Source organism: Priestia aryabhattai B8W22 (assembly GCF_000956595.1).
GTDB lineage: Bacteria > Bacillota > Bacilli > Bacillales > Bacillaceae_H > Priestia > Priestia aryabhattai.
The window spans coordinates 1-88,965 of the sequence record NZ_JYOO01000023.1 but is presented as its reverse complement, the minus strand read 5'-3'; the positions used below and the strand labels follow the sequence as shown (position 1 = coordinate 88,965).

The window sequence follows — 88,965 nt, the reverse complement described above, 5'->3', positions numbered from 1 at the left end:
ACGTTTTTCTATTTTCGTTGGAACATTTTGTTCAATGATTGAACGCACTTTTGAATCTGTGCTTTTTGGCATAAAGATCGTGATTAGACCCTTATCGTTATGAGAGCGAATCAGCCTTCCAACTCCTTGCTTTAAGCGAAGAAGCATATACGGCATATCTGCATCCCAAAATGGATCGACTACTTGATTGCGCTTTGCTTCAAAGACCGGATCGTTTGGCGGATACGGCAGAGACCAAATGATTACATTAGATAGCGAAGGTCCAGGAATATCCAACCCTTCCCACAAATGAACAGCGCATAAAATCGTTTCTTCTTCCCTTTGGAACTGAGATACTAATTTACTGATCTCTTGATCACCTTCAAATAAAAATGTGTACTGATTTAACTCTTTGGAAACTTCTTTGAACATCTCTAGTTCTTCTTTGCTGTTAAACAATAAAAGTGCTCGTCCGTTCGTTTTTTCGAGCTGAGCAACAGCAAAGGCGAATTTTTCAGCAAACGCTTCTTCTTGATCATCCGAAACATTTTTTACCGCAATTTTCATTTGCTCATCATAATCAAATGGCGATTCAACGGAAAAAGAAAGCGGCTTTGCAATTCCTAAGCTATATGCTAAATAATCGAACGACTGGTTATCTGAAAGAGTGGCAGAAGTGAAAATATACGGTATTTTCTTCGCAAATACTCGTTCTTTTAAGACGTCTTTTACTGCTTGCGGCATAATAACCAACGTCAGCTGCCAGTTGTTTTCTTCCACCCAGTAGATGGCATTTTCGTTGTCCATAAATAAGCGCAGCGAATAATCAATTTGATCTAGGTACTCGTCTACAATTCGCAGCGTATATTCGTCTACTGTATAGGTCTCACTCTCAAACACAAGCTCGTTTCCGATATGCTCAAGCAGCGATAAAAGTTCTTTTCCTACACTTTGTAATCCGTTTGTACGGGCTACTTCTTTACGGCTAGAACCAATGATTTCCGTGCTTGCTTCACTTAAACGGTCAAAGAACATTGCATATACGTCGATTGCGTGCTCGATCTTCACAGCAAATTCTTCTCGCACGTCATTTTCTAATAGACGCGTTAATAAGTTCTCTAATGTATCTTCTTGAATGCGATATGTTAAAGCTTTTTGTGCAGCAAATTCCAGCAAATGACCTTCATCAAATACAACACAGCTGCTTTCAGGAAGAAGAGGAAGCTGTCCTTCACGCTTGCGGGCTTCATATGTCCAAATGTGCTCCATGTAAAAATCGTGAGAGCAAATAATTAAGTCATGTGCTTTTCTATAGTGCTCACGTGAGAGCGTTAAGCCACATCTATGACGCTGCTCACAGGAAGAGCAGTCTTGAAACGTATCCCAGTTAATTTGATTCCATTCCTCATCCGTTAAATGAGGATATTCTTTACGGTCTCCGTAGTGATAGAACGACTGCATACCGCTATGATCATGAACAAAATCAGGAAGCGTATCGTAAATTTCTTCAATGTTTTCATTATCTGTTCGTGCTGTCACAGCATCTAATTTCTTTAAACACAGATACTGATCTTGAGATTTTGCTAGGCGAACATCCATGTTAATATCTAAAATACCAGAGAGCTTGGCAATGTCTCCTTCGGCTTTTACTAACTGTTCAATTAATGTTTCATCCGCACAGGCAATAATAGCTGGCTTGCCAATATATCTCGCATAACAAATAGCGTACAGTAAATACACAATGGTTTTCCCTGTTCCTACACCTGCTTCTGCAAATATTACATTTTTTTCTTTAAAAGCTCGTTCGATTTGAAAAGCCATAAAAATTTGTTCATCCCGAAGTTCTAACCCTGCGTCCGGAAGATGATCATAAAAAACATCACCTATCCATTCATTTAATTTGTCAAAAAAGTTTTCATCCCGCTCAATTGTAAAAGGCAACCGCTCTCTCATCATCGATACTGACTCCTTTATTTATGTAAATATCTATCAATAAAAATTAGCTTCACTTCTTTTTATCTAGTAAATTTCTCATGTAAGCAAAACTTAATTATTGACTACTTTATCTAAAATGTCAATAAAAAGAGCTAAACATAAAAAAGGTTCTGCCTTTAAGGACAGAACCTTTTTATATAAAAGCTGGTGTATAGAACGCAAACGGAATAAGTGCTATTAAAAAATTAATTACAGCGGAATTTTGAGTCCGTGGACTGAGACAATAAAAAGGCCGCTTCATACTCGGCTTTTGCTTGTTCCAACTGAGTAAGCGTCTCTCCGCTAACTTCTATTCCCTGCTGCATTAAATGATAGCTGTTTTCCAACGCTTGACGAATCATAGTGAACTGCGTGTTTCTATCCATTTATAAACATCCTCTCTCTGTAGTGCTTACTATAAAAGTGAATACTATCATTCTATACACCAGCTGTTTATTTTATTCTCAAAACCAGCACCTCTGGCTTAATAAATGGATTCTTTCATTTAAGAAAATAATCGAACTTATTAAAATTTTTAAATTCTCACTTGACATATAGGAATAATATATTTTAAAATTACTTACAGATTCAATCACTCAAAACTACATACTACAGGCTTACCGGTCAACCGATAGCCTCTAATTGCCAGATACACGTACAATCCGTCTGTGCAATTAGAGGCTTTTCTTTTTTTAAAAGCCTGCTGAAAGGAGCAAAAATGGCAGAACTGCAGTTACAGCATGTGTATAAAAAATACGGAAAAGATAGTCTTGCAGTTGATAATTTCAATCTTCATATTCAAGACAAAGAATTTATTGTATTTGTAGGACCTTCAGGGTGCGGCAAATCCACTACCCTTCGAATGATCGCCGGCCTTGAATCGATAACAGAAGGAGAATTGCTTATTAATGGAGATCGTGCAAACGATTTACCTTCTAAGGACCGAGATATTGCAATGGTGTTTCAAAACTATGCACTTTACCCTCATTTAACGGTTTACGACAACATGGCATTTGGCTTGCAGCTCCGCAAATTCCCAAAACAAGAAATTGATGAGCGCGTTCGTGAAGCCGCTCGTATTTTGGACTTAGAACCCTATTTAAAACGCAAGCCAAAAGCATTATCAGGAGGTCAGCGTCAGCGGGTGGCTTTAGGAAGAGCCATTGTACGGAATGCTCAAATTTTTTTAATGGATGAGCCTTTATCTAATCTTGATGCAAAGCTTCGCGTACAAATGCGTGCTGAAATCAGTAAGCTTCATCAGAGGCTGCAGACAACCATTATTTATGTAACCCACGATCAAACAGAAGCCATGACGATGGCAAGCAGAATCGTAGTTATGAAAGACGGAAAAATTCAGCAAATAGGTTCACCTATGCAAGTATATAATGCTCCAGAGAATACGTTTGTAGCCAGTTTTATAGGCTCACCGGGAATGAACTTTTTCACTGGAAAAGTAGTGAACAGCAAACTGCACATCACTGGACATGAGTTTCAACTGACAGAAAATCAAATACATTCGTTACATAAAAAAGGCTACAATAATCAATTCATTACTGTAGGAATTCGACCCGAGCATATTACGCGCGCCTCTTCTGATGCTCCTCATATTTCATTATCGGTAGATGTGTCTGAATTATTAGGAGCAGAGTACATACTATACAGCAGTTTAGGAGACCAGCTCTTTGTGGCTAAAATCTCTGGGGATGAACATATTCAAGTTCATCAGCACTTTCCGTTTCATTTTCAAATGAATCATGCTCATTTCTTTGACCAAGCATCTACCCATCGTATCAAAATTGACCAATAACTATCTAAAAAGAATTCTATAAATGGGGGAACTAAAATGAAAAAATTATTAATTTTGTTAGCAATGCTCACCGTAATCATCGCGGGCTGCGGTAAAAACAGTTCAACAAGCGGCGACAGCAGCGATTCTTCTAAAAAAGTAACCATTAACTTTACGCATTGGCGAGGAGAAGATACGAAAGCCTTTGATTCTATCATTGAGCAATTTGAAAAGAAAAATCCAAATATTCATGTAGAGATGACCGTCTTTCCTTCTGATTCATATCAGTCACAAATTCAAGGATCTCTACTATCTGGAGAAGGTATCGATGTATTTGCTAGTTTTCCAGGAAGTCAATTTGAAACGATTCGCAAAGCAAATGGTTTTGCAAAGCTGGACGACCAAAACTTACTCAGCAAATTTGACGAAAAGCTAATCCAAGCGGGTAAAGCGGATCATACGCAATATGCTCTTCCTTATCAGCTAGTCTATAACATCCCTGTCTATAACAAGGGCATTTTTGAAAAACTAAATTTAGATGTTCCTAAAGACTGGAATAGCTTTTTAAAAACATCTGAAACATTAAAGAAAAATGGATACACGCCGATTTTATTTTCAGGAGACGTAAGTCCTTCTCAATTTATTAATCCAATGATTATGAATAACGAACCTACAAATAACGCCCTTCACGAAGTAGAAACGGGCAAACGCAAGCTAACTGATGAATGGTTTATAAAAACACTATCTCAAATTAAAGAATTAAATGACAAAGGTTACTTCCAAAAAGATGCTCTTGGTACGAAAAAAGAAAGTGCTGCAGCACTTTTTGCTCAGGAAAAAGGCGCAATGCTTGCTCAAGGTTCTTATATGATGGCTACAGTCAAACAGCAAAATCCAAAGATTGATCAAGGTTTGCTTGCACCGATTACAGTGGATGAAGATAAAGCAAAATACGAAGGTGTTCATACCACAACATTCTTATTAGGTGTTGCTGAAAAATCAAAACACAAAGAAGCTGCTAAGAAATTTTTAACTTTCCTTGCAGATCCAAAGATTTCTTCTGAGTATGCAAATGCTACTGGCCAGTTATTAACGGTCAAAGACGTGAAATATGATTCACCAGAACTCAAAGAAAGCGCAAAATGGAAAGACAGAAAAACGGTCTTCCAACCTCGATTTACCATTTTAAATGAGCGCGTATCAAAAGCTGTTGAAACATCTGTACAGGACGTACTATCCGGTATGTCAGCGAAAAAAGCTGCTGAAAAAGCACAAGGAGAGGTAGAACGTGTCGCTAAAAACTAATACGTCTATTCAAGAAGAAGAAAAGAGAACCCCTTCGTTCTCTTTTCCTCTCTTTTCATTTAAAAGTATCTCTAAAAGCCGACATCTATTGTTGTTTTTACTTCCCGGCTTTATCATATATACTGTTTTCTTTGCATTGCCAACGCTTTCTGCTTTATTTTTAAGCACAACCGATTGGAATGGATTATCTTTTCAGTTCTCATTTGTAGGGCTTCAAAACTTCAAAGAAATTTTAACAAACGATGCTATTTTTACACAGTCTCTTACAAACAACTTAAAGTTCACAATTGGCGTGCTGATCTTTCAAACGTTATTGAGCTTGGGATTTGCACTCTTACTTTATAAAAATTCTGCGTGGAATACATTTTATCGCTCACTCTTTTTTGTACCGACGATTATTTCGTCCGTGTCGATTGCCTTCACGTGGAACTTTATGTATGACCCCAACATCGGAGGAGTTAACCTATTTTTAAGTAAAATAGGCCTTGAGCATTGGACCCAGTCTTGGATTGGAAATGGACATATCGCAATTTACAGCTTGGCTTTTGTACAATTTTGGGCACATACTGGTCAAATGCTTATTATTTTTGTAGCTGGAATTCAAGCTATTCCCCTTGAGTTATATGAAGCTGCTAGTATTGATGGAGCAACACGATGGCAAAAATTCAAGCGCATTACGTGGCCTCTTTTAGCTCCAGCTACGACAATGGTGGTGGCTTATACGACCATACAAAGTTTTAAAGCATTTGATTTAATCATTGCAATGACAAATGGAGGTCCCTCCAACTCAACTGAAATTCTTTCGACACTTCTTTATCACGAAGCTTTTATTAATTTTCGTTTCGGCTATGCCTCGGCCATTTCCGTTGTATTTATGATTGTGATTGCTCTTTTAACGTTTCTTCAATTTCGCGCACTTCGCCTGACCAAAATGTAAAAGGAGATTCTTTTATGAAACAAAACCCATTCAGACACCTGATTTTAGGGATTTACGGTTTAATCATTCTGTTGCCCTTAAGCTTGGTTTTATTAACAACCTTTAAAACAACGCCTGAACTTTACAGCAACCCAATTGGATTACCAGCAGGCTGGAATATTGAAAATTACAAACAGCTGCTCGTCAATGAACCCATCTTTGGCTATATTAAAAACAGCGTGATTGTTACCGTCTTTAGCACGTTTTTTATTCTATGGTTTTCAAGCATGATTGCTTACGCTATTATTCAGCTACCTCAAAAGCTTGGATGGATTGTATACGGCTTTTTTGTTTGCGGAATGATTGTCCCTACTCAAGTCAATATGATTCCTGTCTTTTTGCTGATGAATAAGCTTGGACTGGTCAATACGCTAACAGGCGTCATTATTGTCTCCATAAGTTTTTTGCTTCCCATCGGTGTATTTATTATAACGGGGTTTATGAAAACTTTGCCCAAGGAACTATTCGAAGCTGCTCGCATGGACGGAGCGTCAGAGTGGAAAATATATTCAAAAATCGCTCTTCGACTCTCAATACCATCAATGGCTACAGTAGGGATTTTTTCGTTTGTAATTGTGTGGAATGATCTGTTGTTTCCTTTGTTATTATTAAAATCTAAAGAAGTAAAAACGCTGCCTATTGCACTATTGGACTTTCAAGGGGAATTTCTAACCAATTATCCTATGCTGTTTTCAGCAGTCGTTCTTTCTTCTATTCCATTATTGATTGCGTACGTGTTTTTGCAAAAGCATTTCATTTCAGGAATGACATCCGGGGCATTAAAATAGCAGGCAAAAAAAGCACGCTTCCCTGCCTGCTCCTTTATTCTATAGGTTTTTTTTCAAAGCACGCTGAGATTTTTGCTTCTCTACTACAAAATATTGGTAACCATACATTAAAACAGCTTTCAGCAGAAAGATACCTAGCAGATGGTGTTCTTTAAACATGCCCATCTTAAAAAGATTTGCCCGCCTCATAATTCGATGAAAAGGATAAACAAAAAATATATCTACGAGGGCATTTAATAGCATATATTTCCCAAAATGGCCATATGTGAACTTTTTAATCCATAAAGACCCTGCTAAAAATGGACCTAAAAGTAAAGCAGTTTCACCTGTTAGATATGGATGGGGAGGATGAGGGAATATCCACCACTTCTTTTTTTCAGCAATATAGCTTTCAACAGGAAATAAACATAGTAGATGATAAATAGCGCTTAATATGCTGTTGTCCTATAAAAGGGATGGTTAACCATGAAAGAAGCATCATCCTCCCAAAAACCCGTGCCGATCGATTTTTTCTCATTTCATCACCTCTTAGGTTTTAGTATGAAATTTTCCCTTCGTAAATATGTTAGAAATAAGCTTGTCATTTCTCATTTTAAGCCTGCTATTGAAAAGAAATGAATACATATATTACACTGCTACTCGCTCATACTATAAAAAACATAATGGGGTGAGTATATGCATGATTATTATGACGGACTATATAAATACCTGCTTAATGCTACATTTTGGTTTATTTTATTAATTGTCGTACTTGGTATAGGCTTGTTTGGAATGCTAGCTTATCGCGGTTTAAAAAAGAAATAACGTAAAGAAGCCAAGCGGTTTTTACACCGCTTGGCTTCTTTACGTTATTGATCGTTGCGTGGAGGACGAGGTCCCCAGTACTGGTAGTAGTCTGTTTTAATAAATCCGTTAAATAATTTGCGTTTTTTCGTTGCTTTTTTACCGTAGAACTGTTCAAACTGCTCATGAGATGTAAGCATATAAATAGACCACGTATCAAGCTTAGAAAACGCTTCGCCCATTTCAGCGTACATTTTTTCAACAGAAGGACGATCGCTTAAACGTTCGCCGTACGGAGGGTTACCAATAATGATTCCATATTCTTTCGGCGTCGTAAAATCGCGCACTTGCATTTGCTTAAATTGAATTAAATCTCCAAGTCCAGCTTCAAATGCATTTTGCTCCGCTACTTTTACCATACGATGGTCAATATCATGACCAGCAATATCCAGCACTTGGTCGTAGTTCGCTAAGTCTTCTGCTTCTTCGCGCGCTCTGTCCCAAATACTTGCTGACATCCATGGCCATTCTTCTGATAAGAAGTCACGGTTAAATCCTGGTGCAATATTTTGACCGATAAGCGCTGCTTCGATAGCAATTGTACCAGAACCGCAAAAAACATCTACAAACGGACGATTTGCATTCCACGGCGTTAGCATAATTAAAGCCGCTGCCAGCGTTTCTTTTAAAGGTGCTTCCCCTTGCCCGACGCGGTAACCGCGCTTATGAAGTCCTGCACCGCTGGCGTCAATTGTTAATGTAGCAACATCTTTTAATAGCGCTACTTCAATTTTAAACGTTGACCCCGTTTCTTCGAGCCAGCCTGTTGTTTTGTTATAATGTTTTTTCATGCTGTCAACAATTGCTTTTTTCACAATGCTTTGACAATCTGATACGCTGAACAATTTAGATTTAACTGATTTTCCCGATACAGGAAACTGTGCATCTACGGGCAAATAATCTCCCCAATTTAATGCTTTTGTTTGTTCAAAAAGCTCATCAAACGTACGAGCTTTGAACTGTCCGACCTGCACTTTAATTCGATCTGCTGTACGAAGCCATAAATTGCATCGAGCAATTGCAAGCTCGTCTCCTTCAAAGATAACCTTGCCATTATCTACTTCACATTCATATCCTAAAGCACGCACTTCTTTAGCGACTAGTGCTTCAATTCCCATTGCTGCTGTTGCAATAATTTTATATTTCGCCATTTTTCAACCTCATTTTGTTTCTAATTATCTACACTAAGTGTAAAAGTACCATATACATGCGCCGTAGTCAAAGCTTTCTCCGTCTTTTTATCAAAATGCAGAAACTGCTCGCTCTTCGTAGAGCCAGCAGTTTCTTTACCTATGTCTCATCTAAATTTGTTTTTAAAAGCTTTCCACTTCACAAATTGCGCAAACGGTTGCTCAACTTGTTTATGAAAGTAAGTATACACGTGTTTCATATGGGTGTAGCGTACATTGTTCAAGCGTTTCGTTTGTATCCAATGGATAATTATGAATCAACACTTCTCTATTTACAAATGAGCTCTCCAAAGGAAGCTCGAACGTTTGATTATTTGGTGACATATTACAAATAACAACAGCGGTTTTACCTTCTAATGTTCGCGTATACGCATAAATAGCGGAATCTTCTTCTGCCAATAGTTTATAAGTTCCATACACCAGCACATCATGCTGTTTTCTAATTTTAATGAGCTGTTTGTAAAAATTCAGTACCGAATTCTTATCATTTTTCTGCTCTTCTACGTTAATATCTACGTAATTTGGATTTACCTTCATCCAAGGGTTCCCCGTAGAAAATCCTGCATTTCTTTCTGTATTCCACTGCATTGGCGTTCTTGAATTATCGCGGCCTGTTTCCCAAATAACTTTCATAATCTCGTCATGTGAATCGCCTTTTTCACGCTGAATACGGTAGTAGTTAATCATGCCAACATCATCATAATCATCAATAGAATCAAACTTAACATTGGTCATTCCAAGTTCTTGTCCTTGATAAATAAACGGTGTTCCTTTCATTAAAAAGTATAGTGCAGCTAAGCACTTTGCACTTTCCACTCGGTAAGCTACGCTGCCGAATTTATTTACAGAACGAATTTGGTCATGATTTTCTAAATATAAAGCGTTCCAGCCCTTGATTTTTTCTAAACCATTTTGCCAATTAGTTAAAATTGTTTTTAACTCGATTAAATCAAGCGGTTTTTCTTCTCCTTTATCCCACAGCCCCATATGCTCGAACTGAAAAATCATATTGAAGTTTCCGCCATCTTCAGCTACCCACTCATCTGCGCTGTCCGATGTTACACCATTTGCCTCTCCAACTGTCATAATATCGTATTTGGCAAACGTATTTTCTTTTAGCTCTTTTAAATGTTCTTGAATTCCAGGCCGATTCATATGCCCTTCAAATGATGGCACATAATCTAGCTTTTCAGGGTTCGGCAGATCTGGGAAGCCGGCCACTTTCTTAATATGCGAAATAGCATCTACACGAAAGCCGTCAATTCCTTTATCTAACCACCAGTTAACCATTTCATAAAGCTCATGACGCACTTTTTCGTTTTCCCAGTTTAAATCGGGCTGTTTTTTAGAAAATACGTGCATGTAATATTCTTTTGTCTTTTCGTCGAACTCCCAAGCTGATCCGCTAAAAATAGATTCCCAGTTGTTCGGCTCTTTTCCATCTTTACCTTCGTGCCAGATATAATAATCACGATATGGATTCTCTTTAGAAGATCTAGATTCTAAAAACCAAGGGTGTTCATCTGAAGTATGATTAATAACTAAATCCATAATCAGCTTCATTCCGCGATGGTGAACTTCATCTAGCAGCTCATCAAAGTCTTCCATTGTTCCAAAATCTTTCATAATATCTTTATAATCACTGATATCGTAGCCATTATCGTCGTTAGGAGACTGATAAATCGGGCAAATCCAAATGACATCAATTCCAAGATCAGATAAATAGTCTAATTTTGAAATAACCCCTTGAATGTCACCAATTCCGTCCCCGTTTGAATCCATGAAGCTTCGCGGGTAGATTTGATACGCAACAGCTTCTTTCCACCATTTCTTTTCCATGTGCTCAACCCCTCAAAATAGTGCTTTTACGTAAGCGCTCGCCTTTACGCATATCGCTATTTTATAATGAATACATGCAAAAAAATAGGTTTTTCACAAAAAAAATCGTTATTCTCTTTTGAATAACGATTCTCACTGTGCTAATTTGTGTTTAAAGGCATAGATGACGGCTTGAGTCCGGTCCTGTACATCCAGCTTACTTAATAAATTGCTTACATGTGTTTTTACCGTCTTTAGTGCAATAAATAATTCGTCTGCAATCTCTTGATTTGTTTTGCCCTGTGTCATTAAAAGTAAAATTTCCATTTCACGAGCTGTCAGTTCTTCATGAGGTAAAGACGGCTTTCTCATTTTAGACATCATTTTACCGGTTACTTCGGGCTCTAATACAGATTCCCCCTCATATGTACGGCGAATAGCAGCTGCAATCTCTCCTGCTTTAGACGTTTTTAATAAGTAGCTTGTTGCCCCTGCCTCTAGAGCGGGATATACTTTTTCGTCATCTAGAAAGCTAGTGACAATAATTACTTTCGCTTCCGGCCACTGCTTAATAAGCTGTTTTGTTGCTTCAATCCCGTCCATTTCTTCCATGACTAAATCCATTAAAATAATATCCGGTCGCAGCTGAAGCCCTAATTCGACGGCCTGTTGGCCATTGGATGCCTCAGCTATCACATGAATGTCTGTTTGAGCCGACAAATACGCTCCTACGCCAATACGAACCATTTCATGATCATCTACTAACAGTACATTAATCATTTTGCTTCTCCTCTCTTTCTACTAACGGTACTTTTACTTCTAGCTTTGTACCTTTATCGGGCAAACTAATAATTTTTAATATGCCTCCAATTTCAACTGCGCGTTCATACATATTTTGCAGACCGTACGATCCGACTTTTTCCTTTTCTACATCAAACCCAACTCCGTTATCAACAATACGTAAAATAACGGAAAAGTCACGTTTAATCAGCAGCACATCTAAAGCTGTTGCATTTGCATGACGCAGTGTATTTGATACGGATTCTTGCAAAATTCTAAACAAGTGGTCTTCAATGCCTTTATCAAGTTCAAATCCTTCTATTTTCCAATTTAATTCAAGCGGTACTTTTTGAGCAAGCTCATTCATCAGTTCTTTCATTCCAGCCTGTAGCGATTTTCCTTTTAATGCTGCAGGACGAAGATGAAGAAGCAAAGCTCTCATTTCAAGCTGTGATTGATTAATCATTTTTTCAACCATCTTTAATTGCTTAGCTTCAGAATCTTGTAGCGTAAGGTTGGATTCCGTGATAGCAGACATAAGCATTGAAGCGGCAAATAGCTGCTGACTAACGGAGTCATGCAGTTCTCTAGCAAGCCGATTTCGTTCCTGAGAAACAATTTCTTGCACTTGCTTTTGCTGATTTTCCACTTTTTCCGTTGCCATCTTTTGAGATTTCTGTGCTTGAAGAATCATTTTATGATCTACTTTGTTTAAACGGCTTATAATCCGAGACGTTTCTTGAATAAGTGGTTCATTTGCCGACATATGCCGGTGGCCATTTTCTATTTCATATAATCGGTTTTCAACATATGTCCACTGCTGTCTCCACATAAACCCCATGATTCCTCCAATTACGCTTCCAATCGTAAGGCTTAAACTGAAGGAAAACAGCACAAAAGGCATGCCAAATACGCTTGTTTTCCATAAGTCGCTAAGTTGAAAAACAGGATATGCAAAAAACACGGTAAGGAGCACGGATACAAATACAAAAAAACTTAAGAAGATCCCCCATAATAACTGCCGTTGAAGAATACTCATATCCTTTGCACCTCTAAATCTCCAATCACAACAGTTGTAACAATCTTCACCCTATGAGCAGACTGATCAAATTCCTCTGTTTTGATAGACAAATTTTCGTTGAACGAAAAGCCGCGCTGATGGCCAAAAACCGTTATGTTTCCTGCTAGTTTAGAATGATTCACAGATACTTCCGTTTCGTAAGGAATGAGCACTTTAATATTTCCAAACACTTGACGAATAAAAATAACCGCATCGCCTTTTGGCAGAACGGTATTGCTTAAATCAACCACAATGTCCCCCCATACGCTTTGAATATTAATATCATCCCATTCGTATACGGAGTCTTCGGTTCTTTGACTACCAAGAAGTTTATTCGTCAAAACCGGCCGGACCTGTACCAAACTTTGGTTTGGCTGCTGTGTAAATTCGTCAGTTGGTCTAAATTCAACCGGATGCTTTCTTGATTGAATATATCTAAGTAAAAAATACAGGAAAAGAGCAATAACTAAAAACTTAAATGCAACCGTATTAAATATGTTCAACACAAGCCCAATAACGCCAATCCAAAATAAAATACGCCCTAGTTTTCTTCTCATTTTTTTTCGCCCAATATACATGAACGCACCGGCAATTAATATAGAAAAGATCAAGCCGCTGTGAAAAAACATAATTTCAATAAACAGGACAAATAAACTGCAAATAAAAATGAACATAAGAGACTCTGTTTTGTTTACGCTTTGCACAGCTCTCTCTCCTTTCTCTTCGTAGATGAAGCGTTCGTTCTTTGGATGCTGCAGATATCTATTCTCTCACCTTAAAAAGACGCAGAAACCTACGCCTTTTTTAGAATACCATGTTTTATGCAGAAACACTGATTTTTTACGATGATTTTACTCTTTTTTCTAATTCCGCGATTTTGCTGTCTACCGTTTGTCTATAGTAATTTGTATTAATTTGATTTTCAAGCTGATCAATATAAGTTTCCATCTCGTCAAACTGGCTGTAAGACGCATAAGACGCTTCCGTTTTCATTACTGAATTCATACGATGGTGCGCACGGGCAATATTTTCACGCCCCATGAGTTCCATACGGCGAATATGCATATCTTTTACCTTATGCTTCATTTCTTCATACTTTTGTTCAAGCTCTTCTAACTGCTTGGATGCATCTTCATAAGATGCTTTTACACGCTTTGCTCTCTCTTCGTAGTGAGCATGCTCTTTTAAAATAAATTCATGTAGTTCCGCTTCTTCAGCTGCTTGTGCCACTTGTACTTGCTCATGACGTTTTTTCATCATGTCGAGTGCCAGGTGATATTCACGATTAAACTGCTCTTTTAACGTGTGCTGTCGCTCAACGAGCTGCCTTACCTTTTCGGTTTCCTGCTCGCATTGACGCAAGTAGTGATTTAACGCAGCAATTGGATTTTTTTGTTCTTTGTGATCAAGTAATTGATGAAGGTCTGCAGAAATCGTTTCTTTCATTCGAGTAAATAAGTTTCTCATTTTGTTCATCTCCTTAGATAATAAAGTAAACTTTTATTATTTTTGATTTAAGTCAGCCCACTGACGTTCAAAATGCTTAAACGGATCTTCTTTTTCCGTTTTTATAGGACTGCTGCTGTTCCACTTTTTATATACAGTGTAAAGTACGACTGCTGCGATGATACCAGCAAGGGCCGGAAGGTTTGAAACAGTTGTTAAGAGTACGACGACACCAATAAACCCCCAGAGCCATTTTTTAAAGGGGGTCTCTGCTTTAACAAAACCTTTAAATGCTACGTACAAAATAACCAACCCAAGCGCAAGTCCTACCATGGGACCAGCATTTGCAAGAAGAACGATAGCAGCTACCGCTCCAATCAAAAACAAACCAACTTTTTTCATTTTGTTTCCTCCTTTCGCTTCTCTATATACTTAGTTTAAGGATGATAACGTTTTTTCAAAACGAGCTAGAGCTTTATTTCCTTCTAGGACCTGAGGCCGATAACACGCTCAGCCTGATTGTATAAAAAAGAGATTGAGACATAATAACTAAATGGATTTCATCTAAAGACCAACAAATGAGATAAATGAGCTAGTAGGGATTACTCGTTACATCGCTGCTGATTTCCGTGCAAGGCTTCGCTTTCCGCGGGCGGCCGCTGTGCCTCCTCGTCGCTACGCTCCTGCGGGGTCTCACCCATTCCGCTTTTCCCGCAGGAGTCTTCGCCTTGCCCTCCAATCAACTACTAGAAACAACGAAATAGATAAAACCTGCGTTCATCATGACAACAAAAAACCGAACTGTTAATCAATATTTTTGATCAACAGTCCGGTTGTTACTTCAACTCAAATACTTTTGTCTTAGCCTTTTTTTTGACATAAAAAAAGCTCTTCCATTACAGGAAGAGCTGGGTTGGATTAAAATATAGTGTATAACAACTAGTGTCGATTGCTTTTCAATAACGTTCTGTAAGCCATGTTTTGTACCATTGTACTGCAAGCGGCTAGCTACCTCGTACTCCGGTGGCAATTATCTATCTACAAAATGTAACCATTTTGTCCTTCCTTCCGTTCAGTTCCTTCCAGAAAGTTCCCCTACCATTATTTGGGTTTCTCGCTCGAGGGGTTTACCTCGTTCCACTCTTACCATTTCTGATAAGACTTCGTCACTGTGGCACTTTCAGAGTAGTCAAGCCATATCTTAAAAAGACTTAGGCTTTTTCCCCGCCGTTAGCTTTTAACAGCTACCCTAGCTTATGACTTCGCTAGGCACGAACACTACAGACATCGCAGTCTGTGCGAGCATGGACTTTCCTCTACATCCTCATATGTGATGCAGCAATTACCCGAACGTTATTGATAACGACTTTCCTTAGTATAATAAAAATAGGAGTTGAATGCAACTCCTATTTTTAGGTTATTCGTATAATTTACTTCCAAACACGTGTTTTTCTAAGTTCGACAAACGTTTTAAAATATCAAAGTTTGTCGTACCCGCTTGCTGCTGCTGTTGAGCCGGCGGCGGGGTAAACGAAGGTTGTTGCGGCTTTTTAGATAACTCTTCTACTTGCTTTTTTAAGCGTAAATTTTCAGTTTGTAATGCTTCAATTTCTTCATGAAATGCTTCATAATCTTTAATAACAGAATCTAGATACTTGTCTACTTCCTCTTGATTATAGCCTCTCATGCCTGTTTTAAATTCTTTTTCTAAAATTTCCTTGGCCGTTAAGCGAATTTTATCAGCTAACATCTCTATCACCTCGAATACGATAAACCTTATCTTTATTATAATTCATTTTTTCAAAAATAGCTTCAAATGTCAATTTATCTTTTAAAATGTTTCGTCAAGTGGCGTTAAAAAGACGAAAATTTTTCTTCATCCACGATATCTTGTAAGTCGTGAGACGTCACCATTATAATAGGGTATTCTTCTCGTTCAGCACGTTTTTTAGCCGTTTCTAACATATATTTAGGACTTCCTTCGTGCTCTTCGTCGTAAACTAAACAAATACCTTCACTTTTTTCTACTAAAAATTGATTTTTCAGCCGAAACTGTGCTGGACTTTCATATTTCTTTTTTGTGATGCTATCTACATAATCTGCTTGACTTAAGACAAATTCATACAATTCTTTATTGACGTCATTCCATTTTTCTTCCTGCTCCAAAAATGGTGTTAAAACAGCTAACTGAAGCTCGGGATAATCGAGCTGCAGATCAAATACCACTTCTGCTGCCCAAATTTCTACTCCTAGCTGGCCACTAATCAATACCCATTCTAATCCATCTTCTACTAATTCCTGTAATTTTTTATAGAGCGCTTTTTTTATGTATGTAATGCCTTGATGTTTTTCATTAAAAATTCCAAGTTCGAATGGCTTATAACCAGTAACCGTTAGCACCTTCATTATATAACTCCTTTGTAACAAAATAGAATAGGAACTGATGTAATCAGCTCCTATTAACGTACATTATCTAAAATACCCTGAATTAGGTCCTTGATGCGCGCCTTTTGTATGACAGCTTCCTTGGCCGCAACCTTTGTGTCCAGGATAACTAGCGCCTGCTACTTGACCTGGGTAGCCTCCTTGACCTGGAAAACCAGCTCCACCTACTTGACCTGGGTAGCCTCCTTGGCCTGGATAACTAGCACCTGCTACTTGACCTGGGTAACCTCCTTGACCTGGGTAACCAGCACCTGCTACTTGACCTGGGTAGCCTCCCATTTGACCTGGATAGCCTGCTCCCCCTACTTGAGTTGGATATTGTTGCGCACCGCCAAAAAACTGTTGATTTGAAGTTTCATTTACAACAGATTGTGTTTGCGGGAAGTAATGCACGTGCTTCACATTTGTATGATTCACCAATGTATTATGACTTGGATGAATGTGAGGTACAACTACCTCCTGAGAAGTAAACTGTGTGCAGCATTTTGTTGGATGCACAATTGGTGGCATACATTTTGTTGGTCTTGGATACATATCCTTTTTCCCCTTTCACTGTTTAGTTATTACACTATTACAATATGTGAAGGGCAGTGTACATGTACTAAGACAAACACCTATTTTTGGCCTACATAAAGGAGTTATACGAATTTTTCAAACTGCTTAAGACAATTACTGTTAAACAAATTAATGCGAAAAATGATACTAAAATCACATTTCTCATGAGGCCTCTCTCCATCTCACCAAAGTTCTGTTTTTAAGCTGTAAGAATCAGTCTTACATTGACTAATTTTATCAATGACTGAAAAATAGAACAATATAAAACATCCACAAAAATAAAAGAATAATAATTCTGAATATTTTAAAATAAATCAGCTGAAGTCTATCCTTTAGCTGATTTATTTTTTAGTCTAAGAAGTCTTTTTTCAAGCGCTTCCTTCGACGTTTTTTTAGTCATTTCTCTGAGTTGATTCCACTTCTCCCAGGCTAGCTCAGTATATAAAAGTGCTTGATGAACATCTTTGAGACGATGCTCATAAATTTTAGCTAGCTCAACCAGTGCTTCTATAGCGACGTCACTTTCACATGTTTGAACCAAGGGTTCAAACATGTCCACTGCCTCTTTCCAACTCTTTTCTTTTTTATAATGATAAGCCATAGCTAGCTGAGCTTTTTCATGCTCTTCTTTTTCTTTTTCCGCTACGCCCTGATAAAGAGAGAAAGCGTGCTTGTTCTCCCCTAACTGCTCATACCACCTTGCTACTTCATATGTTTCTTTTTCTGTAAACTCCTCACTAGTAAGGAGACGTTTTGATAAATGAATGTATAAGGTAATCAGTGATAAAATATCATGTTCATTATGTTTCATAATGTCGAATAAGCCTCTTGGATTTTTCGTTTCAATAAAATCAAAATAAATCATAGGAGCTAAAAACCCTGGAATATCATCAACTCGTTCAATTCCAAGTATTTCTTTTTCGACATTCGCAAGCTTAACCGAATTCATTTTGTGTTTCCACAGCCTTCTTGACGCATGCAATAAATCAAAGTGACCGAACTTAGGCAGCTTGGGCAAATGATCTCTCAATAGCGTATGGCGAGTCTTCACGTGAGGCCAATCGAAAGATTTCCCATTGTAAGTCACGAGAGTCGTGTAGTCTACTTCTTTTAAAAAACTTTCGTAAAATGCTACTTCTCCACTTGGCTCGGTTAATATATGCTGACGAAAAACGACGGAATCTTTTAGCACCCTTGCATATCCTAGCAAAAAGATAGTCGTTCCCGTACCTGTACTAAGCCCCGTCGTTTCCGTATCAAAGAAAAATAAATCTGAATATGTGTGGCCTTTTGATGAAAGCGGATGAGCAACTGTAGACCGATTCCATACTTCCACTACTTTTTTCAGCTCATTAAATTCATAATGTCCATGCTTGTAGTCGAGCGGGTAAACCACTTCTCTGATCATACAGTAGCTGTCTTCAGCAAAGTAAGGCACAGCATGATTTCCCTTCCATTCCTGCTCATAGGAAATAGACGCACTCTTATGTTGCTGCGGGTTACTTTCAACCGTCGTCTTTGCTTCTGTAACATGAAGATGCTTTTTCATACGATTTAATTTATTTTTAAAAGACACGAGTTCACCTACTTTGCAGTTGTTGTAGCAGTACGAGCGCATCGCTTTTTGCGTGTTCTCCCTGTGCTTCCATACCAATACAGGACGGACAGCCGCTTTCGCAAGAACAATTTACAATTAATTGATTGGTTTGACTTAGCACATCATTCATTTGTTCGTATACTTTATCGCTTAGGCCAATGCCTCCCGGGTATCGGTCATATAAGAAGATAGTGGGCTGTTCGTTGTGCACCGCTTTTATCTGAGGCACTACATGTAAATCAGAAGGATCGCACATCACCATAAGCGGTGCAATTGACTGAACGGCATTTGCCACGGAAATGAGCGCTTGTTCCAATCGTTCTTCAGATTCGTGAAACTGTTCTTTTTCAAAGCTTAGCCACACGGCATTGGTATGAAGTTCTTCTTCCGGAAGTGAAATGGGACCTGACCCTATGTTTTCATGCGTCTCAAACTTTATTTTTTTAAATATCGTCGCCATGGCGCTGACCATTACATCACCATAACTGATTGAATATGTCCCTTCCAATCGTTCTTTATCAGCTTCTAGAACCTTCAAGTTAACCGCCAAGTTAGCATCGGTAAAATAATCTACATCGACTTCACGAACATACGCTTTTTTCTCATCCCAGTCCAAGTATTCTACTTGATACTGAATGCCTTGATGCAAGTAAATCGCCTCATCATGAAGAAGCGTCATGGCACTAAAGCGATCCATTTCTCCAATTACTTTCACATTTGCAACGTCCGATTGATCAATGATGACAACATTTTCTTGGGATGCAGAGCGCAGACTGATATTATGAGCTGGGAACGAATCATTCATCCAGTACCATTTGTCTCCGCTAAAATGAATCACTCGCTCTTCTTGCAAAAACTCCAGCACGTCTTCAATTTCTACCCCATCAAATGTTTCTCCCTGCTTAAACGGCAACTCGTAGGACGCACATTTTAAATGATCGACTAAAATAACAAGATTATCAGGATTAATTCGAGCTGTTTCTGGATTTCTGCTAAAAAAGTAATCCGGATGCTGAATCATATACTGATCCAGCGGACTTGAACTTGCGACCATCACAATGACGGCTTCTCCGTGACGTCTTCCTGCTCGTCCTGCTTGCTGCCAAGCACTTGCAACCGTGCCTGGATAACCTGTCATCACACACACCTGCAGCTGCCCGATATCCACTCCTAGCTCTAAAGCGTTCGTACTGACTACTCCGTAAATACTTCCCTCTCGAAGTCCTCTTTCTATTTCGCGTCGCTGCTTTGGCAAATATCCTCCGCGGTACCCTTGAATAGACTTATTTTGAAGCTGGTTTTTTACGAGCTCCTGCAGATACGTTAAAATAATTTCCACTCGTACTCGGCTTCGTGCAAATACAATGGTTTGAATTTTATTTTTCAAAAACTCTCCTGCAATATTTCGCACTTCAAGCGTAGCACTTCTTCTAATGTTTAACGGTTTATTAACAATAGGCGGATTATAAAAAATAAAATGCTTGCGGCCGCTAGGCGCTCCGTTGTTATCTACTAACATAACATGAGCTCCCGTTAAATGTTCAGCGAGTTCTTTTGGGTTAGCGATGGTCGCTGATGTACAAATAAAGATAGGATTGCTTCCATAGTAGCGGCAAATTCGCTTTAACCGGCGTATAACGTTGGCTACGTGGCTTCCAAAAACACCCCGGTACGTATGAAGTTCATCAATCACAATGTACTTCAGGTTTTCAAACAGTGATACCCATTTCGTATGATGAGGTAAAATAGCTGAATGAAGCATATCTGGATTCGTAATAACAATATGACCTGCTTTTCTTACCTTTTGACGAATATTTGCCGGAGTATCTCCATCATACGTGTAGCTATTGATTGGTACTTCCATTTCTTCAATGATTTCATTTAATTCACTTTTTTGATCTTGGGCAAGCGCTTTTGTTGGAAACAAATAAAGAGCTCTAGCCTGATCATTCTCCATAATACTTTGGAGTACCGGCAAGTTGTAGCACAATGTTTTCCCCGATGCTGTCGGCGTCACGGCCACAACATTTTTCTTAGCTGTCGCCAAATCAAACGCTGTTTTTTGATGCGTATAAAGCGAACCAATTCCTCGTTTCTCAAGCGCTTCCCGCAGTTTCGTATGCAAAGAAGCTGGAAATGGCGCAGTTTTAGCTTCTTTCTCTTCGATTGTATGCCAATGAACAATATTCTCCTGATACGATGGATTCGTTTGCAAGATATCTATTACTTCTTGTAAGTTTTTTCGTATTCTCATTTTCATCACCTGCTTCTATTTTAACGAATGAACGTTCGATAGAAAACCATAAGTTTTTGTATGTTTTTGGTGGATTCGGACATGGTATTAATACAGTAAATTTTTCAAGGAGATGTTAAAAATGGGAAGCCCTTATCTTTGCCCCAGCTGCAAAACAAATCGAACGCGCTTTAATATCATTGAACAAAATGCAAAACCTGTAAAAATGGACCCAAGAAGCGGAGACGTCGTAGAAGAATACACGAACGATACGCTCGATGCCTTTCACGCTGCTTATAACGGACCCCAAAAACGCATTCAGTGCGGAGCTTGCGGATTAGTAGAAGATGAAACCATGTTTGTACGGCATGCTGAATCGAATAAACTTCAATAAAAAAGGTGGGGCCATTTGGCCTCACCTTTAATCATGTAAATCTTTATGCTTTTTCTTGATCAAAAAGCAGACATCCTCATCTAAAAAATTCATGTCTTTTCTTATACAAACATGCTAAAATACCTAAAAAAAGATATGGAGATGATGGTCATGTCATTTCTTCTTTCGCTTTTACCTTTCTCCTTTCTGAAGAAATGTCGTTTTCCTTCAGGAAGAGAAGTTAATGAAGATACAATGTTCGATAAAACGAATGTAGAGATGCTTCAACAGAGAGTCAAGCTAGTTTCACTTGCTCTTGTAGTTTCCTATCCTATTTATATTTATATAGGGTTTTTTTTACTTCAACATGCGGGGACATCTCAGTTTAGACATACACTAATTGGTATTCATTTCACTAGTTTTGCTCTCTCCTCTCTTTATTTATTTTTCTATTATGTTAGTAAAAGAAAAGAACGGTTTGCTAACTACTTAAGCACCATTGTATATGGCTATATATTTTATTACATATTTGCTGCAGCACTTTCTACTATTAACAGTCAGCTTTTCACAGGTCGTGTAGACGTCTATATGATGCTTTTGATTTCCACAGCTGTTTTATGTCCTATGAAATTAAAACATCTGTGCATTATTTTTATTCCTAACCATCTTTTTTTGCTATACGGCTTATCACGATATGTACCGGATTCTTTTTCTCTTATTTCAAAGCAGATCAATACAACGGCAGCAGTTGCTATCGCTTTACTTATTTCATATATTCTCTATACATACCGTCACAAAGAATATATGAATCATTTACAGCTAAAAGAAAGCGAACGTAATTTTTTTACGCTGTTCAAAATTAATCCCTATCCTTTGCTATTAACGAGGTTATCCGACCACAAAGTGCTGCTCATTAACAATAAAGCTATTCATTTTTACAATCTTGCTTCTCAAGATCTTGATCAAATAGACGGATTTATAATCTACCCTACCGATCAAGATAGAGAGGAGATTTTAAAACGTCTTCAACAAGAGAAATATGTAAAAAACTACATCCTAGAAGCACGTGAATATGGAGATTCTCAGTGGGTTATGATCAATTATGAATTACTAGAGTATCAAAGCGAAAGCTGCATACTCGCAGGTATTACTGATATAACCGATTTAAAAGCGGTTGAGCATGAATTGAGCTTGCACGCTTCAACTGATATGCTAACCGGAATTTTAAATCGAAGAAGCGGAATGGAAAAACTGCAGCTGGAACTGCTGAGAGCTAAAAGCAATGATATATCTTTTCTATTATGTTTTATCGATATTAATTCCTTAAAACTAGTAAATGATCAATACGGTCATAGAGAAGGCGACTGGTTTATTAAAACAATAGCAGCATCAATTAGTGGTTGTATTAGCAAGGATGATACGCTCTTTCGCTACGGAGGTGATGAGTTTTTATTAATTGCTCCTGAACAAACGGAAGAATATGTACACGAGCTGTGGCAAAATATTAATGAACAGCTAGAAGATAAAAAGAAAGAATTTAAGAAGCCATATACACTTTCTGCGAGTTACGGGTTTATTATATGTGCGCCTTCAGACGACACCAACCTAGATACATTAATTCAAAAAGCAGATGCTGCCATGTATAAGCAAAAACATACGCGCGTCTCTTCCACCTTTAAGTAAATCATCGAAGTCCTTGCGCCATCGCATCAAGTAGATTCGCTAAATAGAATGATCAAGTAAGAAATCCGTGCATGAATTACGCATGCACTTTCTTTCTTTGCAAAGAAAAACTATAATAGATGATGCAAGTATTTTACTGATATATGGAAAGGACGTACATATGTTTACAATTAAAGAATATACAGCTGAACAATTGCAGGATCCATTTGGTCTCCTTCTAGGTGAACGCTATGAATTTCATTTATACATTGAGGTAGAAGAAGAGGATGAATTATATACCGGCAGCGACCTAGCACTACGCGTAGTATATATTAAAGGCGAAGATAACACTTCTATTGCCCAAACTCATTTCTATGAAGTTTCAACAAATAAAGTATTAGACTTCGACCTTGAAGAAGAGGAAGAAGCAGCTGTCAAAGAGTTTTGCGGGAAGCATTTACCTTCAGAGGAAGGTACAGATCACGAGGCATAATTAAAAGAGGCTGGAACAAAAGTAGTTTAGTAAAAATCCGAACGATGAATTGAGATTCCTGATGGAGAATCCAACTCGTTCGGATTTTTTCGTGGTGATGGTGAACGTAGGTTTCATGTATGTACGTGCTTATAGCTGTTGATTTGAGGGATAGGCGAAGACTCTTGCGGGGAAAGCGGAACGCGCAGTCTTGCACGGAAATCAACAGCAGTGTAACAAGCAATTCATACTAGAGAATCAATTCCATTTGTTCTTTGTTCGTCTTTAGATGGGATTGATTTTGTTATGTCCCATCCTCATTTTTGATTTCGTTTTTCCATTAATTTTTTAACTACTTCTTTTGGCTCCCAGCATGTAAACTGATAAGAAGGACGGGTTTCATAGCCTAGTCTTTTGCATCGATACTTCATTCCCTTATCCAATCTAATGCTTTGAAAATGTTGACACGTGGCACAGCAATGAAATGAACTCATGGCTTCCCTTCTCCTCTACTTTAATCTATTTTCTTAATCATATAAATAAAACAAGTTTGCACAAAAAAAGCTGCCTATCGGCAGCTTTCATATGTAGCGTTGAATTATAATTTTATAACATTCTCCGCTTGAGGTCCACGTTGGCCTTCAACGATTTCAAATTCAACTTTTTGGCCTTCTTCTAATGTTTTGAAGCCTTCAGATTGAATAGCTGAAAAATGAACAAATACGTCATTTTCGCCTGGTACTTCGATAAAACCGAAGCCTTTTTCACTGTTAAACCATTTTACTGTACCTGTAGTAGCCATGTAAAAAAACCTCCAAAAAATGTAAAAATTTTAATATGTTACTCTATATTTACATTTATGCCGTAAATAAAAAATTCACATATTATAAAAGAGACCTACGCGAAGTAGATCTCCTTTATAACAAGTGAACTTTCACTAAATCTAATTCGAGTGTATGGTCAAACGTAGTATTCATTACATTTATTAAATTTGGTTGCGTTTACATTATACTATACCTATATGTAGAATGCAAATATTGGGCCATTCTTAGCATATGGCTCAGCCGTTTTGCAAGATATTGATCTTCCTTACGTCAACATGTTATCAATATGGGCGTCGATAATTTCTTTTCGTTTATTTTGCAGGGTCTCAAATAACAACTTAGCTTCTTCTGAAGTTAGTGCAAACGTTGTTGTTTCTTCATGGTTTTCTTCTTTTGTATGAAGCACAAATATGCTTTGTTGAACTCCACTCATACATATTCCTCCTTTTTTGATAGTATAGGCCTTTTTATATTTTTCATGTATGCTTCACACGTTTTTAACAAATTATAAGAAAGGTTAAAACTTATAAGGAGTGATACTATCATGAAGAAATCGTTTTTGTTTGTTGTAGGCTGCATGACGACTCTTTCTTTATTCGGCTGCAGCACAGCAGATCAAGGTAAAGATGGCGTCATTGATGATGATACAGTCCGCAACGTCACATATGAAAATGGAAACAATAAAACGAAAATGAATGACGTAAACGATACGCAAGATGTACAGCGTAACGAAAAAGAACAATATAACCAGTCGGGCGGAATGAGAGTAGCCGATGTGGCGGCTGATCGTATCGTAGCATTAAAAAACGTTAAAGATGCTAACGTAATCGTAACCGACCATACAGCTTACGTAGCAGCTGTATTAGACGATAACAAAGAAGGCAATCTCACAAAAGATATGGAGCATAAGATCGCACACGAAGTAAGAAAAGCTGACGGCAGTGTTCATCGAGTGTTTGTATCAACAAACCCCGACTTTGTAAACCGTATGAATGGATATGTAGACAAGCTTCAAACCGGCAAGCCTGTTTCTGGTCTGTTTGACGAGTTTTCGGAAGTTGTTCGCCGCGTGTTTCCAAATTCACGCTAATATACATGAATGTCAAAAGAGCATTTTATAAAATGCTCTTTTTATTTTACCTATTGCATAAAATATTGCATAAAAAATGCACTTATAAGTTTCTGAATATTTTTATTTTACTTTATTTTGAAAACGATTTCATTTCTATAATATAAAGGTTTAGGGGATTTTCGCCTCATGTATTTTACGGTTTTGTGGGTTGATAGTAAGGGGAAAGTTTGTTAGTTTTAGAAACCATAAGATGTTTGCATGGCGAGCAGTCCTCGTTTCATGCATAAAAAATGCATAAAGGGGAGATTTGGTGGATATTGGTGTTTATATTTCACTCGGCATTTACTTTGTAGGAATGCTTGGAATAGGATGGTATGCCTACACAAAAACAACTCAAGACGTATCGGGTTACATGCTAGGCGGACGCGGACTAGGTCCGGCCGTTACTGCGCTTTCAGCTGGCGCTTCAGATATGAGTGGATGGATGTTAATGGGGCTTCCAGGATCCATGTATGTGACAGGTCTTTCAAGTTTATGGCTTGCAGTAGGTTTATCTATTGGTGCTTATTTAAATTATTTAATCCTCGCTCCGCGTCTTCGCACTTATACGGAAGTAGCGAATGACTCCATTACAATTCCAGACTTTTTTGAAAATCGCTTTGGCGACCATGCCAAGATTCTTCGAACAGTATCAGCGATTGTTATCTTTATTTTCTTTACTCTTTATACTTCAGCTGGTATGGTATCAGGCGGACGATTGTTCGAATCGGCATTTGGTGTGAATTATCAAATTGGCTTATTTGTAACAGCATCTGTTGTTATTGCCTACACTCTTTTCGGTGGATTTTTAGCCGTTAGTTTAACAGATTTTGTTCAAGGTGTTATTATGTTTCTTGCCTTAGTTTTAGTACCTATTGTAGCTTTCACCAATGTTGGAGGCGTTAACACAACAATAGATATTGTACAGGACATTAATCCAGCATACCTTGACATTTTTAAAGGTACGACCGTTTTAGGTATTATATCTTTCTTAGCCTGGGGACTTGGCTATTTCGGACAGCCTCATATTATCGTTCGCTTTATGGCTATCTCTTCTGTTAAGGAGTTAAAACCCGCCCGCCGTATTGGAATGAGTTGGATGATTATTTCTATTATTGGTGCTATGCTGACAGGACTTGTTGGGATTGCATATGTAGAAAAAACAGGTATGAAATTAGCAGATCCTGAAACTATTTTTATTAAATTTGCGGATATACTCTTCAATCCGTTAATTACTGGATTTTTATATGCAGCTTTACTAGCGGCAATTATGAGTACCATTTCTTCTCAGCTGCTTGTAACGGCAAGCTCTGTTACAGAAGACTTTTATAAAACATTTTTCCGACGCAAGGCCTCTGACAAAGAGCTTGTGACGGTTGGAAGAGCTGCGGTTTTAGGTGTTGCAATTATAGGTATTTTGCTTTCTTTAAAACCTAGTGATACGATTTTAGGGCTGGTTGGATATGCTTGGGCTGGATTTGGTTCAGCTTTTGGTCCTGCTATTTTACTAAGTCTTTACTGGAAGCGTATGACTCGATGGGGAGCACTTGCAGGGATGATTGTAGGTGCTGCTACAGTATTAATTTGGGTAAATACTCCATTGAAGGATGCCCTTTATGAAATGATTCCTGGATTTTTCTTAAGCTTGCTGGCTGTTATTGTAGTAAGTATGTTAACAAAAAAGCCTTCAGAAGCTGTAGAAGATCAATTTAGAAACATGGAAAGCGTATTAGAACAGCATACAAAATAGTAAAAAAAGTACACAAGTTACGACTTGTGTACTTTTTGCTTTTAATGCAAGCCATACAGTCATATATATGTACTAAAGACGGATTAAGGAGGGTTTTTACATGCAACATTCTTATTTCCCTTATGAACCTACACAGCAACTGCGCGTAGATACACAAAATAGAGAAATTAAAGTAATTGGTGAAGGAAGTGCTTCAGCAGTTCCAAATGAAATTTCCCTGACGATTGGAACCCGGACGGAAAACCGAGACGTTCAAGAAGCCTTAAAAGAAAATTCAGCTGTTTCAAATACTTTGCTGCAAGAGATAAAAAAACTTGGAATCAATGACCAGCAAATTGAAACAGCTTCATTCACCATAAATCCTAAATATGATTACAGCGATGGAAAATCGACTCTTACAGGATACGAAGTACAGCATTTGTTTAGAGTAAGAGTACAGGATGTAAAACAAGCTGGCGATGTTTATAACGCTACGTTTTCAAGCGGAGCCAACGTAGCGCAAGATCTTCAATTTCACGTTACAAATGAAGATAAATATGAACAAGAAGCGATTAGTAAAGCTTTATTAAATGCTAAAGAAAAGGCCTTTACCATTGCCAACACGCTGCAGCTCCCTATTAACCAAATTCCTATTTTAATCGAAGAAGGACCCGTCTATCAGTCATCTGGCTCCTCGCCTAAGTTATTAGCAGCCTCTCCCCCTATTCAAGCTCAGTCCTTGACTGTATCTGCTTCTGTAAAAGTTACGTACACGTATTAATACTTATGGTAAACTATAGATTATTATAATGAAGAAACTAATCTAAAGGAGCTCTTTGCACAATGACTTCTGAACATTTACTAGCAGCTTATCAGACCCTATGGTTGAACCGTTCGTTCGCTTCTAAACAAGCCATGGCAAGTGAAGATCAGCTTCACGAAGCCATTCTGAAAGATTTAAAAGATGAAATGACTCATCCACGCGTTCGGCAAACACCGTATGTAAAATATCATCTTGGCATCAAAAGAATTCTAAACAGCAGTCTTTCCTCTGATGAAAAAGTTGCGCTTACGTCCCTATACACAGACCTTTTAGATAGCTGTATATAACAAGAAAAAGGACTTCCTTGATGGAAGTCCTTTTTTTATTTAATTAACGCTTTTTCTTCTAAGCTTTGAAAAACAGCGTTAAAGTCTTGCTTCAAATCCTCGAATTCCTCTAACCCTACTGATAGGCGAAGAAGTGAATCAGTAATTCCTTTTTCTTCACGTACTTCTTTTGGGATACTTGCATGAGACATTGTTGCAGGATGCGTTAGAATGGATTCAACTGCACCTAGACTAACGCCGATTGAAGCCAATTTGACTCCTTGCAAAATATGTCGTGCTACTTTTTCATCCTGTACTTGGAAAGAAATCATAGCTCCGTATCCATTTGCTTGTTCTGAAATGAGTTTGTGGTCTGGATGACTTTTTAAACCTGGGTAGTATACACGGCTCACTAGAGATTGTTCTTCAAGCCACTTTGCAAACTGCAGCGCTGTTTTTAACTGTTGATCTAAACGAACTTTTAATGTTTTAATGCCTCGAAGCAGTAAAAAACAATCCTGTGGTCCTAAGATAGCACCAAAAGCATTTTGTACAAACTTTACTTCTTCCGCTAGCTTTTCATCGCTTACCACAACTAGACCGCCAATGACGTCACTGTGACCGCTGATATATTTTGTAGCACTATGAATTACAATATTTACACCAAGGTCAATCGGCTGCTGTAGATAAGGCGTTAAAAACGTGTTATCCACAATTGTAAGGAGATTGCGCTCTTTCGCCAAACTTGCTACTGCTTTAATATCCGTTACCTGTAAAAATGGATTTGAAGGGCTTTCGATATAAATAGCCTTCGTATCTTTTGTGATAGCTTCTTCTACTTTTTCAACCTTCGTTGTATCAACAAAAGTTGTTTTGATACCAAACTTTGAAAATAATCGTGTTAATACACGATATGTCCCGCCGTACGTATCGTGTGAAACTAAAATTTCATCCCCTGATTCAAAAATAGATAACACCGATGAGATAGCAGCCATACCTGACGAAAAAGCAAAGCCAGCGTATCCATTTTCTAGCTGAGCAATGGTGTTTTCTAAAGCCTCACGAGTTGGATTTCCTGAACGAGAATAGTCATAGCGGCCGTTATTCGTCTCATCTTCTTGGTTAAATGTAGATACCTGATAAATAGGTACGTTAACTGCTCCAAAATGACCGTCAATTCCTGTATTTGCATGAATTAAGTTCGTACCAAATCTATGTTTATTATTGTTGGTATGCATCAAATGCCTCCTTCAAATCTTTAATTAAATCATCTGCGTGCTCAATTCCAACAGATAATCGCAGTAAACAGTTTGTTACTCCGACACGGTTTCGAATTTCCTCCGGAATGTCAGCGTGTGTTTGACGAGCTGGGAATGTCATTAAACTTTCCACGCCTCCTAAGCTTTCTGCAAATGTAATAACTTTGACATTTTCCAAAAGCGTGGACACGATGTCAGGGTGTGAGACAGCAAAAGAAATCATGCCTCCAAATCCAGTTGCTTGTTTCTTCATGATTTCATAGCCCGGATGTGTTTCAAGACCAGGGTAATACACTTTTTCCACGAGATCATGAGCAGTAAGCCACTTTGCAATTTTCAGTGCGTTTTCGTTATGCTTTTCCATACGAAGCGCTAGCGTTTTAACACCGCGCAATAACAGCCAGCTATCTTGTGGACCTAAGATTGCCCCAGCTGCATTTTGATAAAAACGAATTCTTTCTCCTAAGCTACTACATCGAGCGACTACAAGACCAGCAACTACATCATTATGACCTCCAATGTATTTGCTCGCACTATGTATCACGATATCTGCTCCAAGCTCTAAAGGCCGCTGATAGTAAGGGGACATGAATGTATTGTCAACGATCGTAAGCAAATCATGCTGTTTAGCTAACGCAATTGCTTCTGGCAAATCAGTTACGTGCATCATTGGATTTGTAGGTGTTTCAATAAATACAGCTTTCGTATTGGGACGAAGCGCATCTTTCACTTGCTCGAGATGGGCTGTGTTGACGTACGAAACAGTAATTCCTTGCTCTGAAAAGATTTCATTTAGTACTCGGTACGTTCCTCCGTATAAATCCTCTGATACAATTAAATGATCTCCGTTTTTAAATAGTGCTAAAACTGCCATTACACCCGCCATTCCTGAAGCGAATGCTACTCCTACTTCGCCTTTTTCTAAAGCAGCAATTGCTTCTTCCAATGCTGTACGAGTAGGATTTGCCGTACGTGCATAGTCAAATCCTGTACTTTGCCCTAAAGCAGGATGAGCAAATGTTGATGCTTGGTAAATGGGTGTTGTAATAGAACCTGTTGAAGGGTCACGACCTACTCCTGAACGAACTAATAAAGTTTCAATTTTCATCTATTTCTCTCCTTAACTCAAAATAAAAAACACTCTTCACAGATGGAAGAGTGTTCGTTTATACACGATTTCTCTCATCTGTTAGAACAATACTGATGTTCCACAGGAATTAGCACCGTTCAAATGAATGTTTCATTTGATGGTTGCCGGGCATCGCAGGGCCAGTCCCTCCGCCACTCTTGATAAGAGTTCTATATAATTGTTGGTGGTTAACGTTTGTTGTTACTAACTTTAATAAAGATTTTCTTTATTGTCAACATAATTTTCTAAAAAATTTAAATCATCTCATTTGTTTATTCAATATACTTGTCCTGATAAGCACATAAAAAAAGAGACGACACCGAGGTCTCTTTTTCTAAGGCAAGTGCACAGATTTTACATGAGCTAGCTTCCAATACATACTTTCTCCATTTGCCGTAATTAGTTCAACAATATTATTAGAAACTTCTTTAAGTACGCCAATTTTTTCTGATTGATCCCCTAAATCTAATACGACCAGTTGATTTTCATATTTTTTAAGCTGCTCTTCAAAGTTTCTGACAAAAGGTGCAGAGGCGGGCCTTACTGGCAGCTCTTTGTCACTTAAAGAATAAGGGGTTAACTCATTACTGTAAGGGGTAAGCCATTTCAAATGATGCAGAGAAACAAAGACATTCTTATACACTGGAGAATAAAATACAAGATAATCATTCAGCACGCTTGTAATATAGCCATGCAATGATTTCCCTCCCGTTACATAAATTTCAATAAACTTCCCTTTTGCCTGCTGTAAAATATTACGATAAGAAATCCGCTGACTTTCTTCTATTAAGTTCTCTTCTATTTCACGTAAAACCGTATAGTCTTCTTCCGATACTTCCCGCAAACCATGCATGTGTAAAAGAGGAATATACAAATAATCATGTCCATTATACAAAACCATAATATCTAATCCAAGATCAATAAGTCTGCCAACAAATGTCGTTTTACCTGAAATATCTAACTCCACAATTTTATTGATATAATGATTCATACTCATTCTCATTCTCCTCCTTTTTCCTATATGATAGAAAAGGTGCTTTATAAGCACCTTTTATGTTCCATTTCATCATGCTTTCCAACGATAATTTTTCGTTTTAATAACTTTCTCTGCCGGTGCTGAAGAGCGTGAACCCGTACGGCGTCCTCGAGAACGATCCCCTGTGCGTCCTCCCGTGCGGCGTCCTCGAGAGCGATCATCTGTGCGCCCTCCCGTACGGCGTCCTGTACGTCCACCTGTGCGGCTTCCTGTACGTTCTTCTGTAGACTTTGCAGCTTCAGTCTCTCCATTTTCTTCTGTTTCCTCATTGTTTTGATTGTTATCGTTTTGCTTAAAAGCCCCTTTTGCTCCTACACAAATGGTTTTAACATGTCTCGGCTGTAAGCGTAATACTTGATTATTCTGCACAAGTGTAAATGTACCATTTCGGCTTTGTACTAGCACGCCCTCTACAGCTTCAGGTCCTCCATTATTGATTGATACCCATTTATGGGAAAGGTGAGCAAAAAGATCGTTAAAGCTTTTAGATTTCATATATTCTGGTTCTTGACTCACTAAGAGTTCATTTGCAGATTGAGTAGTTTGATCTCCATTGTTGTTTTGATATTCACTCACACTCTTAACGTGTTCAGTATTAATATAGATGATACCGTCGTCCTCTGTGAGTAATACTATATAAGCAGATTCAAATGAACCTAAGACATCAAGAAGTTGACCTGCTTTTTTCTCAGGCCCACCTTGGTTAACCTGCACATATTTAGTTTTCATCAATGATAAAGTTCCTGCAAAAGTTTTTCCTCGATACAATTCTAATTCTGTGCTAATTCCGGTAAACGTTTGTGCCGAATTTGACATAGTATCTTCAGTAATACTTTTTACATGCGCTAAGTGATAATATACAAGTGTATATTCTTGCTGATTATTATTTTGGTTGTTTTGATTGTTTTGATTGTTATTTTCACCATTATTGTTATTATTGTTATTATTGCTTTCCACTGCTAAGATTAAATAGTCTGACTGCACGTCAACCAAATAACCTGTTTTAGATTCAGGTCCTCCACGATAAACAGTCACCACTCTTCCTTTTAGGGGTTTGAAGTGAGAAGAATAGCCTTTATCAGGCATTTGTATATTTCGGCTGCGTTTTTGGCTTGATTTTTGGCGTGGATTTTGATTTTGCTCTTGTTCTTGGCCATAGTAATAGTTACTCATTGTTTTTCCTCCTTATTAGTTATCCTTATTGGTCATTCATACTGTATATATACGTATCATGTACAGCTATTGATTTCCTGCATTTGCCTATTATTAACAAAATCCACTGTTGCCTATAAATCTATCCATTTTTAAAGAGTCAAAAGGTTATTTTTAATATACGCTGTTCGTTCTTTTATAAAAGACAGCATAAATTCGGGTTCTTTATAAAATTGCTCTAAGTTATCTTTTACGTAAGGATCTTTTAATACATATGGAGCAATATACTCATGCAGTTGATAAATGATTGGTTTCATGTATTCTATTGTAAATTGATTATTTAGAACATTGTTCATTTTTTGAATATATCGCTTTTTAATGCTGTTCACCGCCAGTAAGCGAGCTGTAAGCGTATTAAATCCTTGTGCACGGACATAGTCTCCTTCCATTACTTTTCCATTTACATCTCTTCCCCAAGTTGCATCATAATCCCATGGAATCAGTTCAAAACGCCCGCTTTCATGATTTAGATAGAGCGCATAGTTATGGACAAAACCGTCGTAATTCTGCATACAAATAATACCGACTAGCCAAGATAAGTAGCGGTCGACGTTCAGGTACTTCTCAATATTCTGTTCGAATTCCGTATTTGTCCATGTATTAAGATTAAATATAAACTTTTCTAATTTTTCCTCATCCCCTTCTCTCACTGCTTTATCTTCATATCCAGATAACAAAGTTGTTTTCGGCTTTTTATCCAAATCGCTCATCAAAGAAAAATTAGCATCTCCGTCCACTGCATAAAATATGGATCCATCCGCTAAATTTCTTTTTTTCAAAAATAGTTCATCTACCGATTCGAGCTGAAGATATATTCCTTCATTTTTCCCATTAATCTTAAGAGTGACAAACTGAGAGTGAGGAGATAAAACATCTAAAGAAGAGAAAAAATCGAGGGACAATTTGTTGCGCATAAGCGATGGATCTTTATATTCAGCGTTTAGGTGTATTTCTTTGGCACGCTGAAATATCTTCGGAGAATAAAATTCAATATAATATGACTTTTTCTTCATCTTCCGAATATGGGAGCCTCTTAGCAGCAAATCAATATCGTAGCGTTTTTTGTTAAACTTCATCGTTGCCTGAACCGCTTCTTCTGACCAAATATCTCTTTGCATTTCCTTTAAATCTTTTACATTCACAAACAGAGCGTATTGAGGGATTTCTTTTTGCTTCATTATTCGACCACCTTTCTTCAATTATTAAAGTATATGAAGGGAAAATTCTCCATGATACCCCACCGCATCAACTATTTCCGTAAACTCCACTTTTGACTCATATCAAGGACAAGCATCAGCGCGTATTCTATTAATGCAAGACCTAGTCCAATTGACAAGGAGGTTTTTGTATTGCATATTACAGCTGAAAAAATTAAAGAGGCTGCTGAAGCCCTAGAATGTACAGAACTGAAATCTTTTATGTTTCAAGAGCCAACTGCCGGTCCACTAACAAAGCCGCGTCGCTCTTCTCGTAGCTCTCGTCGCAGCTCTCGCCGTTCTACTCGCGGTACGCGTCGCTCTTCTCGCGGCTCTCGTCGTTCTACTCGCCGCTCTCATCGCTCTACTCGTCGTTCTCGCCGTTCTACTCGCCGCTCTCGCCGTTCTACTCGCCGCTCTCGCCGTTCTACTCGCCGCTCTCGCCGTTCTACTCGCCGCTCTCGCCGTTCTACCCGCCGCTCTCGCCGTTCTACTCGCCGCTCTCGCCGTTCTACTCGCCGCTCTCGCCGTTCTACTCGCCGCTCTCGCCGTTCTACTCGCCGCTCTCGCCGTTCTACCCGCCGCTCTCGTCTTTCTACTCGCCGCTCTCGTCGTTCTTAATTTCTCTAAACACTCATCTTTATTGCAAAAAAAAGCCGAAGAACCATGAGTGTCTTCGGCGTTTTTTTCCAGTTATAGAAGGGGCACATTTGGAAATATACTAAGATGGGATGTTATTCATTTTACATAGAAAAGGAGAGCTTTTATGAAAAAAAGCAAGCATCAAATCTCAACTTCATCAACAACAGATATCGAAGAAGTCAAACGTTTAAATGCTCAGTCTGGATTAACTTACAATGAAGTATTTGCACTTCTTGGAGAAACCTATTTAAAAAATCAAAAGAAGAAATAATAAGCAGGGACTAGAAACCATCTTCTAGTCCTTATACTTTGAAAATCCCGGAAAATCCTTTTACTAAGGATGTTAATTGGTTCATGGCTCCCATCATCTGCCCCGCAGTATTCATCATCTTGTTCATATCGTAATTGCCATCACTCGATTTAAACTGAGACATTAATGACTGAAATTGAGAAGGCTGAGGCTTTTGCTGCTGAGCTTTAGGGTATGGATTAAAAGGCGCACCTGCATTATTGTACATGGGCTGCTGATACATTCCGTTCATATAGGGAATTTGCTGAGGACCAAAAGGCATTTGTTGCTGAGCGTACGGATGTTGCGGCATATAAGCTTCCGTCCATGGCTGCTGGTGATACTGTGGAAATGGATGTACCTGACTTAAATCAAAACGTTCTGGTTGATGTTGCTCATAATACGGATAGTGCTTACTTGTATACATGCAAAATCAATACCTCCTTTTTAATATTACATAATATATAGTATGTATGCAGAAATAAGAGGTGACGTTCGTCTACTTGTACTTTTGGAGAACGCATTCAAAAATATGTAGGTTTCTGTCGAAAGTTTAAATTTTTCAAAAAAACGAGATTTTTTAAATATATGGTACGATAAGAACAAGTGATACTACCTATACGTAGTGGCACAAATGGGGATTAGGAGGGAATTTACATGTATGTGAACGAACTTCAAGAAGCTTTTATTGCGGTGAAACAATATGAGCCGCAGTCAAGTAATGAATTACTCGATTTTGCTCAGCAGCAGTATTTAAAAGGTTTTTTAACTCCTATGAATTACAAAGCCGCTGTACGTGAACTCGAACAAATTGGAGCTACTAAGCCCGATTTTAGTGCACAAGATGATTAATTTTTTTACTACCACCGAGAAATCGGTGGTTTATTTGTTTCCGATAAAGTGGACACATACTTCTTTTTTGACTTGTTTATACTATAAAAGCTTTAACGTAGTATTCAATAAAGGAGGTCTATCTCATGAGTCGTGGAAAACATTTTGATCACAAAAAGCAGGGACAAAGTGCAGTAAATAAAACAAATAACGCCGTTGCTTCTAAACATACCGAAAAAGTTGATTATCATATCGATACAGTCGCTTCACAAGATCACCCAGCTGTTTCTATCCAATCTCAAAAAGATTTTGATTAACTTTTTATTGATCATGATAAAAAGAGGCTGGGACATAACAAAATGAATCCAATCTAGAAACGAACAAATGGGATACATGAGCTGAACCGCTTATGGCACCGCAGTTGATCTACGTGCAAGGCTTCGCTTTCCGCGGGCGGCCGATGAGCCTCCTCGTCGCTTGCGCTTCTGCGGGGTCTCATCTGTTCCGCTTTTCCCGCAGGAGCCTTCGCCTTGCCCTCCAATCAACTACTCGAAGGAACGAAACAGATGAAACCTATGCTGATCATCAAAAAAACGAACTACGAATCAAAAAAATGATCGATAGTTCGTTTTTCACTTCGAGTAAAATACTTTTGTTACCATCTCATACATAGAAAATCCCCACCTTGTAGATCTTAACGGAAGGCCGGGATTAATTATTCAATATCGACTCGAGCACATACTTATTTGAGTGATACATCTTTTTAAATCGCTTTTCTCGCGTCTCGGGATAAAATGACTGTAGTACAACGTTTTGTAAATTTTCTTTTAACGTCTCTACTTGATTAACATGAATATATTTTGGTCGCTCTTTCTTCAGCCATTCGGTTACGAGACTAGCCCAGCCATCAAGTTCTTTGAAGAAAATATCTCCATAAGGTTTTACTTCTTCAAAAAATTTAACTTCATAATTTTCTTCTTGTTGAATAGACGCTAATCGTTCTACAGCTACTTCATTATATTGAAACATGATTTCCGTACTTTTTTTCACATCTTCATTCATCGTTATTCGTCACCTCTACGATGACTATTGTAACATAAACAATCTTTATACTGTATGAAGAACCATTTCTCTTCGGCTTCTACTCCATTCTGTTTCGGAAGGCATGCTTTCATACACAGCTACTTCAATTTCTTGCAGTGATTGGTCAATGCGATGAACTTGTTCCATATATGTTTCTTCACAATGTGTAAATGCTTCATTTATAGATGTAGACATCGTTTTATCCACTAGATCTACTTGCTCTAGTAAGCTATCTAATAAAGTCATCATTTCGCTTGTTTTAACCATACTTTGTTTCATCGCCATCCCTCCAAATTTTCCTTTGCATAACGTATTCTCTTTTTTATTCAATGTCCCTTCACACATGACAAAACTAGTTTCTATTCGTCAAAGAAAGATGTTTTCGACATTTTCATTTATGGTGAATCGAAAGAGAACATATTGAAAACACTAGTATAGACATTTCAGCTAAGCTGATACATTCTGCTGCTGAACGTTCATTACAACATGATAGGAGGTGCCTAGATATGGCCAACAAACAGCAAAAATCACAGCCTAAAAATAAGCCTGAAACAAAAACCTACGGTGATCCTAAAAAGTTAAACGGTCCTAACCAGCCTTCTACTTAAGAACAAAACGGTCACTTGTGGCCGTTTTTATTTACATTAACTACTTGCGCTACTTTCATTAATATATGCAGCTGCTTTTGCTTTTGAAGATACCACTTTGTAAAATGAACTTTCTTTGGAAAAGGCGGCTTTTTCATCAGCTTGTGTTCCTCTTTTTTTGTTAAAAACCACTTTTCTCTCTTTTTTTCATGATGTCTAATAGCCGGATACACCTTTCGAAGTGCAGGTGTACAGCAACTGGTTTCATCCACAAAATACTGCTCATAATCGTATCTCGAACCCGTATGCTTTGTTTTCAAAGAAAATTCATAAAACAAGGGATAATACTTTTCATGAAATAATAAAGCCGCTAATTTCTTCCCCAAATCAATCCGATTATTTACTTTTGTAAAATCATGAACAGAACAACCGTATAGCTCCCCTTTTGTAGTAGGAAAAAGGACGGAGCTAAAGTGGAATATATCTTGAAAAAAAAACAGCATACTTTTAAACACTTTATCTTGATAAAAAGGCTGTTCAATAACGGGCTTTTGAATAACGTGCTGCTCATTCACAATTAACGCATGAATAAGCTCCAGTTCACAAGGTTTCTGCATAAATTGCCTCCACTTCTCTTCGATAAAAGATGAAACATTTAAATAGGGAAGTAAATGAAGGTAAGAGACATGTTTTTTACGCGAAACAGCATACAATAGTAATTGAGGGAAGGCATCTTTGAAAATAAGCCAATTTGCTCTTTCATACGTCAAAAATAATAAATCGCGCGTTTGCTTTGATAACGCTTTTTTCATGTTTTCCCCTTGCAAATCACACATATTCCACCCTGTGTTTCGGGATACCATACTTGCGAGAAATGCCCACTTTACTTCAGGATATCTATGATAAAAAGTTGCATAAGCTTGGGTTCTTGATATATTATCAATATTCAGCTTGTCTGTTGTTTTTTTAATCGCCGTCAACAGCGCTTGTTCCGAACTATTGAGTGACATCTCTTCATCTTCTTTCATCTATTTTTATTTGTAGGATTTGGTATAATAGAATTTGTTTGTTTAATAGATTTACACTAAAGGAGTGATGGTTATGATTCGCTATCCTAACGGAAAGGCCTATAAGCCATTGAATACCAGCAGTCCTTCCCCTAAAAAGCTAGAAGCTAGCTATAGCAATCGTGGTATGACGCTGGAGGACGATTTAAACGAAACAAATGAATACTATGTTTCAAAAGGAATAGCCATTGTTCACAAAAAACCAACCCCTGTTCAAATTGTAAAAGTAGACTATCCGAAGAGAAGTGCCGCTGTTATCAAAGAAGCTTATTTTAAACAGGCCTCTACTACAGACTATAATGGCGTCTATAAAGGAAAACACCTTGACTTTGAAGCAAAAGAAACGAGAAATAAAACCTCATTTCCTCTGCGTAATTTTCATGAACATCAAATTGAACATATGAAGCAAATTGTGAAACAAAACGGGGTTTGTTTCGTTATATTAATGTTCTCTACTTTACAAGAAATATACTTGTTCGAAGCACAGTTCCTTTTTCCTTATTGGGATGCCATGAAAAAAGATGGACGAAAATCAATCCCTAAGGCAGATATTGAAAAAAAAGGACATTTCATCGAACTTGGTTACCATCCGAGAATCGATTACATAAAAACTATAGATAAATTATACTTTTAAGAGTATGATATATATGTTTACGGAAATCATTCTCTTACAATGCGTTGAAAGGTAGGAGTTTTTATGTCAGATAATTATCGCTCTCGTGAAGAACGACGAAGAGCTATGAATGACAACAAACCAGAAGGTAAATCTCAAGGAAAACCGAAAAAGAAGAAAAAAGGAGGCCTATTTCGTAAAATTGTTGCCGCAGTTTTACTGATAGGAATCATCGGGCTCATTGCCGGAGTGGGAACTTTTTTTGCTATGATAAGCGATGCTCCAAAAGTGGATGACTCGGTATTAAAAAACTCTTTTTCATCTAAAGTATATGCAAACGATGGAAAGACAGTTGTAAAAGAAATTGGAGCTCAAAAACGTACATATGTGCAATACGATGAAATCCCTCAAGTCGTCAAAAACGCATTTATCGCTACGGAAGACGTTCGTTTTTATAAACATCACGGCGTCGACTTTTACCGTATTGGCGGAGCATTAATGGCGAACTTTAAAAACGGCTTCGGTGCTGAGGGCGGTAGTACGATTACTCAGCAAGTGGTAAAGAACTCGTTCTTATCACCAAAGAAGACGGTTAAACGTAAAGTACAAGAAATGTGGTTAGCTTACCAGCTTGAGCGCAAATATTCGAAGCAACAAATTCTTGAAATGTATTTAAACAAAATATATTTCGCATCAGGTGAAGTATACGGTATTGAACGAGCGGCTGAGAAATTTTACGGAGTTAAAAGCGTAAAAGATTTAACTCTTGATGAAGCTGCTATGTTGGCAGGCTTACCAAAAGCGCCAACTACTTATAACCCAGTTACAAACCCAGAGAATGCTACCAAACGCCGTAACACAGTATTAAACTTAATGGCTAAAAACGGCTTCATTACACAAGCCCAGGCCGACAAAGCAAAACAAGTAGATGTACAGGCTCACTTAGCTAAACAAACTGAATCAACATCTAAGTACGATGTATTTATTGATCAAGTAATCGAGGAAGTAAAAAAGAAAACAGACGCGGATCCATTTTCTGCGGGCTTAGAAATTTATACAACGCTTGACACTAATGCTCAGGACTATGTGGATGATGTGATGAATAACAAAGTAGTCAACTTCCCGAACGATAAATTCCAAGCAGGTCTTGTCGTGGTAGATAATGAAACAGGCGGTATTCAAGCAATTGGAGGCGGACGTAATCGTGTATCAGGCGGCTTAAACTTTGCAACAAATATGAGACGTCAGCCTGGCTCAACAATTAAGCCAATCTTAGATTACGGTCCAGCGATTGAGAACTTAAAGTGGTCTACTGGACAACCGATAAAAGATGAAGAATATCATTATTCAAACGGCACGCCAATCCGAAATTTTGGACGCAACTATAAAGGGTGGGTTTCAGCGCGTGAAGCTTTAGGACGTTCACTGAACATCCCTGCCTTAAAAGCGTTTCAAGCAACCGGTGCGGACAAAGCAAAAGAGTTCGCTACAGGCCTTGGGCTAAAATTAGATGAAGAAGACGGCGAAGCTTATTCTGAATCTTATTCTATCGGAGGCTTCCGTACAGGTGTTACACCTCTACAAATGGCTGGAGCCTATAGTGCTTTTGCAAATGAAGGTATGTACAATGCACCGCATACAGTGACAAAGGTAAAATTCCCTGATGGAACAGAAATTGATTTAACGCCAAAACCAAAACGCGCAATGCAAGATTACACGGCATTTATGATGACGGACATGATGAAATCTGTTGTAAACGAATCATATGGTACAGCTCGTGCTGTTCGTACACCAGGATTAGAAATTGCGGGTAAAACAGGAACTTCGAACTTTAGTGCTGATGAGAAAAAACGATACAATATTCCAGACGCTGGTGAAAAAGACGTTTGGTTTAATGGGTTTACGCCAAACTATACGATTTCCGTATGGACAGGCTATGAAACTGCTAAAGACGGCTATATTTTAAGTGCTAATGAAACAGGCATGGCAAAAAATATCTTTAAGCATGTTATTACTCATATTTCTGAAGGCAAACCTAAAGGAAGTTTCAAGCAGCCGGACAGCGTAGTTGAACGTTCCGTGGAAAAACCAACGGGCAAAGACTTAAAACGCCCAAGCGGCTCTACTCCTTCGAGCTTAATTACGAAAGAATACTTTGTGCGCGGTACTGCACCGACAAAAGTATCTCAAACGTTTGTGAAAAAAGAAAAAGAAGAAAAGAAAGAAGATAAAAAAGAAGGACAAAAAAGAGAAAAAAGACAATAAAGATGTGAAGCCAAAAATTACTGCTTCGTATAGCGGAGGAGCAATTTCAGTTAACTGGTCAGCGTCAAACGCAGCCAGTGATACGACCTTTACAGTCACAATGTCCTCTCCTAACGGTTCCGAACAACTCGCATCTGGCGCAGGAGCCGGTGGAAAGACAATTTCCAACCCAGCACCAGGCGCAACGTATAGTTTCACCGTAACAACAAATACGGGCGAAAGCGCTAGTTCTTCTGTAAAAGTCCCTGATTCATCAGATCAAGCTACCGAAGATGATTCTACTAAGCCTGAAGATGACGGAACAACGGACGATAATCAAAATGAAGACAATAGCAACACTGATCAAAACAACGGCTCTGATCAAGGTGACGATTCATCTACTCAGCCGGATGATAACCAAAACAGCAATAATGGCAGCAATAGCAGCGGTAGCAATAGCGGCAATACCGATAATAACAATAACGATAGCGGCAATGCTAACGATGGTAATAACGGCAACAACAATAATAACGGAGGCGCAACAACTCCTCCAGCAGACAACGGTGGAAGTGACTCAGGAAGTCAAACACCACAAACTCCTGCTACACCATCTACACCATCGACGCCGTCAACACCTGCTACACCGCAGCAAGAGCCAACAACTGAAAATTAACGTAGCAGTAAAAAGCCCCTACACGTGTAGGGGCTTTATTTCTTGTGAAGAATAAGCATTTTTGCATATTGCTTACGCAGCTCATTAAATAATTCTGTCAGCTGAATATACGCTTGATAAGAAGAAACTCGCTGCAGCAAAAACAGAAGCCTCTCAGCACAGTTAATAGGCTTATAGGTTAGGTTCGCTATGTCTTCTTGCAGCCGATTTAAACGCCGAACGGGTTGTCCATTAATCCAAAACAGTAAACTAATATACATAGCAGCAGCTTGTTTCATACAAGGCGCTGCTTCTTTTGCTTTTCGCTGAGAAAAAAGCGTATACAGTTCTTCCCTTTGAGTTTCCCACTTTTCAAAAAATGGCAGTATGTTCTTTTGAACATCACTCCAAGGTGTTTTCGTTTCTTTATGTACATCGTATAAAATATCATAAGCAAAATAATTTCTTCCATTTTTTACATCTGTTTCAAGAACCCGATCTTCTTTTGAATAAAATGGTTCGCATATGAAATGTGACGGTACTTCAATCGGTAACATCTGTCTTCTTCTCTTTTCCTTTCATTCGTTTCTTTCCTTCTCGGCAAAGATCAAGAAGCGGGCAGACATGACATTGAGGAGACTGTGCTTTACAGTGATAGCGTCCAAAAAAGATAAGTCGATGATGCGTAACGGACCATTCATCTTTCGGAATTTTTCTCATCAGCGTTTTTTCTACTTCCAAAACGGAATCTTTCCACCTGCAAATTCCAAGGCGTTTACTTACACGTTCTACATGCGTATCTACTGCTATTGACGGTACTCCAAAAGCTACGGATACAACAACATTAGCCGTCTTACGCCCTACTCCTGGAAGATTGGTAAGCTCATCACGATCTTTTGGAACTTCTCCTCCGTATTCATCAATGAGCATACGGCAGAGCTTTTGAATATTTTTAGCTTTGTTCCTATATAACCCGATTGATCTAATATCTTGCTGCAGCTCTTCTAACGAAACGGCTAAATAGTCTTCAGGCGTTTGATATTTCTTGAATAAATCCGCTGTTACGCGGTTGACTAAAGCATCTGTGCACTGAGCAGATAGCGCCACGGCAATGACTAAATCAAAGGGATTCCGATGATTTAACTCACAGTGGGCGTCAGGAAACATTTCTGCCATAGCATCTAGGCACTGTCTGATTTGTTTTAACGTTAACATACTAGTTCTCCTTCTTCTTACAGGTAGTTCCCTCCTATTTTACAATAGGGTTCCTGTCAAATGCTACTTTTGTCCATACTCTTTTAAAAAAGCTGCTTCAAGATTCAATTACTTGGATCTTGAAGCAGCTTTTTATCCTGTCATTGCTCTAGCCAATTAAAAAAAGGAATGGCTGATGTAGACTGAGAAGGGTTAACAGAAGATAGTTTTTTGGGCTGTTGATTTTGACGAAATTTTTGGCTATGCTTGCGGGCTTGATCAATGGTCTGAATGCCGTTTTTCTTCCATTCAAATAAAATACGATCAATATACCGGAAGTTTAATTTTCCAGACATCACCGACTCTCTTAGCGCCGCTTTAATAATAATTGGATCATGATGATCTTGATCAATCCACATCGCTAGCGTTTCGCATTCAAACGGAGACAATGCTCTGCCAAACTCTTTTTCAAACATTGTATATAAATTAAGCTCTTCTTGTTCTTCTTCGCTTTTTTCTACTTCTCTTGTTTCGTGCATCATATGATGAATAAGCTTTTCCCAAAGCGGTTTTAATGAATAACGTTCACAAATAAGGGCGTTTTGCTGTTGATCTTGCTCAATAGATAAAAAGCCGCGCTGAATTAATGCTCGCAGCGTATCCATACAGACAGCACTTGAAATACTCATTTTTGCCGCCAATTCATTAGGTGTCGGGAAACCTTCACCGCCTTCAATGGAAACATAAATATGCATTAACGTCATGAATTCCGTTTCGTTCATTCCCAAATCGCTATAGTGATTAAACAGCAGCTTCGGAATTGAAACTGTGCCTTGTTCAAACCATTCAATTAACGTTTCTTTTTTCATATCCGAACACCTCAGTAGTTAGTATATCATGAAGTTTATAGTCAAAGTAATAATTATTCGAAGCTAAAAAAGCTTCTATGTAAAACTTTCCGCTGAAACCGTACCATTGCTCTGCACATATAAAATATATACGAACGATGACTTCCTTCCAAGAATATTACACTAACTTATTTTTTCGAGAATTGCAACTCCCTTTTAAGTTAGACTCTCTTCTATGTTTGCCTTTGTTTCCTTGTGATATAAGTAAAAGCCTCGTTTTTCTTTTCTTTTTATGATTCATAAAAAAAGCTAAAAAAGTATCCTGACTATAAAAGTCAGAATACTTTTTCACTTCCTTACGGGTATAAACGGTTTAATAAGCGTGGGAATGGAATCGTTTCACGAACGTGTTCTACGCCGCTAATCCATGCTACCGTACGCTCAAGGCCTAAACCAAATCCTGAATGTGGAACTGAGCCATACTTACGAAGCTCTAAATACCACTTATACGTTTCTGTATCTAATTTGTGCTCTTCTACACGCTGAGCTAAAAGCTCTTGATCATGAATACGTTCAGAGCCTCCAATGATTTCTCCGTAGCCTTCTGGTGCGATTAAGTCTGCACATAATACTACGTCTTCATTTGTTGGATCTGGCTGCATATAAAATGGTTTTAATGACGTTGGATAGTGTGTAATGAATACCGGCTTGTCATAGCTTTCTGCGATAGCCGTTTCATGCGGTGCTCCAAAGTCATCTCCCCACTGAATGTCTGTAAATCCTTTTTCATGTAAGAATTTAAGAGCCTCATCGTACGAGATACGAGGGAATGGCGCTTTAATTTGTTCTAACTTAGATGTATCACGGCCTAGTACATTTAACTCTAACTTACAGTTTGTTAAAACAGACTGTACGACATGAGACACATACTCTTCCTGTACTTTCAAGTTATCTTCGAATTGGTAGAAAGCCATCTCTGGTTCAATCATCCAAAACTCAATTAAATGACGGCGTGTTTTAGATTTTTCAGCGCGGAACGTTGGACCGAATGAAAATACTTTTCCAAGCGCCATTGCCGCTGCTTCCATATAAAGCTGTCCACTTTGTGAAAGATATGCATCTTCGTCAAAATATTTCGTGTGGAATAATTCTGTTGTTCCTTCAGGAGCACTTCCTGTTAGGATTGGAGGATCTACTTTTGTAAACCCGTTTTCGTTAAAGAATTCATACGTTGCACGAATAATTTCGTTACGAACTTTCATAACAGCATGTTGACGTTTAGAACGCAGCCATAAATGACGGTTATCCATTAAGAACTCTGTTCCATGTTCTTTTGGCGTAATTGGATAATCAACAGCTTCATGAATAACTTCAAGGCTTGTAACTGTTAACTCATAGCCAAACGGTGAGCGCTCATCTTCACGTACCACACCTGTTACATATAGTGATGATTCTTGCGTCATAGATTTAGCTAATTTAAAAGTTTCTTCTTCTACTTCAGCTTTTACAACTACTCCTTGCATGAATCCTGATCCATCGCGCAGCTGTAAAAAGGCGATTTTACCACTTGAACGTTTATTCGCTAACCAAGCACCAATTGTTACTTCTTTTCCTACATGCTTGCTTGCTTCTGAAATCGTAATTTTCACGATTAATATCCCTCCAAAAAACTTACATTTCGTAATTATGTATGCCATCCTATTATACATTTCGACAAACATAATAACAAGTAACAAACAAAAAGAGCCTTCTAACACGTGTGATTTGTGCTAAAAGGCTCTTTTTTTAAAAAATATAATCTTTTTTATTTCATATGACGAGTCATGAATGATTGAATTCGTTCCAATGCCTTTTCTAGCAGATCTAGTGATGTAGCATAAGAAAGACGTACGTTTTCAGGTGAACCGAATCCTGATCCAGGAACTAGGGCTACCTTCTCTTCTTCTAAAATAGCTTCTACCCATGCATCAACTGTATCAAAACCAGTTAATTTTGCAGCTTCAATTGCATTAGGGAATAAGTAGAAAGCACCTTGTGGTTTTAAGCATGAGAACCCTGGAATGTTAATCAGCTTTTCATGAATTACGTTTAGACGCTCTTCAAAAGCTTGTCGCATCATTTCCACCGGCTCCTGAGTGCCGTTATAAGCAGCAATTGTTGCATATTGAGCAATAGATGTTGGATTTGACGTGCTGTGACTCGCTAGGTTTGTCATCGCTTTAATAACTGTAGCATCACCAGCCGCATATCCAATGCGCCAGCCCGTCATGGAATGTGACTTAGAAACACCGTTAATGATAATTGTTTTTCTTTTAACGCTGGTGAAAGCTGTGCAATCGATACATGTTCATTTTGACCATACACAAGCTTTTCATAAATTTCATCTGATACGATAAAAATGTCGTGCTTCAAGCAAACTTCTCCTAAAGCTTGAAGCTCTTCTCTTGTGTAAATCATACCTGTTGGGTTGCTTGGTGAATTGATAATAACAGCTTTGGTTTTAGCAGTAATAGCCGCTTCTAATTGTTCAGGTGTGATTTTAAATTCGTTATTTTCAGAACCTTCAACGAATACTGGTGCACCTTCTGCTAACTTTACTTGCTCAGGATAACTTACCCAGTAAGGAGTTGGGATAATCACTTCGTCACCTTCGTCTAACAGAACTTGAAATAACGTATACAGTGCGTGCTTAGCACCTGTACAAACAATAATTTCAGAAGGTGAATACGTCAGGCCTTGATCGCGTTTGAATTTTTCAATTACCGCTTCTTTTAATGGTGCAAGGCCGCCTGCTGGCGTATATTTTGTCTGACCATCATTCATTGCTGTAACAGCCGCTTCTAAAATGTGCTGCGGCGTATTAAAATCAGGTTCCCCTGCTCCAAGTCCAATCACATCATGACCAGCCGCTTTCAATTCTTTCGCTTTTGCTGTAATCGCTAATGTTGATGATGGCGTTAATGCTGATACACGTTTTGCTAACTTCACTAAAATCTCCCCCTATGAACTAAAGCTATAATCAGCCCGCGGGCTGATTATAGATAAAAAGTTGGCTTCATTTTCATAAAGCGCTGAAATCTTATATTATGACACATATGGTATTTCATATGGTATAAACGATTTATGATTGAGATAAGCTGTATCGTTTTATAAATTCACCGCTAGAGAAATCAAGATAATAGTATGTTAAATGTTTCTTATCTTTATCCACATATGTTACTTCCCACAGCGGCTTTTTATTTTCAATGCCTAGGCGCACCGACTTAATTTCCTGCGGGTTTTTATCATTTTTCACAATGGAAATGGCTTTCTCTTTTGTGATCCCGCTGCTTGCTTTCTTTAAAACAGCTGTTTGTTTTTTGCTTTTAGGCATCCAAGCAATTACCTTTTGATTGCTTCGGTTTGTACCTTCTACTACATAAAATGCATGATTGCCGAAATATGGCTGGGTGCTTGTGACAGATTTCAAATTAAATTCTTTTTTTGCTTGGGATGCTGCTTTTTCCTCAGCAGAATGAACATCCTTCACGGACGAGTGATAAATGCTAAAAGAAATGCCCCCGATAATTAAAAGCACAGCAGTTACCGCTACAATAATTAACTTTTTCATAAAATCCCTACTTATGTACGATAAATTGTAAATACAGCTTTGCTTTGATCTTCTTCATCTAACGCTAATCCGAACATCAAATCTTGCTTTTTTAACGTGCGATTCAAACTATCAACAATTTTATATAAATCCGAGGAATTTTCCACGCGGACAGTTGATAATACTTCAATCCTGCTTTCCATTGTAACCCTCCTAGCTCGTCTATCACGACGCAAAAATGACGATATCCGTATTATAACAGGTATCAAAAACCATCGTCATCTTTTTCACTCAGCAATCCAGTCTGTACGTTTTGCGTAAAAACCGAATAAATAAGTAAACATATATAATATTATAAGGAATTTACCTCTTTTTGCAAAAGGAAATTTGTTTATTTTGCAGAAAATTTCATCACATCATAGGATTTTAGCGACATTTTAATAGAGTAAGCGCTCCCCTCCCTTACGTCATATATTTCAATCCATTCAGCCGTTAAATTTGAAAGTAGCTGTCCGGAATAAGAACGGTCTGGTTTAGTGAACATAACCGCAAGCTGTGTGTTTAATTGCTTCAAAAATGCATTCGAAAAAAAGGCTCCTTCTCCAAAATTAGGAACTTTCAATACAGCTACATCGGTAAGAGGAATACGCAAAAACTTTTCTTCTACTTCATTTGAGCTGCTCATTGCATATAGAATCCGATGTTCTCCGATCGTGAATAATAGATCCATAGCAGCTGTTTTTTGCTTCGATGCGTGCAAGACATCAACGTGTATATTATCTGTTAACTGAAATAAATCATTTTCTTTCCACTTCTCTGTTTGAAATTCCGCCTGATACTGAGCGGGGGCAATAATACGCTCTATATGATAATCGTTCACAGCTCGCTGAACATTTGAATTATAGTACTTTTGCTGTTTCGTAATTATTAATTGGTTGATTTTTTTTACTTTATATCGCTGCAGCCACTTCTTTAGCTCGGGATAGGAAGATGCACTTCCGGTATTTATCAAAATGGTCTCATCGCTTCCGTCTTGAATCAGACTTGCTTCTCCAGCTGAAAGAGGTAGAAAGGTGATCACTATTTCATCAGCTTGTAAACCAAAATCTACGTTTTGAATGACGGCTGCTGAAACCGAATAGTTCATAAAACCAAAAAACAGTACAGCACTTATCAACATTTTAATCATACACTGTCCTCATTTGCTTATCATAGTATATTACTATCGTCTCTCAAGTGAAGAAACAGTATGCATAAAAAAAGACTTAAGCGTCTGCTCAAGTCTTTTCATTCCACCATTCTTTGTAGTCCAGTAAGATATTCGAAAACGTTTTTTGAACAACTTGGACTTTTGGAAGCGAGTGAAGGAAATGGTATCCATATGCTGTTCGCGTAATACGATTATCAAAAATAAATATAGCTCCTCGGTCACTTTTTGAACGAATCAACCGTCCAAATCCTTGTTTAAAACGGATAACGGCCTGAGGAAGTGAATAATTCATAAAAGGACTTTTCCCTTCTTTTTTCATCTGCTCAAATTTAGCTGTCAGCAGAGGTTGATTTGGAGATGAAAAAGGAAGTCTGACTATTACGAGACATGATAATAAATCTCCTGGCAGATCAATTCCTTCCCACAGGCTGTTTGTACCTAAAAGAATGGAATGCTCAAACTGGCTGAAGTCTTTTAACAGTCTATTACGATTTCTAGTTGTGACTCCTTGACCGAGCAGGACGAACTCTTCAAGATCGTTTAACTCTTTTAAATAACCATACGTAGCTTTCAACATGTCATATGAAGTAAAAAGCACCAGCATACGACCATTTGTTACTTTGGCTACGTCAAGAATACTTTCTGCCATCATAGCGCTATACTCATATAATGATACTTCGTTAACAGCAGGCATATCTTGAGGAATATAGACTTTAGCTTGCTTCTCATAATCAAACTCGGAAGGAAGAATAAGTTGAGCAGGCTGAAAGTCATATAACCCTAGCTCTTGAATTAAATAATCAAATGTTCCATTCACCGTCAATGTAGCCGAAGTTAAAATAACGCTTTGTTTCTTGGCAAAAAATTCATCAGCCAGCGTATCGGCAATGGAAGTAGGCTGACTATAGATATACGTAGCATTTGCTGCTCCTTTTGGTTCAATCTCAAACCACGTTACGTGATTACTCTGCTGTTTGAACAAAAGCTTTTCTATTTGCTGAGATATATGCTCAAACCCTTTAACAGCCGTTTGAAATTCATGAAGAGATGACTGTTCATTTTTTGTGGCTTTGTCATATAGATCGTTAAAGGAATGTCTTGCCCCATCATTCCATGTAAAAAGATCGTGAATTAAAAAACGAATGCGCGACGCTGCTTCTTGAATAGCCGTCCAGTAATGCCCATGCTCTTTTTCCACTTTATACCGATAGCTGCTTCTTCCAATCTCACCCTGCTGATTGCCCGTTCTTTTTTGAACAAAAGAATGAATCAAACGAAATAAGTCATCGCACTCAGAATGAAGCTGCACAAACAAATTTTGAAGAAATTCAGTGTTAAGCTCGATGCTATATTTTACAAGCGTATGATGAACTTTTTTTAACAGCCCTTTGTCTTGAATGGTTCCGATTCGGTTTAATAGCGCATGAACCGCAAAATAATCTAAGCGCTCTCCCAGTTCTTCTCCGGCAATGTCTTCTAAGTGATGAGCCTCGTCAATAATAATCTGTTTATAATCAGGTAGCAGCTCATGATTACTCATTACATCCATCAACAGCAAGCGATGATTTGTCACTACTATATGGGCATTTTGCGCTCTGTTCTGCGCTCGTTCATAAAAAGAATAAAGTTTCCAAGGATGCTTAAAGTCACTTGGAGACGGATTGCTTTCATTTAGCTGCTCCCAAAAAAGTTTGCCTCCAGAAGGCAGGTTTATTTCATCGCTGTCGCCCGTTTCCGTTTCCGTCAGCCAAATAAGCAGCTTCGCTTTTGTGAGGATCGCATCGTAATTATTATTGCGCTCTTTTAAGAGCTGAATAAATTTTCTTATACTAATGTAATGTTCTCTTCCTTTTAAAACAGCTGCTGTAACAGGAAACGGAACAATCTTTTCTAGAATGGGCACATCTTTTTCGATGATTTGCTGCTGAAGCGTTACCGTGTTAGTTGAGATAATGACTGGGTGGTGATGAACAGAAGCATAAAACACGGCAGGAACTAAATAAGCGTAGGTTTTACCGATACCGGTCCCGGCTTCAATTAAAGCATGCTCGTTACCTGCAAAGCACTCTTGTACAAAGTTCATCATCTCCCACTGCCCTTTTCGTTCTTCAAACAATGGCAGAGCCTGATGGAACAGCTTTTGCTTTTCAGTTTCAAATATTTCGTAAGTATGAGAGTGCTGCTTTTCATTAGCTGAATGCGGCTGATATTTGTTTAGCGCAATGCCATGTATAAATTCATAAGAATCATCCTCGGCATAACTTTTATCATCTATAACTTGTTGAATCAGTTCTCCAATTTCACTTTTAAAGTGTAAGCTTAGCGCGTATAGCTGCTTCAAGGTTGTTAAAGGGAGCTTCTTTAATTTTTCAATTAGTAAAAGTAAAATACGTGCCGTTACTTCTGCATCACTATCTGCTTGATGAGGGTTTTCATGTTCAATATGTAAATACTCAGCTAATTGGCTAAGTTTGTACCCATCAACTGTAGGCAGCAGAATCCGGGCCAGTTCGACGGTATCTACGGTTGAATTATAAAGCGTCTCCATCCCGCACTGATAGAGTTCTTCTTGTAAAAAAGTTAAATCAAATGCCACATTATGTGCAACAAAATAAGCATCATCTAGCAATTCTATAATTTTAGGTGAAATTTCTTCAAATAAAGGCGCATCTTTCACCATATCATTTTGAATGTTAGTTAGTTGTGTAATAAAAGGCGGAATATCCATACCAGGATTTAAAAAACTAGAAAAACGTTCAACAATTTTGCCGTCTTCTACTATGACAGCAGCAAATTGAATCATTTTATCTCCTTGTTTTGGAGAATGTCCCGTCGTTTCAAGATCTACCACAACAAAGCGTTTATTCACGGTCAACACCTCGCAAGTCTGTCTTTTTATAGTATAAAGTGAAAGCCTGCTCTATATGCTTTAAAAGCGCAACTCCTTCTCGTGAAAAACAGAGAGGCTTTCATACATAGAAGTTTTACTTTAGTGTGTATAGAGGTTTATACCGTTCACTTACTAGCGTATGTATTCAAATAAAAATCCCCCTCATAAAGGGGGACTGTTCTTATAGAATTGTACCAGCTGGTTCTTGTTTAAGCAATTGTTGGATTTTATTCTGCTCATTCATAATCGCTACGGTTGGATGATGGTGAGCTACTTCTTCATTTGCTACGAGCGCATAAGAGATAATGATGACGATATCTCCAGGCTGCACGAGTCTTGCAGCGGCTCCATTTAAACAAACTACGCCGCTCCCTCGTTCGCCGGGAATCACGTACGTTTCCAAGCGAGCTCCGTTATTATTATTTACAATTTGGACTTTTTCGTTTGCTACGATTCCTACTGCGTCGATGATATCTTCATCAATGGTGATGCTGCCAACATAATTTAAGTTGGCTTCAGTTACATGAGCTCTGTGTATTTTAGCGTTCATCATCGTGCGAAACATTTAGTTATCCTCCTGTACGTCTACAATTACATTATCAATTAAACGAGCCTTAGAGAATTGAACGGCTAAAGCGATAATGATTTTTCCAGCAGCTTGCTTAATCGTTTTTAGCTCTGGATACGTATAAACCTCGATATAATCCACTTTACCGCTCGTATGTTGCTCAATTTCTTTTCGAATGGTCTGTTTAATGATTTCTACTTGCTTCTCTCCGCTTCCAAGAAGCTGCTGGGCGCTTTGTAAACTCTTAAATAAAACAGGTGCCTCTTCTCTTTCTTTATCTGTTAAATATACGTTACGAGAACTTTTAGCTAATCCATCCGCTTCTCTCACCGTATCTACTGCTCTAAGCTCCACGGGAAAATTAAAGTCTTCAATTAAACCATCTACTACAGCGACTTGCTGTGCATCTTTTTTACCAAAGTATGCACGATCTGGTGTTACAATGTGAAAAAGCTTTGTTAGTACCGTGGCTACTCCGTCAAAATGACCGGGGCGCTTCTGTCCACACAATACGTCTACACGATCCGTCACTGTTATAGCTACTGAACGGCTTGACTTATACATTTCCTCTACCGAAGGATAAAATAAATAGTCAACGTTAGCTTCTTTTGCCACGCGCTCATCGCGCTCAAAATCTCTTGGATACGTATCAAAATCTTCATTTGGTCCAAATTGAGTCGGGTTCACAAAAATACTTAGCGCCACTACTTCATTTTCTGTGCGAGCTGCTCCAAGCAGAGTAGCATGGCCTGCATGCAAATAGCCCATCGTCGGGACAAATCCAATTGAACGTCCAAGCCGCTTTTCTTTTTTCATCTCCTGCTGCATGTCTTTAATTGTTGTAATGACTTTCATCTTATTTCCCTCCGTACAGTGCCGTTAACTGCTCTTCTTTCATTGAAAATGTATGTGCTTCTTTCGGAAACTCTCTTTTTTTCACTTCACTTACATACTGAGAAAGCCCCTGTAAAATAGGCTCATTTATTTTCGCAAATGACTGAACAAATTTTGGCACACGCTCGACTCCGTACGTTAATACATCGTGGTATACAAGTACTTGACCATCCGTGTCAGCCCCTGCTCCAATTCCGATTGTTGGAATGCTCAAGCGTTCAGCTACTTGTTTTGCTACTTGTTTAGGAACACATTCTAATACAACAGCAATAGCTCCTGCCTGCTCACACTTGATCGCGTCTTGGATTAGCTGTTTGGCTTCTTTCGCTTCTTTTCCCTGCACTTTATAACCGCCCAGGACACCGACAGACTGAGGAGTTAACCCGAGATGTGCAACAACCGGAATACCAGCTTGCGTCAATTCTGAAATTGTATAAAGAACATCCTTTGCACCTTCTACTTTTAAAGCATGAGCTCCGCTTTCCTGCATAATACGAGCAGCATTTTTCATCGTGTCTTCTTTCGACACGTGATAGGACATAAATGGCATGTCGGTGACGATAAATGTATCAGCAGCCCCTCTTTTAACCGCTTTTGTATGATGAATCATATCATCTACCGTTACAGGAATCGTAGAGTCATATCCTAAAACGACCATTCCTAGAGAATCGCCTACTAAAATCATGTCTACGCCTGCTTCCTCAGCGTACTTAGCTGACGGATAATCGTACGCAGTCAGCATCACAATTGGTTCATGGTTCTGTTTCATACGTAAAAAATCTAATTTTGTTTTCACTAACTTTCTCCTCCTTCTCAGAGGAGATGAGCGCACGTCTGCATACAAAAAGTCCTTCTACCTATAAAAGGAAGAAGGACTTTGACAGACTTCATCTATAAAAAGCACACTTTACCTAATGTGCTTACCTACGCGTCATCCCTCTGTCCTAGTCCTTAATGGATCAAGGCAGATTTATTGTCGTATTAAAAATAAACAAACGAGTATCAAGTGAAGTTCTTGCGATACTACCTTGATACTCGTATTATAATAAAAATTTCTTTATTTTTCTACTATTTTTTAGCAGAGAGCTCAATATCTGCAGAATGAATTCGGTGTATAACTCCTTCATCATCTTCAATTAATAAAACGCCTTCATCTGTTATACCTTTTGCAAAGCCTTCAATGTTGGCTGTCATCGTGCGTGCTATAATTCGCTTTCCAATACTGATCGCATACGTTTCCCAAAGAACTTTAATTAAACCAAAGCCATTTTTTAAGTATTCTTCATAAAGGGTTTCTAACTTTAAGAAAAACGCTTGCATCAAAGCCGCACGATTAATTTCTTCACCTTTTTCAATACGTAAAGATGTGGCAATGTGTTTGATTTGTTCATTAAAATCCGTTTCCTGCTGATTCACATTGATGCCGATTCCAATGATGACCGAATGAATCCGGTCAAAATCAGCCTGCATTTCTGTTAAAATCCCAACTAGCTTCTTCCCATTTAATAAAACATCATTAGGCCATTTAATGTCTGGAGAAAGGTTCGTCACTTCTTGAATGGCCTGTACAACAGCCACTGCTGATAGCAGAGTCAGCTGAGGAGCCTGCTGCGGAGGAATAGAAGGACGCAGTATAATACTCATCCAGGCACCAGTATATTTTGGGGAATACCACGCTCTATCAAGTCTTCCTCTCCCTGCCGTTTGCTCTTCAGCAACTACGACCGTTCCTTCTTTGGCTCCTTCTTGAGCAATTCGATGAGCAATTTTTTGAGTAGAATGCACGCTTTCCTCATAATGAATATACTGACCGATTTTTGTTGTTTGAAGCCCTAATAAAAGCTCGTTGCTGCTTACTTTGTTCGGCTTCCCAACAATGCGATAGCCTTTTTTACGAACAGCTTCAAGTTCATAGCCGTCTTTTCGCAGCTCTTCGATATGCTTCCATACAGCTGTTCTTGAACAGCCTAATAAATCGCTGATCTTTTGTCCGGACACATAGTCTCCATCTGCGTTCGTAAACATTTCAAGCAGCGTTCTTCTTATATCTGACTGCAAGACTGCACCCACTTTCTTATTGAAGATTTTGTGTTCATTAACTCATTGTATAAAACTTTCTCTTCAATTTCTTTTAACAGTTGAGACACCCATGGACCGCCCTTTTTACCTGTCCATACTAAAAGATCTTGGCCGTTTATATCTAAATCTTTTAAAGAATGAATAGGCAGCTCGCTATAGATGTAAAGAAGCTCATGTTCATTCATATACTCATTGCTTCGAAGAAGTTGTAAAATACGATTCACGCTCACGCTCGCCTGCTCTCCAATTGTATACATGATGCGTTTTGACCATCCATTTTCCAAAACGTCTCGAAGGCCAATAGACTGAAGCTGAATATCTTTAATTTGCTTATTAGATAATTTCCAGATTTTAAAAAATGCCTGCTTGTCTTGAATGTCGAGCAGATGTACAAGAAGTGTCCATGACTCCGATACTCGCTGAAGCATCATCCAATCGTGTGCACAAACAGATCGGAATTTTTGCGGATCTACATTCAATTGAGGCAAGTAGCGATACAGCTCCGTATCTGCTACAAGTGCTAATGCTAAAGACGGGCGCTTTCCGCTCAGCATTTTTTCGAATTCAACTGTAATGCGTTCAATAGAAACATGCCTCAGCAGTTCACCGTATTGCTGAATGGCTCTTTTAGTTTGATCAGACAGCGAAAACGCCAGCTGACTGACAAAGCGAACGGCTCTCATCATACGAAGAGCATCTTCATGAAAGCGTTCTTTAGCATTTCCGACAGTACGAATTAACTGGTTTCGCAAATCTTCTCTTCCATTAAATGGATCAATAATTTCTCCCTTTGCATTCATAGCCATTGCATTGATTGTAAAATCTCGACGCTGCAAATCTTCTATCAGAGACGAAATAAACGTAACGGACGAGGGACGACGAAAATCATCATATTCTCCCTCAGAGCGAAAAGTGGTTACCTCATAGGTCTCGTTCTCATGGACAACGACAACCGTACCATGCTCGATTCCTACATGAATCGTCTTAGGAAAGAGTTCCATCACTTGTTCAGGCCTAGCTGACGTAGCGATATCAATATCTCCAATCGTCCGATTTAAAATGAGATCCCGGACCGCTCCTCCAACAAAATACGCTTCGTAACCGGCTGTCTCCAGTTTTTCAATAATATAAAGCGGATGAATGAACGGTTCTTTCATAACTTCCTCCATTCTTCAACCCTGTACCAATTTATAATAAAGTTTTTCATATTGACTCACAATCTCTGTTGAATGAAATTTATGATTAACTGCGCTTAGAGACGCTTCCCTCATTTGGTGATGCAGCTGTTCATTTTCAAGTAGCTGAATTGCTTTGCTCGCTGCCTCTTCGACATCTCCCACTTCGCAAATATATCCTGTTTTTTCGTGTTCAATTACTTCGGGAATTCCGCCTATATTTGTTCCGATGCATGGAACACCACAAGCCATAGCTTCTAAAAGTACAAGCCCAAAGCTTTCTTTTTCAGATAATAACAGTTTTAAATCGCTAATCGAATATAATTCTGCTACATTTTCTTGTTTCCCCAGAAATAACACAGAATCTTGAAGATTTAGCTCTCTTACTAATTGAGACACAACCGTCATTTCAGGGCCGTCTCCTACAAGCAGCAGCTTAGACTGAAGCTTTTTATTAATAATAGCAAATGTTTTGACTATATCTGTAACTCGTTTGACTTGACGAAAGTTTGAAATATGAATAACGACTTTTTCATTTTCTAATATGCCGTACTCCGCTTTTAAATACTGCACTTCTTTTTTATGATAAACTCGTTCATCAATAAAATTATACATCGTTTCAATTTCTTTATCTGGACTAATTAAATGGTGAGTTTGATCAACAAGTGACTGAGATACAGCCGTCACTGCATCTGATTTCTCAATTCCAAATTTAATTAAATCTTTTAACGATGGATCCTCTCCTAGAACCGTAATATCTGTCCCATGAAGAGTCGTCACAATTTTCACTTCGTGCTCTACCATTTGTTTAGCTAAAATCCCGCAAACGGCATGGGGGATTGCATAGTGCGTATGAATAATGTCAAGCTTTTCTCTTTTAGCCACTTCAGCCATTTTACTGGATAAAGCCAGATCATACGGAGGGTATTTAAAGACGGAGTACTGATTTACATCTACTTCGTGAAAATAAATATTTGGATATACTTTCGTCAATCTAAAAGGCATGCTAGAGGAAATAAAATGAATTTCGTGCCCCTTTTCAGCCAGCAGCTTCCCTAGCTCCGTTGCTACCACTCCTGAACCTCCAACGGAAGCATAACATGTAATACCAATTTTTAACTTCATTTATTTTCCACCTACTAAATCGTCGTACATCAAAATCGGTTTTTTAGATAAAAAACCTTCACCGTATGCTACCCCGACTTCTTTGCCAAATAATCGCTCTCTGCTCTCTACCGTTTCAATATATCCGTTTACCAGCGGCGTATCAAACGTATCTGCTGTTTTTATAAATTGACTTTCATAAGCCTCTAGACTAGCTACTTTCTTTTGAAACGTGCTTGATACATCTACGATAAAATCTGGCTTATGAAATCCATTTATCATATAGAAATAAAGAGACTCAGCACGATGAGCTTTTTGCTTTTTATCATCGATATAATTTTTAACGCCAGCAGAAAACACGGCCTCTTCTACAAGTTTTGCACAATTTCCATGATCAGGATGACGATCTTCAAAGTAAGGAGCAAATATAATCCTTGGTTGATACGTGCGAATGACTGATGCAATTTCAGCTATATACTCTGCCTTTAAAACCAAACCTCTGTCTGGCAAATTCAGATGGATTCGCTCATGAACACCTAAGACATCAGCTGCTTTAAACGCTTCTTGTTTTCGAATTTCAACCGTTCCATTTGAAGAAAGTTCAGCTTGCGTCAAATCACAAATAACTACCTTCAAACCTTGTTCACTCATTCTTGCAATGGTTCCACCCATGCCGATTTCTACGTCATCGGCATGGGCACCAAAGGCAAGGACATCTATTGTTTCTTTCATTATCTTCACCCTATTTTTTTATAATTGAACGCCAATGCAAATCGCCTCGTTCAAGTCCATGAATTAAAATCTCTGCTGTTCCCATATTCGTTGCAAGAGGAACCGCATATACGTCGCATAGGCGCATTAGAGCTGAAATATCAGGTTCATGAGGCTGAGCTGTTAACGGATCGCGGAAAAAAATAACCATATCCATTTCATTTTGAGCAATTAAAGCTCCTATCTCCTGATCTCCTCCAAGCGGCCCTGATTGAAAGCGGTGAACCTTCAAACCTGTTGCTTCTGAAATACGCGTTCCTGTTGTTCCTGTTGCGAACAGCGAATGTTCCTGTAAAATCGCTTGATAGGCTGTTGTGAATTGTACCATATCATTTTTCTTTTTATCATGTGCAATTAAGGCGATTTTCATTTTTCTCGCTCCTTAGTCAATAATATTTTCTAACCCATATACAAGTGTGTCTACGTTCATAACTGTGTCAACAGCTAGCTTCACACCTGACATAAAAGAAGCGCGGTTGTATGAATCATGACGGATTTTTAATGTTTGTCCAAATCCTCCGAACATCACTTCTTGGTGAGCTATCAGTCCCGGCAGGCGTACGCTATGTAGACGGATTCCTTCATAATCTGCACCTCGCGCCCCTTCTAGCAGTTCTTTTTCATCAGGATGACCCTGTTTTTTCACTTCACGAACTTCACTGATCAGCTCCGCTGTTTTTAAGCCTGTTCCTGATGGTGCATCTAACTTTTGATCATGATGCATTTCAATAATCTCTACATCATCAAAGTATTTAGCTGCCATTTGTGAAAACTTCATCATTAAAATAGCGCCAATCGCAAAATTAGGTGCAATGATACACCCAAGCTCCTTCTCTTCAGCAAGCTGCTTTAATTCTTTTAAATCTTCTTCTGAAAAGCCAGTTGTTCCTACAACAGGTCTTACTCCATATGTTAGGGCTGTTTTAGTATGAACGCGTCCAATTTCAGGTGTTGTCAAATCAACTAAAACATCTGCCTTAACGTCTTGAAAACATTTTTCAATATCAGTGTAGATTGGTGCTTGTACATTTGGCATTCCTTCAATATCACTTATGTATTTTCCTTCATTGATACGATCCACCGCTGCTACTAATTCAAAATGCTCTGTTTCTTCTATTAATAATACGGCTTCTTTTCCCATACGACCTCTTGGTCCTGCAAGTACAATTCGAATTTTGTCCATTCTTTTTCTCTCCTTAGTCTTCTTTTTTCGTCCAGCGATCTTTGTCACGCGTATTAAATTTATTCATAACGCGATCATGCGCTTCTTGTAAATCAATATTTAATGAATTTGCAAAGCAAATTAATACAAATAAAATGTCGCCCATTTCTTCTTCGACCGTACGTTCTGCTTCAGTCGTTTTCTTCGGCTTTTCACCATAATAGTGGTTAATTTCACGCGATAATTCGCCCACTTCTTCCGACATTCGCGCAAGCATAGCAAGAGGACTAAAATATCCTTCTTTAAATTGGCTAATATATGCATCAACTTCTTGCTGCATTTGCTCCATCGTTTTTTTTGACATCTTTTTATTTCACCTCTTTTAGAAGTACACTCAGCTTACTATTATAACATCTTTACTTCAAATTATTTAGTGTAATTACTTCTTCTTACCAAGCCTTTGTCAGGTGCGCTTTCACAATATTCCTCACGTTTTCCTTAATTCTCAAAAATCTGTCTATATTTTACGAATTGAGGATACTACTAATACATAGCACTAGAAGAAACATCATCACTTTTTACTATTTTCAAAAATCTTTTCGATAGTTATTTACGAAATGAAATATATTCCTTTATGATAAGGTAGTGCAAAAACGGTCATAGGAGGTTTGTAAGTATGAAAGGACTCAGATTAAAAAATATTATTTTTATACTGCTTGGTGCTGCCATATTTGCGTTTGGACTTGTTAATTTTAACATGCAAAACAATTTAGCTGAAGGTGGATTCACAGGCATTACCCTGCTTTTATTTTTCTTATTTAACATTGATCCCTCTTATTCCAACTTAGTGTTAAATATCCCTTTGTTTTTTGTAGGGTGGAAACTATTAGGGAGAACAGCCTTTATTTATACCATGCTCGGAGTTGTTAGCTTATCGCTATTTTTATGGATATTCCAGCGCTTTCCGGTGAATATGCCCCTGCGTCATGATATGACTCTAGCAGCTCTTTTTGCCGGTGTTTTTATTGGAGTGGGTCTTGGCATTATTTTCAGGTTTGGAGGAACAACAGGAGGAGTCGATATCATCGCACGTGTTGTTCAAAAATATATCGGGTGGAATATGGGGAAAACGATGTTTCTTTTTGACTTTATTGTGATTAGTGCGTCTCTCATTTATTTATCCTACCGAGAAGCTATGTATACGCTTGTTGCAGTCTTTGTCGCTGCACGGGTTATTGACTTTATGCAAGACGGTGCGTATGCCGCCAAAGGCGCAACCATCATTTCGAATCATAACGAAGCCATATCGGATAAAATTATGAAAGAAATGGATCGAGGCGTGACGATTTTAAAAGGACAAGGTTCTTTTTCTAAGCAAGATACCAACGTGCTATACTGCGTTGTTAGTAAAAATGAAATTTTTCGTTTAAAGCAAGTTATTACTTCTGTAGATCCACACGCCTTCGTTGCGGTTACCGATGTTCATGATGTCTTAGGCGAAGGATTTACCCTTGATGAAAATAAAAAACCGCTTGAAAGATAAAAAAATACCGCTGATGCGGTTATTTTTTTATTAGTCGTCGTTATTCATTCCTGTATAAATCATAATTAAACGAACCAACTCAAGAACTGCTACTGCTGCGGCTGCTACGTATGTTAAAGCCGCTGCGTTAAGCACTTTGCGCGTCTCGCGCTCTTCGTCATTTCGAATCGCTCCGACTGAGACGATTTGCGTCATCGCTCGGCTTGAAGCGTTAAATTCGACAGGCAGTGTTACAATTTGGAATACGACCGCTGCTGCCATGAAGATAATACCTAACAATAGCAATGGCTTAATCGACGCGATAATTCCAATCATAATTAAAATCCAAGAAGCGTTTGATCCAAGGCTTGCCACCGGTACAAGCGAGTGGCGAAGGCGTAAAAACGAATAGTTTTCTTTGTCTTGAATCGCGTGTCCCACTTCATGAGCCGCAACGGCAGCGCCTGCGACAGACGTTCCGTAATAGTTGTCTTCTGATAAACGAATGACTTTTGAACGAGGATCGTAGTGATCCGATAAAAATCCGCCTACAGGCTCTACGTGAACGTTGTACAATCCGTTTTCATCCAAAATTTTTCTTGCTACTTCTGCGCCTGTCATTCCTGATGAGTTGCTTACTTGTGAATATTTTTTGTAAGCGCTTCTCACCTTAAACTGTGCCCAAATTGGCACAAGGATAATAATGAGAAAATAAATCAAAAAGCTCATTTACCCACACCTTTCATTATGTGTTTGACTACTCTTTTATTTTAGACAATTCTGCGCTTTTACGTCAATCATTACGCCCTCTAGCTGACTTTCTTTTCTGGTCAGCGAAATATTTCCGCGCTCCTACATAAAAAAGTGTAGCAATAATAATACTTCCGGTGGTGATTGTAACCCAAATAAAAGACGGGTCCGTACGATTTTCTTTTACTTGTTCAAAAAAATCTTTCAAGTTTTGTTCCATTTGGTTAAACTGCTCATCGTTAATCTCACTTAGCGTTCCTTCACTTTGTAAAAAGTGAACGTCCGCGCTTACACGCTGTACGTAGGGAGACGAAACGTCTACCTGTGCGCTCGGTAAGATCATATCATATTCCTTTAAAAATTGCTTAAACTGCGCTTCATAAGCCGCTTGTTCTCCTTTTACCGCTTCATTTCGCATCTCTTTAAATGTTGCTAGCATACTGCCTTCGAGTTCAGTCCACATAGGCTGATGCTTGCTGTGCAGCGCATCGACTAATAATCGAAATTGAGTAGCTTTTTGAAGACGTTCTTCATCGCTGGAATCAGAAGATAAAAGAGACCTTTCTACCTGTTCATAACAAAGAGTTAAAATACGTATATCTTCGGCTGATACGCCCAAAGAAGCTGTATTGAGACTGGTAAATTCATTCGAAAAATTTCTGAACAAATGTTGGGCTGCTTTATACTCCTTTTGCTCTACAAGCGATAGCGTTTGATCAGATAAGTTATCAAGCTTTTCCCACTGCCCTTCAGCTGCATGTACAGTAGTCGTATATGCAAAGAAAAGTACGAGCAATATTCCTACTATTCTTCCTTTCATTCTCGTCCCTCCTCTAACCTCTACTAAAACTTATGAGAAAGAGGACAAGAGTAGACCTATTTTCAAAAGGAAGTTTTAATCTTACTATTCATTCATCGGAGTGATAAAGTTTTGCGTATAATATTTCTCATATACACCTACACCAAGACGCGTAAACTCTTTATTGAGTAAAGCCTTACGATGTCCCTCACTATTAAGCCACCCTTCAACCGCAGCGATTCCATCCTGATAATTCGAGGCAATGTTTTCGCCCGCGATACGATATACTACATCGCCTTTTTGCAGACGGTTGCCTAAATCACCTTGTGCTGGTGAAACGTGAGAAAAATAGTTTAAATCGCTCATTTCTTTGCTGTGTAAATAAGCTACTCCGGCAGTGGCTTCGTCCCAGGCTAAAGGTGACAGCTGAAACCGGTCTCGAATTACATTTGTAATATCGATAATTTGCTGCTCTTCTCCTTCTTGGACACTTTTCCACTCCTCTGCTGTCAATGACGGAGCTGTGGGAAGCTCGCCGCGATAAACAATTTCGTACGGACGCTGTTTTAATAGCGTGTCCATGTCCATAATTCGAATACTTGAGATTGTATTAAGGAACTGGTCAAAATATAGTTGGACGTATACATCTCCATATTTAATAATTGGGCGCATTTTCATATCCTCTTCACTCAGACGAAATCGGTATTCATTTCCGTCTTTTTGAAGCGTGAGTTCAGATGAAAGCGAAACTCTTTTTTCTACTTCTTCTCGCTTCTCACCAATCTCAAAAGGATCTGTATTTGTTTTTGAACCAATGACGTATACAGATACGACTTGATTATTTTCTACTCCTACCTGCGCATACGTTTGACGATTCTTTTTGTAAATCCACCAGTCATAGCCATATGCAGAAGAATCAATACGGTCCGGCTCTCCAAGCATTCCAATTAACTGTTCTGAATGATCTCCAATGAGCCTCATCATATTTTCACTTTGTTTTTCATAAGAAGCCACTTCTTGGGTGGGCTGACTTTTGGAATCCGTTTGGTTTTGCTCACTATTTTGACCCGTTAGATATTTTTCTAGCTGAGGTAAATAATCCTCCGCGTATACAAATGCCACTATTAATACGAGAATAAAAATAACTTTTTTCAGCTTTTCTTCCTCTCCTTACACCTGTTTTCTTTACCTGTTTAACTTATTTTTATCTCTATTATACATGCATTCAAAAAAAAATAGCTATTGGTATGAAGGAAACAAAAGAAAAAGCCAACTATTTACGAATATCCTGCAAACAGTTGGCTTTCGCTTTTTAATGCGTTTGTTCTGAAATGTCTGAGAGCGCTTCTCCTGCGCGTTCATTTGCATAGCGAAACGTTGATAAATCACCTAGCGATATAATCCCTACTAGCTTTTGATTTTCCACAACAGGAAGGCGACGGATTTGATGTTGAGCCATAAGCTTAGAAGCTTCTTCTACAGAGGCTTCTGCTGTAATAGTTATAAGCTCTTCACTCATAACATCCGTTACTTTACTTGAATTTGGCTTCTTTTCTGCGATGCCTTTTATAACTAAGTCTCGATCTGTAATCATTCCTACTAGCTGATCTCTATCGACAATTGGAATTGCTCCTACATTCCATTCCTTCATTTTCACTGCCACTTCATATACGTTATCGAGCGTGGTGCATGTTTCCGTATCAGCTGTCATTACCTCTTGTACAGTTTTCATTGTTTTATCCTCCTCTACATAGTGTGTTCGCTTTATAGTGTGACCAACTTTTTAGTAAACTTTCGTATTTAGAACGTTTAAATAAAAATAGATAACGTTTACATTTTTCCTTATTAGATATTGCAAGTTTTATCCATTCGGCTTATGATTTAGTTGGGGTATATCTGTTTTGGGAGGGAGTTCATATGAAATTTGAATATGCAAAGTTTGATTCATTAAAGGTTGATTTAGATTTATTAGATGAGATTATGCATCAATTTGGCCTGGTCCGCGCCGGACAATGGGATTATGAACGCGTCACGTACGATCGAAAATTCGAGTTTCAGCGAGATATCTTCTATTTGCGAGTCCAAGGACATGCTATTTCAGGGGATGTAGGGGGCAGGCATGCTGTTATTCACCTTATGACACCTCTGCTAGGCAAACATTATTATCCTCACGGTGTAGAATATGGAGACGGAGAATATTTCCCGCCATCCCTTGTAGAACAGTGTGAAAAAATATTAACACAAATCAAATCACAGCTTGAAACCGTTCAGCTATAGAAGTTAAAGAGGCTGGGGCAAAAGTATGCTAGTTGAAGTTAAATACAAACTACTAATCAAAATTATCGATTAGTAGTTCTTTTTTTGCTGTTGCACGGAAATCAACAGCGGTGTTACAAGCGGTTCAACTCCTTTATCCCCTTTGTTTGTCTTTAGATTGGATCAAGGTAGTTATGTCTCACTCTCTTTTTACTTCAAGGGAGGAGTAGATGTAAGTTCCTTTGCTTTTATATCTTGGCGTTCACTAAAATCAGGCATGTACGTATCCTTCTCTCGTTCTTTTCGAGCCCACTGAAAAAAAATAAAGCCTAAAACCGTTCCATACACAATTTCTTGAATGATCTTCATAATAACGCCGCCGAGCTGCTGATCTTCCACGGGCGGCAGCGTATTAAACATCTCGGGAGCAAGCTGCCCTAAACTTGCAATCATAGAAGGCGGTACACAAAGGGAAAGAGCTTGTACCCAAGCGCTTGAGTCTGTATACGTCGCATACAAAGAATGGTTTGCAAAAATAATCAGCGCGCACGCCGGAGTAAGGAGTACGCCATCTGCAAAAATGTATCCAAGCTTTTTTAAAGAACTTAGCGTTTGTTCTTCTTCTAGCTGATTAACGAGTGGCCACCACATACAAAATGCAGCGATAAATAATACAACACTCACGATTCCATGAAGCATCATATCCGTTTTAATAACATCAAAAAGCAGCGGAATATGATACAAAGAAAATAACCCATTAAATAATAGTAGAGCAATTAAGGGCTTTGTAAAAAATTTAAAAACAGGTTTAACCCCTCTTACATAAATAACAGAACGAGCTAACCACGGAGGAATTCCTAAAATAAAAAGCGGAGGAATCACCAAGTAAACAATTGCCATTTGCGTCATATGAGCACTAAACATAAAATGCCCTAGTAAATCTACAGGTCCTCCTTTACATATATATAAAAGAACCATGCTGATAACAAAATACGCTTTTGTTTTTCTGTCTACAGCCGCCGACCCTATAAAATTCCCTCTCCATCTACCAACGATGAAAAAATATAAGACGGTCACCAGACAAATGGTTAAAAAATAGTAAGGACTCCAGAGTGCTTCAAAACCAAACATCTGCAAATTGTTAATCAACGTCTATTCCTCCTTCTACAGATGATGAAAAGGACTGGCGCATGCCAGCCCTTCTCTTTACCACCAAATAATGGTTACAAAAGCTAAAATGGTTAAAAGAGCTACCAATACGCCTGAATACAAGAAAAATGCTGGTATGGTATGTCCTTTGTGGTTCATATGCATGAAATAATAAAGTTGAAAGATGACTTGAACAACTGCCAAGAGCACAATCACCGGCATAATGTACCATCCGCTAAACTCTTGATAAACCGCAAAAAAAGCAATTAGTGTTAAAAACAACATCATCGCAAAAGAGATAACTTGCATCTTCATATCTTCTGCGTTTCTTTTTTTACGATACTCTAAATTGAGCCTTGGGTTATCTGAGTTTGATTGATTTGTCGTCATCAGCTTATCCCACCATTCCCATTAAATATACAACCGTGAAAATAAAGACCCACACAACATCGATAAAGTGCCAGTATAAACTTGCGACATAATATTTAGGAGCGTTATATAAGTTTAGCCCCCGCTTCGCATTTCGAATCATCAAAGAACCAATCCAAAGCAATCCGAACGTTACGTGAGCTCCGTGTGTTCCAACCAGCGCGTAGAAAGAAGAACCGAATGCGCTGCTTGTAAACGTATGCCCTTCATGAACATAATGCCTGAACTCATAAATTTCTAGCCCTAAAAACGCTAAACCTAAAAGCCACGTAACGCCTAACCATAGCTGCATCTTTTTAAATTCAAAATTTTTCATATGATACATAGCATATACGCTTGTTAGTGAACTTGTTAATAAAATCATGGTAGCTGCAAAAACAAGCTTAATATCAAACAATTCTTCTGGCTTAGGTCCTGACATCGTTGAATTACGCAAAGCTAAATAAGTAGCAAAAAGTGAAGCAAACAAAACCGTCTCTCCGCCTAAAAAGAGCCAAAAGCCGGTAAATTTATTTTTCCCTTCAAGCGTTGCTTTTTCAGGCGAAGCGGGGAAAGTTTCAGCAGTTAGCTTTTGTTCAGTCTCCATTACATCTTCGCCTCCTTGTCATCATCAACTAAGTCCTCTTTGTGAATATGAAAGCCGTGATCATCAATCCATGAACGGAAGAACATCGATAAAAACATGACGATCATTCCGATAATCCCTACAACATCTCCCCACGCATGATCGTTTCGATACAAAAAGCCAATCCCTGCAATAAACATTCCAAGCGATATCATAAATGGAATAAATGACGAGTTTGGCATATGAATATCACCAAGAGGTTCGGCTGGCGTCATTTCTTTATTTCCTGCCATTTTTTCAATCCAATATGCATCTAACCCGCGTACAAGCGGCGTTTGTTTAAAGTTATACTCTGGAGGCGGAGATGAAATAGCCCATTCTAATGTACGTCCGTCTCCCCAAGGGTCTCCTCCTACTCTTTGTCCTTTGGCAGTTGTTTTTATAATGTTAACAAGTAAAATGAGCGTAGCAACCGCCATGAAAGCAGCTCCTGATGAACTGATTGCATTCCCAAGGTCGAGACCTTGATTAGGCAAGAACGTCCATACGCGGCGAGGCATCCCCATTAAGCCTAAGAAATGCTGAATAAAGAACGTTAAGTGGAAACCAATCAAAAAGAGCCAGAACGTTGCTTTGCTTAACTTTTCATCTAACATCTTCCCGAACATTTTTGGCCACCAGTATGTGACACCTGCTAATATAGCGTATACGACACCGCCTACGATAACGTAATGGAAATGGGCAACGATAAAATAAGAATCTTGAAATTGATAATCTGCAGGTGCTACAGCTGCCATAACTCCTGTTACTCCTCCGATAACAAATGACGGAATAAAGGCGACAGCGTAAAGCATTGGAGACGTAAATTCAATACTTCCTCCCCAAAGCGTAAACAGCCAGTTGAAAATTTTAATTCCAGTTGGAACGGCGATAGCCATCGTAGCGACAGCAAAAATGGCATTTGCAATTGGACCAAGTCCGGTTGTAAACATGTGGTGAGCCCACACCATGAACCCTAAAAATCCGATTAATACGGTAGCAAAAACCATCGACGAGTAACCGAATAATCTCTTTCTTGAAAAAGTAGGTAAAATTTCAGAGAAAACACCAAACGCTGGAAGAATTAAAATATATACTTCCGGATGACCGAATATCCAGAAAAGATGTTCCCAGATAATCGTATTTCCACCCATTGTGGCGTCAAAAAAGTTTCCACCGAACAAGCGGTCAAAAATCATTAAAAACAATCCAACCGTCAGTGCTGGAAACGCAAACAAAATAAGAGCTGATGCAACAAACGTCGTCCACGTAAACAGCGGCATACGCATATAAGTCATACCTGGCGCCCTCATGTTAATGATTGTTACGAGAAAGTTGATACCTGAAATCAATGTCCCGGCTCCGGAAATTTGCAAACCTATCGCATAAAAATCAATTCCGTGACCAGGCGACGCAATAGACAGCGAAGCATATGATGTCCAACCTGCATCAGGTGCTCCTCCTAAAAACCAGCTTAGATTTAAAAAGAGTCCTCCAAAGGCAAACAACCAAAAACCTAACAAATTTAAAAATGGAAATGCTACATCTCGAGCTCCGATTTGCAGCGGAACAACCGCATTCATCATCGCAAAAAGAAGCGGCATGGCAGCTAAAAAAATCATCGTTGTTCCATGCATTGTTAAAATTTCATTATACGTTCCTGCACTGACAAAGTCATTGCTTGGTATAGCCAGCTGAATACGTATAAATAGCGCTTCCACTCCTCCGACTAGAAAAAAGATACCGCCGGCAATTAAATAAAGAATGGCGATTTTCTTATGATCAACGGTTGTCATAAAGTCCCAAATTGTTCCACCTACACCCTTCTTTTGACTGAGTGTACTCATCGCTAAACCTCCCCTTTTAAAAACGACTGGACGTTTATTTTTCTTTTAAACTCATTAAATAGTCTGCTAGCTCATTCACTTGTTCATCAGTTAAGTCTGGATATGTACCACTCATCTTATTACCCGGCTTAACTTTCTCAGGGTCTTTTAACCATTTTTTGATATTTTCCTTGTTGTGAGGAAGCACTCCAGCTACACGCTCACGTTCAGAAAAACCGGCTAAGTTTGGTGCTTGACGAGCTTGCTCTGGACGATTGTCTTTGACGTCAACAGCATGACATCCGATACAGCTTTCATTAAAGACTTCTTGACCAGCTTTTGCGGATGCTGTTTCTACATCAGGCTTTGCCTTTTTCAAATCTTTTGCCCACGTATCAAATTCATTGCTTGATACAGCCCGTACTTTAAAGTCCATAAGAGAATGAGATGGACCGCAAAGCTCAGCACATTTTCCGTAGAAAACTCCGTCAGCTTCCTTCGATTTTTTAGAATCAAACACGAGCCAGAATTTATTATCATTTTCTGTGTTAGCATCGAGCTTTCCTCCAACTGAAGGAATCCAGAATGAGTGCTTGACGTCAGAAGCTTTAATATTAAAGTAGACTTTTTTATCCGTTGGAACAACTAGATCTTGGGATGTAATAATTTTTTGATTAGGATACTCAAATTCCCACCAGTACAAGTTAGCACGCACATTTACTACGACAGCATCTTTGTCCTTCATTCCTTTTACGTCCGCTAGCTTAAAAGTTGAGATGACCGTTGGAACAGTCAAAATAATCAGCAGCAAGATAGGAATCACTGTCCATATAATTTCTAACTTTCTGCTCCCCTCTACTTGCTTTGGAATCACATTCTCTTCGCCTTTACGACGGCGAAAGCGCAGAATAACAAATATAAAGATAATGGTGACAACAATAATAACTAAAACCATGATAGCTGTACTAAGCAGCATAAGCGAATATTGTTCTTCAGCTACCTCACCTGCAGGCTTAAGTGTTGACAAAAACGGTTTTCCACAGGCCGATAACACGAATGCAAGCAGCGTAAATAACGACAAAACACGAAAGTTCAATCGCCATTTTTTCATACCATTCCCCAACCTCTCTTTCATTGACGTGATTTCATCTATGCCCTCTTGAGCATAAAACTTATTCCTTCTATAATGAATTCTACATGTAGAAGAAATCCCCCTTGTGCAATGTCGCATTCAGTGAAAGATTTTATCTAGGCAAAAAGCGTTGCGACAATCATTGAGACAAATAAAATAGTTAAATAGTTTAGTGAGTAGACAAACATCATGCTAGCCCACTTTGTGTCTTCTTGTTTATTGTATTGAGCAAATCCTAAAAATAGCCATCCTATGTTTAAAACAGTGGCTAAAATTAGAAATGGAGTGCCTAATTCGTATAAATAAAGAGGTAATGGCAACAGACAAGCAATCCAAATGAGAATCTGTCGTTTTGTAAGCTCAAAACCGTGTACAACAGGCAACATAGGGATTCCCGCTGCTCGGTATTCTTCACACCTTCGCATAGCAAGAGCTAGAAAATGAGGCGGCTGCCAAATAAACATGATTAAAAATAATACCCAAGCCACTACGTGTAAATTGGGATCGATAGCGGCCCATCCAATTAAAGGCGGGACAGCGCCTGATATACTTCCGATTACTGTATTAATTGTGTATAGTCTTTTGGACCACATGGTGTAAAGAACTACATATGTAAGTATTCCTGCTAATCCGATGAGAGCGGCTACGGAAGAAACAACTAGTAGCATAAGCAAGCCGGTTAACGTCAAACCGATTCCAATCCCAAGGACCGTCAAAGGTGTAAAACTCCCTGTCACTGTAGGTCGTCCCTTTGTTCGTTCCATTAGAGGGTCAATGTCACGATCTATGTAATTGTTCAAACTGCATGAACCGGCGATGATAAGTGAAGAACCTATTAAAGTAAAAAATGCTTTATCCAGGTTTTCTAAGAAGTGTTGTTCGTTGAAGAAAAGAGCTAGCCAAAAACCAGTAAAGGTGGTGATGAAATTTGAATTGACTATTCCAATTTTAATCGTAGCTAAAAAATCTGACCAAATGGAACTATTTTCGCTTACATGAGCTGTGTTAGGCGATGCAGAAAGCGTTGAATCTTCCACCATTTTTGAATCTTCCATGGCGCTTCCTCCTTTACTCATCCATAGACTTTTATCTAGTAAATAAAGAGTCTATAAATGAAGGCGTTTTCAACATATTTTTACAAAAATCTCCTCTTTGTTCACAAAGAAGTCATATTCCTCTCACCAAAACTACTTAAAAGCTTCACATGCAAACGATAAAATAGTAGAGAAATATCTATTTCTCATGTTTATTAAACCATATTTTGCCGTTACTTTGTGAAGAATTCATGAAAAAAATATGGATTTTTTTTGTCATGAGCTAAATGCATGTCCCTGTCACTTGTTAAAAGATATTTCCGCAAGTAAAATAGTTTTCTGTACGGTACCTTTTACACATCTGCAGAGTCAAACTCATGGACAAACCTTACACTTTCTACCATTATAACAAATTCAATCAAGTTTATGGAGAATAAATGAAATTTATGTTTAATATACAAAAAGATTAGAATAAATTGTTTAGCTCGTTATATTACTTACTTTGCTTTTAGGAGGGTGATTATTGTGCGACTTGGATTAAAGTTGTTATCCATTGTAACAAGCATGGCCATGTTACTTATTCTACTTGGCGGTGCCCTTGTGACGAAAACTGGTTCAGCAGACGGGTGCGGAGATTCTTGGCCTTTGTGTAACGGACAGCTCATTCCTGACCCTTTAACATTTGAAACCGTTGTTGAATTAAGCCACCGCTTAGTTTCTGGCGTGTCGGGCTTTCTTGTGCTCGCTTTGTGCGTGTGGGCGTGGATTGCATTAGGACATATAAAAGAAGTTAGGCCTTTAGCGTTTATTTCTTTTTTCTTCCTCGTACTGCAAGCATTAATTGGGGCAGCAGCCGTTATGTGGGGGCAATCAGATGCGGTGCTAGCTCTTCATTTTGGTATTTCTCTTATTTCGTTTGCTTCTGTGCTGCTGTTAACACTTATTATCTTTGAAGTGGATCAAAAGCTCGACGCAACTAATATGCAGCTAGGTTCTAAAATGAAAAAACATATTTACGGGGTTATCTTGTACACATATGCCGTTGTGTACACGGGCGCGCTTGTTCGCCATAAAGAAGCTAGCTTAGCCTGTCCAGACGTTCCATTGTGTTCAAATGGAAACGGTTGGCTACCTGTTGATTTGAATCAGTGGATTCAAATGGGACATCGATTCGCTGCTGTTTTAACGTTTGTATGGATTTTAGCTGCCTTTATCCATGCAGTTAAATATTATCGTCATCAAAAAAATATTTTTTACGGATGGTTAGCTGCTCTCATTCTAGTTATTTTTCAGGCGGTTTCCGGTATGCTTGTTGTTGTCACACGTCTGCAGCTAGAGCTCGCGCTTGCTCATTCTTTAATTATCTCTTTCCTATTCGGTGTATTAAGCTACTTAACCTTACTTGCAACGCGTCATACACATAATTAATCAAAAAAGGTACGAGCTCTGAGCTCGTACCTTTTTTGATTAGCTTTCTAATTCAATTAATAAATCTCCCGGCTGGATGCCATCTCCATTCGACACGTGTACTTGTTTAATCACGCCGTCAAATGGTGCTTGCACGGTTGTTTCCATTTTCATTGCTTCTGTGATCATTAAGTGATCACCTTTTGAGACTTTATCGCCTTTTTCTACTACTACTCGAATAACAGTTCCAGGCATTGAAGCGCCGATGTGGGCCGGATTTCCTTGGTCGGCTTTTTGTTTTGCCGTAACGGTTGTTTTGACACTTTCGTCTTTAATCACGACTTCACGTGGCTGACCGTTCAATTCGAAGTATACTGTTCGCGTACCGTCTGCCTGAGGTTCACCAATGGATACAAGACGAACAATTAAGGTTTTTCCTTTTTCAATTTCAATTTCAACTTCTTCTCCTAAACGCATTCCATATAGGAAAGTTGGTGTATCAAGAACGGAAATGTCCCCATATTGCTCAACTGCTTTGTGGTAATCCATAAATACTTTTGGATACAGCGCATAAGCAATGGCGTCAAAACTTGTTACTTGACGATTCAAGTCTTTAAATAGCTTAGCTTTCACTGCATCGAAGTCCACATCTTCTAACAGTTCTCCAGGGCGAACTGTAATAGGTTTTCTGCCTTTTAAAATGATGCGCTGAAGCTCTTTAGGGAATCCCCCGTGCGGCTGTCCTAAATACCCTTCAAACAATTCAATAACTGAATCCGGGAAGTCAAGCGTTTCACCGCGCTCAAACAGCGTTTCTTCTGTCAAGTTGTTTTGAACCATAAACAATGCCATATCTCCAACTACTTTTGATGATGGCGTAACTTTTACAATATCACCAAATAGCAAATTCACGCGTGAATACATCTCTTTTACTTCATCCCAGCGGTTTCCTAAACCAACTGCTTTTGCTTGCTGCTGTAAGTTGCTATATTGACCGCCTGGCATTTCATGCTCGTACACTTCCGTATGAGGAGCGTTCATGCCGCTTTCGAAGTCTTGGTAATACTTTCGCACATCTTCCCAATAGTAAGAAAGCTCTTCTAGATTTTTAATATCCAGGTTTGGTCTGCGGTCCGCTCCTTCTAATGCATAATAAAGAGAGTTAGCACTTGGCTGAGACGTTAAGCCCGCCATTGAGCTTACGGCTACGTCCACAATGTCTACACCTGCTTCGATTGCTTTTGCATACGTGTATACACCGTTTCCGCTTGTATCATGCGTATGAAGGTGAATGGGAATATCAACCGTTTCTTTTAAAGCCGATACTAAATCATAAGCTGCCTGCGGTTTTAAAAGACCCGCCATATCTTTAATGCCTAGGATATGTGCGCCAGACTGCTCAAGCTCTTTTGCTAAGTTCTTGTAGTAATCCAAATCATACTTACGGCGTGTCGGATCTAAAATATCACCTGTATAACACATCGCTGCTTCTGCAATCTTCCCTGTTTGACGAACGGAGTCAATTGCAAGAGTCATTCCTTGCACCCAGTTTAAGCTGTCAAAGATACGGAAAACATCAATACCTGCATAAGCTGATTTTTCAACAAATTCCTTAATTACATTATCAGGATAGTTTTTATATCCAACCGCATTTGACGCGCGAAGAAGCATTTGGAAAAGAACGTTTGGCGCTTGTTGACGTAAAGTAAGCAAGCGATCCCACGGATCTTCTTTTAAGAATCGATAAGCGACATCAAACGTTGCTCCTCCCCACATTTCCATAGAAAATAAATCTGGAAGCAAGCGTGCAGTTGGGTTAGCTACTTGTTTTAAGTCGTTTGTACGAATACGCGTTGCTAACAGAGACTGATGGCCATCACGGAAGGTTGTATCCGTTAATAGCACTTCCTTGCGTTCTTTCACCCAATTTACTAGCCCTTCAGCACCTTTTTCATCTAAAATCTGCTTTGTTCCGTTTTGAATTGGTTTGCTTATATCCACACTAGGAACGCGCGGTTTCGTAAAGATTGGCTTTTTCTTTTCCGATACGCCTGGGAATCCGTTTACCGTAACATTCCCAATGTATGTAAGCATTTTAGTTCCGCGGTCTTTTCGCTTTGGGAAAACAAAAAGTTCAGGCGTTGTATCAATAAATGATGTATCATAAGCACCTGTTAAGAACTTATCATGCTTCACTACATTTTCAAGAAACGGAATATTTGTTTTAATTCCACGAATACGAAACTCTTTTAAGTTCCGCACCATTTTTGATGCAGCTTGATCGAATGTTAATGCCCATGTTGTTACTTTTACTAACAGTGAATCATAATACGGTGTAATTACAGCACCTTGGAAGCTGTTTCCCGTATCTAAGCGTACGCCAAAACCGCCACCAGAACGATAAGCCATAATTTTACCCGTATCCGGCATAAAATTGTTTAACGGATCTTCTGTCGTTACACGAGATTGAATCGCATATCCATGTACTTGAATTTGATCTTGTGCAGGAATGGACACTTCCTTGCTGTGAAGTCCGTAGCCGTCTGCAATTAAAATTTGCGATTGAACGATATCAATACCTGTAATCATTTCAGTAATTGTGTGCTCTACTTGAACACGTGGATTTACTTCAATAAAATAAAAATCGTTTCCTGATACTAAAAATTCTACTGTACCAGCATTTATGTACTGCACTTTTTCCATCAGCTGTACAGCTGCTTCACAAATGCGGAGACGTAAGTCTTCATCTATAGAAACACTTGGTGCTACTTCTACTACTTTTTGGTGGCGACGCTGCACAGAACAGTCGCGTTCATAAAGATGCACAACATTTCCTTGTTCATCACCTAAAATTTGCACTTCAATATGTTTTGGATTTTCAACTAATTTCTCGACATACACTTCATCATTACCAAAAGCCGCTTTTGCTTCTGATTTGGCACGGTCATAAGATTCATTCAGGCTGTCTGCATCGCGAACGATACGCATGCCTCGACCGCCTCCGCCCAAAGCCGCTTTGATCATTAGAGGATATCCATGCTGATTAGCAAATTCTTTTGCTTCGTCAATTGAATCAATAGGACCATCCGTACCAGGAATAACGGGAATATCTGCTTGAATAGCCTGATGACGTGCTTTTACTTTATCGCCAAACATATCAAGATGCTTGGATTTTGGGCCAATAAAAATAATGCCTTCTTCTTCGCAACGTTTTGCAAATTGGATATTTTCTGACAAAAAACCATAGCCAGGGTGAATAGCATCTACATCATGAGACTTAGCAATGTCGATGATGCCTTCTATATCTAAATAAGCATCAATCGGTTTTTTCTCCGCTCCTACTAAATAGGCTTCATCCGCTTTGTAACGGTGATAAGAACCTGCGTCTTCCTTCGAATAAATTGCAACAGTCCGAATATTCAGTTCAGTACATGCTCGAAATACACGAATCGCAATTTCTCCTCGGTTTGCTACTAATACTTTTTTGATTTTTTTAGTTACAAAACTCATGTTGCTAATCTCCTCTCAATTTCGTATAAACTTCAATATATAGCAAAATTGAATAAAAGAAAAGCAAAAATCTATGGAAAATGATAAAATTCCAATAAATTTTTGCTTTTTTTACACAATTTTTTCACGAAAATCAATCACTTGTTGTTGATGTATTGTTCGGATGTAGCACAATATTTTCCGTATTTTTCTGTTTTTTATTGTGATAATTTACGAAAAACGAAATATTTACAATAATTCCCATAGATACCATCAGCGTTAGCAGCGAAGACCCTCCGTAACTGATAAATGGAAGCGTTACCCCCGTAATCGGAATGAGTCCCGTAAGTCCTCCAAGGTTAATCCCCGTTTGGATACCTATCATACTCGCTACTCCAATACAGATCATACTAGCAAACGGATCCTGAGATTTTTTAGCCAGCATTAAAATCCTGAAAATTAAGAAGCCTAAAAGACCCAGCACGAGCATAACTCCAAAGAACCCTAATTCTTCTGCAATAATAGCCATAATGAAATCGGTATGGGGCTCAGGAAGATAACCATACTTTTGTACACTTTCTCCTAAACCAAGGCCTTTTAAGCCTCCTGTACCTATTGCTAAATATGAATTAACCAGCTGATAACCGGTTCCTTGAGCATTGGCAAACGGATCTGATGCACCGGTAAAACGGCCAATTCGATTGGCAGTAAACTGACCTGTAAAAAAACCAATCGTAATAATTACCGTAAGCAAAATGATACCTAGTGCTAGCATGCGGAAGAAGGTTTTTTTAGAGATTCCCGAACATAGCATAATGGTAACGGCAATAGCAAAAATAATTGATCCCGTTCCAAGGTCAGGCTGAATCGCTACAAAACCTAATATTAGAAATACAAGACCCATAGGTCCAAAAAAAGCTTTTTTGATGTTGTCAATATACTCTTGCCTTTTAGACAAAACATACGATAAGTATAAAATGACAACAAGCTTGGCATACTCAGCCGGCTGCATGTTTGCTCCCCCAAGCTGCAGCCAACTTTGCGCATTGTTACTCGTATGACCCATTACAAACACAAGCAAAAGCAGTACAAAAATGCCCAGAATCGCATAAGGCAGTATTTTAGGATACAGCTTGTAAGGTGTTAGCATTGTTAAAATGAACAATACAAGCGTAAAAGCAAGCCACATTTTTTGTCTGTTGTAAAAGAAATCACTTGACGTATGATATCTTGTAATACTTACAATCATACTTGAACTGTAAACCATAACTAGTCCAACCGCACAAAGAAGCAGCACTGGAATTACAATCGAATAGTCAAAATGCCTAAATATTTTTTTTACCATAACCCTCTTCCTTTAAAAATGACGTGTTTCTGTTTCGTTTCATCTTTTATGTACAAATTTGAGTAAATTAGGAAATTTCAACCACCTGTAATAAAAAACTCAAACTACGTTTGTATATAGTTTGAGTTTCGATCGCGTGATTTTTATTTTTTTGTAAACGCTTCATGCAGTGCAGAAAGTTCACGCTCGAGGCGGTCTAGCAATGTTTTTCCAACACGTTCATCAATTAAACCAAGACGAACTGCAAAATCAATTTCTCTTGATAAACCAAACATTTGTGTATCTAAAACCTCTTCATAAAGAGGACATTGTGGCATTGTTAAGTTATCCATTTGAACTTGAATTAATTGCAAAATCTTATCTGCATCAGCTTTTAACAACGCATACGCTTTTTCACGATGATCTATCATTGTCTCAGGCGTCAAACTCAATCCCTCCGTTCGCGAGCGATTACCTAATCTATCTCTCAATTTTAAAGGCTATGCTCCAAAAAAGCAAGGATAAACATGTCCGTGAGGCTGGCCGTCTTTTTTATACTGTTACTTTCTCAAAAGCATTACCATAGATGTAGGAAATTTCGCACTTTCGTTGACTCTTACATTATATCATACGAGAATCACTCTCAACTAAATTTTTTCATCAAAGTGACAAATAAGTAGAAAGCGCTTATACTTTTAGCAAGGGGGCATTTATGATGAATTCAATTATTATGTTAAAAGGAAAAGTAAAATATACGCTGACACTTGACCCAAGCGTGTGGATTTTCGATGACCGCAAGCTCGATATGGACGTTTTCTTTGAACATCCACCGGAGCAAAAAGACGAGACAGAAGCGTACACAAAGGCTGTTTCGAAGCATTGGGACCGTGAAATTCAAGAAGGAGCCGTCTTTCCTCCTACGTTAAAAACCGAAAAGAAATTCAAAAAACAGGAGCTAGTAAATGGAACATTTGGCATTTCATTTGAACCTTTTCTAGCAAACGCTTCACCTACTGAAGAAGCTACCAACGTTTCATTTAAAACAAAAGACGCGCTGATTTCTTTTTCATTAGAAGAAGCGCAAAAACTAATCTTTGGTTTCAGCCAAGATGGAAAGCCTCTTAGAGAAGACGGGCCTATCTATGTCTATTTACCTGACGGGTCTAACCGAAATAACCCTATTAAATATGTGGAAGAAATCATCGTTACATAATAAAAAAGTGGGGTTCCAAAAGGAACCCCACTTTTTTTAAAGAATATCAGCTGCTAATTGTGCTAGCCCGGAGCGCTCTCCTTTGATTAACCGAACGTGTCCCGATACTTTTTGCTCTTTAAACTTTTCAACTACGTACGTTAATCCGTTGTTATACTCATCTAAATAAGGATGATCAATTTGAGCCGGATCTCCCATAAGCACAATTTTACTCTTTTCCCCTACCCTTGTTAAAATTGTTTTAATTTCATGCTTCGTTAAATTTTGGGCTTCATCAATAATAATGAACTGCTCCGGAATGCTTCGGCCTCTTATATATGTCAAGGCTTCCACTTCTATCGAACTGAGCCCCGCTAGAATCGCATCCAGTTCTCCAGGTTTTTTAGTGTTGAATAAGTACTCTAGGTTATCATAAATTGGTTGCATCCATGGACGAAGCTTCTCCTGCTTTTCTCCTGGCAAGAATCCAATATCTTTCCCTAAAGGAACAATTGGACGAGCTACAAGTAGCTTTTTAAAACATCCTAAATCTTCCGTCTGCATAAGTCCTGAAGCTAAAGCAAGCAGCGTTTTACCCGTACCTGCCTTTCCAATTAACGTGACCAGTTGAACGTCGTCTCTAAGAAGAAGTTCTAACGCCATAATTTGCTGAACATTTCGAGGTTTGATTCCCCAGATATGATCATATTCAAATAAAAGCTTTTTTACTTTCGTTGTTGTTTGATCGACAATGCCGATGGCTGATCCGGATCCCCCAAATGCATCTTTCATCACTAAGAATTGATTTGCAAAAAAGGAGTGGTTCGCAATTTGAGACGTTAGCAGCTCTCCTTTTTCGTAAAATTGACTCAGCAGTTCTTTTGCAATATAGACTTCTGAAAAGCCTGTATAAATACTATTGAATTCCACTACTCGATCACTTAAAAAATCTTCTGCTCTTAAGCCGATTGCGTCAGCCTTCACACGTACCAACACATCTTTACTCACTAGGATCACTTCACGTCCATCTTCTTTTGTTTCCTCTTCAAGAGATAAATTTTTAGCAACGGCTAAAATTCGATTATCATTTGTTTTTTCTACAAAGATTTCTTGAAGCTGTTGAAAAGAGCGATGGTTGAGTTCAATTCGCAAATGGCCCCCATTTTCTAACGGGATTTTCTCATATAACTTTCCATGTTGTCTCAAGTTATCAATGAGTTTGGATACCTGCCTTGCATTTCGTCCGACTTCATCCATATTTCTTTTTTTCGAATCAACTTCTTCTAATACAACGGCTGGAATCACTACTTCGTTATCATCAAATGAAAAAATTGAATGCGGATCTTGTAATAAAACATTCGTATCTAATACATAAATTTTTCCCAATAATTCAGCCTCCTACTCCGATTGTTTTTCCTGTAAGGAGTGAAACAAGGCACCCATCCATTTATATACTATGTAACGCACATGTGTGAAGTGACCTTAAATGGACGGACCATTTTCTTTAAATATATGAACACGTGTATAAAGATAGAAGAACTATTAGAAACTAAATACAAATTACTACAAAAAATGAGTCATTCATAAGGAGGAGTCTCCCACATGAACAAATTTTTTCTATCCATTAGCTTATGTTTTATTACACTAACCGGCTGCAACAATAACCAAGCAGACGTTGAAGAAGGGCAAAAAACAGATCGAATTGTACAGGTGAAAAATTCATCTCCTGAACGCTCTCACAAGCGTACTGCTAATGAAATATCAGCGCATTTAGTTGAACTGGCTTCAAGCGTTCCGAATGTAAATGATGCTACTGCCATTGTGCTCGGTAAATATGCAATCGTAGGCATTGACGTCGGCAAAGATATTGATCGTTCAGAAGTAAGTTCAATCAAATATACAGTCGCTGAAGGTCTGAAAGCTGACCCGTACGGCGCTAATTCTGTTGTTATTGCAGATCCTGATACGGTTGCTCGGCTAAAACAAATTGGAAATGAAATTCGCAAAGGCCGTCCGGTTACAGGATTTTTAGATGAATTAGCGGCCATTGTAAACCGAGTGATGCCTGAATTTGCAGAAGAAATCCGCCGAAATCCTAGTTCAACAGATACAAACAATCAAAAATTAAATAATAAACAAGAGCAAAACTTAAAGAATGAGCAGGAAAAACAATCTAATAATCATCTTCAAAAAAATGAATAAGAAAGTCGCTTAGCGGCAGGCTGCTGCTAAGCTTTTTTTATCGCTTCAATTACTTGCTTATCGAGTTTAGCGGCTGCTACTGGATCATAGGTCTTTTCATATGAAGGGTTTACTGAAATTTTAGAACCATAGAACATGACATCTCTTACTTCATTAATATCTAGTTCAATTAGTGTCAGCTTTAAAGCTACTCCTTCTAACTTTTCTTGCACTACCTCAGCTATTCCGCTGATTGAGTAGCATGATTCATTAGCAAGAATATTTACCACGGCTTTATTCGTATGTTTAATGTTTTCTACAATCCTCGATTTGACATCTACGGCAAATCGAATTTTTTGTTTAGTCGGAGCTACTAACCACGAAATGGCACTAACATTTGGACCGTTTGTTTCAAAATCAATAGTTGAAATGGTTGCAAATCTCTCTGTCTGTAGCTCATCGTATAATGCATCTACTAATTGAGTCTCGACTTCGTTGGCCATTTTCATCCCTCCTACTGTTTATGTACTTACTAGTTACTATCTTCGAGCTAACAAGCAAAATTACCTGCTTCTTTAGGAATGTTTTCCTATCGTTCCTTTTCTCCTGAGAGATAGCACCGCAAAAAAACTTTATAAAACAAGGATTTTCGGCTAGAATGATGTATAGAGAAGTTGAGGTGATAGAAATGAGAGTACAATGTGTCATGTGCGATAAAATTGAAACAATTGAGGATGAAACGCTCGTGGCAAAACGACTGCGCAACCGTCCTATCCATACATATATGTGCAATGAATGTTCTGAACGGATTGAAAAACGAACAAAAGAACGCATAGCTACTGGTAACTTTAAACTATATGAGTCGAAAAAGACAGAGGAGGATTGGTAAGGTGCTCCGATTAGGAATAAGTATTGGCATGTTAAGCGGGATTATCCTTGGGTTATGTTTGAAATGGATAGAATGGCTAACCGGCAAACAAGTTTATACCCTTTTATTAAATGTTGATTTTATTCCTATCATTGGCCCTATTCAATGGCCTGAATGGGTAGAGTTTGTTTTTCATTTATTCATTGCCGTTGCAATTGGGATCGTTTTTGTTTACATAGTAGGTAAATTAAATAATATGTCTATTCGAAAAATCGTATTGTGTTCCTTTTTATTAACACTTCCAACCATTCCTTTGTATTTTCCGTTGACGCTGCTTGCGCTTAAGCCTACGCCTGCGGCGGATGATGCAGTAGCGATTTTCTATTGGACAGCTGGCCATTTAATTTTCGCAGCCGCTCTTGGTTTCGGCTATATCATCCTAAAAAGACGCTTGTAGCTACAAGCGTCTTTTTATGTAATCTTTTTATGTAGTCTTTTATGAACCAAACGTGGAGTTTTGCTTTTTAGACTGATACAGCCGTATTTTATAAATGATTAATACAAGCGCTGCAACCACAAGCCCTTCAGCTACAGGTAAAAAAATGCCTAAAAACGTTAAGATCGTACATCCAAAAGCTAAAAACAGATAAATAACCACAGATTTTAAAAGCGGCAGCTTCTTTGCAAACCCGAGTTTGTACACGAGAACAGATAGCCCTAAAATAGTAAAGTATAACAGCCACATTCCTATTTTTGCATGTTCATCTACTTGATACAAAGCTGCAAAAAATGAAAGGTGTTCTTTTACATCCATATTTCTTCCCCCTATTCCTTACTTTACATTATTCGATATAAGCCACCTTTTTCCTTTCCAAATCCCTTATTTATAAAACGCTTTCAAAAAATAGAAAATTCTGATATAATTGATAAAAAACAAGCCGCTAGCAAACAGAGCTAACGACTTACTTTTTTTATTATTTTGTGTCAGCGTATTTTTTCTTTTTCGCTGCTTTTTCACGTTCATTTTTATCAAGAATTTTTTTACGTAGACGAATAGATTCTGGTGTGATTTCACAATATTCATCTTCGTTTAAATATTCAAGTGATTGCTCTAAAGACATAATACGAGGTTTTTTCATACCTGTTGTTTGATCTTTATTAGCAGAACGCATATTCGTCATTTGCTTCATTTTACAGATGTTAACAACGATATCATTTTCACGAGTGTGTTCTCCTACGATCATACCTTCGTATACTTCTGTACCCGGCTCCACGAAAATTGTACCGCGGTCTTCTACGCCTTGGATTCCATAAGTAGATGATTTACCGCTTTCCATAGAAACAAGCACACCTTGACGGCGACCTCCAACTTGACCTTGCTGCATTGGTTGGTAGCTATCAAATGAATGGTTAATGATACCGAATCCACGAGTTAACGATAAGAACTCAGTTGTATAACCGATTAAACCACGTGCAGGAACCATGAAGATCAGACGAACTTGACCGCTGCCGTTGTTAATCATATCAACCATTTCACCTTTACGAGCACCCATTGATTCCATAATAGAACCCGTATGTTCTTCAGGCACGTCGATTTGAACACGTTCAACCGGCTCACAGCGAACGCCATCAATTTCACGAACGATTACTTCAGGTTTTGATACTTGAATCTCATATCCTTCACGACGCATATTTTCAATTAAAATAGATAAATGAAGTTCTCCACGTCCTGAAACGACCCATACATCCGGTGAATCAGTATTTTCCACGCGTAAACTTACATCTGTCTCAAGTTCAGACATTAAGCGCTCTTCAATTTTACGAGATGTAACAAATTTACCTTCACGACCAGCAAACGGTGAATTGTTTACTAAGAACGTCATTTGTAAAGTAGGCTCATCAATACGTAAAATTGGCAGTGCATCTTGGTGGTCAAACGGACATACTGTTTCACCTACGTTGATGTCTTCCATTCCTGATACAGCGATCAGGTCTCCTGCTTTTGCTTCTTCGATTTCAACACGCTTTAGGCCTAGGAAACCGAATAGTTTTGTTACGCGGAATTGTTTTACCGTACCGTCAAGCTTCATTAATGCAACTTGCTGGCCTACTTTCATTGTTCCGCGGAATACGCGACCTACACCGATACGACCAAGATAGTCATTGTAGTCAAGCATTGCCACTTGGAATTGAAGTGGTTCTTCGCTGTTGTCTACTGGTGCTGGAATGTGCTCGATGATTGAGTCAAATAGAGATGACATGTTCTCATCTTGCTTTTCAGGGTTCGTGCTAGCCGTTCCGTTGATTGCTGAAGCATAAACAACAGGGAACTCAATTTGTTCCTCACTTGCACCTAGTTCAATAAATAAGTCAATTACTTCATCAACTACTTCAGTTGGACGAGCAAAGTCACGGTCAATTTTGTTAACAACAACAATCGGCGTTAAGTTTTGCTCTAATGCTTTTTTCAATACAAAGCGCGTTTGAGGCATACATCCTTCATATGCGTCTACTACAAGTAGAACACCGTCTACCATTTTCATAATACGCTCAACTTCTCCACCGAAGTCAGCATGTCCTGGCGTATCCATAATGTTGATACGCGTATCTTTATAATTAATAGCTGTGTTTTTCGCTAAAATTGTAATTCCACGCTCACGCTCAAGGTCATTTGAATCCATCGCACGTTCTTCAACATGCTCATTAGTACGGAATGTTCCGGACTGATGTAATAATTTATCTACTAACGTTGTTTTCCCATGGTCTACATGGGCAATAATGGCAATATTACGTAAATCTTTACGAATGTTCACGCATTTCACTCCTATGCTTGTAATAACTAAGCTATTATATCACACTAACTCTAGAATTGCAGAATGATTTTGTTGTACACTATAAATATCCGTTACAAATGGGAGGAATCAACATGAGAAACATTAAGTGGGTATTCGTTTTATATGCATTCATCGCAACTGCAGCTATTATGTCAATTGGCATATTTATCGGAGAAGGAAGCGCTCTCGGGGTCATTTTAGCTATCGTAGCTTTAATTGTTGTAATGGGTTTTGGCTTTACGACTAAGAAAAAAATGCGAGAAAAAGGGCAGCTGTAATTTTTTTGCGATGATTGAAAGCGTCATGGCCATTTGCAAGATCAAAATGGTTCATGACGTTTTTTCATCACAAAATTCTTCCACTATACGTAAGTCTTCACTTCTATTTTATTTATTCCACTTTCCTTCAAGGTACGTACGAAAGATTTCGTCATGTAACGTTGGTTTGCTTACAAATACACTGCTTTTTTCAAGAATCTCTAACGGCTTTCCTTCTAAATCCGTCATAACTCCCCCAACTTCTTCAATCAATACTTTACCGGCAGCAAAGTCCCATGGAGCCAAACGTAAAGTAATATATCCATCCAAGCGTCCAGCCGCTACGTAAGCAAGCTCAATAGCTGCGGATCCATATGAACGAGTCCCTCTTACTTTACGTACAAGCGGACTTAATACGGAAGGATCAATACGACGGTTCTCCGTCACCCATGTCGCATTTAGGCTAATAATAGCTTGTTCAACTGGTACAGGTTCAAGTTTCGGCAATTGGATGTCATTCATAAACGCGCCCTGTCCTTTTAAAGCATGATACAGCTCATTATGAATAACATCATAAATATAACCTGCTTGTCCTACACCATTTTCAAATATACCGATGGAAATAGCAAAATTTCGCTGCTGATGAACAAAGTTCATCGTCCCGTCGATTGGATCGATAATCCAAATTATTCCTTCTTCTGATTCAAGCTCTTCTCCATATCCTTCTTCTCCGAGGATATGATGTTCTGGAAAGGTTTCATTAATTTTTGAGATAAAAAACTGTTCAATTTCTTTATCCATATTTGTTACTAAATCATTTGGATTCGATTTCGTTTGAATGAGAAGTTCTTTACTAAACGACTGTTGAATTTTTTGTCCAGCTTCTTTTAGCCACTCTTTAACGTATGTATCAATTTCTTTCCAGCGTTGTGTCATCTCAATTCCCCCTCAAAAATACGTCTCTTATTTAAGCTTAAAAAAACCTCTGCAAGATGTCAATTAACAGAGCACGTGGGAGAAGAACTGCCGCTTCTTCTCCCACGTGCTCTGTTACCACTTATAAATCTGCTCATTCAGTTTAATCCTCTTTTATAGTTTACCCTTATTTGTTCTATTTTATTCCCGTATCTGCTACTGAAGAGATATCATTTCTTCACGAAGTTTCTCGAGCTTTCGCTTACATTTTTGTTTTTGTTCCTCATTATTCTCCATCATGGCTTCATATAACGTCGCTAACTCGTAATCTAACTCCAAACGAATTACACCTAATCTTTTTTGTCCATCATTCTTCTTATACATATTCACCACTTGTTTCATGTTTCAAACACCCCTCTCAAATTATTGAACCCGCTTATAGAAAACTAAATTTTCAGATATTTTGATTGATATAGTCTATGTCGAAACCTAATCTCATGCAACTAAATTGTGTGATTACCTATAAAAAAATGATAGACACGTTTTGACAAGCATATGCGAATTAATTGGTGTTTATGCTTTTCATGTGGTAGAATCTTCGCGTAAATCATACTTACTTGCATAGATGCACAGCAGCTATACATATTCACTAAAAAACGGAGGTTTCACATGGCATTCTCAGGATTTTCACAAGATGACTTTAACGTATTCCGTATCGAGGGGCTTGATGCACGTATGGAAGCCATCAAAACAACGATACGCCCAAAATTCGAACAATTAAGCAATCATTTTGCTCCTACTCTTTCTTCACTTTGTGGAGATGAAATGTTCGTACACATTGCCAAACATGCACGAAGAACAGTTAACCCGCCAGCAGACACGTGGGTAGCCTTTGCTAACAGTAAACGCGGGTATAAAAAGCTCCCTCATTTTCAAATTGGCCTTTGGGAAACACATGTCTTTGTGTGGTTCGCCGTCATTTACGAATCACCTATTAAAGAACAATTTGGAAAGCTGCTAAAACAAAACATTGAGGAGATTCGTCAAAATATCCCAGCCTCGTTTGTTTGGTCGAAGGATCATACAAAACCTGATAGTGAAAAAATGGGCGACTTATCTTCTGAAGACTTAGAGAGTTTGTTTGAACGTCTAGAGACGGTTAAAAAAGCTGAGATCCTATGCGGCATTACAATTCCAAAAGACGAAGCGATTGCAATGAACGGCGAAGAATGGATGGCTCGTATTGAGCAAACATTTCATACGGTAACTCCATTATATGAACTAACTAAAAAAGCATATGCATAATTTTAACGAATTGATATAAAAAAAATGGAGCCAAGCTTGGCTCCATTTTTTACATTTTTATGATATCTCCAGAAGAAGCAGCCTTTGCTTTTTGAATTGTTCGATAAGAAGAGTATTTGCTTTGGTCTTCAAAATCGTTACAGATTGTTTTTTCTTCTGCTTTACTTGGCACAATTTCTTTAAATCGGCGATAGACTGCCATTAGGTGATCACGCTCAATACCTTTTTCATAAGCTCGTTCAATGCTTTCAAAAAACTTCACTACATCAATAATTTCTTCTGTACTCCAATCAAGGGAGATAGGGTATTGATATTCCACTTCTCATCACTCCATTTATTTCTTCAATCTATGTATATCTATATTCTTAACTCTATCACAATCTACAATGTACACAAAATTTATCCTCTTTGCACGCAAAAGAATTTCTCCTTTTTTTTCTTTTTATTTTCTCTTTAAAATATCTTTGCAAATGGGTTAATAAGTGCTATAATTCTTTTGTTTTATGGGGATTTTCAAAACATAAAGAACTATAAAATAATGAGTAATAAGCAGTTTACAATTACTTGTATTTTTTGAACTAAAAATTGTATTTATATTATCAAACAGTAGTAAACATACACGTTTCATTCATTTATATAATGGTTAAAATCAAGAAAACTGCCGAGTAGAATTTCTGTTGAATTTCTTTTATAGCAAAAAGATCTGATATTTTAATATGTAGAATTCAACAGCCATTAGTTTTTAGTATATAAAATTGAATGCTGTAATTTGATAAAAAAACAATCAAAGTCCCTCTAAGCTTTGCTTAGAGGGACTGACAATTTATGATAAAAGAGGTGTATAGCAAAGTTGTCTTCTCAATTTTCAACTCCATTATTTACTGGATTGGTTAATCACGCTAAGAAAAACCCAACACAATTCCATATCCCTGGACATAAAAAAGGAAATGGAATGGATCCTGAATTCCGCTCGTTTATTGGCGATGATGCTTTATCCATTGATTTAATTAATATCGGTCCCCTTGATGACCTTCACCAGCCAAAAGGCATTATCAAACAAGCGCAGGATTTAGCTGCAGAAGCATTTGGTGCTGACCATACTTTTTTCTCTGTTCAAGGAACGAGCGGAGCAATTATGGCAATGGTTATGGCGACATGTGGACCTGGAGATAAAATTATCGTTCCTAGAAACGTGCATAAATCTGTTATGAGTGCGATTGTTTTTTCAGGAGCTACGCCTATTTTTATTCATCCTGAAATTGACGAAAACCTTGGCATTTCTCACGGTATTACATCGGACTCTGTAGAAAAAGCCTTAAAGCAGCACCCTGAAGCAAAAGCAGTGCTGGTTATCAACCCAACTTACTTTGGAATTTCCGGAGACCTTCGTAAAATCGTAGAAATCGCCCACTCGTATCAAGTGCCTGTACTTGTTGATGAAGCTCACGGCGTTCATATTCATTTTCATGATGATTTGCCTCTGTCTGCTATGCAGGCCGGTGCAGATATGGCAGCAACAAGCGTGCATAAATTAGGCGGTTCTATGACGCAAAGTTCAATTCTAAACATACGCGAAGGCTTAATTTCTCCAAAACGTGTACAGTCTATTTTAAGCATGCTGACAACAACATCAACATCTTATCTGCTGCTGGCTTCTTTAGATGTTGCACGAAAACGTTTAGCTACAGAAGGAAAAGAGCTGGCTGAACGTGCAATTTCTCTTGCTGAAAAAGCACGAAAAGAAATTAATACAATTGAGCATATCCGATGTATAGGAAGAGAAATTTTAGGCACAAAAGCTACGTATGATTTAGACCCTACTAAATTAATTATTTCTGTTTCAGATTTAGGAATTACGGGCTATGACGTAGAAAAATGGATGCGTGAAGCTCATAATATCGAAGTTGAAATGTCTGACCTTTATAATATTCTATGTATTATCACGCCTGGAGATACAGAAGAAGATCTTTCACGTCTGGTCACAGCTCTGCGTGAGTTATCTGCAAAATTCCATAATCTTTCTGAGACAACGGCAAAACCGGCTATTTTATTACCTGATATTCCTGTATTAGCTTTAACACCTCGTGATGCTTTTTACGCTGAAACCGAAGTGGTACCTTTTCATGAGTCGGCAGGTCGTATTATTGCAGAATTTGTGATGGTCTATCCTCCTGGTATCCCTATTTTTATTCCTGGGGAAATCATCACTGAGGAAAATTTAACCTACATTGAAACAAACTTAGAGGCAGGTTTACCAGTGCAGGGGCCGGAAGATTTTGAATTAAAGACATTTCGTGTCATCAAAGAACATAAAGCAATTCAATAAAAAA

At 38.4% G+C, this 88,965-nt stretch carries 96 protein-coding genes, 1 other RNA gene, 1 pseudogene and 1 riboswitch; of the genes and pseudogenes, 30 read left to right on the top strand and 68 right to left on the bottom strand.

Annotated elements, in window-relative coordinates:
- Both N178_RS17860 and N178_RS17855 read right to left on the bottom strand, forming a co-directional pair.
- The coding region (locus N178_RS17860; protein ID WP_045293871.1) for an ATP-dependent DNA helicase at window positions 1-1,935 on the bottom strand (1,935 nt) is incomplete at its 3' end.
- 224 nt (window positions 1,936-2,159) lie between these two features.
- The gene (locus tag N178_RS17855) at window positions 2,160-2,339 is read right to left on the bottom strand and encodes a hypothetical protein (protein ID WP_013056154.1); all 180 of its coding nucleotides are present in this window, start codon (window positions 2,337-2,339) and stop codon (window positions 2,160-2,162) included.
- A gap of 332 nt (window positions 2,340-2,671) precedes the next feature.
- Here N178_RS17855 and N178_RS17850 point away from each other — a divergent pair, with 332 nt between their 5' ends.
- From N178_RS17850 to N178_RS27890, 5 genes are all read left to right on the top strand, one after another.
- A complete protein-coding gene (locus N178_RS17850; RefSeq protein WP_045293869.1) occupies window positions 2,672-3,763 on the top strand; it encodes an ABC transporter ATP-binding protein in 1,092 nt (363 codons plus the stop codon).
- Between the two features lie 36 nt (window positions 3,764-3,799).
- Window positions 3,800-5,047, top strand: coding sequence for an ABC transporter substrate-binding protein (locus N178_RS17845; RefSeq protein ID WP_045293868.1), 1,248 nt, complete (start codon window positions 3,800-3,802; stop codon window positions 5,045-5,047).
- Window positions 5,031-5,984 carry a carbohydrate ABC transporter permease gene (locus N178_RS17840; protein ID WP_045293867.1) on the top strand — a complete coding sequence of 318 codons (954 nt, stop codon included), beginning with the start codon at window positions 5,031-5,033 and terminating at the stop codon, window positions 5,982-5,984. Before N178_RS17845 ends, N178_RS17840 begins: the two co-directional genes overlap by 17 nt.
- A 14-nt stretch (window positions 5,985-5,998) precedes the next feature.
- Window positions 5,999-6,811: a carbohydrate ABC transporter permease gene (locus N178_RS17835; protein WP_033578442.1), complete on the top strand. Its 813-nt coding sequence runs from the start codon at window positions 5,999-6,001 to the stop codon at window positions 6,809-6,811.
- A 675-nt stretch (window positions 6,812-7,486) separates the two neighbouring features.
- Window positions 7,487-7,615, top strand: coding sequence for a hypothetical protein (locus N178_RS27890; RefSeq protein WP_256972405.1), 129 nt, complete (start codon window positions 7,487-7,489; stop codon window positions 7,613-7,615).
- Between the two features lie 44 nt (window positions 7,616-7,659).
- On the opposite strand, the gene N178_RS17825 is transcribed toward N178_RS27890, so the two are convergent.
- The 14 genes from N178_RS17825 to N178_RS17770 all read right to left on the bottom strand — a co-directional run bounded on the left by N178_RS17825 (window position 7,660) and on the right by N178_RS17770 (window position 20,799).
- Window positions 7,660-8,805: a THUMP domain-containing class I SAM-dependent RNA methyltransferase gene (locus tag N178_RS17825; protein WP_045293866.1), complete on the bottom strand. Its 1,146-nt coding sequence runs from the start codon at window positions 8,803-8,805 to the stop codon at window positions 7,660-7,662.
- A 210-nt stretch (window positions 8,806-9,015) separates the two neighbouring features.
- Entirely contained in the window at window positions 9,016-10,683 is a 1,668-nt protein-coding gene (locus N178_RS17820; protein WP_045293865.1) for a glycoside hydrolase family 13 protein, read from the bottom strand.
- Window positions 10,684-10,815: 132 nt separating this feature from the next.
- Window positions 10,816-11,442, bottom strand: coding sequence for a response regulator (locus N178_RS17815; protein ID WP_045293864.1), 627 nt, complete (start codon window positions 11,440-11,442; stop codon window positions 10,816-10,818).
- Window positions 11,435-12,481 (bottom strand): sensor histidine kinase, encoded by a 1,047-nt coding sequence (locus N178_RS17810; protein WP_045293862.1) that lies wholly within the window; start codon window positions 12,479-12,481, stop codon window positions 11,435-11,437. The genes N178_RS17815 and N178_RS17810 overlap by 8 nt, the downstream gene beginning before the upstream one ends.
- Window positions 12,478-13,206: a cell wall-active antibiotics response protein LiaF gene (gene liaF / locus N178_RS17805; RefSeq protein ID WP_045293861.1), complete on the bottom strand. Its 729-nt coding sequence runs from the start codon at window positions 13,204-13,206 to the stop codon at window positions 12,478-12,480. Before liaF ends, N178_RS17810 begins: the two co-directional genes overlap by 4 nt.
- A gap of 136 nt (window positions 13,207-13,342) precedes the next feature.
- The gene (locus N178_RS17800) at window positions 13,343-13,969 is read right to left on the bottom strand and encodes a PspA/IM30 family protein (protein ID WP_045293860.1); all 627 of its coding nucleotides are present in this window, start codon (window positions 13,967-13,969) and stop codon (window positions 13,343-13,345) included.
- Between the two features lie 36 nt (window positions 13,970-14,005).
- Entirely contained in the window at window positions 14,006-14,350 is a 345-nt protein-coding gene (locus tag N178_RS17795; protein WP_045293859.1) for a lmo0954 family membrane protein, read from the bottom strand.
- Between the two features lie 200 nt (window positions 14,351-14,550).
- Entirely contained in the window at window positions 14,551-14,691 is a 141-nt protein-coding gene (locus tag N178_RS27180; RefSeq protein ID WP_169746685.1) for a hypothetical protein, read from the bottom strand.
- A 222-nt stretch (window positions 14,692-14,913) separates the two neighbouring features.
- Window positions 14,914-15,302, bottom strand: an RNA gene (gene rnpB / locus N178_RS26110) — RNase P RNA component class B.
- Window positions 15,303-15,365: 63 nt separating this feature from the next.
- Window positions 15,366-15,698 carry a cell division regulator GpsB gene (gene gpsB / locus N178_RS17790; protein ID WP_013056140.1) on the bottom strand — a complete coding sequence of 111 codons (333 nt, stop codon included), beginning with the start codon at window positions 15,696-15,698 and terminating at the stop codon, window positions 15,366-15,368.
- Window positions 15,699-15,802: 104 nt separating this feature from the next.
- Window positions 15,803-16,354 carry an SLOG family protein gene (locus tag N178_RS17785; protein ID WP_028414057.1) on the bottom strand — a complete coding sequence of 184 codons (552 nt, stop codon included), beginning with the start codon at window positions 16,352-16,354 and terminating at the stop codon, window positions 15,803-15,805.
- 63 nt (window positions 16,355-16,417) lie between these two features.
- Window positions 16,418-16,927, bottom strand: a complete 510-nt coding sequence (locus N178_RS27885; RefSeq protein ID WP_034266527.1) for a spore coat protein — start codon at window positions 16,925-16,927, stop codon at window positions 16,418-16,420.
- A 346-nt stretch (window positions 16,928-17,273) separates the two neighbouring features.
- Complete coding sequence (locus N178_RS17775) at window positions 17,274-18,524, bottom strand: ribonuclease H-like domain-containing protein (RefSeq protein ID WP_045293858.1); 1,251 nt, start codon at window positions 18,522-18,524, stop codon at window positions 17,274-17,276.
- 4 nt (window positions 18,525-18,528) lie between these two features.
- The gene (locus N178_RS17770) at window positions 18,529-20,799 is read right to left on the bottom strand and encodes a DEAD/DEAH box helicase (RefSeq protein ID WP_045293857.1); all 2,271 of its coding nucleotides are present in this window, start codon (window positions 20,797-20,799) and stop codon (window positions 18,529-18,531) included.
- A gap of 121 nt (window positions 20,800-20,920) precedes the next feature.
- Here N178_RS17770 and N178_RS17765 point away from each other — a divergent pair, with 121 nt between their 5' ends.
- The 3 genes from N178_RS17765 (at window position 20,921) to N178_RS17755 (ending at window position 23,306) form a co-directional block, all read left to right on the top strand.
- On the top strand, window positions 20,921-21,172 hold the full coding sequence (locus tag N178_RS17765; RefSeq protein ID WP_013056134.1) for a hypothetical protein: 252 nt from the start codon (window positions 20,921-20,923) through the stop codon (window positions 21,170-21,172).
- Between the two features lie 150 nt (window positions 21,173-21,322).
- Window positions 21,323-22,834 (top strand): sensor domain-containing diguanylate cyclase, encoded by a 1,512-nt coding sequence (locus tag N178_RS17760; protein ID WP_045293856.1) that lies wholly within the window; start codon window positions 21,323-21,325, stop codon window positions 22,832-22,834.
- Window positions 22,835-22,994: 160 nt separating this feature from the next.
- The gene (locus tag N178_RS17755; protein WP_045293855.1) at window positions 22,995-23,306 is read left to right on the top strand and encodes a DUF6509 family protein; all 312 of its coding nucleotides are present in this window, start codon (window positions 22,995-22,997) and stop codon (window positions 23,304-23,306) included.
- A 296-nt stretch (window positions 23,307-23,602) separates the two neighbouring features.
- Here N178_RS17755 and N178_RS27175 read toward each other — a convergent pair whose 3' ends face one another.
- The 3 genes from N178_RS27175 to N178_RS27170 all read right to left on the bottom strand — a co-directional run bounded on the left by N178_RS27175 (window position 23,603) and on the right by N178_RS27170 (window position 24,542).
- The gene (locus N178_RS27175; protein ID WP_169746689.1) at window positions 23,603-23,779 is read right to left on the bottom strand and encodes a hypothetical protein; all 177 of its coding nucleotides are present in this window, start codon (window positions 23,777-23,779) and stop codon (window positions 23,603-23,605) included.
- A gap of 104 nt (window positions 23,780-23,883) precedes the next feature.
- Complete coding sequence (locus tag N178_RS17750; RefSeq protein ID WP_045293854.1) at window positions 23,884-24,087, bottom strand: cold-shock protein; 204 nt, start codon at window positions 24,085-24,087, stop codon at window positions 23,884-23,886.
- 287 nt (window positions 24,088-24,374) lie between these two features.
- On the bottom strand, window positions 24,375-24,542 hold the full coding sequence (locus N178_RS27170) for a hypothetical protein (RefSeq protein ID WP_169746688.1): 168 nt from the start codon (window positions 24,540-24,542) through the stop codon (window positions 24,375-24,377).
- Between the two features lie 111 nt (window positions 24,543-24,653).
- Between N178_RS27170 and N178_RS17745 the strand changes: the two genes are divergently transcribed.
- From N178_RS17745 to N178_RS17730, 4 genes are all read left to right on the top strand, one after another.
- Window positions 24,654-25,199, top strand: coding sequence for a YhcN/YlaJ family sporulation lipoprotein (locus N178_RS17745; protein WP_016763474.1), 546 nt, complete (start codon window positions 24,654-24,656; stop codon window positions 25,197-25,199).
- A 337-nt stretch (window positions 25,200-25,536) separates the two neighbouring features.
- A complete protein-coding gene (gene putP, locus N178_RS17740) occupies window positions 25,537-26,970 on the top strand; it encodes a sodium/proline symporter PutP (RefSeq protein WP_375156341.1) in 1,434 nt (477 codons plus the stop codon).
- 100 nt (window positions 26,971-27,070) lie between these two features.
- Window positions 27,071-27,730: an SIMPL domain-containing protein gene (locus tag N178_RS17735; protein ID WP_045293852.1), complete on the top strand. Its 660-nt coding sequence runs from the start codon at window positions 27,071-27,073 to the stop codon at window positions 27,728-27,730.
- Between the two features lie 62 nt (window positions 27,731-27,792).
- Entirely contained in the window at window positions 27,793-28,059 is a 267-nt protein-coding gene (locus N178_RS17730) for a hypothetical protein (RefSeq protein WP_045293851.1), read from the top strand.
- A 35-nt stretch (window positions 28,060-28,094) separates the two neighbouring features.
- Here N178_RS17730 and N178_RS17725 read toward each other — a convergent pair whose 3' ends face one another.
- The 5 genes from N178_RS17725 to N178_RS17705 all read right to left on the bottom strand — a co-directional run bounded on the left by N178_RS17725 (window position 28,095) and on the right by N178_RS17705 (window position 33,852).
- A complete protein-coding gene (locus N178_RS17725) occupies window positions 28,095-29,276 on the bottom strand; it encodes a trans-sulfuration enzyme family protein (RefSeq protein ID WP_014460952.1) in 1,182 nt (393 codons plus the stop codon).
- The gene (locus N178_RS17720) at window positions 29,260-30,405 is read right to left on the bottom strand and encodes a trans-sulfuration enzyme family protein (protein WP_045293849.1); all 1,146 of its coding nucleotides are present in this window, start codon (window positions 30,403-30,405) and stop codon (window positions 29,260-29,262) included. Before N178_RS17720 ends, N178_RS17725 begins: the two co-directional genes overlap by 17 nt.
- Before the next feature lie 71 nt (window positions 30,406-30,476).
- A riboswitch (SAM riboswitch) is annotated at window positions 30,477-30,594 on the bottom strand.
- A 166-nt stretch (window positions 30,595-30,760) separates the two neighbouring features.
- Window positions 30,761-31,423: a hypothetical protein gene (locus N178_RS17715; RefSeq protein ID WP_028407978.1), complete on the bottom strand. Its 663-nt coding sequence runs from the start codon at window positions 31,421-31,423 to the stop codon at window positions 30,761-30,763.
- 69 nt (window positions 31,424-31,492) lie between these two features.
- Window positions 31,493-32,548, bottom strand: coding sequence for a spore coat protein (locus tag N178_RS17710; RefSeq protein WP_412761995.1), 1,056 nt, complete (start codon window positions 32,546-32,548; stop codon window positions 31,493-31,495).
- A gap of 218 nt (window positions 32,549-32,766) precedes the next feature.
- Window positions 32,767-33,852, bottom strand: a complete 1,086-nt coding sequence (locus N178_RS17705) for a CotH kinase family protein (RefSeq protein ID WP_045293847.1) — start codon at window positions 33,850-33,852, stop codon at window positions 32,767-32,769.
- Between the two features lie 171 nt (window positions 33,853-34,023).
- Here N178_RS17705 and N178_RS17700 point away from each other — a divergent pair, with 171 nt between their 5' ends.
- Together N178_RS17700 and N178_RS27165 are read left to right on the top strand one after the other, a co-directional pair.
- Window positions 34,024-34,491 (top strand): CotG/ExsB N-terminal domain-containing protein, encoded by a 468-nt coding sequence (locus N178_RS17700; protein ID WP_045293846.1) that lies wholly within the window; start codon window positions 34,024-34,026, stop codon window positions 34,489-34,491.
- 145 nt (window positions 34,492-34,636) lie between these two features.
- Window positions 34,637-34,783, top strand: a complete 147-nt coding sequence (locus N178_RS27165) for a hypothetical protein (protein WP_169746687.1) — start codon at window positions 34,637-34,639, stop codon at window positions 34,781-34,783.
- Window positions 34,784-34,814: 31 nt separating this feature from the next.
- Here N178_RS27165 and N178_RS17695 read toward each other — a convergent pair whose 3' ends face one another.
- Complete coding sequence (locus tag N178_RS17695; RefSeq protein WP_013056116.1) at window positions 34,815-35,228, bottom strand: YppG family protein; 414 nt, start codon at window positions 35,226-35,228, stop codon at window positions 34,815-34,817.
- A 230-nt stretch (window positions 35,229-35,458) separates the two neighbouring features.
- Between N178_RS17695 and N178_RS17690 the strand changes: the two genes are divergently transcribed.
- Both N178_RS17690 and N178_RS27160 read left to right on the top strand, forming a co-directional pair.
- A complete protein-coding gene (locus tag N178_RS17690) occupies window positions 35,459-35,653 on the top strand; it encodes a YppF family protein (RefSeq protein WP_013056115.1) in 195 nt (64 codons plus the stop codon).
- A 125-nt stretch (window positions 35,654-35,778) separates the two neighbouring features.
- A complete protein-coding gene (locus N178_RS27160) occupies window positions 35,779-35,949 on the top strand; it encodes a hypothetical protein (protein WP_165573332.1) in 171 nt (56 codons plus the stop codon).
- Between the two features lie 90 nt (window positions 35,950-36,039).
- On the opposite strand, the gene N178_RS27155 is transcribed toward N178_RS27160, so the two are convergent.
- The 3 genes from N178_RS27155 to N178_RS17680 form a co-directional block, all read right to left on the bottom strand.
- A complete protein-coding gene (locus N178_RS27155) occupies window positions 36,040-36,177 on the bottom strand; it encodes a hypothetical protein (protein ID WP_169746686.1) in 138 nt (45 codons plus the stop codon).
- Window positions 36,178-36,343: 166 nt separating this feature from the next.
- The gene (locus tag N178_RS17685; protein ID WP_045293845.1) at window positions 36,344-36,694 is read right to left on the bottom strand and encodes a YppE family protein; all 351 of its coding nucleotides are present in this window, start codon (window positions 36,692-36,694) and stop codon (window positions 36,344-36,346) included.
- A gap of 45 nt (window positions 36,695-36,739) precedes the next feature.
- Window positions 36,740-36,994, bottom strand: coding sequence for a hypothetical protein (locus N178_RS17680; RefSeq protein ID WP_029325131.1), 255 nt, complete (start codon window positions 36,992-36,994; stop codon window positions 36,740-36,742).
- Between the two features lie 227 nt (window positions 36,995-37,221).
- Here N178_RS17680 and N178_RS28045 point away from each other — a divergent pair, with 227 nt between their 5' ends.
- Entirely contained in the window at window positions 37,222-37,323 is a 102-nt protein-coding gene (locus N178_RS28045; RefSeq protein ID WP_016763465.1) for a hypothetical protein, read from the top strand.
- An 11-nt stretch (window positions 37,324-37,334) separates the two neighbouring features.
- Here the strand turns inward: N178_RS28045 and N178_RS17675 are convergent, their stop codons facing one another.
- Window positions 37,335-38,330, bottom strand: a complete 996-nt coding sequence (locus N178_RS17675) for a DUF2515 family protein (protein WP_045293844.1) — start codon at window positions 38,328-38,330, stop codon at window positions 37,335-37,337.
- 73 nt (window positions 38,331-38,403) lie between these two features.
- On the opposite strand from N178_RS17675, the gene recU reads away from it, so the two are divergent.
- The 3 genes from recU (at window position 38,404) to N178_RS27625 (ending at window position 41,899) form a co-directional block, all read left to right on the top strand.
- A complete protein-coding gene (gene recU / locus N178_RS17670) occupies window positions 38,404-39,003 on the top strand; it encodes a Holliday junction resolvase RecU (RefSeq protein ID WP_045293843.1) in 600 nt (199 codons plus the stop codon).
- A 63-nt stretch (window positions 39,004-39,066) separates the two neighbouring features.
- Window positions 39,067-41,247 carry a transglycosylase domain-containing protein gene (locus tag N178_RS17665; RefSeq protein WP_237758519.1) on the top strand — a complete coding sequence of 727 codons (2,181 nt, stop codon included), beginning with the start codon at window positions 39,067-39,069 and terminating at the stop codon, window positions 41,245-41,247.
- Window positions 41,248-41,251: 4 nt separating this feature from the next.
- On the top strand, window positions 41,252-41,899 hold the full coding sequence (locus N178_RS27625) for a hypothetical protein (RefSeq protein WP_237758517.1): 648 nt from the start codon (window positions 41,252-41,254) through the stop codon (window positions 41,897-41,899).
- A 35-nt stretch (window positions 41,900-41,934) separates the two neighbouring features.
- On the opposite strand, the gene N178_RS17660 is transcribed toward N178_RS27625, so the two are convergent.
- From N178_RS17660 to N178_RS17575, 19 genes and pseudogenes are all read right to left on the bottom strand, one after another.
- A complete protein-coding gene (locus N178_RS17660) occupies window positions 41,935-42,435 on the bottom strand; it encodes a YpoC family protein (RefSeq protein WP_045293841.1) in 501 nt (166 codons plus the stop codon).
- Complete coding sequence (gene nth, locus N178_RS17655; protein WP_028414079.1) at window positions 42,422-43,093, bottom strand: endonuclease III; 672 nt, start codon at window positions 43,091-43,093, stop codon at window positions 42,422-42,424. The genes N178_RS17660 and nth overlap by 14 nt, the downstream gene beginning before the upstream one ends.
- A gap of 140 nt (window positions 43,094-43,233) precedes the next feature.
- On the bottom strand, window positions 43,234-43,941 hold the full coding sequence (locus N178_RS17650) for a DnaD domain-containing protein (RefSeq protein ID WP_045293840.1): 708 nt from the start codon (window positions 43,939-43,941) through the stop codon (window positions 43,234-43,236).
- 335 nt (window positions 43,942-44,276) lie between these two features.
- Window positions 44,277-45,569, bottom strand: a complete 1,293-nt coding sequence (asnS, locus tag N178_RS17645; protein ID WP_045293839.1) for an asparagine--tRNA ligase — start codon at window positions 45,567-45,569, stop codon at window positions 44,277-44,279.
- A gap of 155 nt (window positions 45,570-45,724) precedes the next feature.
- Window positions 45,725-46,908: pseudogene (locus N178_RS17640) on the bottom strand (pyridoxal phosphate-dependent aminotransferase).
- Between the two features lie 133 nt (window positions 46,909-47,041).
- Complete coding sequence (locus N178_RS17635; protein WP_045293838.1) at window positions 47,042-47,530, bottom strand: cell wall elongation regulator TseB-like domain-containing protein; 489 nt, start codon at window positions 47,528-47,530, stop codon at window positions 47,042-47,044.
- Between the two features lie 11 nt (window positions 47,531-47,541).
- The gene (locus N178_RS26105) at window positions 47,542-47,712 is read right to left on the bottom strand and encodes a YpmA family protein (RefSeq protein ID WP_013056102.1); all 171 of its coding nucleotides are present in this window, start codon (window positions 47,710-47,712) and stop codon (window positions 47,542-47,544) included.
- Window positions 47,713-47,900: 188 nt separating this feature from the next.
- Window positions 47,901-48,698: a ComEC/Rec2 family competence protein gene (locus N178_RS17630; RefSeq protein ID WP_045293837.1), complete on the bottom strand. Its 798-nt coding sequence runs from the start codon at window positions 48,696-48,698 to the stop codon at window positions 47,901-47,903.
- Window positions 48,699-48,786: 88 nt separating this feature from the next.
- Window positions 48,787-51,588 (bottom strand): ATP-dependent DNA helicase DinG, encoded by a 2,802-nt coding sequence (gene dinG / locus N178_RS17625; protein WP_045293836.1) that lies wholly within the window; start codon window positions 51,586-51,588, stop codon window positions 48,787-48,789.
- A gap of 202 nt (window positions 51,589-51,790) precedes the next feature.
- Window positions 51,791-52,174: an aspartate 1-decarboxylase gene (gene panD, locus N178_RS17620; RefSeq protein WP_045293835.1), complete on the bottom strand. Its 384-nt coding sequence runs from the start codon at window positions 52,172-52,174 to the stop codon at window positions 51,791-51,793.
- Entirely contained in the window at window positions 52,175-53,032 is an 858-nt protein-coding gene (gene panC / locus N178_RS17615; RefSeq protein ID WP_045293834.1) for a pantoate--beta-alanine ligase, read from the bottom strand. It lies immediately after the preceding gene.
- A 1-nt stretch (window position 53,033) separates the two neighbouring features.
- On the bottom strand, window positions 53,034-53,867 hold the full coding sequence (gene panB, locus N178_RS17610; RefSeq protein WP_045293833.1) for a 3-methyl-2-oxobutanoate hydroxymethyltransferase: 834 nt from the start codon (window positions 53,865-53,867) through the stop codon (window positions 53,034-53,036).
- 272 nt (window positions 53,868-54,139) lie between these two features.
- A complete protein-coding gene (locus N178_RS17605; RefSeq protein ID WP_013056096.1) occupies window positions 54,140-55,129 on the bottom strand; it encodes a bifunctional biotin--[acetyl-CoA-carboxylase] synthetase/biotin operon repressor in 990 nt (329 codons plus the stop codon).
- The gene (locus N178_RS17600; RefSeq protein WP_045293832.1) at window positions 55,114-56,307 is read right to left on the bottom strand and encodes a CCA tRNA nucleotidyltransferase; all 1,194 of its coding nucleotides are present in this window, start codon (window positions 56,305-56,307) and stop codon (window positions 55,114-55,116) included. The genes N178_RS17605 and N178_RS17600 overlap by 16 nt, the downstream gene beginning before the upstream one ends.
- A 15-nt stretch (window positions 56,308-56,322) precedes the next feature.
- Window positions 56,323-57,450, bottom strand: a complete 1,128-nt coding sequence (gene bshA / locus N178_RS17595) for an N-acetyl-alpha-D-glucosaminyl L-malate synthase BshA (protein ID WP_013056094.1) — start codon at window positions 57,448-57,450, stop codon at window positions 56,323-56,325.
- Window positions 57,451-58,161, bottom strand: a complete 711-nt coding sequence (bshB1, locus tag N178_RS17590) for a bacillithiol biosynthesis deacetylase BshB1 (protein WP_045293831.1) — start codon at window positions 58,159-58,161, stop codon at window positions 57,451-57,453.
- A 10-nt stretch (window positions 58,162-58,171) separates the two neighbouring features.
- Window positions 58,172-58,570 carry a methylglyoxal synthase gene (gene mgsA / locus N178_RS17585; protein ID WP_013056092.1) on the bottom strand — a complete coding sequence of 133 codons (399 nt, stop codon included), beginning with the start codon at window positions 58,568-58,570 and terminating at the stop codon, window positions 58,172-58,174.
- Between the two features lie 12 nt (window positions 58,571-58,582).
- Window positions 58,583-59,383 (bottom strand): 4-hydroxy-tetrahydrodipicolinate reductase, encoded by an 801-nt coding sequence (gene dapB, locus N178_RS17580; RefSeq protein WP_045293830.1) that lies wholly within the window; start codon window positions 59,381-59,383, stop codon window positions 58,583-58,585.
- Window positions 59,384-59,396: 13 nt separating this feature from the next.
- Complete coding sequence (locus N178_RS17575; RefSeq protein WP_013056090.1) at window positions 59,397-59,726, bottom strand: nucleotide pyrophosphohydrolase; 330 nt, start codon at window positions 59,724-59,726, stop codon at window positions 59,397-59,399.
- 312 nt (window positions 59,727-60,038) lie between these two features.
- Between N178_RS17575 and N178_RS17570 the strand changes: the two genes are divergently transcribed.
- Window positions 60,039-60,905 carry a YitT family protein gene (locus N178_RS17570; protein ID WP_013082317.1) on the top strand — a complete coding sequence of 289 codons (867 nt, stop codon included), beginning with the start codon at window positions 60,039-60,041 and terminating at the stop codon, window positions 60,903-60,905.
- Between the two features lie 30 nt (window positions 60,906-60,935).
- On the opposite strand, the gene N178_RS17565 is transcribed toward N178_RS17570, so the two are convergent.
- The 4 genes from N178_RS17565 to N178_RS17550 all read right to left on the bottom strand — a co-directional run bounded on the left by N178_RS17565 (window position 60,936) and on the right by N178_RS17550 (window position 64,165).
- A complete protein-coding gene (locus N178_RS17565; protein WP_045293829.1) occupies window positions 60,936-61,613 on the bottom strand; it encodes a zinc metallopeptidase in 678 nt (225 codons plus the stop codon).
- Window positions 61,614-61,677: 64 nt separating this feature from the next.
- Complete coding sequence (locus tag N178_RS17560) at window positions 61,678-62,454, bottom strand: sporulation protein YpjB (RefSeq protein ID WP_045293828.1); 777 nt, start codon at window positions 62,452-62,454, stop codon at window positions 61,678-61,680.
- 84 nt (window positions 62,455-62,538) lie between these two features.
- Window positions 62,539-63,555 carry a CAP domain-containing protein gene (locus tag N178_RS17555; protein ID WP_045293827.1) on the bottom strand — a complete coding sequence of 339 codons (1,017 nt, stop codon included), beginning with the start codon at window positions 63,553-63,555 and terminating at the stop codon, window positions 62,539-62,541.
- A gap of 190 nt (window positions 63,556-63,745) precedes the next feature.
- Window positions 63,746-64,165 carry a CBS domain-containing protein gene (locus N178_RS17550; protein WP_045293826.1) on the bottom strand — a complete coding sequence of 140 codons (420 nt, stop codon included), beginning with the start codon at window positions 64,163-64,165 and terminating at the stop codon, window positions 63,746-63,748.
- Window positions 64,166-64,350: 185 nt separating this feature from the next.
- Here N178_RS17550 and N178_RS17545 point away from each other — a divergent pair, with 185 nt between their 5' ends.
- Window positions 64,351-64,710 (top strand): YugN family protein, encoded by a 360-nt coding sequence (locus tag N178_RS17545; protein WP_045293825.1) that lies wholly within the window; start codon window positions 64,351-64,353, stop codon window positions 64,708-64,710.
- A 189-nt stretch (window positions 64,711-64,899) separates the two neighbouring features.
- Here the strand turns inward: N178_RS17545 and ctaG are convergent, their stop codons facing one another.
- The 6 genes from ctaG to cyoE all read right to left on the bottom strand — a co-directional run bounded on the left by ctaG (window position 64,900) and on the right by cyoE (window position 70,884).
- Entirely contained in the window at window positions 64,900-65,838 is a 939-nt protein-coding gene (ctaG, locus tag N178_RS17540) for a cytochrome c oxidase assembly factor CtaG (RefSeq protein ID WP_080890214.1), read from the bottom strand.
- Window positions 65,839-65,895: 57 nt separating this feature from the next.
- Complete coding sequence (gene ctaF, locus N178_RS17535) at window positions 65,896-66,228, bottom strand: cytochrome c oxidase subunit IVB (protein ID WP_014460982.1); 333 nt, start codon at window positions 66,226-66,228, stop codon at window positions 65,896-65,898.
- 4 nt (window positions 66,229-66,232) lie between these two features.
- Window positions 66,233-66,853 carry a cytochrome c oxidase subunit III gene (gene ctaE / locus N178_RS17530; protein ID WP_013056081.1) on the bottom strand — a complete coding sequence of 207 codons (621 nt, stop codon included), beginning with the start codon at window positions 66,851-66,853 and terminating at the stop codon, window positions 66,233-66,235.
- Window positions 66,853-68,718 (bottom strand): cytochrome c oxidase subunit I, encoded by a 1,866-nt coding sequence (ctaD, locus tag N178_RS17525; protein WP_045293824.1) that lies wholly within the window; start codon window positions 68,716-68,718, stop codon window positions 66,853-66,855. Before ctaD ends, ctaE begins: the two co-directional genes overlap by 1 nt.
- Before the next feature lie 34 nt (window positions 68,719-68,752).
- Window positions 68,753-69,808 carry a cytochrome c oxidase subunit II gene (coxB, locus tag N178_RS17520; RefSeq protein ID WP_045293823.1) on the bottom strand — a complete coding sequence of 352 codons (1,056 nt, stop codon included), beginning with the start codon at window positions 69,806-69,808 and terminating at the stop codon, window positions 68,753-68,755.
- A gap of 137 nt (window positions 69,809-69,945) precedes the next feature.
- Window positions 69,946-70,884, bottom strand: coding sequence for a heme o synthase (cyoE, locus tag N178_RS17515; RefSeq protein WP_014460983.1), 939 nt, complete (start codon window positions 70,882-70,884; stop codon window positions 69,946-69,948).
- Between the two features lie 504 nt (window positions 70,885-71,388).
- On the opposite strand from cyoE, the gene N178_RS17510 reads away from it, so the two are divergent.
- Window positions 71,389-72,291 carry a COX15/CtaA family protein gene (locus N178_RS17510; protein ID WP_045293822.1) on the top strand — a complete coding sequence of 301 codons (903 nt, stop codon included), beginning with the start codon at window positions 71,389-71,391 and terminating at the stop codon, window positions 72,289-72,291.
- 39 nt (window positions 72,292-72,330) lie between these two features.
- Here the strand turns inward: N178_RS17510 and pyc are convergent, their stop codons facing one another.
- The 3 genes from pyc to N178_RS17495 all read right to left on the bottom strand — a co-directional run bounded on the left by pyc (window position 72,331) and on the right by N178_RS17495 (window position 77,514).
- The gene (pyc, locus tag N178_RS17505; RefSeq protein ID WP_045293821.1) at window positions 72,331-75,780 is read right to left on the bottom strand and encodes a pyruvate carboxylase; all 3,450 of its coding nucleotides are present in this window, start codon (window positions 75,778-75,780) and stop codon (window positions 72,331-72,333) included.
- Window positions 75,781-75,913: 133 nt separating this feature from the next.
- Window positions 75,914-77,104 (bottom strand): FtsW/RodA/SpoVE family cell cycle protein, encoded by a 1,191-nt coding sequence (locus N178_RS17500; protein WP_045293820.1) that lies wholly within the window; start codon window positions 77,102-77,104, stop codon window positions 75,914-75,916.
- A gap of 143 nt (window positions 77,105-77,247) precedes the next feature.
- On the bottom strand, window positions 77,248-77,514 hold the full coding sequence (locus tag N178_RS17495) for an Fpa/YlaN family protein (protein WP_370506486.1): 267 nt from the start codon (window positions 77,512-77,514) through the stop codon (window positions 77,248-77,250).
- 281 nt (window positions 77,515-77,795) lie between these two features.
- Here N178_RS17495 and N178_RS17490 point away from each other — a divergent pair, with 281 nt between their 5' ends.
- On the top strand, window positions 77,796-78,296 hold the full coding sequence (locus tag N178_RS17490) for a hypothetical protein (RefSeq protein ID WP_080890213.1): 501 nt from the start codon (window positions 77,796-77,798) through the stop codon (window positions 78,294-78,296).
- A gap of 36 nt (window positions 78,297-78,332) precedes the next feature.
- On the opposite strand, the gene N178_RS17485 is transcribed toward N178_RS17490, so the two are convergent.
- Window positions 78,333-79,661 carry a PhoH family protein gene (locus N178_RS17485; RefSeq protein ID WP_013056072.1) on the bottom strand — a complete coding sequence of 443 codons (1,329 nt, stop codon included), beginning with the start codon at window positions 79,659-79,661 and terminating at the stop codon, window positions 78,333-78,335.
- A 216-nt stretch (window positions 79,662-79,877) separates the two neighbouring features.
- Between N178_RS17485 and N178_RS17480 the strand changes: the two genes are divergently transcribed.
- Window positions 79,878-80,477, top strand: a complete 600-nt coding sequence (locus N178_RS17480; RefSeq protein ID WP_013056071.1) for a YhcN/YlaJ family sporulation lipoprotein — start codon at window positions 79,878-79,880, stop codon at window positions 80,475-80,477.
- Between the two features lie 26 nt (window positions 80,478-80,503).
- On the opposite strand, the gene N178_RS17475 is transcribed toward N178_RS17480, so the two are convergent.
- The gene (locus N178_RS17475; protein ID WP_013082304.1) at window positions 80,504-80,959 is read right to left on the bottom strand and encodes a pyridoxamine 5'-phosphate oxidase family protein; all 456 of its coding nucleotides are present in this window, start codon (window positions 80,957-80,959) and stop codon (window positions 80,504-80,506) included.
- 185 nt (window positions 80,960-81,144) lie between these two features.
- On the opposite strand from N178_RS17475, the gene N178_RS17470 reads away from it, so the two are divergent.
- Both N178_RS17470 and N178_RS17465 read left to right on the top strand, forming a co-directional pair.
- On the top strand, window positions 81,145-81,345 hold the full coding sequence (locus tag N178_RS17470) for a YlaI family protein (protein ID WP_013056069.1): 201 nt from the start codon (window positions 81,145-81,147) through the stop codon (window positions 81,343-81,345).
- A 1-nt stretch (window position 81,346) separates the two neighbouring features.
- Window positions 81,347-81,781: a hypothetical protein gene (locus N178_RS17465; RefSeq protein ID WP_045293818.1), complete on the top strand. Its 435-nt coding sequence runs from the start codon at window positions 81,347-81,349 to the stop codon at window positions 81,779-81,781.
- Between the two features lie 39 nt (window positions 81,782-81,820).
- Here the strand turns inward: N178_RS17465 and N178_RS17460 are convergent, their stop codons facing one another.
- Window positions 81,821-82,138 (bottom strand): YlaH-like family protein, encoded by a 318-nt coding sequence (locus N178_RS17460; RefSeq protein ID WP_045293817.1) that lies wholly within the window; start codon window positions 82,136-82,138, stop codon window positions 81,821-81,823.
- Window positions 82,139-82,298: 160 nt separating this feature from the next.
- Window positions 82,299-84,137 carry a translational GTPase TypA gene (gene typA / locus N178_RS17455; protein ID WP_045293816.1) on the bottom strand — a complete coding sequence of 613 codons (1,839 nt, stop codon included), beginning with the start codon at window positions 84,135-84,137 and terminating at the stop codon, window positions 82,299-82,301.
- Between the two features lie 113 nt (window positions 84,138-84,250).
- Between typA and N178_RS17450 the strand changes: the two genes are divergently transcribed.
- Window positions 84,251-84,436 carry a YlaF family protein gene (locus N178_RS17450; protein WP_045293815.1) on the top strand — a complete coding sequence of 62 codons (186 nt, stop codon included), beginning with the start codon at window positions 84,251-84,253 and terminating at the stop codon, window positions 84,434-84,436.
- Between the two features lie 108 nt (window positions 84,437-84,544).
- Here the strand turns inward: N178_RS17450 and N178_RS17445 are convergent, their stop codons facing one another.
- Both N178_RS17445 and N178_RS17440 read right to left on the bottom strand, forming a co-directional pair.
- On the bottom strand, window positions 84,545-85,351 hold the full coding sequence (locus tag N178_RS17445; protein ID WP_045293814.1) for an inositol monophosphatase family protein: 807 nt from the start codon (window positions 85,349-85,351) through the stop codon (window positions 84,545-84,547).
- 195 nt (window positions 85,352-85,546) lie between these two features.
- On the bottom strand, window positions 85,547-85,732 hold the full coding sequence (locus tag N178_RS17440) for a hypothetical protein (RefSeq protein WP_013056063.1): 186 nt from the start codon (window positions 85,730-85,732) through the stop codon (window positions 85,547-85,549).
- A 267-nt stretch (window positions 85,733-85,999) separates the two neighbouring features.
- On the opposite strand from N178_RS17440, the gene N178_RS17435 reads away from it, so the two are divergent.
- Window positions 86,000-86,635 carry a YktB family protein gene (locus N178_RS17435; protein WP_045293813.1) on the top strand — a complete coding sequence of 212 codons (636 nt, stop codon included), beginning with the start codon at window positions 86,000-86,002 and terminating at the stop codon, window positions 86,633-86,635.
- A gap of 49 nt (window positions 86,636-86,684) precedes the next feature.
- On the opposite strand, the gene N178_RS17430 is transcribed toward N178_RS17435, so the two are convergent.
- Window positions 86,685-86,954, bottom strand: coding sequence for a UPF0223 family protein (locus N178_RS17430; RefSeq protein WP_013056061.1), 270 nt, complete (start codon window positions 86,952-86,954; stop codon window positions 86,685-86,687).
- Between the two features lie 531 nt (window positions 86,955-87,485).
- Here N178_RS17430 and N178_RS17425 point away from each other — a divergent pair.
- Window positions 87,486-88,961 carry an aminotransferase class I/II-fold pyridoxal phosphate-dependent enzyme gene (locus N178_RS17425; RefSeq protein ID WP_028414107.1) on the top strand — a complete coding sequence of 492 codons (1,476 nt, stop codon included), beginning with the start codon at window positions 87,486-87,488 and terminating at the stop codon, window positions 88,959-88,961.
- Window positions 88,962-88,965 lie beyond the last annotated feature (4 nt).

Excerpts from the sequence above, each read along its gene's own strand:
- N178_RS17490 (WP_080890213.1), top strand. The coding sequence starts at position 77,796 with ATGATGAATTCAATTATTATGTTAAAAGGAAAAGTAAAATATACGCTG.
- N178_RS17845 (WP_045293868.1), top strand. The coding sequence starts at position 3,800 with ATGAAAAAATTATTAATTTTGTTAGCAATGCTCACCGTAATCATCGCG.
- N178_RS27170 (WP_169746688.1), bottom strand. The coding sequence starts at position 24,542 with ATGAGTGGAGTTCAACAAAGCATATTTGTGCTTCATACAAAAGAAGAA.
- N178_RS17500 (WP_045293820.1), bottom strand. The coding sequence starts at position 77,104 with ATGGTAAAAAAAATATTTAGGCATTTTGACTATTCGATTGTAATTCCA.
- N178_RS17710 (WP_412761995.1), bottom strand. The coding sequence starts at position 32,548 with ATGCCTGATAAAGGCTATTCTTCTCACTTCAAACCCCTAAAAGGAAGA.
- N178_RS17855 (WP_013056154.1), bottom strand. The coding sequence starts at position 2,339 with ATGGATAGAAACACGCAGTTCACTATGATTCGTCAAGCGTTGGAAAAC.
- N178_RS17755 (WP_045293855.1), top strand. The coding sequence starts at position 22,995 with ATGTTTACAATTAAAGAATATACAGCTGAACAATTGCAGGATCCATTT.
- N178_RS17630 (WP_045293837.1), bottom strand. The coding sequence starts at position 48,698 with ATGATTAAAATGTTGATAAGTGCTGTACTGTTTTTTGGTTTTATGAAC.
- N178_RS17570 (WP_013082317.1), top strand. The coding sequence starts at position 60,039 with ATGAAAGGACTCAGATTAAAAAATATTATTTTTATACTGCTTGGTGCT.
- coxB (WP_045293823.1), bottom strand. The coding sequence starts at position 69,808 with ATGAAAAAATGGCGATTGAACTTTCGTGTTTTGTCGTTATTTACGCTG.
- N178_RS17745 (WP_016763474.1), top strand. The coding sequence starts at position 24,654 with ATGAAGAAATCGTTTTTGTTTGTTGTAGGCTGCATGACGACTCTTTCT.
- N178_RS17835 (WP_033578442.1), top strand. The coding sequence starts at position 5,999 with ATGAAACAAAACCCATTCAGACACCTGATTTTAGGGATTTACGGTTTA.
- N178_RS17735 (WP_045293852.1), top strand. The coding sequence starts at position 27,071 with ATGCAACATTCTTATTTCCCTTATGAACCTACACAGCAACTGCGCGTA.
- N178_RS17480 (WP_013056071.1), top strand. The coding sequence starts at position 79,878 with ATGAACAAATTTTTTCTATCCATTAGCTTATGTTTTATTACACTAACC.
- N178_RS17550 (WP_045293826.1), bottom strand. The coding sequence starts at position 64,165 with ATGAAAACTGTACAAGAGGTAATGACAGCTGATACGGAAACATGCACC.
- N178_RS17565 (WP_045293829.1), bottom strand. The coding sequence starts at position 61,613 with ATGAGCTTTTTGATTTATTTTCTCATTATTATCCTTGTGCCAATTTGG.
- N178_RS17445 (WP_045293814.1), bottom strand. The coding sequence starts at position 85,351 with ATGACACAACGCTGGAAAGAAATTGATACATACGTTAAAGAGTGGCTA.
- pyc (WP_045293821.1), bottom strand. The coding sequence starts at position 75,780 with ATGAGTTTTGTAACTAAAAAAATCAAAAAAGTATTAGTAGCAAACCGA.
- panD (WP_045293835.1), bottom strand. The coding sequence starts at position 52,174 with ATGTTTCGCACGATGATGAACGCTAAAATACACAGAGCTCATGTAACT.
- ctaE (WP_013056081.1), bottom strand. The coding sequence starts at position 66,853 with ATGGAGACTGAACAAAAGCTAACTGCTGAAACTTTCCCCGCTTCGCCT.
- N178_RS27175 (WP_169746689.1), bottom strand. The coding sequence starts at position 23,779 with ATGAGTTCATTTCATTGCTGTGCCACGTGTCAACATTTTCAAAGCATT.
- N178_RS17850 (WP_045293869.1), top strand. The coding sequence starts at position 2,672 with ATGGCAGAACTGCAGTTACAGCATGTGTATAAAAAATACGGAAAAGAT.
- N178_RS17795 (WP_045293859.1), bottom strand. The coding sequence starts at position 14,350 with ATGAAAAAAGTTGGTTTGTTTTTGATTGGAGCGGTAGCTGCTATCGTT.
- N178_RS17680 (WP_029325131.1), bottom strand. The coding sequence starts at position 36,994 with ATGAAACAAAGTATGGTTAAAACAAGCGAAATGATGACTTTATTAGAT.
- N178_RS17705 (WP_045293847.1), bottom strand. The coding sequence starts at position 33,852 with ATGAAGCAAAAAGAAATCCCTCAATACGCTCTGTTTGTGAATGTAAAA.
- recU (WP_045293843.1), top strand. The coding sequence starts at position 38,404 with ATGATTCGCTATCCTAACGGAAAGGCCTATAAGCCATTGAATACCAGC.
- N178_RS17715 (WP_028407978.1), bottom strand. The coding sequence starts at position 31,423 with ATGAGTATGAATCATTATATCAATAAAATTGTGGAGTTAGATATTTCA.
- N178_RS17560 (WP_045293828.1), bottom strand. The coding sequence starts at position 62,454 with ATGAAAGGAAGAATAGTAGGAATATTGCTCGTACTTTTCTTTGCATAT.
- N178_RS17450 (WP_045293815.1), top strand. The coding sequence starts at position 84,251 with ATGAGAAACATTAAGTGGGTATTCGTTTTATATGCATTCATCGCAACT.
- N178_RS17440 (WP_013056063.1), bottom strand. The coding sequence starts at position 85,732 with ATGAAACAAGTGGTGAATATGTATAAGAAGAATGATGGACAAAAAAGA.
- N178_RS17685 (WP_045293845.1), bottom strand. The coding sequence starts at position 36,694 with ATGAATGAAGATGTGAAAAAAAGTACGGAAATCATGTTTCAATATAAT.
- N178_RS17825 (WP_045293866.1), bottom strand. The coding sequence starts at position 8,805 with ATGGCGAAATATAAAATTATTGCAACAGCAGCAATGGGAATTGAAGCA.
- N178_RS17765 (WP_013056134.1), top strand. The coding sequence starts at position 20,921 with ATGGGAAGCCCTTATCTTTGCCCCAGCTGCAAAACAAATCGAACGCGC.
- bshA (WP_013056094.1), bottom strand. The coding sequence starts at position 57,450 with ATGAAGTTAAAAATTGGTATTACATGTTATGCTTCCGTTGGAGGTTCA.
- mgsA (WP_013056092.1), bottom strand. The coding sequence starts at position 58,570 with ATGAAAATCGCCTTAATTGCACATGATAAAAAGAAAAATGATATGGTA.
- N178_RS28045 (WP_016763465.1), top strand. The coding sequence starts at position 37,222 with ATGGCCAACAAACAGCAAAAATCACAGCCTAAAAATAAGCCTGAAACA.
- N178_RS17650 (WP_045293840.1), bottom strand. The coding sequence starts at position 43,941 with ATGAAAAAAGAAACGTTAATTGAATGGTTTGAACAAGGCACAGTTTCA.
- N178_RS17495 (WP_370506486.1), bottom strand. The coding sequence starts at position 77,514 with ATGATAGATCATCGTGAAAAAGCGTATGCGTTGTTAAAAGCTGATGCA.
- dapB (WP_045293830.1), bottom strand. The coding sequence starts at position 59,383 with ATGGACAAAATTCGAATTGTACTTGCAGGACCAAGAGGTCGTATGGGA.
- N178_RS17720 (WP_045293849.1), bottom strand. The coding sequence starts at position 30,405 with ATGAAAATTGAAACTTTATTAGTTCGTTCAGGAGTAGGTCGTGACCCT.
- ctaD (WP_045293824.1), bottom strand. The coding sequence starts at position 68,718 with ATGAGTACACTCAGTCAAAAGAAGGGTGTAGGTGGAACAATTTGGGAC.
- N178_RS17470 (WP_013056069.1), top strand. The coding sequence starts at position 81,145 with ATGAGAGTACAATGTGTCATGTGCGATAAAATTGAAACAATTGAGGAT.
- bshB1 (WP_045293831.1), bottom strand. The coding sequence starts at position 58,161 with ATGAAAGAAACAATAGATGTCCTTGCCTTTGGTGCCCATGCCGATGAC.
- N178_RS17675 (WP_045293844.1), bottom strand. The coding sequence starts at position 38,330 with ATGAAAGAAGATGAAGAGATGTCACTCAATAGTTCGGAACAAGCGCTG.
- putP (WP_375156341.1), top strand. The coding sequence starts at position 25,537 with ATGCTTGGAATAGGATGGTATGCCTACACAAAAACAACTCAAGACGTA.
- cyoE (WP_014460983.1), bottom strand. The coding sequence starts at position 70,884 with ATGGAAGATTCAAAAATGGTGGAAGATTCAACGCTTTCTGCATCGCCT.
- N178_RS17635 (WP_045293838.1), bottom strand. The coding sequence starts at position 47,530 with ATGAAAAAGTTAATTATTGTAGCGGTAACTGCTGTGCTTTTAATTATC.
- N178_RS17690 (WP_013056115.1), top strand. The coding sequence starts at position 35,459 with ATGTATGTGAACGAACTTCAAGAAGCTTTTATTGCGGTGAAACAATAT.
- N178_RS27165 (WP_169746687.1), top strand. The coding sequence starts at position 34,637 with ATGAAAAAAAGCAAGCATCAAATCTCAACTTCATCAACAACAGATATC.
- N178_RS17475 (WP_013082304.1), bottom strand. The coding sequence starts at position 80,959 with ATGGCCAACGAAGTCGAGACTCAATTAGTAGATGCATTATACGATGAG.
- N178_RS17800 (WP_045293860.1), bottom strand. The coding sequence starts at position 13,969 with ATGAGAAACTTATTTACTCGAATGAAAGAAACGATTTCTGCAGACCTT.
- N178_RS17435 (WP_045293813.1), top strand. The coding sequence starts at position 86,000 with ATGGCATTCTCAGGATTTTCACAAGATGACTTTAACGTATTCCGTATC.
- ctaF (WP_014460982.1), bottom strand. The coding sequence starts at position 66,228 with ATGACGACAAATCAATCAAACTCAGATAACCCAAGGCTCAATTTAGAG.
- N178_RS27160 (WP_165573332.1), top strand. The coding sequence starts at position 35,779 with ATGAGTCGTGGAAAACATTTTGATCACAAAAAGCAGGGACAAAGTGCA.
- N178_RS17725 (WP_014460952.1), bottom strand. The coding sequence starts at position 29,276 with ATGCATACCAACAATAATAAACATAGATTTGGTACGAACTTAATTCAT.
- N178_RS17695 (WP_013056116.1), bottom strand. The coding sequence starts at position 35,228 with ATGTATACAAGTAAGCACTATCCGTATTATGAGCAACATCAACCAGAA.
- panC (WP_045293834.1), bottom strand. The coding sequence starts at position 53,032 with ATGAAAGTCATTACAACAATTAAAGACATGCAGCAGGAGATGAAAAAA.
- N178_RS26105 (WP_013056102.1), bottom strand. The coding sequence starts at position 47,712 with ATGGAAAGCAGGATTGAAGTATTATCAACTGTCCGCGTGGAAAATTCC.
- N178_RS27890 (WP_256972405.1), top strand. The coding sequence starts at position 7,487 with ATGCATGATTATTATGACGGACTATATAAATACCTGCTTAATGCTACA.
- N178_RS17815 (WP_045293864.1), bottom strand. The coding sequence starts at position 11,442 with ATGATTAATGTACTGTTAGTAGATGATCATGAAATGGTTCGTATTGGC.
- N178_RS17820 (WP_045293865.1), bottom strand. The coding sequence starts at position 10,683 with ATGGAAAAGAAATGGTGGAAAGAAGCTGTTGCGTATCAAATCTACCCG.
- N178_RS17770 (WP_045293857.1), bottom strand. The coding sequence starts at position 20,799 with ATGAGAATACGAAAAAACTTACAAGAAGTAATAGATATCTTGCAAACG.
- N178_RS17810 (WP_045293862.1), bottom strand. The coding sequence starts at position 12,481 with ATGAGTATTCTTCAACGGCAGTTATTATGGGGGATCTTCTTAAGTTTT.
- nth (WP_028414079.1), bottom strand. The coding sequence starts at position 43,093 with ATGTTAACGTTAAAACAAATCAGACAGTGCCTAGATGCTATGGCAGAA.
- N178_RS17760 (WP_045293856.1), top strand. The coding sequence starts at position 21,323 with ATGTCATTTCTTCTTTCGCTTTTACCTTTCTCCTTTCTGAAGAAATGT.
- N178_RS17575 (WP_013056090.1), bottom strand. The coding sequence starts at position 59,726 with ATGTCAAAAAAAACGATGGAGCAAATGCAGCAAGAAGTTGATGCATAT.
- N178_RS27885 (WP_034266527.1), bottom strand. The coding sequence starts at position 16,927 with ATGTATCCAAGACCAACAAAATGTATGCCACCAATTGTGCATCCAACA.
- N178_RS17750 (WP_045293854.1), bottom strand. The coding sequence starts at position 24,087 with ATGGCTACTACAGGTACAGTAAAATGGTTTAACAGTGAAAAAGGCTTC.
- N178_RS17785 (WP_028414057.1), bottom strand. The coding sequence starts at position 16,354 with ATGAAGGTGCTAACGGTTACTGGTTATAAGCCATTCGAACTTGGAATT.
- N178_RS17660 (WP_045293841.1), bottom strand. The coding sequence starts at position 42,435 with ATGTTACCGATTGAAGTACCGTCACATTTCATATGCGAACCATTTTAT.
- N178_RS17600 (WP_045293832.1), bottom strand. The coding sequence starts at position 56,307 with ATGAAAGAACCGTTCATTCATCCGCTTTATATTATTGAAAAACTGGAG.
- N178_RS17665 (WP_237758519.1), top strand. The coding sequence starts at position 39,067 with ATGTCAGATAATTATCGCTCTCGTGAAGAACGACGAAGAGCTATGAAT.
- N178_RS17460 (WP_045293817.1), bottom strand. The coding sequence starts at position 82,138 with ATGGATGTAAAAGAACACCTTTCATTTTTTGCAGCTTTGTATCAAGTA.
- N178_RS17545 (WP_045293825.1), top strand. The coding sequence starts at position 64,351 with ATGAAATTTGAATATGCAAAGTTTGATTCATTAAAGGTTGATTTAGAT.
- gpsB (WP_013056140.1), bottom strand. The coding sequence starts at position 15,698 with ATGTTAGCTGATAAAATTCGCTTAACGGCCAAGGAAATTTTAGAAAAA.
- N178_RS17730 (WP_045293851.1), top strand. The coding sequence starts at position 27,793 with ATGACTTCTGAACATTTACTAGCAGCTTATCAGACCCTATGGTTGAAC.